Here is a 112,769-nt window from a genome sequence, read left to right on the forward strand (position 1 = left end):
AAGAAGCTGAAATGCTTTGTCGACACATAGGGATCATTCAATCAGGAGAATTGATTGAAAATACTAGTATGAAAGAACTTCTATCCAAATTACAATTTGAAACATTTATTTTAGATCTAGCACCTCATGATGCAGTTCCTAAGATAGAAGGATATACGTATTCTTTAGAAGACGATCTGACTTTATCAGTGGAAGTTGAACGAAATCAAGGAGTAAATGATATTTTTAATCAACTCAGTGATCAAGGGATGAAAGTTTTATCGATGCGGAATAAATCTAATCGTTTAGAAGAGTTATTTTTGAAAATCACCGAAGAAAAAAGATTTTTGGAGGAAACCAATGCGTGATATTTATCTTACTGCTTTAAAAAGTCTTGCTATTAAGGAAACTAACCGTTATCTACGTATTTGGGTACAAACTCTGGTGCCACCAGTTATAACGACATCGTTGTATTTTATCATTTTTGGGAAAATGATTGGTGGCCGAATTGGAGATATGGGTGGGTTCACTTATATGGAATTTATCGTACCCGGATTAATTATGATGTCAGCAATCACAAGCTCATACGCTAATGTATCTTCATCTTTTTTCTCTCAAAAGTTCCAAAAAAATATTGAAGAGCTATTAGTTGCTCCAGTACCAACACATATCATCATTTGGGGATTTGTTATTGGTGGGTTAGGACGAAGTATTCTCGTAGGATCACTTGTAACGATTATTTCCTTATTTTTTGTGCCACTTAATGTTCATTCATGGATTATTGTTATTCTCACGTTATTAATGACTGCAATATTATTTTCATTAGCTGGTTTGATAAACGGTGTTTTTGCTCAATCTTATGACGACGTATCGATCGTACCCACCTTCGTTTTACAGCCGTTAACTTATCTAGGAGGAGTATTTTATGCGATATCGATGTTGCCCCCATTCTGGCAAGGTGTTTCAAAAATAAATCCAATTGTTTATATGATCTCAGCGTTTAGATATGGATTTTTAGGAACAACCGATGTACCAATAGCTATGTCGATTACAATACTTATTTTATTTATTGTTGTTCTTTATTCTATTTGTTACTATTTAGTCGATACAGGTAGAGGGTTAAGAAGTTAATGCTTTTACAATGATATCCCATTTAAAAGCTACAAATTAACATCGAATAGTTGTTTTTTTGAAGATCAGTCACAACTGATAAAAGCAATATCAACATTTAGAGCTTTAATTGTAGCTCTTACGTAGAATTTACTCTTTTTCCTAAAAAATCTACCAGTTAAAAGAAATTGGATTATCGAAGCTCACTAAAACTTAGTTTATTTGAATTGAATTTGTGAAATACTTTTAGGGCTTTTTGTATTTGAATAGTAAAACTAATGTGATGATGAAATATAGTTTTCTCCGCCATTATTTGTTTTTCTCCGCCAAATAAGATAAAATGGCGGAGAAAAGAGGTGAATGGCGGTGAAAGAATTTGATTATCATGAGTTGAAAAAGCTCTCTCTTAGTCATGATTTGCTAAATATGCTGACCAAGATTCATGATTATAAGGGGAAACAAGAACTGTATATTGCCACAAAACCAGAGATTTTAGGCAAACTGACAGACTTGGCTTTGATTCAAAGTACAGAGGCTTCCAACAAAATTGAAGGAATTGCAACAACAGATGGCCGCTTGAAGCAAATCGTAGCGGAAAAAGTAAAACCTCGTAATCGGGATGAAGAAGAAATTGCCGGTTATCGAGATGTGTTGAAACTGATTCATGATAGTTACGAGTATATTCGCGTCGTGCCCAACGATATTTTAACGTTACACAAAAATCTATATAATTACTCGGCTAAAAGTTACAAAGGTAAGTTTAAAAGTGGCGATAATGTTATTACGGAAAAAGATTTAGATGGTAACGAGCGAGTTCGGTTTGTACCAGCGCCTGCATATTTGACACCTGATTTAATTGATGAGCTGTGCTACCAATACAATCAAGCCATTCAGAAGGCTGAGATTGATCCCTTACTGCTGATTCCTTGCTTTGTTTTAGACTTTCTCTCAATTCATCCATTTAGTGATGGAAATGGGCGGATGTCTCGTTTATTGACATTGCTGTTGCTGTACAAGTCGGGCTATTTAGTCGGCAAGTACATCAGTATTGAGATGCTGATTGAAGAATCGAAGCAAACTTACTATGAAGCGTTACAGGCGAGTTCTGTGGGATGGTTGGAAAATGAACAAGACTATACGCCGTTTGTTCGCTATCTTGTGGGAATCATTTTGCGAGCCTATGAAAACTTCTCAGAGCGTTTCGAGATTATTATCAATCAGGAGCTAACACCAGCAGAGCGGGTAGTAGAAGAACTAGAGAAGTCTTTTGAACCTCTAAGCAGAGCTGACATGGAGAACTTGTTGCCGGATATTAGCCAGCGAACGATAGAACGGGCCTTGGCTGGGCTACAAACAGAGAATAAGATTCAAAAAGTCGGGCAAGGCCGTTCGACTAAGTATCAGCTAATAAATGAATTCAAATCGTAATACGATTCACGGGCCATTAATAGAAGCACAAAATCGGTAGTTTAAAATTCAATGAGGCTAATTGAAACTTGCATAACTAAAAATATTAGCTCAATACACTATTTGAAACTCGCTAAAACCAGTGAAAACAAAGTGTGAACTTTTTTAAATTAGTTTACACTTGTCAATAAGTGCTTATTTCCTTGGTATAACAGTGTTTGTACGTAGTTTTTCGATTGTTTTTCGTGTTTTTGTACCCCCCTGTTAGATAGGGGGGGTGAAACAACACTCGCGGGCTAGCGCCCACTCGTGTTCAAGGCGAACTCTTTACGAAGGGGAATTCGCTTGAGGCGAACCCCTCCGCAAAGAGCGCCTAACATTTGGAGGATTTGTTCTTTTATCTTTGACTTTGCAACGTTAAAAAGACCACATGGGTTTACCATGCAGTTTCTTCAATGGAAAGATAAAAAAGAAGTGTAGTAGATACTGATATGCTCTGAATTTGTCGTAACCAAATTGTCTTACGTTCAAAATTGGTTACGAATCGTGGTTACGAGTGCCTAAAATCGACTGAAATCCAGTACAAATCTTGAGGCGAAAAATACTGATAAATCAGCATTTTTGATATTCATTGATTTAAAATAACACAGTTGAACTGCCAACCAGGTCTTAAAAAAGCTCGTAAAGCATCTCAATTTTCAAAACGTTAAAAACAGCTTCATATCAGTACTTTCAGGCGTTTCGCAATTTACTTTGCGAAGCGTCTTTTTTTGAGTTGACACCATTGTTGACACCATTCCGGTCTGACTCTTTTTGAGACAATTTACGATAGGCAATTTCACCAATGGGCATTTGAATGACGTTTGGTGTATTTACATAAGTTCTTGTGATATTGGTATCGCTGTGAGTCAAGGCTTCAGAAATTTGTTCCAGAGCGACACCAGCTTGTTTGGCTAAAGTTGCCCCAGTATGTCGTAACTTATGTGGGGTCGCATGGGTAAGGTGTTTATGTCGTCGCTCAATGGATTTCATACGGTAATTTAAATAATCTGTATGAAGTCTTTGATTGATATTCCCTTTATCATCAAAGAAGGTAAAGAGTAGCTGCTCTTCGGTTTGTTCGATTTCAAATTGAGCTAGTTCTTCTTTTTGTTGGACTTTCCACTGTTGAAGTAATTGCTTTAGTTCATTTGGAATATGGAAAATTGTCGTTTTATTCCCTTTGGTACTTTTTTCATTGCCGAACTTATCTAAGGCTTTACCAATCGTAATCTGGGAAGCAGTGAAATTCACATTCTTCCATTTGATGGCGTAAGTTTCTGATTTGCGATCAGATAAAAAGAAGGTAGTCAGAAATAATACATAGTCCTGTAAAGTTAGTTGTCCACTTTCATAATCGCTTTGGACGGCAGTTAGCCATTCTTGAAGTTGTTCAAAGGAGAGGTATAAATCTTCTTCTTTTTTAGCTTCTTGCAATTGGTTTTTCTTAGTAGCATTGATTCGTTTAAGCGATTTTTCTAGTTTATTCCGTTCGATGTATTCAAGCTCTTCCGCCCAATCGAAAATAGAATTAACGTAGCTACGTAGTATTTTGAAGTTTGCGTATTCGGCAGCCTTTTGTGTCATGATTTTTAGAACGAAAGCTTTATTTTGATTCAAATAGTTCAATGTGTATTTCCCAAACATTGGTAAGATGTGAAGTCGAAAAATATCTTTTGTATTCGCAATTGTCACAGGAGTAGGAGACTTCGTGTTTCGAGAAGTTAAACCAGCTGTATAAGCATCGATCCAGATATCTTCATAGAAAGCTTTGAACAGTGCTTCACCACCTAGTTCAAAAGCATTCTTTTCTTTGTTTTCCCGTAGCTCTTTAATCTTGGCATAAAAATCAATTTCTGCTGCTTTTGCCTCCTTTCTAGTTTTGAAAGTTTTGGAATAAAGTTTGTTTACGCCTATCATCTCTTGGATATCTTGTGGATAGTAAAGCCGTAAACGGTAAGTCTCATTTTCTGTTTTGCTAATTGCCATAGCATTTCCCTCCGAATTTGCGAGCCGAAATCAAATACTATATATGGAGTATAACGATGTCGGAATTATTTTGCTAGGCTTGCAAGCCATTGATCAATGGCGATACGGTCATATCTATTTGATCCGTGGATTTGAATAAGTGGTAAGCCATCTTTAATCCAGCCATCTAACGTATTATTGGAAACCTGTAGATAGTTACAAGTTTGCTTCTTATTCATATATCGGTGTTGTAGATTCTCTTGCGTTTTGATTTTTTCAATTTCTGATGTGATTAAATCAGATAGTTGAGTAGAAATGATACCCATCTGATCATCACTGAGTAAAATTTTCATTTCGGTCATATTCTCACTTCCTTTGAAATTTGCGTACGGAATAATGAATTATTTTTTTATCTTGGTATAGCGAACAATGCTTTCTTGAAAATCCATCACTTGTTCTGGAGTTCCGCTTTCGTTTATCGCACTGTAAAATATTGGACGTCTTACAAGATACTCAATGGTATAAAGTACGTCTTGATTTGTGATATCAAAAGGTTGATTCACGAGTTGTTTTGTGACGCTGGGCACTTTGAGGTTGCGCGATTTGAAGAATGCCTTCTTCTTATGCTCTTTCAAATCTAAGTCCTTATCGAAGTATTTACTAATATAGCGCCCACGATTTTCGATACTATCCACATCAATTTTGTTGATTTTGACAAATCCATGTCCCCAGATGGTAGTAAGACGATTGACGGAGATAAAAGGAAAGTCAAACAGGATAATGTGATAATGGATGGCACCTCGTTCTTGTTTTTCCCACGTGGCAAGGTATTTTAGATGTGCTTTTTTTGTGTGATAGAGTTCGTAGTTTAGTCGTTTGATAAATTTTTTAAATTCATTATTCGCATAGGCAATGTCTTGAATGTTTTCTCTGAAAGTGAGGGTTAAAAATTTCGTCTGATTGTCAAAGTTCATATCCACGAGTCGGGCAATTTCAAATCGCATATTTTGATAGTGTTTTTGTTTTCGTTTTAAGCTGTCGTATTGTCCTTGAGCAGATAATTCATCATAGTTTTTTCTCTTGTCAGTGATGGTGTTTTCTTCTTCATAAAGCCAAGCTAATTCTTTCTTTCGTTTTGGATTGGTTTTATTTTCGTCTGCTTTTTGTTTCGGAGTAATGATTGCTTCATAATCATAAATTTCAAGGTACGTGGGAGTTTCAATGATTTTCTGATTATAAGCCTTCAAAAATCATCACTCCTTGTTGTTTATTCAATTGTCAATGAGCCGTTTATTTTCTCTAGATGTTGTTCTATAAATCAAGTTAAGGGGAAGTCCTGCAAAGCAGTCCTTCCAGCCTATGTGTTTATTGGGCGGTCTTAACGGACAGAAGCGGCTCTATGGCGCTGCCTCGCCGTTTCGTCCTAACCACCCAACAAACCCATAGGAAAATTAGTTTTGCGTAGTGGGGCCTTGTTTTTTCGGAATCAAAGTTGCCGCATCTGCCGTGGCTGATAAACCATAGCTGACAAATTGACCGTTAGAGCGACCCCAAGGTGCAATCACTAAATTGGCAAATGTAACCATGGCTAAACCTTGTTGGGTAAGTTCTTCTGGAGTAATCACAGGAGTTTCAGATTTGACTTTGACACTGATTTTTTCGTATCGGAGTTTTGGTAGGATACATTCATAACTCCAACCTAAAAGTTCTCCGTCTTTTTGCCAGCGAGTAACATTGACGACTTGGTATTCTTTTTCGAGTTTTTCTTTTGGTAAGGTAAGATCGTTGATTTTAATTGGCATAATAGCCCTCCTTAGTTATATGTTGAAGGTTTTCATAGAATGTTGGTAGCTACCTTTCTTTTCTTCCTTCGTTAATAAAAACAATCTAAATTTGCTTTTTGATACTGATTTATTCATTTTTCATCAAAAACTTAGATAGCTATCTAGCTGATCTTCAACATTGATACAATTTGATAGGGCAATCTTTTGAAAAATATAAAAGAGACGTTTGAACGATTTCAGCTTTGTTATGCTGGTTCGTTCAAACGTCTTTTGTTTGAGTATTTGATAATTCTTGAAAAATTAGGGTTTTCGAAAAGCTCCATGAGTATTTTAGTATCAGGATATAGAATGATTCTCAATTTTTTTGTTAGTAGATAATTTCTGATAGTTAAGCAAAGCTAACAATTTCTTTTTCCAATTCGAGCACTAGATTGTCATGCCCAACTAAATTTAACAATAGCATGCCATTTTCAACTTGCTGCTTATCATTCGAACATATACCTAAACGAACTGTCGAAATTCCAATGAAATCTACTCTATTTAATTTTTTTGATAAGTTCAAGGCTTCTGTAAGAATTTCCTGACTTTCCAAGAAGTAATGATTCTGCATATAAATATAAGCAAGATTGATAAGTAAAGTAGTGTGCAATACATCAATATTTGTATAAAACTCATATTTTTGTAAAGCTTGTCTCAATTTGGGTACTAGCTCCAGGATCGTGGGGAATTCTAAATGATATAAGATTGCGTTTATCAATCGAATATCATCATAGGTCCAGATGTCTATTTTAGATAATCGATTCCAAACCAATGATACCAATTCCTTTGTTGTAGCGTCGATTTGATTAGGACAATCAGTTTCTAGTTTTGAGAGTGCAGACAGTACAAAATGAATTTCTCTAATTTTATTATCTTCTACTGTCTTTAGAAATTTTTCGCAACGAACTTGTAAATTCCTGACTTTCTTGATTTCAGTAGTAGAAACAATAGTGTAATACTCATTGATAATGTCGTTTCTGCTGCTATGTTGAAATTCATTACAAATATATTGAAATTCATCCCAAGAAACATTTACCTGATCAAGAAGATACTGCATTGATTCAAAACTTGTATTTTGATTGTCATTTTCAATACGTGACAATGTTGTCCTATTTATTTGATTGTGACAGACGTCCTTTTGAGACAGGCCTTTACCGGTTCGAATTGTTTTATATACTTTACCAAAATCCCATCTCATAATATTTCCTCCCTGATAATGTGTGCATCCATGCAACCAAATAATAAACTGGATAAATGCCATTGTAAAATAAATTTGTAAAAATAATTAGAGAGGAGAAAGGTAATGGGTTTATTAGAAGGTATCCAGCAATTAGTTCTTTGGCTTGTAGGTGCAAGTCTGGATAATTGATGTGGCATTTTATTAAAGGAGGAAAATTAAATGAAATTAAGTGGAAAGATGTTAATGGGATTAGTGATGTTGTCGGGAACTGTAATGGCTCCTCTATCGTCTCAAGCGGCTGAGAATGAAACACAAGAATGTGGAAAAACAATAGTTACTAGTAAAAATGTAGAAGTACCTCCAACTGAAATTCAAGATTTAATTACTAACTTTACTGAACAGAAAGAACAAAATATTGATCAAAAAATGCGAGCAGGTCGAACAGTAACTTTTAAACGTGGGTCCGCACTGATGTGGTCGAAAGATATAATTAGTTTTAATTACAGTGGAGGAAAAGTTACTAGTAGTAGTGGTCGACAAGAAGTGGGATGGATTTTTCCAAATATTGTTAGGAAAAATGGAATTACCCGTTATAGTACCTCTAGTTCGACACACAAATGGCGTGGAGAAAAAACTATTGGTGCTGGCGTAGTATCACCATGGGGAGACGTTACAATTTATAACTACGATTTTACTGACTATTATGGTGTCCATGGTAATGGCTCAAGTAGTTGGTATTGATACAGGGAGTAATGAACCTATGTTGAAATTGAGTGGTTTTTCGAAGAGCTTTGGAAACAAGGCTCTTTTTCAAAATGTTTACATGGATTTTTATCAAAATAGAATTTACTATATTTACGGAGAAAATGGAATTGGTAAAACTACATTGTTTCGATGTATTTTAGGGCAAGAAAAATTTGAAGGGGAAATTTATAAAGCAGACTCTAATCAATTCTGTATTTTTGACGATACGCCTTTTTTTTCAAATCTGACGGGGTTAGATAATATAATTTTCTTTACTAAAAATATGAAGATAAAACATCAGATTGAAAATTTAGATGTTCAATATCTAAATAATGAATTGCTATGTAAGTCAAAAGTAGCCACCTATTCCCTAGGAGAGCGGAAAATGTTAGCATTACTACTTGCAAGATTGTTAAACTCTAAGATTCTCTTGCTTGATGAAGTGCTAAATGGACTAGATCAAAGCAATCGTGTTGTCCTTTTTAAAACGATAGAATTCCTAAAAAAGCAGGGATCACTCATTATTATGAGTGGACATGAAAAATTGTATCTAGATATTTGTAATGAAAAGCTATGGGTGAAAAATAAGACTATAGAAGTGGTACCTGATAAAAAAGTTCGGAGTTTATTTGCTAACGTAAAAGAGGGTGATTTGTTTGTTGAGTGAATTACACTACCAATGGAAAGCTAGAGTTTATCTGATTTTTTTAGGAATTTCGATATTTTTAGTTGTAATGATGTATCTATCACAGAGAAACTTTTTAACTAGCAACTTGAGTAGTTTTTATCAAGCGATAGAAGATGCAAATGCAAACGGAGCAGATATTAAAGGTTTGCTAGAAGGTAGTTTTAAAATAGATCAACTGCAAAATATGGAAGTAATTAATAATCCACTAAAATACTATTTCATGTCCTATCAAGCTAGTTTAGTAGCAATGTTTCCGAAAAATGGAGTCAATCAACTATTATCATCGTCATTTTTTATCATTTTTCCGTGTATGAGTGGAGTTTATGGGGCTATTATCGCAAATGCTGAAGTAAAGTATGGAACACAAAAAGTTCATCGAACAATTATGTCGCAATGGCAAATCAATTGCTCTAAATTAATAGCCAGTGCAGTGTCTATTTTCAGTATATTATTTATTTCGATAATGGCTTTTATTATGATACAATTGTTGACTTCTTTAACCTTTCCGATGAAAGTTGATACTATTGTGAACCTGGATAATCTCAGAAAAATTTCCTATTTAAGTAATGCTTTATATCAGATTCTGTTTATTTTTGGAATTAGCTTACTTTATTTTATTGTTACTTTTTATTTAACTTTAGTGACAAAAAATATTTTGATAAGCATATTTGTGTTAAGCGCGTATAATTTATTTTTACCAATTTTAGGAAGATTCGATTTTAAGAATATCGTACTCAACATTTATCTAAAAGTTTTTAATACAAATGCATCTACTTTTAATATAGCTACTGGTAGTGTTATATCTCTTACATCGTGGATAGTAATTATTCCTTTTGTTTTGTTAGTGTTCTATATCCTTATTATGGAAGTAGTACTGCTTCGCAAAGAAAAATAAAAAATATGGAAAGATGGAATGGCATGTTGTTTTTTAAAAGAAATTTGCACATATTAATGCTAGTAATAACACTTGTTTGCTTCTTCATAGCCTATCAACTTATGTTTTCTGGAATAGCGATGATTCTCTTTGTTGGTATTCCAGCCGTACTAACAGGATGGTTATTTGCAAATAAAAATTGTGCATCTGACTAAAGAAATTTGACTAAAAAATCGGTATTGCACATGTTTCAATCATTTTTTATTCAATCTAAAAGAAAGCTGATGGAGGAGAGATGTTAGAGACAGCTTCTAATTTAATAATTATTCCAATTTTAGTATGTATGTTTGTAGCTATTGATAGAGATAAGTGGATATCATGGAATAAAAATAAACGAATTTTTTTCTTTATAAGTTGGTTAGTTATGGCCGCAATTTTAATAGGTAATAATCTTTATATCTTTGTTTTAGGATCAATTATTTTATTTTTCACTGAGTTCTACTTGTAATTAATTGTTTTGATTTTAAAAATATGTAGGGACTCTTTTTGTCTAGCTTAAATAAAAAACAGATGTTGTATTGCTTGGGCAAGAATATTGTTTGACGGCGTTGGTTATTATGAATGCCACATAATTTGTTAAACAGTAATTATGAAAAATTGGGTAAAGTTTTTTTGATTAACTCAAGGAGTGATGTTGTAGGTGACTATTTATTTAAATAGTGAACTTTAGGTATTCCAACTTGGGCAATTAGCGCGCTTCTAATCGGTATTGGATGAACTCACTTAAGAAAATGCCTTATCCAAAAAATGAGATACTAGCAAAAATAGTTGTAGGATTTTATTTTATGATGCAAAAGAATGCAGGTGCTGCAAAATATTCAACTAAATAACTAAAAGATGGTGACTTATTGATGCGTTTCTTAAGACTATTTCTAAAGGAACATCCTTTCTTTAGTTTTCTAATACTCTTGGGAATATCAAATATTATTGGGATAATAATTGCTAAGCTTCGAGATGAAAAAATAAGTAAAGCAGGTATTTATACTATAATTTTTACGAGTATCTTGGGATTTATCTTAGTATACAAATCAACTAAAAGTAATAAATAGGTGACTTGAAATATCTAGAATTCTCTTTATTGAATTTCTAGATATTTCTTTAATCCAAAAGTTACTTTGTTAGAAAATCGAGTTGAAATGCTAGATAACGAAATGAAAATTTTAGTAGAACCCTAGAGGTTTAAAGGAAATGAAGAAAAAATTTCTGAGGTAATGATTCAGTATACTGAATATAAAGATGATATTGAAGAATGAAAATTAAATATATTTGCTTAATTCGTTATTTAATTATTGAGAATAGAGAGTGATATGGGATATATGAGTAAAGAATTTAAAAATAAAGTTAAAAAAATTCTATCTGTCATGATTGTAAGTGGCATTATATTAGCAGGCTTCTCAATTTATTTAATTATAAAACGGAAGTATTTAATTGGAATATTGAGTGGGTTGTTTTCGATATGCTTTATTATTGGATGGATTTGTGTGTTAGGCGATTTAAGCCAGGATAACAAGTAGAAATAAGTAGTGAAGTATTTTTTCTAAAACATTAGCGTACTGCGGGTGTCTTTTTCAGATAGTAGCTAAATGTGAATACTAGAGATCACTTTTATTTCTGTTATCAGATTCTATATGTGATGGTGTATATTTTCAAACTTATAAAAACAGCATCTGAAGATAAACTGATAAATTGTTTAGAGAATTATCAGCTATTGACTTTTGATGGGGTCTCAAATAAAATTTTAATAGTGTGTGGCTAGATTTTGTACTTGTGTTTCGCAAGTTTTGACAAAATTGCTAGGGAGAATAGCCTTAGTAATCCGCAATTTATGATCCTTTTTCTACGCAGTGGGCCTAATGAGTAGCCACGCACGATTCTTTTTGTAGGAGGATACTATGGCTAGTTTCACTGATATTAAGACTCAAGATGATTTATTCAAATTATTGAATATTCCTAAAAAAAATATGACATATTTACTTTATAACAAGGAAGAAAAGGGTCCAGAGAATGCTTATCATACATTTAGCATACTCAAAAAAAATGGTGATAAGAGAGAAATAGATGCTCCTAATGATGAGTTGAAATTTGTGCAAAAACGTCTAGCTATTTTGTTATGGGCTAATCAAAAAAAATCATGGAGATTAAATAATACTAAACCTAATATTTCACATGGTTTTGAAGAAAGTAAAAGTATCATTACTAATGCTAAAATACATAGAAATAAAAAAATAGTGCTAAATTTAGATTTGGAAGATTTTTTTCCAAGTATTCATTTTGGCCGAGTGAAAGGCTTTTTTGAAAAGAATAAAAATTTTAAAGTTCCAAAGGAAGTTGCTCTAGTTATTGCTCGTTTAGTTTGTTATAAAGGAAGATTGCCCCAAGGAGCACCTACGTCACCAATAATTTCTAATTTAATATGTAGAATATTGGATTTTAGGCTTTTGAAGTTAGCTAAAAAATATAGATTAGACTATACAAGGTATGCGGATGATTTAACTTTTTCAACGAATAGTTCTTCGTTTGTTGATGAAGAACAGTTTTTTTTAGATAAACTTGAGAAAGAAATAATTCGTGCTGGATTCAAAATAAATGCTAAAAAAACTAGACTGCAGTTTAGTAATTCACGCCAAGAAGTTACTGGTCTAACTGTGAATAAAAAGCTGAATGTATCCAAAGAGTTTTATAAAAATACCCGAGCGATGGCCCATAAACTCTATACAACTGGAGAATTTCTGATAGATGGTGAGAGTGGCACTATAAATCAACTAGAAGGTAGATTTGCATTTATAAACCAATTAGATAAGTATAACAATGGTTTAGAGTATGAAATTTCGTTAAACAAAAATAATATAGAGTACCAAAAATTTCTTTTATCAACTATAAAAGTAGAAAATAATCATCAAATAATGTTACTAAATTTAAACTCAAGAGAAAAAGAATATCAAAAATTTTTGTACTACAAATATTTTTATGGTAATGAGATCCCCACCATAGTAACTGAAGGAAAAACAGATATAAGGTATTTAAAAGCAGCATTGAAAAAAATGTATAAGGATTATCCTATCCTAATTGAAAAGAATGGAAATGACTATAAATTTAAGGTGCATTTTTTGAAAAGAGTCAATAAAAAGGGAAATAAAGATATCTCTAGATTAAAGTATTTTTTTAATTTACCCATTGACGGTGCTGATGCTATGAAAAATTTGTATAATTTTTTTAGTGATAAGAACAATAAATTATACCCTAATTATCTTGAATATTTCAATTTTTTAAGTACAAGTAAACCTAGTAATCCAACGTTTTTCATTTTTGATAATGAACTTAATAATGATAAAAAACCATTGAGGGGATTTATTAATTACATTAACGAAAAGAAAAATATGCAATCATTAAAAGATAATGGATCATTAAGAGTTACAGAAAACTTATATGTATTAACAAATCAATTAATTGGCGAAGCCGAAGAAAACGAGATAGAGGATTTGTTTGATAAAAAAACGTTAGAACACAAAATTGGAGGAAAATCTTTTTCAAAGAAAAGCATATCTGAAAAGAATAATTTCTATGGAAAAGAGATTTTTTCGAAATATGTGCTAGATAATTTTGAAAATATAGATTTTGAAAATTTTCGCCCTATGTTAAATAATTTAAGTAGAATAATCTCCGATTATGGTAAATAAAAGTATATATAACATAGTAAATTTTGTATTCAACTGTAACCATCGTGGTTCAAATTGGTTTAACTATTGTCCACAGAAATCCTTTTTAATTGATTTTGATGTAATATGGATACTCCTAACTCCTTGATATAAAAGGAGTTTTATAGATTGAGAGTCTAAAAAATACGCTTGCTTCTTCTTTGAAAATTAATATATAGGAAAAATGTTAAGTAAAGAACGCTAGGGTATATAAATATTTTTACTGAGGTAAAAATAAAATTGGTTATTTTATTCGGCGTTTACAGTTATTCTAGTGTATTCATGATGGAAATTTTACCGAAAACACTGGTAAATATAGGAATCGAAGGGGAGTATATAATTATAGAACCTTTACAAAAAGTTTCGTTCATATTGCTTTCGCAAGAATCTGCTGAAGCAAAACAAATTATTCATCAATTAGTTAATTCAAGATTCAAACAGCAGGAGGAACTTAGCATTTCTATAATACCATTCTTATCCTCGGTCTGTGATGGCTGGTTATCATTCTTTCAATCACAAAATATAGACATGGAACTTTCTTTTATTGAAAATATTTCTTTCGATAAACTTGTAAAGTCAACACGAGTCAGTTATAAATTATATTCGGATAAAAAGCAAAATAAAATTAATAATAAGCTTCAAGATGATGGATTGAAAAGGCTATATTTATTAAAAACGGAATACAATTTTATACAAAGAAAATTTGTTGAGTTATTTGGGCAGAGAGATTTAGGCGTATTTACATTGGATGGTATTCCTTATGGAAATACAAGTCAACTTAGTATCTATTTAGAAAAAATAATAGATTTTAATTCTGCGACATCATTAACTAATTTACAAAAGAATTCAGCTCTTTTTTTGACTAAGTACTCTGAATGTATAGCATCATTGATTAATTGTGTGGTGACTCCGTCCTTTCAAAGTGGTATCGATAAAAAGAAGACCTTAATTTTAGAATTAAATAGACTTAGTCATCATGATTATTTTTTTTATGACGAACAAAGAAAAAATCTATTGGGTGGTTGTTTACCTACAAATACTCAATTATTTTTATTCAATATACTTTGTCAAAATAATTTTGTAAATAAGGTGCTACCTATTGTTTTTCAGACGTCCGGAGCATTGTATTTCAGATCAAAATTACAAACTTACCTTGTTAGTGTTAATTGCTTATCTTTAATACTAAAAAGGTATTCATACAATATTAATAAAAATCAAATTAGTAATATAAAAAATATAATTGAAGAAAAGGAGAGAATCTTCACTTTTGAAAACAAGTTGAGAAATAATATATTTCACTACGACATTCAGGATGTTCCAATATCTATATTTAATGATTCGCTTCATTATTTTGAAGAAATGCTAGAATATTGTACTATGATAGATTTTAATTCTTTGATATCAATAATAGATCAGTCGTTCTTAATGATTGATCAGATCATTAGAGATTTGATTAAATATGAACTTTGATGTAATGGAATAATTTATATTAAAAATAGTATTTAGGGTATAGTGAGATCAGGGGGATTGATTTGAGAGTGAACTTAAATATCGTAGATATATTGAATCTACCAATTAAAATATTATCAGCACTGTCCTTATCAAGTGGTTTAATGCTTCTCTTACCAATTGAATTTCTAAAAAAACTTCATCTAACATTTTTTGTTAATAAATACGGATTCATAATTGGATTAGTTTTCATTGTGTCGTCAGCTATTTTAACTGTTACTTTAATTATCCAAATATTTAACTTCTTATTGAAAAAAAAGAATATAAAACAATTTTATAAAACTGCTGAAAAACGACTAAGAAAGTTAAGTCCATATGAGATATGTATTGTATTAAGTTTATTTGAAAATGAAAATTATACGAATTTGTTACCTATCAATGATGGAGCTGTAAGAAAAATTGAAAGTGAAATGATTATAGGAAAAGCAACTAATCAATATATGGTATCCAACTTAAATACTGCTAAATTTCCGTATTTATTACAACCTTGGGTAGTTGATGAATTGAAAGAAAAGGAGGCTCTTTTAGCTTATTTTGAAAGTACTGCTGAAGAATTTTTAAAAGTTGACGAAAATAAACAATTAATTTATGACGCACTTATTAAAAAAGCGGATTATTTTTGGGAATGAGTTAGCTTATCAATACTAATTATATGCTTTAAAAGATTTTTTTTACTGGCTATCTTATTAAATGCAAAATATTCATTCGATTTCTCAATATGCTAGAAACGATAGTATTCTATTGTCGAAAGAATAAGACAATATACTGGCGAGTATTTTTTGACCATACTTTTGACCTTCTCAATCAAAATTTACTGGGGTGTATTAGATTTTTTAATTTGTCAATAATCCCATATCTAAGCTGTTTTCTGACTATCAGGTACCACCAGAAAGCAATCCAGCTCTCAATACCGTTTCAAGTAGCCTTTATCACTACTCGAAACGGTATTTGTCTACGGTCTGAAACATCTATCTAGTATAGATAGATGTTTTTTTACATAAAGAATATTATATGGTTGGTTATTTATAAATAGAAAAGAATATTCTACTTATATTATTGCTTGCCGTGTTTAAATTGAGTCGATTCTTTATTATTCTGAATTGATTTTTTGTTAATCTCGTGTAATCATATCGTCTACCAAGAATTTCTAGGGGTGTGTTCTTATAAGAAATAAGGCTAAGTAATGTTGAGCATTGGTAGGAAGAAAATTTACAAGAAAAAATCAGTCCTTTTATTATATTGAGTAAATCAAGCATTTGGGATTTATCGTTAATAAATCTATAAGTAAAGCCTAGACCAAATTGCATGTTTTTCCCATATTTATCTATTGATGTGACTCCATAAATTATGTTCATTATTTTATAGTACAGAATCCAAAATTGTTTTTTTGATCTAGAACTTTGTTTATAATTATAGAAATCCCGTTTAATTTTATTAATCAGTTTCTTGAATTTACAGTCAGAGATATTGATTAATAATTTACCTTTATCTGAAGTAAAGTGGTATCCAAGATAGTTGAAATTTAGTTCTTCATTATTTTTGAAAACTGAAAATTCGGTTTTTGTTTCGTTTAATAATAAAAAATGAGTTTTAAATACTTCTCTTAAAATGTTTAAATCGGTTTCTGAGGTTATTCTATTATTGTTATAATTGATTATTATTATGTCATCTACATATCTAAAATAGAAAATTGGATTGAAAGCTGTACGTATATCTTGATCAAAATTTTCTAAGTAGACTTCAGAAAGCGCGTTTGAAAATGGTAATCCCAAGGGGATTCCAGAAACAGAACTTGAAAAAAACATTGGTTTCAAGATATCTATCGTGGAGAGGGATAACATGTTTCCTTGCGATATTTTTTTGTATAAAGAATGCTTATTAACGGAAGGAAAGAAATTTTTAATATCCGAACGAACAATTCTAAGGTCTATTCTGGGAAGCAAATAAGACTCATGATTTCCATGAGTCAAGGTTTCAATAAGCTGTTTTATAATTTGTTCTCTACTGGATAATCTAATACCATATTTTTTTTCTATTTCTCTTTTAATATCAAGAAATATTTGTTTTTCAATTTTTGTTGGATTATAAAAAATTCGTTGCCCAGCATTAATCTTATTCAATTTCGGAATAGATTTCACTTAAAAACTCCTTTTTTTACTAGACTCCTTCTCCTCACTCCTTTACTTGAGTGAGGAGTAAATGCTCGATTAAAGCATTTGGATACAAATTAATTGAGTAACCATCAAGTGTGTATTCCGTCCTACAATTTAAGTAGCTAATCTTGTTAACTGCTTATCAAGGTGGGAATTATAGTTCTCATTGAGAACTACAAGGAGGCTAGTGTATAATATGAAACATATTATACTCGAATTTTATTATAAAATTGCCTATGTTTCAACTAAAGTATTAAAGGAGGATATCGTGAAAAAAAATTTGTTTTTGAGAACGGATGTCTTAGCTGAAGAAATCCCAATTCTTTTTTCTAATAAAGCTGTGTATATGAATTTCACTAAAAAAAGAATGCAGCAGCATCGGGACAACTGCAAATTGTTAGAATCTATAACGGTGCCTCTTTTTTTTCATATACCTAAATCTGCGAATGAAAAAAGAAAAATAGGCCTTCTGCATCCAATTGCACAAATTCAAACATTCGATTACATGCTCAAATATGAACAATTAATTTTATCTTTCTGTGAAAATTCCCCATATAGTGTTAGATCTCCTATGAAGAGAAATCGCCCTAAAATTAAAGATATTGAGCTTAGAAAAAAAGAAATAGCTAAGATTGAAGAAGAATATAGTTTTAATGAACAGTTATCCGTAACAAGTGAAGAAGATCAAATTTTATTTTACAATTTCTTTTCCTATAGAAAATATAAAAAGATTACTGATTTGTATAATTCACCTAGATTTAATAGAGATAAATATAAATATAACTTTTTTTTAAAACTAGATATACAGAGGTGTTTTCCCAGTATTTATACACATTCTTTAGCATGGGCGATATTTGGAGATAAGTCTTTAGCCAAAAAATATATAGGTATCGATAATTCTTTTCCAAATGCAAGTGATAAAATATCTCAAAAAATTAACTTTAATGAAACTCATGGCTTAGTTGTAGGTCCAGAATTTTCTCGTGTAATAGCTGAATTACTTTTTACGCGAATTGATATTGATTTAGAAATTTTTGCAAAAAAAAATGGCTTGCAAAATAAAAGGGAGTATTCATTATATCGATTTATTGACGACTATTTTATATTTGCAACAAAAAAGGAGCATATCGAGTTATTACAGTCGTTCTTGCGTAGCGAATTAGAAAAGTATAATTTGACTTTAAATATTGGAAAAACTGAATTGCAAGAGAAACCCTTTGAGATATATGACGCTTCGATAATTGGTTTGAAGAGAGCAATTAAGGAATTTGAATTTGATAAGTTATTATCTGCAGTAAAAAAACATATTGAAGTTGAGGACTATAAAGGTGAAAAGAATCAATGGAATGATCTTTTTTTTAAGATAGAAAGTTTGATTGCAATGTATCCTAATTCTAAAAGTAGAACAATTAATTACTTTCTAAAAACCATTCGAGGTGCAATATTTTACGATGGAAAGTATGAACACCGATACGTAATTTCTAATATTTTAGAAATTATAACTAATATATTTACTTTAGATATAAACTACAAAAGCACTAACTATCTAATTGCAATATTTGCCAAATTATTAGGCCAAATTAAGAATTTGAATCGTGAATGGGAGTTAAGTAGAAAAGAACTTTCTTTGGAAAAAAATATTAATGAAGATGTTGAAAGAAAAATAAATGAGCTAGACAAACAAATGAAGTCTTTAAAATATATAGAAGAAAAAATGTTCCAACACTTATTTCTTGTTTTAAAAAACAATATTGGAAAAATTGAAGATATGTACGAAATTTTTATACTTATGAAACTCCTAAACAAAAAACTGTCACCTAGTTTTTTGTGTAAAATATTATCGGAAAAAAAAGACTCATATTTTGTTTGTTGTAGTATTGCTTATTACATTTTAGAAGATGATTTGTCTGGTTTGGATACTAGGTATATAACCGTGGCGAATAAACTAAAATCAGTTACAGATGAAAAAATATATCATTATTTAGAGAAGGGAGCAAAGTTTCCAATCCTTGAAGGAGAATACTTTTATTTTTTAAATGATTTTTCTAAGTATCCCGGATTTAGAATTAGTCTGAGAAAAAAGTACGAAAAACGTTTAAAAATAGAGTACAAAAAGACTATTTTAGATGGTAGTGGAAATATAAAGGACAATGACCTTTATATTTGGGAAGACATTACTAGGTACTCATATTATGATTGGAATACGAAGACTGAAACATTTGTCAGGAAAATAGCTAAGAAAAGTTCTAATATGTCTAGGATAGATAGTTCAAGTGATTATTGAATTGCTTCACTGCATCAAGCAAATACTACTTAAAAAATTTTAACGTGGAAGTATTTGATTATATGATACTTATCCATTTTACATCAAGAAATGCTGTAAAATGCTTTTCCTTACTCTGCTCAATATTCTACGTATATGTATTTGATAGTATCGGCTCGCAAGTAATTAATTGACACCATTGCTTTTAAATAATCTGAAATTCAATTAAATTTTTTGTGTTTCAATCTCTTGGAATCATTGCTATTAAAGCATTATGAAGCTGTTTGAAAAAATGATTGGGCTAACCAGGTCTTAAAAAAGCACGTAAAGCTTCACAATTCTCTAAGCGTTAATCAATTCCTTATATTGTCAGGCTCAACTGCTACTTTCTGGTGTCAGTTGGTGTTAATCGCGATAAATCGTTTAACATTTCTAAAGCATCAACATCCTGCTGGTGCTTTAGAGCATAGAAAAATACCGTTTCAAGTAGCGATGAAGGCTACTTGAAACGGTATTTTTTTTAAGGAACCTATGTATTTACTACTTTTCAACCGATTGATGAGGAAACTTGTATTCAACAAAAAGATATTTTACTGGAACAACTATATCTTCCTTCTTCAGCAAATGAAATGACTTTATGGATGAAGAATGATTTGGAACTGTCCCATAAAGAGCGGCTAAATCGTTGGCCTACTTCTAAAATGGCCAGAATAGAAAATACAGATTACCTGATTATTTCTAGACTCAAAAGGACATACGAAAAAAAGGAAGATAAATCTTTTATACGTCGCATTCAACAGTTACTTCCTAAAATCGATCTGTCAGATTTGTCATTGGAAGTAAATCAACAGATAAATCTTACTAGATCATTTAACCACTTAAGTGACAAGGACACCAAAATGGAAGATCTGGATATCAGTTTATTAGCAGTTCTTTTATCAGAGTCCTGCAATATTAGTTTTTCCCCGGTTTTGAAAGAAAGATTTGACTCTTTAAAGTATGATCGACTTGTCTATGTCAATCTTCATTATAAAGGTTCGGTTTTTACATGCTACCGCACCATTTCGCACGGCTGTTCCAGCGAAGCACTTTGAATAGAAAAAAGAAAAACATGATAGTGGCGTTAAATCAACGTTTCTCGTGTTTTTCTTTTTGTGCTACCGCACTATTCGTTTCTGTGTTCCATGTACCCTAATATCTTGTAGCTGTTTTTTTGTCTGTATAATAAAAAGCTCCTTTAATAGATTATGGTGAACAACTTGTCCGTATTTCTAGTATAGAAGCCAAATATGTCTATTCAGAAACCTTTGCAACAGAACGCCTTAGACCATCTTAGAAACCTATTCTACTTCACAGGAAATAGACCTATTTTGGATACTATATTGTTTAGGGGAGATATGATAATACTTTTTAAATGCACGATAAAATGTTCGTTCCGAGGAAAATCCCACTTTCATGGCAATCTCTGAAATAGTTAAATTATCAGCTAGTAACAGAGTAGCATGACTGCACCGAAGTTGACTGATATATTCATTTATTGAACACCCAAAATTTTTATTGAAAATTCGAGAAAATTGACTAGGGCTATAACCAAATATTTTAGATAGTTGTTGAAGAGTGTATGGATTCATATAATTTCTCTGAAAATACGAGATAATTTGATATGTCAATTTTATATTTTTAGATTGAGTAATTTCCTCTATTGGAAGATTCTTTAACAATAGTCCTAAAAAAGCATACGCATAACCATGCATAATTATTTGTGTCTGATTAGATTGAGATTCATCATATTTTTTATATTGCTTACTCATTGCTATAAAAAGAGGCTTAATATCTTTTAATAGTTTTTCTTTTTGAATGATTATGCTTTTAAATTTTTTGTTAACAAAATACTTCTTGATAGAAGATATTTTTTCAATGGGGATAACTAAGAAATAGGCTCGTGAGAATTCAGGAGTTGAAAAATTATGAATACTGAAGCTAGGAATGCATATTAAAGTATCAGAAGAAATACTATATTTTTTACCATCGATAGCAATATCTAAAATCCCGGCGGTTACATATACAAATTCTAGCGTTTGATGATAGTGGGCAAAATAGGCATCATTTTTCTTTTCCCAACAAAGAATATTAGATTGATCTCTAGAATTTTCGTAGACTGCTTTCATAATATTAATTCCTCCAATTAGCAATAATTGACGTAAAAAGTACAATAAATGGCAACTTACACAGATTATAAGCGGATACAATCTCAATGTAAACATTTTTAATTGATACTATTACAAAATTAGAGAGCGTGGATGTATTTTGGTAAATATTAAAGATAGGAACTTATTAGTTGTATCTAATCGTTGGAGGACCTTTTAGCAATAGTTGACATAAAAAGTACAATAAATGGCAACTTGCACAGATTATAAGCGGATACAATCTCAATGTGAACATTTTTAATTGATACTATACAATATTAGAGAGAGAGTGTGGATGCATTTTGGTAAATGTTAAAGATAGGAACTTATTAGTTGGATCTAATCGTTGGGAGACATTTTCCATTGACGGGACGAGCGAAGGAAAGATAGTAATGTCAGACGGCCCGCATGGGTTAAGAAAGACAATTGACTCACAAAATGGAAAAGAATTGGAAACCTATCGAGCAATTTGTTTCCCAACTTTATCATGCGTTGCTAATTCATGGAATTCGGAACTTTTATCTAAATTCGGACAAGCCATGGCAGCTGAATTTGATTTACGAGGAAGTGATGTGATTTTAGGACCCGGTGTTAATATTAAAAGATGTCCATTAAATGGTCGGAATTTTGAATATTTTAGTGAAGATCCAATTCTGACCGCGACATTAGCTAAAAGTTTTATTCAAGGAGCACAAGGCTGTGGTGTAGGTACTGTCTTAAAACATTTTGCCTGTAATAACCAAGAATTCGATAGACACTTTTCTAATAGTATTGTAGATGAACGAACGCTTAGGGAAATTTATCTACGAGCTTTTGAAATTATTGTAAAAGAAACACAACCCTGGATGGTCATGTCTGCATACAACAAGGTTAATGGAGTATCTTGTTTTGAAAACAAGTTTCTATTAGATGAAATTTTACGAAAAGAATGGGGATATACTGGCGTCGTTATTTCAGACTGGGACTCTGTAAAAAATCGGATTAAATCATTAGAAGCTACATTAGACTTAGAAATGCCTTATCGATATGAAGGACTCAAAGAAGTCCAAAAAGTTTCATCAGAAGAAAGTCTTCAAGCATCTGTAGATAGAATAAAAAATTTAATTATCAAGAAAAATTCACAAAAGTCGTTACGAAAAAAAGCTATGTTCAATCAAGCAGATAGAATTAAATTATGTCAAGAAATGGCAGAGGAATCAATTGTTCTTTTAAAAAATGATCATATCTTACCACTGGAACAAGGGCAATCCGTCCTTGTAATTGGCGAAGCTGCAGAAAACCCATTTATCCAAGGTGGAGGTAGTGCACGTGTTAATCCTATTTTTGTAGATTCAATATATCATGAAATAAAAAAACAATGTCCAAATACAGAATTCTGCCAAGGTTATGTGGTACACAATGAAGGGTTTGGCGGTGTCGAAGCTCATAATCTAGCAGATTTAACCAAGAAATTAGAAACCGTAAACACAGGAATCATTTTTGTAGGAAATACTTATGGTACAGAATCTGAAAACTTTGACAGAGACTCGCTAAAACTAAGTAAAGTTATGGAAGAACTAATCCTTACTTGTACAAAAGTCAACAAAAATATTGTAGTTGTTCTACAATCTGGTTCAACTTTAGATATTTCAAAATGGGAGTCTGAGGTAAAAGGGATCATTCATATGGGCTATGCTGGAATAAAAGGTGGTACCGCAATAGCTAACATACTTTTGGGCAAAATTTCGCCATCAGGAAGATTAGCCGAATCTTATTATACTAATCTCAATGATGTTCCCTCGATTAATAATTTTGGCGTGGGTCCCGATGTTGAATACGCAGAAAAACTGATGGTTGGATATCGAGGATATACAACACTTGGTAGTGATGTACTATACCCATTTGGATACGGTCTAACCTATACAGAATTTGAGTATGTTGACTATTCAATAAAAAAAAGTAACAAAAATTTAGAGATTAATGTAGTTGTAAAAAATATCGGCTCTCATGATGCGAAAGAAACTATACAAGTCTATGCTCGGCCTATCGTGTCAGATGATGAATGGCAGAGACCAATCAGAGAATTAAAAGGTTTTTGCAAAAAAAATATTCTTAGTAAAAATAAGCAAACCTTTACGATTAATATCCCACTGGAATATTTTAAATACTTTTCATTGACGAATAATAGATGGCAACTTTCAGATATGTATGAAATAGAAATTGGTCCCAATGTAAGAACTATAAAATTCAAGGAACTAATCAAAGGAGTGTACACAAATGAAACATAAATTTCTAGGCTTATTAACCTTTTTTACATTACTTAGTAGTTTACTATTAACAGGATGTAATAATGAAAATAAAAATTCTGAAAATACTAATACGTTATCAGTAAGTGTGAGTGCAGAATATATGGATTATATTAAAGACATTCAAAAGGATTTCGAAAAAAAATATAATGTTAATGTAACGGTTATTGAAAAGGATATGGCTGATCAAATTGCTGCTTTACCATTAGATGGACCTGCGGGAAAAGGACCAGATGTTTTTATAGGTGGTGTTGAAAATTTAGGCCATGGGGGACATTTACTAGAATTAAATAAAATTCATACAACAGAATTTAAGGAAAATCAATGGGATATTGATACGATTGACGAAAAAATTTATGGTGTTCCATTAACAACGGAAGCTTTAGTGATGTTTTATAATAAAGATTTAGTGCAGCAAGCTCCAAAAACATTTAAAGATTTGGAAAATATTGCTAATGATAGGCGTTTCATATCTAAATATGAGGATGGAAAAACGACGGGATTCTTAGTAAATTGGAGTGATTTTTATTGTAGTGCGGGATTATTAGCTGGCTATGGCGGTTATGTCTTTGGAGATGACAACACTAATACTGATGACATAGGCATTAATAATAAAGGTTCTATTGAGGGTATTGAGTATGCAATGGATTGGTACAACAAGTGGCCATCCGGTATGTTAGATAATAAGACAGCAGGGAATTTTCTTAATCAAGCATTTATTGACAAGAATACTGCAGTTGTGATTAATGGACCTTGGGCTGTTAATGATTATAAGGATGCAGGTATTAATTTAGGAATCGCGCCAATCCCAAAATTAAATAACGGGAAAGAATATAAACCGTTTATTTCAGGTAAAAACTGGGTAGTTTCAGCTTATACTAAAGTTCCTGATTTAGCTAAAAGCTGGGTCGAGTATGCAACAAATGAAGAAAACGCATATAAATTATACAAAGTAAATGGTGAAGCCCCAGCTAACCAAAATGCCCTACAAAAAGTTATTGATGAGGGAGATTTGGTGGTTGATTCGATTGATCATGAACAAGAAGTTGGGGTTCCAATACCTACTATTAGAGAAATGACAGAAGTCTATCCAATCTGTGAATCATTAATGTACGATGCAGTCAAAGAAAATAATGCAAAAAAAGCAGCTGATGGCGTGGTTAATTCACTAAAAGATATCATAAAACAAAAGTACCAGTAGCTTACTTTTTGTGTTGGGAAAAATTTCCCAACACTTTTGCTTTATAAATAGATAAGGAGAGTGTATGATGACTAAAGTTTTAAAGCTTGCGGGAAGGATGTTAGTTCCGGGAATAGGTCAAATATATAATGGTCAAAAAATAAAAGGACTCTTTTTTTTAGGAATATTTTTGGTATTTTTAGGAGAAATATTTTTTTGGGGATCGGATTTTTTGAATAATATTATTACACTAGGAAAAGTTCCTATTAAAGATAATTCTTTATTTTATTTGGTTGAAGGTACTATTCAAATACTAATTATAGTAGTGTTTCTATTTTTTTGGATAATTTCAATGATTGATGTTCGAAATGTTAAAAAAAAGAAAGAACAGGGAGAAAAAATTAACAGAACTATCAAAGAACATTGGATTACAGTAAGTAAACAAGGCTTCCCTTATTTATTGACAATTCCAGCCTACATTTTTATGTTGATATCAATTGTATTCCCAGTTCTAGTATCTATTTTAATTTCATTTACTAACTACGATTTTGAACATACCCCTCCTGCTCAATTATTAAATTGGGTAGGTTTAGATAATTTTTCAACTATTGTTACTAATGAGTTAATTAGAAACACCTTTTTTAAAGTATTGGAGTGGACACTGATTTGGACATTTACTGCAACAACCTTACAAATAGTCATAGGTATTACTTTGGCTGTAATATTGAATAAGGAAGGTTTGAAATTCAAGAGAATATTCGGCGTGATTTTCTTATTACCCTGGGCTGTACCAGCCTTTATCACGATTATGAGCTTCTCAAATATTTTTAGTGATTCCGCAGGTGCTATCAATACTCAAGTTATTCCGCTTATTAATACTATTTTCCCGTTTTTCGATCTTACCTCTATTCCTTGGAAAACTGATCCTTTTTGGACAAAAGTAGCCATTGTACTAGTACAAGGCTGGATTGGCTTTCCTTACATTTATATCATGGTTTCAGGGATACTTCAGTCTATTCCTAAGGATTTATATGAAGCTGCTACTGTAGATGGAGCTACCTCTTTCCAGCGATTCAGAAGTATTACCTTACCATCAATATTGCTGATTGCTGCGCCAACCTTCATAACACAATATGTAGGAAACTTTAATAATTTTTCTACTATTTATTTGTTTAATAATGGTGGCCCTGGCTCAGTAGGCGTAGGTGCTGGAGAGACGGATATTTTAATTTCTTGGATTTATAAGTTAGTAACGGGGAATTCTCCACAATACTCGTTTGCCGCAGCTATAACTTTAGTTATTTCATTTTTTATTATTGCGAGTTCTTTATTGGTCTTTAAGCGCACAAAAGCATTTAAATTGGAGGATTAATTAATATGAAGAAAATTCTGAAAAAAAGTAATTTTTTTACGTATTTTATTCTAATATTTGCATCAATAATCATTATTTTTCCACTGCTTATCACAATAATTTCTGCATTTACGGTAGGAAATGTTGTTGCATTTAAGTTGGAGTTCCATAATCAATGGACATTGAGTAATTTTACTCGTCTATTTTCAGAAAGCATGTACGGACAATGGTATGTTAATACTTTAATTATTGCAGTTGGTACAATGGTATTCCAAGTAATTACGGTAACTTTATCTGGATATGTATACAGTAGATATTCCTTCATTGGTAAAAAACAAAGCTTAATTTTCTTCCTTATAGTTCAAATGATTCCAACGATGTCAGCCTTAACCGCCTTTTATGTTATGGGATTATTAGCGAATGGTCTAGATCAATATTGGTTTCTAACATTAATCTATATAGGTGGTGGAATACCTATGAATACTTGGTTAATGAAAGGATATTTTGATACCATACCAATCAGTTTAGATGAATCAGCTAAATTAGATGGAGCAGGTAGCTTTAGAATTTTTGCTCAAATAGTAGCCCCATTGGTCAAACCAATGATAGCTGTACAGGCTCTTTGGGCATTTATGACACCTTTTGGAGATTATATGCTCTCCAAATTTCTGTTAAGAAGTCCTGATAGGACGACCGTTGCTGTCGGTTTGCAAACGTTTATCAATGATACGAGAAATCAACGAGTAACTTTGTTTGCAGCTGGAGCAATACTAGTTGCTTTACCAATTGCTGCATTATTTTTTTACCTACAAAAATATTTTGTAGCAGGACTGTCTAACGGTGGTGTGAAGGGCTAAAAGTGTGGTTGTGTTGCAAAGTTTCTCTAGTATCTAATTTACGCTACAATCCTTAATTTGACACTTAATGAAGCGAAACGGGTGCCAAAACATTGTAATATCAATGTTTTGGCACCTTTATTAATGATTTTAGTCCGTTTTGGTCGCAAAGCGAGAAAGCCGCGCACTTATAGGCGTGGACGAAGTAGCTTTAGCGTTAAAAGACTCCTTTCGATATATTGATAAGTGGCTATTGACCGTTTATCGTATCATTTGATACATGAACAATATATAAATTTAAAGTATAAATATGGCAATAAGAGATTCTGGTCAAGAGGCTACTATGTCAGTACCGTGGGATTGAACCAGAAAACAATCGAAAAATATATACGCGAACAGGAAGCAGATGATCAAATTAGGGATAGTATTAGCAAAAGAGAATATGTAGATCGGTTTAAATAATTTTAGAAAATTAGGAGCGAGTGATAAGCGGACTATTAGAGGCCCTGACATCAGTATCATGGAATCCCTGATATTGATAATGAACAATCACTTTCTGATGTAGGAAAAGATATGCAGGATATTTTGATAAGACATCTTGATGTGATGAATGAAGTATATCCCAATCCACATTTGGAAAAATAAAAGAGGTACTTTATATGATCGAAGAACTCGGAAAAATTCAAAATGAATATTTATTGCTATTAAAGAATATTTTAGGAGAAATTAAAAAAGAAAGTTTGATAGATTCACTCGATTTAATCCAAATGTTCTGGATCAAAAATCGAAATATTATATTAATGGCAAGCGATCATCTGTTTAAGTATCATGATACTTTCTTTCTAACAGCGGCTACTATTTTTGATGTCAATGATTCTGATCAAAATATTTTTCTCGTGAATAGCGATTATCTGATTTTTGATGATCCTATTCCGAGTTATTTGACTTTTATTGCAACCAAAGATGTTCTAAAAGAACTTTTTAGTAATTACTTAGCAAAATTAGAGGAGGTTATTAAAGAAACAATACAAGATGAAATAGTATTGTTAGAAGAAAAAAGAGAGTTTTTCTTTGTGTTACCACTAAGATACTATAAGTCAAATATTGATACGGATTTTGATTCGATTAAAGTAACAAAAAGAGTCGTTCAAACTTTTTTTAGCGAAACAATTACAGAGGCGGTATTGGAGAAGCATCAAAATATAGAAAAAATTATTGATCATGATGCGATTTCAACAATAGTGCTTTTTGATGGTGACAATCCAAATGAATCAATTAATAATAGGGTCAATAATTATATAGAGATAAATGAAGATATACTGCCTAAAAATTTTAGTAACATTCAGACGTTATATTTTGCACTAATTGGTGATTTTCAACAAGCCTTTAATGTTTTGGAAGCATCGTTATATTTTAATGTTATTCCTTTTTTCAGATCATTTGCTCCCTATAATAATTATTATATACTTGCACAAACTTTAGAGCACAATAATGATAATCTTGATGAGAAAAGAAGAATTCAGAATTATGTAAATAAAAGTTTTCTGGGATATTTGTTATATCATGAGTACTACAAAAGGAATATAGATGTTAGTTTATCTGACTTAAAACAAAAGGCAAAAAATATTGACTTGAAAAGACGAATGCGTAGCATAGAACCTAATGAAGGAGATTTGGTGAGGGTAGAACTTTATGCTGATGAAATAAACAGAATCATTGATGAACTTATTAAGTAAATGTCTTAAGGAAGGTAATTATATTTTCGATTAATTAGCTCGCATATTTTTGTTTAACAAATTGACACCATTGCTTTCAAATAATTTGAAAGTCAATAGAATTTTTCGTGTTTTAATCTCTTTAAATCGGTGCTATCAAAGCATTGTGAAGCTGTTTGAAAAAATGGTTGGGCTAACCAGGTCTTAAGAAAGCTCGTAAAGCTTCTCAATTCTCAAAACGTTAATCAATTCCTTATTGTATCAACGTTTACAAGAATTTTTTGGTTCAAGTTGGTTCAAATTATAAATTTGACAAAGAATTTAAGAGGTTTAAAGCATCAGCATCTTGCTGGTGCTTTTTTTCTGGCATCAATTCAAGATAATAGTTCTGCGTTGTTTGAATATTGATATGACCTAAGCGTTTTGATACATAGGCAATATCAATATCTTGTGAAAATAGAAAAGAAGCATGAGTATCTCTTAGGCCGTGGAAGGTAGTTTTTGGAATATCTAGTTTTTTCAGTAATCTGGCGAGCTTAGCAGATTGTTGAAAGCCGTCAGGATCAAAAAAATATCCATTATCCTTAATCGGGACAGATTTTAGAATATCGTAGACTTCTTGATTAATGGAAATATCTCGTCTTGAATTTTTTGTTTTTAACGAGGTATCTTCAGAAGTTGGACTAAGGGAACGTCTGACATGGATACCATATTCAAAGAGGTCTTCGGGACGTATACCTAAAAGCTCTCCGCGTCTCATGCCAGTTTCTAAGGCAAGGAGTACAAGAATGTTAAACTCATTTTCTCGATGATTAATGACATAAGTACGCAGTTTCTTTAATTCGGTAATAGAAAGTGCACGGTTTCTCTTATCTAAAACTTTCCCTCGTGTTTTGACTAAATTTGCAAAATCGGTAGCAAGATAGCCACGAGCATAAGCATCACGTAATGCCGTTTTGATTTTCAATAGTACTTCATGAGTGGTTTTACGAGAATGAGTTTCTGCATACTTATCTATTTTTCGTTGTACTACAATATCGTTCAAATCCTTTAACTGTATATCGCCAAATAATTTCTTCACCACTTGAGAAGTCCTTTGATAATTTTGAAAAGTCGTTTCTTTTACATCGTTTTTCTTTATGATATGAATCCAGTTTTCAAAGAAGTCAGCAAATGTTGTTGTACGCTCTGCTAATTGTTTTCCATTTCCTTTCTCCAATTCATTTTCCAAAGCCCAACGAGTTGCTTCCTTTTTAGAGCTAAATGATTTTGTCAATTTCTTATGTTGACCATGATTGTAAAGTGAGATCTGAGCTCTATATGAGTTACCACGTTTAATTATACTAGGCATTTATAACAAATCCTTTCACTGAAAGATGGTTGATAAATGCTAGTTGAATACACCGTCATTCTACATGGCGAAAAGCATCTAATCAACCATCCTACGATATTTTAGCTAGATAGAGTGCGTCTTAATAAAATTAATGAGGGAAGTGACAGTGTATCGTTCTTGTCTTCCTATCATAAAACGCTCTAACTCATCGTTTGCGCGAACGAATTTATCAAAAGATTTTGGATCGATCCCTAAAAAATGAGAAGCTTGTTCTCTAGTAAGTAGATAGGGCAATTCATAAGTAGTTATTGTATTTTTCATAGTTTATTTCCTTTCCAAAAATGTTTTTTGGCTGACACAAGGAAATGTGCTATACTCAACTTGTCTAGGGCGGAGTACGTTTATACATTTTAATGTGTAAGCTGTGCTTTGCTTTTTTTGTGTATTTTTTCTGCCTTCATATTTTGAAGACACTGGATATAAAATTCTACTTCTTCCTGATAATAATCAGGCTCAGCAATCAAATTTTCTAATATTTTTTGCTGCCTTGAACTAAGTTCCCCACAGCTAATAATCTCGTTAATCAAATTTGAATCAAAATGATTATCTACCTCTTGAATAAATGCGAGGGTGGGAGAAACGCTGTGAATTAACCAATTCATACTTTTCTCAAAGCTTTGAGGAATTGTTTCTAAAGAAATGGTGGTTGCGCCATGATTGCCAATAAAGGCTGCCCATTTGGCATCGACTTTTGCACCTGGATCATTTGGAGCACGGTCATAAAAACAAATTGCCCCATTAAGTAACTCAAAGAATAGTTTGGTTAAATCATGGGTTTTTGAAATAATCTTTGCCAAGCTTTGCGCTTTCTCTTTTCGATACCGTAGTTCAAAGCGATTTTTTACTACTGCTTCTTCTAAAGAAATTCCTCGTCGCTTTCGTTGTTCATAATCCTTCTGATAAAAGCAAAAGCGACACTGACTCTTCTTTGAGCCTAAATACAAGGTCTCACCATTTGATTCATTGTTTATGATATCCGTACCGCCATGAGATTCACTCACTTGAAAAGTGGTCCACACATGGCCTAGTGTTACCTTACGCTTCAGTTCTGGAATGCTGAGACTTCCCACAAAATCATCTAAAGTAAAATCAATCCGTGTAAAATTTCCCTGATAAGCTAATACCTTACGGAAGAACTCTTGCCAGTTGGATTTTGCGGTCTTCAAACGCATGGCAAGATGTTTACAGCCTTGACCTGAAAACTCCATTACGGTTCCTTTTACCGTATCGTCAATGGAATACCGAATCGTGATTACTTGATTCCACACATATTGCCCAATATAGCCCTTTGGTGCATAATCCAGTTCCTCAAAGCGTTCAATGGGCATGCCAATGATTGCCTCAATCAGTTTTAAATGTTGATTCGAGAAAAAGTGAATGGTTAGATAATCAATCAGAACACGATTAACCGGAACAAGCTCTTCTTGCAAACTATCCAATACAAGATTCAATTTTTCTGCACTTAATTGTCTCGTTCCTTTTTCTACTTTCGATAATAACGATCTCGAAATCCCCACTTTTTCTGCTAAATATCGCTGGGTCCACCCCCTTTCTTCTCGAGAAACTCGAATCGATTCCCCGAGATCATGTTGATTGACTTGGTTCATAGAAAAACCTCCTTCTGCTATTAAATTGTCAAAGAACCATCAGACTTATTTTAAGTACAAATCGATTGTACGCCTGTATTTATTTTAAGTCAATACATTTTGACTTTTTTTAAGTACAAGCGTATACTGAATTTAAGAACTTATCATGAGGAGGAGTTTTCATGGAGATAGACAAGCAAGCAGTGGGCAATCGAATTCGGCAGATTCGTCAAGAGTTAAAGTTGAGTATGGAGAAATTTGGCAAACTAATTGGTGATTTACCACGAAGTACAGTCAATAACTGGGAACGTGGGATTAACCTTCCAAAAACCGAAACCCTTCACCAAATTGCAGAAATAGGCCATGTCACCAACGAATATCTTTTGTATGGTACTCAAGAAAACCAATACATTTTAGAAATGCTTCAAAAGAAGGCAGGTAAGCTTGATCCTAAGATTGAAGGGCTAATAGTAGACGAACTGAAACAAGCCGGTCTTGTTAGTGAAAAAGAAATGGATCGGATGATTGAATTTTTTATTATAAACCTTATTCCACCAACGGAACAAGACCAATTTACTTATCAATGTATCGATGAGAAAAAGCAGCTTTACCTTGGTTCAACTAAATTTGGTAAAGAAGCTCAACTCTATTTACACCATGATAATCAAAATCACATTCTGCACATTCTGCCCTTTACCTTTTCCAACTTTAGTGTGGATCGCTTACTCGTCTATTTAGCAAATCAAGAATCCTATTCCTATTTTGGGAAACATTTGCCCAAGGAACTAGGTGAAAAAGTCATTCTTCTATACTCGATCAATCAATTGACCGGCGATGTTCGAATCGCCCCATTAGTCTATTCAAAAGAAACAGCCTCCTATCAATACACAGAAGATAATCTATACCTATTAGAACAACAATACCTCTATCTTCCATTCGCAATGGAAATCGAGAAAGAACGCCTGTTAAATGCAGCGTATCCGCAATCAAAATAAGGTGACAAGATTGATAAGCATGTGACAAAGAAAACACTGCTAGGACACTCCCAAATGGGTAGTTGTCACAGTTTCCTGTTCTTTGTTAGCCCCCTGTTAGAAAGAGGGGCTTGCCCATGCAGTCCGGCTACGCCGTCCTGCAACAGCATTAAAAAGAGGAAAGACTAGCTTATACGGCGCTGCCGTCGCTAGTCTTTCCTCTTTTTATGCTACTACTTGTCTATTTAGATTTAACTTTCATCAGTCGTAAGCCGTTCAAGGTAACTAATATAGTTGCTCCCATATCAGCTAAGATAGCAATCCATAACGTTAACCAGCCTGGAACTACAAGTAATAATGCTAATAGTTTGATTCCCAATGAGAAGGTAATATTTTGCTTAATGATTCTCAATGTTTGTCGACTTAATTTAACTATAAAGGGAAGTTTCTGTAAGTCATCACCCATTAAAGCTACATCAGCTGTTTCTAAAGCTGTATCTGTTCCAGCGCCACCCATTGCGATACCGACTGTTGAGGCAGCTAATGCTGGTGCGTCATTAATACCATCACCAACCATGGCGACTTTTCCATAGGTTTCCTTAAGTGATTTAATATAATCTAATTTATCTTGAGGCATCAAATCGCCTTTTATTTCAGTTACACCTGTTTGTTTTCCGATTGACTGAGCAGTTGTAGCATTATCACCAGTCAGCATTATCGTATGCTCGATTCCTAAATCATGTAATTTTTCAATGACTGCTTTACTTGATTCTCTTAACTCATCAGCTACTGCAATGACTGCTAAAATTTGTTTATCTGTTCCTAAGAGCATTGCTGTTTTTCCTTGTTGCTGAAGTCTTTGGTAATTTTCAATAATCTTTGAGTTATCTGTTAAGATAGATTCAAAAAGCTTTGGACTCCCTACAAGATAGGTAATCCCCTCAATGTTTCCTTGTATTCCTTTTCCAGTAATTGAAGTAAACTCGTCAACAACTACTGATTTATAAGAAATCGCTCTATTATCAGCTTCTTTTAAGATTGCTGACGCGAGAGGGTGTTGAGAATATGATTCTAATGCTGTAATAATTGAGAAATATTTCTCTTCGTCTTTTGAATCAACTGTAGTGAAATCTGTTACCGTTGGTGTTCCTTTAGTCAATGTTCCTGTTTTGTCAAAGGCAATCGCCTTGAGGCCACCAATTTCTTCAAGATAAATACCGCCTTTTACCAAAACACCATTTTTAGCAGAGTTTCCAATTGCTGAAACGATAGACACAGGTGTTGAGATTACTAAAGAACAAGGACAGCCAACAACTAATAAAGAGAGCCCTTGATACAACCAAGTATTCCAATCTCCGTTAAAAAATAATGGGGGAACGATGACGATTAATGCGGCAATCACCATAATGGTGGGTGTATAATATTTCGCAAATTTATCGACAAATGCTTGAGCAGGTGCTCGTTCACCTTGTGCTTCTTCAACTAGGTGAATAATTTTGGCAATTGTCGTGTCGTTCACATGCTTTGTAACTTTGACTTCAAGTGCACCTTCTTCATTAATCGTTCCTGCAAAGATATCATCATTAATATTTTTTTCAATAGGGACAGATTCACCGGTAATCGCAGCCTGATTTACTGAGGAATGGCCTTTAATGACTTGACCATCCATAGCAATTTTTTGTCCAGGCTTAATGATCATAATATCGCCTACTTCGATTTTTGAAACATTAATCATTTGTTCAACATTATTTCTTCTAATTAATGCTTCTTTCGGAGCAATATCCATTAGGGAACGTATTGATTGTCTTGCTTTATCCATTGAAAACCGTTCTAAAGCTTCGCTAATTGCAAATAAGATAACAACGATTGAGCCCTCAGTCCACTCGCCAATAATTGCAGCACCAATGATTGCAATTGTCATAAGAGATTCCATTGAGAAATTCAATTTTAATAGGTCTGAAAATCCTTCTTTAAACAAACTAAATCCGCCGATAATAATCGCTAGTATAAATAATCCTTCTGTTAATAGCGCATCTTCACCGTTAACTACTTGAGATCCTAATGCCAAAATAATTAAAAACAGTGAAACCAATAGGTTCCAGTTTCTTTTCACAAAAGGCTCTTTTGTTTCAATGCGAGGTTCTGTATCATGTTCGGACTGAACTTTAAGATTCTCAAAAGCTCCTGCAGCTTCAATTTCCGCAATAGTCGCTTCGCCTTCGATAGAGATTTTTCCGGCACCGAAATTTACTTTTGCATCGGTAACTTTTGGTATTTGAGAAACATTTTTTTCGAATTTTGCCGCACAATTCGTACAGCTCAATCCTTCAACCCGATAGACTTGTTTTTTTTCACTCATACTAGCACCTCATCTTCTAAATACAGTTTGGAATTTAGTAGTTGGACAAATTTATCATTCTTGATAGAGTAATAAACCAATTTCCCTACTTTCCGACTCACAACAATTCCATTTTTTTTCAATGATAATAAATGGTGTGAGGTTGTTGCCACGGTTGCCTCGATAGTTGCTGCGATATCACATACACATAATTCATCCTCATAACTTAGGGCGTAGATAATTTTTAAGCGATTCTCATCAGCTAAAATTTTGAAGACACTTTTTAAGCTCGAAATATCCTCAGTTTGTAACTTTTCTTTTCCTAGTAAAACTTTATCTTCATGAACACATGAGATTTCACAAATTTCGTTTTTCATACAGCTCCTCCTTTATTCTAATGGATATTTGAATGTAGTGTATCATAGATTAATAGAATAATCAAATTTTAATTTGAATATGTGAGGAGTTATATAGATTGTATGGATGCATCTATATAAGTAGTGATTTTCAAATTAGATTGAATCGAATGCAAATAATAAACTAATTAATTTGAACTGAAAGACAGAAGCATTTGACAAAACATAGATGATTATCTATATTTTTACATAAGCGCCGGCAGTTGGCATCTTAGTTGAAGTGCCAGTCATGTTACTGTTAGTTAAAATATCTAATCGCACAAAAAAATTGGTTCATTCAAAATCCATCAGAATTGTCTGATATCGGAGGAAATAATAATGAGAAAAATTTACTTTTTATGTACAGGCAATTCTTGTCGTAGTCAAATTGCAGAAGGCTATGGGAAAGCGATTTTGCCAACAGATGAATTTGAAATTAAAAGCGCCGGCATTGAACAACATGGGTTAAATCCTAGAGCCGTTCAAGTAATGGCTGAGGAAGGGATAGATATCTCTACGCAAACATCTGATTTGATCGATATGGATTATTTTAATCAAGCAGACCTAATTATTACGCTATGTGGCGATGCCAAAGATAAATGTCCAGTAATTCCAAAAGGGATTAAGCATGTTCATTGGGATTTGGAAGATCCAGCCAAAGCAACTGGAACAGAAGAAGAAATCATTAATAAATTCAGAGAAATTAGAGATGATATAAAAAGTCGTGTAGCGAATTTGCTAGATTAAGTAGCAACTGTCATCTATCTCGGTAAAAGATAAAAAGACGTAAAATGTCCTTTTGATAAATTGGAAAATTAAAGTAAAAGCCGTGCGAAGTGAAACATAAATCTTCGATGGCTCTTACTATTTTAAGAGAAAAGGATCTGCTTTTGGCGTAAAATTGGATTTATCTATCTGACATACTGACGAGTATTTTTTGACCCTATATTTGACCTTCTCAATCACATTTAAGTAGGTGTGACCGGCTTATACAATTATTCGAGAATCTAGTAGCTTAGCTAATTCTGGCCTTGAAACCCCTATTAGACAGCTATCCAGCCATCAATACGGTCTCAAATAAATAAGAGGGGAGGAATAACTCTAAAAAAGATTGATAAACTAGTAAGAAAATTGTATTCAACTACCATTCATCTTTGGTTCAAATTGGTTCAAGTAATATCAATATTAATCCTATTTTATCCATATCAAACTGTTTTTTAGATGTTTGTAATGTTGATATAATTGGATTTCTATTGATAGAAGTACTTGTAATAAGTACGAGTCACATCTCAAAACGTTAATATTACTGGAGTCGTTGCGAATTTATTTTCTTGCGAACACAGTATGGGACGGAGACTTCTTTGGAAATCAAGTACCATTCGTCTCAACATTTCAGGCACTTTCCAATGTTTGGAAAGTGCCTTTTTTCCTTTATTACGAAAAATTCTTCATTTTTCTTACAGCCTAACTTAACATCCTCATCTCGATATAAAATAAATATTCATCAGAAGTAGCTATTTATGTCGCCAAAATTAAATTTTGGCGACTTTTTTAAGTTATCTTCTAAATAATCTTCATATTAAGCAACATTTAACCCAAAAGAGCGAGTTTTTGGGTCAGTTCGGAAATGACTTGGTCAGTGCTGCGGAGAGAAATTGGTAGAATAACAGTCTTCTTTGTATCTTGGCCGGATTGATAGACGCTGGCATCACACAGAACAATCCGTTCACAAGAGTAAAGAAATTCATTTTTTAATTCGGCTAGTGAATGGTAGATGGCGACATTTACTTTATGGGGCGCATGGACCACTTCCATCAAGCGTTGACGGTAATACATTTGTTTAAAGGAATTATCTGAGACAATGAAGATTTCTTTGGGTGTACACTTGCAATTTTTTTGTAAAAGCACGTAGATACTTTTAGTGAATTTGGAAATGAGGTTACAGTTCCACCGGATAGAAAAATTGTGTCGTATCCGCCAATTTTCGAGAATTTCTAAAATAAGAGTATACAATTCTTTTTGTTTCGGCGTTAAAATTTGGAGCGATTCTGGGAGAAAGACTTGTCCATCTGCCCAGGTTGTGCGCATTAATTGTAAGAATGCTTGTTGAAAGATTTCGTCTTCTGAATCAAGGGCGCAAATATGGGCTGCGATGTCTACGACTAATTCTTGTAAAAAAGGATTTTTTTGAACGAAGCTTTTGTAAACAATTGCGAAATCTTTTTTGAAAAGATCAATGGTGCTGTTTGTATAATTACGGGAATTAAATAATGAAAAAATAAAATAAGTGTCTGCTTCTTGCAAGTGTAAATTTTTTTGCATGGCTAAGCCCGTTTTGACTAATTGGAATAAGGGCTTTTTTTCTGCTTCTTGTCGTTCAATCTTGGGGAAAGTTAGTGGAAAGTCCACTCTACCCATAGCAATTTCAATGCCGCGGGTAATGTATTTGCGTTCATCGATGCAATAACGGCGGTCAAAAAAATTCTTTTCGACAAATTGGATGACTTCTTCAATGGCGTTTTGTACTTCGGTGTGTTGTTGTTCGTATCCTTGCCAATCTATGTAACGAGTTAAGGCTAATAACAAGTTTCGAATATCAAATTCGGGGATTAGAATTTGTTTTTCTTTTAAATAGTTATTTTCTTTAAAAAAATCTAGAATTTGTTTTTTGACGGCGTAGACTTTGCTCAACGAGATAAACTCATTATCGACCAGTTGGGTACTGGAAAATTCGCCGGCAAAATAATGGGCTAGGAAACGAAGAAAATAGGAACTGCTGTAAATTGTTTGCGTTAATTCTGTACGGGTGATGCCATGTTTAAATAGTATTTTATAGAGATGATGGTCTTTTGTTACAGAATCGATAAAATAGTCGAGTTGTTCAAGGATACATTCGATATCATGTTGAATGGTGGGAAGGGAAACATCTAGCAGATTCGCTATTTCATCAATTTTAATCTCTTGATATTCAAAGACATGTTCGCAGATATATACTTTACGAAAAATATTTTTTTCAATATACTTCTCTAACATAGACTATTCGCTCCTGTTCATTTTTCTTTCAATTAAGAAGTATACCACGGATGATAAGACAGAAAAAAGGGGTTATACCAAAAAAGGTATAGCCTCTTTTTTTCGGACTGTTTTTCAATGCCTGATGATAGAAAAGGATTAAGTGAGATGATTTTTTCAAAAAATTTTTTAAATTTTAAAATGGTCTAATCAAAGATGTCGACATGTAATTGGGCAACGACATCTTTTAATAACTGAATACCTGCGGCACTATTTCCACAATTATCGAGTGCTGGACTAAAAACACCAAAACCATAACAGTTTGGCACAGCAGCCATTAATCCGCCACCAACGCCACTTTTAGCTGGGACACCCACATGAGCGGAAAATTCGCCCGATTCGTCGTATAAGCCAGCTGTCGTCATAATAGATTTAACAATCGTTGCACTTTTTTCTGAAATAATGCGGGTGTTGTTCCAAGGAGCAATCCCTTTATTAGCTAAGACTGCACCGAGATGAGCCAAACCGTTAGCTGTAACATTGACAGAACATTGCTTAAAGTAGGTATCTAAGATTTCTTCTACGTTTCCTTTTATCATTTGATTACCTTTCATGTAGTAAGCGAGGGAACGGTTAATATCACCTGTTTTAGATTCTGAAAGATAGATTTCTTCATTTAATGTGATTGCTGGATCGTGACATATTTCCTTCATGAAAGATAAAATCCGGTCAAATTTATCATCCATGTTTTTCCCGTGAATTAAAGAGGTAGTGGCAATGGCCCCTGCATTAACAAAAGGATTCATTGGGTGTTTTTGTTGGTTGATTTCCATATTTAAAATGGAGTTAAACGCAAATCCTGTGGGCTCAGTATTAATTGTTTCAAAAACCGTTTCTAGGCCGTTATCTTCAATGGCTAAAAGTAAAACAGGGACTTTTGAAATACTTTCAATGGCAAAACGAGCAGAGGCATCGCCGGCTTGTATTAAATTATTTTGTTTAATATCGTAAATTGCCATTCCAAGTTGTTTAGGATTAACTTCAGCTAATGCCGGAATATAATTTGCGACTTGACCTGTTTGATAATAGTGAAAATTTTTTCCCACGAGTTCTTCTAATAGTTGTTGATTCATTGTAAAAACCAGCTTTCAATTTTATTTTTTTACTTTGGTAACAGTTGAAAATTTATGGCGATTGGCATAAATCGCAAAAGGAATTACTAAAACAATTAAATACGAAACGATAAGAATTGTTTCGTATATTCCGCGTTGACTAGGAGCAATACTTGCTGGCGGCACAAATGAAATCGCAAAAGCAAATAAGGAAGTCAATAATCCAAGACAGGCAATAATTGTTTTTACTACTTTTCCGCCTGGAACTTGATATGCACGTTCTAATTGGACATCAGAATGCACCATTTTTAGATAACCTATGAAAAACATGAAGTACAACATCAAATAAATGACGACCGTCAGGGACATGGCAGCCAAAAACGACATATTATTGCCGCCACCGCTTAGAGTGAATACTGCTGCCCAGATAGATGCGACAATGCCGTTTGCAATCATTAAATGAGCAGGCATACCATGGCTGTTTTCATAAGCAAAATACGTGGGCAATAATCCATCTTCTGCAGCGACATGAAGTGCTTTTGAAGGAGAGGTAACCCAAGAAGCGATTTCGCCAATTACCCCTAAGCAAACCAAAAGAGCAAGGACTTTGGCGACCCAAGCAAGGCTTGGATTAAGATGACGAAGTAAAAATTCCAGAGATTGGATGACACCAGTATTTAATGAAAGTCCGTGTTGGGGAACGGTTGTTGCTACGGTTAAACCACCAAATGTGTCTAAGATGATGGCTAAAATAACTAAGACAAACATGGCTAATGGATAATTTTTCTTAGGGTTTTCCATTTCATTGGCGTGACTGGCAGAAGTTTCTACTCCCATATAAGCTAAAATAAAGGAAACAAAAACAACTAATGTGGGAAGTTTAGAAAAATCTGGAATCAACGTTTTAAAAGATAAAGTTGTTTGTAAGGGTGCACCAGAAGCTACATAATGAATCCCTAATGCAAATAAGATTAACGCCGGGAGTAAAATTCCCGCCATAAATCCTATCCGGGCAATTAATGAGGTATATTTTGTTCCTTTTAATTGGGATAGTAAGATGGCCCAAAATATAATTAGCAAAACGGCTAATTTTAAAAAGCGATTATTTTGAATGGCTGTAATCCCAGTTGCATAAGAAAGGGCACCAGTTAAAAAATACAACATAGTTAAATAACCGACTGTGATTTCAAACCACTGAAAAAAAATAGCAGCAAAGCCGAATCGTTTTCCTAAAGTATTACTCACCCAAGTATAAATGCCGCCTTTTTCCCAGCCTTTGACTGTCGCCATCTCGGCGGCACAAAGGGCCACAGGGATAAACCATAACAGTCCGCCTAATAATAGAAAAAAGACAAGACTGAATCCGGAGGCAGCAAAGGTAGGATATTCATATAGTGAAACCACCATTGAAATTGTCATGGCTAGAAAACCGAAAAAAGTCAATTTTTTAGCAGGTAGTTTCGTTTTACTTTCTGACATGAAAGTTCCTCTTTTCTGTTTTTTAATTGAAAAATGAGAAGTCTAAACCATTTTTTTGATCGGTTGAACTAGGTGTGATGCGGGTATATTTTTTCATAATTTTTAGCATAATAGTGGTCAAAACAAAGGCATAAAAGGCCACAAACATTACGCCTAAAAGTTGGACGAAAAATAGCTGAACGCCACTGGTAGTTGTAAATAGACTAAGCCGGGTTGCAAATACCCCAACTAAAATAGTACCGGTAAAACCACCTATTCCATGCACACCCCAAACATCTAAAGCATCATCCCATTGCTTTTTCTTACGATAATTTACGGCCAGGTAGCAAATTAGCGATCCAATTAAGCCGATACAAAACGCACTACTAAATGATACGTAACCTGCACACGGTGTGATTGTTGCGAGACCGGCGATTGATCCTGTTAGTATATCGACAAATTCAATTTTTTTAGTTTGAAGTTTTGTGATACTCAACCACGTAATCATGGCAACTGCTAAGGCGATAAAGGTATTACCAAACGCTGTAGCGGCTTGATAATCGGCTCGAAATGTACCACCGGCGTTAAAACCAAACCAGCCAAACCACAAGAGGCCCGTTCCGATTGCTGCTGCCATTAAGCTACTGTGTTGGTTGCGTTCAGAAGGTAAGATACTCCGCTGTCCTAAAGTAAGTATGCAAGCAAGGGAGCCAAATCCAGCTGTGGTATGGATAACAGCGCCACCAGCAAAATCACGAAATCCTAACTGGGCTAAAAATCCGCCACCCCAAATCCAGTGGCAAACTGGAAAGTAAATGAATAGATTCCATAATATTACTAATGTCACATAGCCTTTTAAGTTAAGTCTGCCGGCAAAAGCACCAGTCATTAATGGGACAGTAATGATGAGAAACATTAACTGATAAAAGAAAAATAGACTAAAAGGAATCGTAATACCGCGTAGAGTATTCGGTAGACTGGTTAGATGATGAAAGAAAAAATAATCCGTCGGGTTGCCAATAATCCCGCCAATGTCACGTCCAAAAGCTAAACCAAATCCACCAAAAATCCACATCAACGTGGAAATACCCACAGCCAGAAATGATTGCGCCATAATAGTCAAAATATTATTTTTTCGCGCTAGTCCACCATAGAAAAAAGCAAGTCCGGGTGTCATTAAACAGACTAAGGCTGTACATAAAATCATAAAGGCGGTATTGCCGGTATTAATTGTAACTTCACTCATAATTGTTCACCTCCTTTGGCTACAGCTAACTATAGAGCAACTCTTCCTCTGTTTTTTTCAGAAAAATTACTGAAATATAACCCATAGCATAAAAAAATAAAATAGAATGAAGCGCTCTAAAAACGATATTTTTGGGAAATAGGGAGGAATTTGAAGAAAAATGACAAAAATAGATGGAGATAATTTTTTTGTTTTTTCATTCTCGCGGTGTAAGAAAGTAAAAAATAAAAAAATTCGTTGCGATGAATAAATCGCAGTGAAATAAAGAGAGAACGCATTTCACATAAATGAGTGTGAGCAGGGTAAAAGGGGTAGCGCGCTTAACTTATGCGCACTAAGATTGATTTATTTAGTAGGAAAAGCTAACGAGGAAACGTGCGCGCTTTTAAAAAGGAAACTTCTAAAATACGCTTTAATAGAAAAGCAGAAAGCGTAGCATTTATTGTTAGACGAGTTATTTAATGGCTGACAAATTTTTTTTCTTCTATAATATAGATTAGTGTATAAGTTTGTTCCGATCATGATTTCTGTTAAAAAATTTAACCTGCATAAAATAAACACCTCCTTTCAAAAATTCATTTGAAAGGAGGTGTTTGGTGTAACACGATTATTTTTTAGCACTGCACATTTGGTAATTCCTGTTATTTTTCATCGGGTGAACAGTGCAAAAATTGTTATTGATAAAAAAATTCCACTTTATTTTGAGAAATCTTTTCTTTTTAAATGTATTCCAAAGACAATCGCTAAGATGATCGAGGCACCGACGACTAAAAAGAAGCCGGTATTGGAGCCTTCGCCGGGCAATCCACCTGTATTCATCCCCCAGATGCCTGAAATAAGAGCGGGAATGGAGATAATCAAAGCGGCAGAGTCAAGATATTTCATTAAATGATTCAAATTATTATCCATCATATCTGAAAAGAGACCTCCCACAGTTTCCAATAAATCCCGATAAATCTTGATGAGTTCTTCGGCATGTTTTTGATGTAGACGAATGTCGTATAAGACTTTGGGATTATGGAGCTTTTCAATGAACTGTTCTTTTTCCCACAAACTGTCTAAGGTACTTTTTTGACCGGCAAGTGTATGGTCGAGATAAACCACAGTTCGATTGGTATCTGCCAATTTGAATAATTCTTTATTTTCAGTAGTTTTTCTAGCCGCTTGATCAAGGTCATCGATATCTTTTTTTATGGCTAACAACTCTTGAATGTAATGGTTATATAACATGAACACGCTATACGTAATTAATCCTTCAAAAGTCGCTATTTTATCACTATATTTTTGCAAGAGATGGTCTAAAAAAGAGGATTTGTTCCCAAAGTAAGTGATTAAAAGAGAGTCTGAGAGAATAAAGATGATTGGTTTTAACCGGTCTTCAATTTTCTCTTCTTTTTTTTCGGATAAATTGGTCAAAACGAGGACATAGGTATTTGTCAAAGAAGTTTCTTCTAAAGCGTCAAAGTGAGAGACTTCTTCGGCAGAACGGGCACCAACAAAAATTTCTTCTGGCAAATTGTACTTTTCAATCAAGTTTTTTTGTTCTTCTGAAGTAGGATCTTCTAAAACCAACCAGTTACTTTCAGCTGCTGGTACTTGCTGAATTCCGTCATTTGCACCGATTTGAAAATGTTTAATCACAATCTTGCCCTCTCTTCTTTTTTTAATATTTAATCGTTTCCTACTCATTAGATGTACATTAATATTTTGTTTATGTCAAATAAAAGCAAAAAAAAGAATAATTATGAATTTGTAAGCGATATGTTTTGGCTTATTTGTTAAATGCGTTACAATAAAATGAGAATGAAAGGAGAGCGATATGATGGAACCTATATTGAAAGATCCACGGAAGTTGTATCACACAGATGGGTTTGACAAACAAGATCAAGAAACTCCAGCCCTTCAAACGAACATGAAACCAAATCCAGACTGTGGGGAAGAAAGTTATGTTGGCAACCACAAATTAGAAAATCGCCGTGTTTTGATTACAGGAGGAGATTCAGGTATTGGTCGTGCGGCAGCAATTGCTTTTGCGCGCGAAGGTGCCGATGTGGCGATTCAATTTTTCCCTGGGGAAGAAAAAGATGCCAAAGAAGTTGAGGAATGCATTCAAAAAGCGGGACGCAAAGCAGTTTTACTTCCTTTTGATTTACGGGATGAGAACGCACCAAAAGAAATCATTTCCCAAACTGTAGCGAAACTTGGCGGACTTGATACTTTAGTGTTAAATGCCGCCCAACAAATTTCACAAGAATCAATTGAAGAATTACCGATTCAACAAGTAAGAGATACATTTACGATTAATATTATTGCAATGTTTGAATTGGTGCAGTTGGCGCTGCCACATTTACCGGCGGGGAGTAGCATTATTACGACAACTTCTGTGCAGGCATTTAATCCAAGTGATCATTTAATGGACTATGCAGCTACCAAAGCTGCGATTGCGAACTTTACCGTTGGATTAGCCAAACAATTGGCTAAAAAAGGTATCCGTGTGAACGGGGTTGCACCAGGTCCGATTTGGACACCACTGCAATTGGATCAAGGCCAGCCAAAAGAGGTAATTCCAGAATTTGGTCAAGAATCATTGTTAGAAAGAGCCGGACAACCGGTCGAATTAGCACCAGTTTATGTGTTCTTAGCTTCAAATGATGCCAGTTATGTCACAGCACAAATTTATGGTGTTACCGGCGGCGAAGCAATTAATTTATAGGGGGCTGCAACAATGAATGCAAAAAAAATATTGAAGACGATTGCTATTCCAGTATTGATTAGTCTTGTGCCCATGCTTATAAAACATAAAAAAGAGACAACTGCAGCAAAAAGATAAATTTGGTCAGAAAATATCTAGCCGATAAGAAATGAACTGGCTAAAAAAGGAGGTGCTTTATGAATCGGGGTATAAAAGCAATTGGCATCATTTTTTCTTTGTTACTGCTAATTGTTTTAGTGATGATGGCATTGATTTCAGCTGTGTATCTACAATTTCCTTTTGGTAGAAGGGGCGTAGGTTTTCTTCGTAATAGTTTAACCAATACAATCTTTAATCAATTCTTATTTTGGATAGCAATCGTGTTTGCGATTATTTTATTGGTTCTGATTTTAGTGCTGATTTTCTATCCTAAAACAAAGCAAACATTTGTCTTGCAAGAAGATCATGGACGCTTAGTGCTGGATAAAAAGGCAATTGAAGGTTTTGTACGGTCAAAATTAGCAGATGTGGATTTTGTTTCAACACCAAAAGTCAAAGTTCGCGCGACAAAGAATAAAATCAAAGTGTACGTTGCCGGACAATTGACGCGGACTTCGACTCTTTTGGGTAAAACAGGAACCCTAATGGAAGAAATTCGCAGTGACTTACAAGGAATTTTAGGCAGTGAAGCACAGGTCAAAGTCGAAGTGAAATACGATGGCTATGAAGAAAATAATGAGACGAAAAATCACTCAAGAGTAGAATAGGAGGGAGTACATGAAAGAATTTGTTTCGCAATACAAACTCCCCCTTATTTTTGGGGGATTGGGCTTAATTTTGGCGATTTTATTTGTTTCACTTGGATTTTTTAAAACGTTATTAATTATTTTGTTAACCGCTTTAGGCGTCTTTTTGGGTCACTATTTAGAAAAAAATGGATTGATTCCGGCGATTTTTAAGCAACAAAATAAATCGTAGTATTAAAATTTAAAAATGGATTATAGGAGGAGATTGGATGGACAATCAATTTGAAAATAAAGAAAAAATGGACATGCCAGGTGCTAATAACATGGGAAATAAGATGAATCAAGGGAATACTGATAAATCTAAATCAGATGTTCCTGGGGATTTGACTTATGATGATAAGGTAATTCAAAAAATTATTGGGACCGCAGTTGAAAAAATTGATGGTTTATTGACAGTAGATGGTGGCTTTTTCTCTAATATTGCTGAAAAGTTAGTAAATACAGACAATGTTACCACCGGTATTGACACCGAAGTTGGTAAAAAACAAGTCGCTGTTGATATGGATGTTGTAGTGGAATATGGACGTGATATTCCTGAAATTGCTGATCATATCAAACAAGTTATTCAAGAAGAAGTTAAGAAGATGACCCATCTTGAAGTCGTTGAAGTCAATATCCATGTGGCAGATGTTAAAACGAAACAACAATATCAAGAAGACAGTGAAACTGTTCAAGATAAAGTCACAGATGCGGCGCAAACAACAGGCCACTTTGCTTCTAAACAAGCTGAAAAAGCTAAAGATGCAGTAGATCGTGGTACAAACACGCTTCAAAACAAAATGGAAGAAAATCAAGAACCACATGTAGAATAAAACAGCTAATATATAGCTAATATAAAGGAGGAAACATCATGGGAATTATTTGGTCATTAATTGTTGGTGCAATCATTGGTGTCATTGCAGGTGCGATTACTGGAAGAGGTAATAGCATGGGCTGGATTGCAAATATTGTGGCAGGTTTAGTGGGTTCTGCACTTGGTCAAGCATTGTTTGGTAATTGGGGCCCTTCTCTAGCTGGAATGGCATTAGTTCCTTCGATTATCGGTGCGGTTATTTTGGTATTAATTGTTTCATTTTTCTTAGGCCGCAGTAAATAAGGAAATTGAGATGCTCGTTATTGTCGATATGCAAAATCGGATTTTAGATTCAAGCGATGAAAATTATATTTCGGGTGCGAAATCACTTCTTCCCCGGCTGGAAAAAAGGCTACTCCAAGCACGAAAGTCAGAAGAAGTCGTTTTATTTACGCGCGATATTCCAATTGAATACAAAAACCAAGCAGAAGAAATAACAAAACTACAAATTATTCGTGACTTAGCTCCTCTAGCTTCTGAATTTGTGTTTAAAAAAAATTACTTCACCTTAGCACCGGAAACATTATTGGAAATAGGTAAGGTAGTGGAAAAACAAAAGTCTCCAAAAGAAATTGAAGTGGCAGGAGCAGAGCTTGGTATCTGTGTCTTAGCGAATATTTTGGCTTTACAAAGTGTTTTTCCAGCAGCAGACTTTTATGTGAATCCACAATTAGTTACTGGTAATAAGTGGAATGAAGAAACATTAAAAATTTTACAAGAGTTTAATGTTAACGAAAAATAGCAATCAAAAAGTACCATCAAAAGCTAGCCTATGTCTAGTTTTTGGCGGTACTTTTTTGATGCATTTTTACTATAGTAAAGGGATTATATAATCTTCCCCGTGAATATTGGTATCCAACTGCACAAGCAAACTCCCGAGAGCAATAAGATAAAATTTCAAGAAATTTGGGAAACAATTTATTAAAATTCCATCTTATTACTTGAGAGTTATCCACGTTTGCTCAGCTTTTCTATTGATCTAGCTTCATGAACTAGCTATCTACGGCAATAAGCCAAAATCTTAAGAAATTTGGGAAACAATTTATCAAGATTTTTTCTTATTGCTTGATAGCTGTGCAAGTTCATTTAGCTTTTCTTAGGCAATTGAACTTATAAATTGGCAATCCGCTCTTGGGCGTCCAAGAGATAATTTTCCAATTCTGCTGGACTCAAATAAGGTACACGACCGTAAAAAACGTGGTCAATTACTTCAGTACCAGAACTATTAAACATCTAACCTGATGTCAACATTTTCATTGCCGCATCAATGGGAGTGTCGCTGCCATCTTCATTTTGCGGTTGACCAGTAGGGGTGAAAAAAAGAGCTTTTTTACGACTGAACAATTTTTTTGGTTCATCCGAAGTAAAGCTGTAAGCAAAACCATGTTGAAAAACCCGATCCACGTAGTCTTTTAAAATTGCCGGCATACCATTCCACCAACTTGGAAAGACATAAATCAGTAAGTCGCTTTTTTTTATGTAATCCATTTCAACTTGCACATCTTCAGGAAAAGTTGTAGCTTCTCGCACAAACTCACCATCTGCAATATGAATGGCATCTTCTCCTTTTAACACGGGATCAAAACCGATTTCATAAAGATCTCGGAGCGTGACATTGTACCCTTTTTTCACTAATGCTTGTTCAATTCGTTTGACAAGTGCATAAGTAAAACTTTCTTTGCGAGGATGTGCAAAAACAATCAATGCTTCCATACCAAAACTTCCTTTCGTATTCCTTTTAGTTTCAGTATAGCCTTTCTAAAAAATAGGAAAGAATTTGTACTTTGGGTGCGGATTATATCTCCACTTTATCCAGAAGATGTCAAGGCAACTTTAACTAGACAAATCTTGGATATTCCTGGAAAAAATGAAGCGGATGCTCGGTCATGATAGAGAATGCTTATGGGTTGATGATGCCGGCTTATACAAAGAAAATGGAGTCAGAAGAAAATTCTGGTTATTTTTCTTTATACAGCAGAATGCCCAGTGCCACAATTTATATTTCCTTTTTACCTAAAAATGTCTCCGGCGAAATCCAAGAAGCGGATAACTCACAAGAGCGCATTGTAGCAGTTGGTACGCAAAATACTGCGACGTCTGTTCCGGCTCAGTATGTCTATTACAAAGTTCAATAAATAAAAAAGCTAAAGTGTTCACTGGGAAATTTTACAGCTACAACTGTTTTTATCTTTCGTTAAGGCAACCCCAGATTTTTGCTTCTTCTGTTGTTCCCTAGTATAATAACGATGTTTTAAAAATTGTAGGGATTTTGTAGTAACAGGAGGAAAGGAAATGACGAACAACTTCTGGGCCGAATTACCCAAGCCCTTTTTTGTTTTAGCACCGATGGAAGATGTGACCGATGTTGCCTTTCGCCACGTCGTAAAAGTAGCTGGTGCACCCGACGTGTTTTTTACTGAGTTTACGAACTCTGATAGTTTTTGTCACCCAGATGGGATTGAGAGCGTCCGGGGACGACTCGTTTTTACTGAAGACGAACAGCCAATGGTGGCTCACATTTGGGGAGATAACCCCGCTTTTTTTAATAAAATGAGCATTGAATTAGCTAAAATGGGTTTTAAAGGAATCGATATTAATATGGGCTGTCCTGTGCCGAATGTCGCCGAGCGGGGCAAAGGCAGTGGTTTGATTTTACGACCGGAAGTTGCGGCCGAATTAATTACGGCAGCCAAAAGCGGTGGCTTGCCTGTCAGTGTGAAAACACGAATTGGTTTTACTGATTCTGGTGAATTAGAAGCGTGGATTAGCCATTTATTAAAACAAAATATCGCAAATTTGTCAGTCCACATGCGGACCCGCAAAGAAATGAGTAAAGTTGCTGCCCATTGGGATTTGATTCCAATCATCGTAAAATTACGCGACCAAATCGCACCACAAACTACGATTACCATTAACGGCGATATTTTGGATCGTCAAATGGGGTTAGATTTAGCTGAAAAATATGGCGTGGATGGCATTATGATTGGACGAGGTGTCTTCAAAAATCCATATGCTTTTGAAAAGAACCCAAAAGAACACACGCCCCAAGAATTAATGGGCTTATTGCGTTTGCAATTGGACTTACAGGAACAATATGCCAAAGAAGTTCCCCGCTCAATTGTCGGTCTACATCGCTTTTTCAAAATTTATATTAAAGGCTTTCCTGGCGCTAATGACTTGCGGATCCGTTTAATGGAAACCAAGTCCATAACAGAAGTCAGAGAAATTTTAACTGCATTTGAACAAGAACACTTTAATTAGTGCGGTGTTGTTAAGTAAATGATTACGAAAAATCACAGTAAAAAATTGTACGAAAAAAGTTTTCCCAAAAAGAAAGCTTCGCAGTATTATTTTTTGCGGTGATTTTTTTATGTAAAGAGATTATATGATTTTTCCAAAGGATAAGGTGATTCAAATTTTTTAGGCGTCCAGTCCATACCGTAACTCTTCGGGAAAAATTCAAAAATCAGTTTCTGGTAAAGAGTAACCAGAAAGCAAATTTCTGAGATTTTTCCAAAGCGCTCCCCCCTGCCTTTACCTTTAACTGTTCTATGTATCCAGCACAATGAGCTAAATTGCTGCGACAATAAGCAAAAATTTCAAGAAATTTGAAAGACAATTTATTAAAATTCCATCTTATTGCTTGAGTGTTCCCCCCGTTTGTTCATTTTTTCTTTGGTTCAGCTATTTGACGTCATAAAAATTATCACGTAAAATCTAAAGTGAACACTGTTCATGTTGCGGTGCAAAAATTTCAAAAGGAGAGAGAAAGTTTGAATAATACTGTTAGTTCAAGGGCGGAAATCATTGCTTCTTGTAAAGAAATTGTCGCGGATAAAGGAATTGAAGCTGTAAGTATTCGTGAAGTTGCCAAACGCAGTCATATTTCAGTCGGGGCGGTTTATAATTATTTTCCTACCAAAGGACAATTACTAGCGGCAACGATTGGTAGCATTTGGTCAGAAATTTTTCATTTATCAGAAGAATCTTATGCCTTCGATGATTTTGTTGAATGTTTAGAAGCGCTTTTTCAAAGTGTCGCAATTGGAAAAAAACACTATCCGCATTTTTTCACCAGTCACGCATTAGTCTTAGCTTTTGATGATAAAATGATGGGCCAAAAAATGATGGACAACTATTGGCAACATATTAAAGAAAGTCTGCGCCATACATTAGCCAAAGATCAAAGGGTTCGCCAAAATGTATTTAAAGAAGATTTAACCTTAGAGAAATATGTCGACTACATTTTTGAGCTGTTCTTATATGGGATTACGCACGAAGAAAATTCAATAGGCATCATACAATTGGTAAAAAATTCACTTTATTAATCCTGTTGAAAATTTAACACGGGATAAAGTGTCTTTTTTATAAAGTAAAATGAACAATGTTCATTTTAAAATAAAGGAGTCTTTTCAATGATAAAAAAACTTTACTTATTATTACTGGCAAGCGTTGTCTGGATGATAGCTGGCTGTAATGTTCTAAAAATTGGGATTGAAACTTATTCCGGTTATGTCACTGTTTTAAATGCACTTTTATCACTGCTTGTGTTTTTGATTTTTTGGCTGTTGATTTTTTCCAAATTAGCTGCAAAACATACAGTAAGAATTGTGAACTATAAAGAAGAAAAACAATTTTTCTTAAAATTTTTTGATGTGAAATCCTTTATTATTATGGCGGTGATGATTATTGGTGGGGTGACCATTCGCACTTTTAATTTATTACCGGATCGTTTTATCGCCTTTTTTTATACCGGATTAGGAGCGGCTTTATTTTTAGCCGGTATTTTGTTTGGTATTAATTTTTTCAAAGCAATCAAAGCAACTAAAGAGAAAGGAAAGTGAAAAAAATGAAAAAAGTAATGAATACAGCAATGCTTTATTTTATTTTAGCAATGGTAGGCGGTGTCTTTTATCGGGAGTTCACGAAATTCAATGATTTTACCGCAACGACAACATTAGGCGTAATCCACACTCATCTTTTAGCGCTGGGCGTGGCTGTCTTTTTATTGGTGGCAATACTTTTTAAAGTGACCAATTTAGCAGAAAATAAATTGTATCGTCGTTTTTATGTTTTATATAATATCGGCTTGCCCCTAATGGTTATCATGATGACCATTCGCGGCATATTTCAAGTGTTGGGAACAAATTTAAGTCAGGGCATGAATGGTATGATATCCGGTATTGCCGGCTTATCGCATATCGCCGTGGCCGTAGCGCTATTTATGCTACTTTTAGCAGTGAAAAAGGTATTGAGTGAAGAGTAACCATTTTATAGTTAATAGATAAGTAGATTATGTCCGAGCATTTGAATTGCATCAAAATAGATTGGGATGAAAGTTGAACTTCGAAGAATATAACGGAAGCTAAACTGTTATGCTGGAAAACTAAAAAAATAAAACCCTAAACCAAATTAGACAGCCAAAAAGATTTTCAACAAGTTAAATTTCTGGGATGTTCAAGTCTAATACTTTGGTCTAGAGTTTTTTTATAGCTTTTAAGAATACGAAAATATTTTAAAGTTGGGCACTTTTTGGCTTGCTAGTGTTTTGTTTCAATTTAGTTATTTTTAAAACACTGCCTTTAAACAATCTGCTGCCTCATACTTTTCACTAATTTTTCCACTTTGCCACAAGAAGTCAGCTAATAAGTTGAAGTCTTGAGCGGAATAATTGTGCTGTTTTTCAAAGGTAAAGTGGCGGATGTTTTCTGCTGCTTCTTTGGTATATTGGGCAACATTCATTGCTTGGGCGACTTTTTCATCGCTGCTTAGTGCGTTAAAATCTTGTGCGGCTGCTTCTAATGCACGGTGGAAATTTGTGACTGTTTCAGGATTTTGCTGGTAAAATTTGCGGTCAAAGCACCACATTACCATATTTTTATCGGAATTTTTAGAGTGCCACAAAATTTTAGTATCTGTTTGGCTGGTTAAAATATCAGTGATAAAAGGTTCAATCGCCACCAAGGCATCAATTTCACCGGCAGCTAGCATTTTGATACGTTCGTAAGTATTATCCACCCAGACAATTTCAGGGTTGGTTAAAATGTTTTTTAAATCATAAGCCATAAAGAAAGGAAACAAACCTTTGCGGGCAACTCCAACCCGCATACCGTTTTTAGGGGCATCTTTTTTGGCTAAGAGCTGGATTGTGCGAGTTAAATCGGTGGTAACCACCGCATCTTTACCTTGTTCTCTATAGTCAAAGTAAAAAGTTGAATCTCCCATCATCGCATCGACATCACCGGCCACAAAACTGCTTTTTTTAGCAAATTGGAATGCTTCGGCAATGGTTAAATCAACCGGGACATTAAATTTTTCAAAATAGCCTAATTTATCGGCAAAAATTACCGGTAAAACAAGGGGATTAATTTTATTTTGAACCAAACGGATTTTTTCCATTAGAAGTACTTCCTTCCGATAATTTGGATGAAAAATAAAAGGCTCATCCACGTATTAAAATGATAAATTAACAGCAATGGCCGCGGCCCATATTCACGCCCCATTTCGGGGTAAACTGCTGGGATTTTCAAATAGTCTTTATACCAACGAATGTAGCCTTGGTGGTAAAAAATGAGGCACCCGATAAGAAATTGCCACCAGGGAATGGTTTGGCTAAGAAAAAGATAAAGCCAGCAACTAAATAAGATGATAAATTCTGGGATGACAAGTAAAATGGCATTACGAAAACCGATGACATGCGGCAGTGTCACCCGCACACCGCGGTCTTTTTCATAATCGCCGACGTTATTGGTAGACATTAAAAAGACAGTCAAAATCATGGGAATCACGCTATAAATTAAGAGTTGAGTATTTCCGGTACCCATTTGTGACCGCCCTGCCAGAAAACAAGCTAGCCCCCCAACAAAAAAGCCTGAGACAATTTCGCCGACTGGATAAAGCAGATAAGGTTTTGGCCCCAAGGAATAAGTGATTGCAGCGAGTAAACCAAGCAGTCCCCAAGCTAGCAGCACCAAATCTTTGGTTAAAAAGACTAAAAGTAAACCACAACTACCACCAAGAGCAATCATCAACAGTAAAACTAAGACAGCGTCAAAAAATTTGGCATCGCCGCGAACGAGACCCTCACTGCCTTTATGGTGGGTAAAAGTGTCTTCATTTTCTTCTTTGGCTAAATATGCCCGCATTTCATTGGCTGTATTGGCGACAATATTAAAACAAAAGCCAGCGATAAAAAATAAAATGAGGCGTAACCAATGGATCTCACCGGTTAAATAGGCGCCAAAAAAACTACCGCTTAAAACGGGTAATCCTGTTGCAAAACCGGTGCGAACTTCCATAACCGTATAAGCCCGTTTGGGAAATCCTTTTAGATAAGACCAGTTCAACTTTTGACACCTCCTGCTAAACTTTCATAGATGTATTTTTGTAAGGCTAAAAAGACAATCAGCATCGGAATAATACTTAAAATGACCAAAGCACAAATAATCTGCCAGTTGGTTTGATTGGGTCCCATAAAGCGATAAAGGGCGGTAGCGACAGTGCCGTGCTCTGAGCCGGGTAAATATAAAAACGGAATATAGAAATCGTTGTAAATACTAATCATTTTTAAAATAATTACCGTCCCAGTTGCCGGTCGTAGCAATGGAAATAAAATTTTTCGATAAATTTGAAAATAACTAGCACCTTCTAGTAGGGCCGCTTTATCTAGTTCAACCGGAATTTTTTCATACATTTGCAAATAGACATAAATCATCACCACATCTGCGCCTAAGTAGATAACAATGGGCGCAATTAAGCGGTCATAAAAGCCTAAAGCGGTAATAATTTTAAAGGTCGAAATTTGGGAGACTACCATTGGCACCATTGAAATTAGAAAGTAAGCGCCAATGACCAATTTTTTAAAAGGAAAGTCAAAACGATTTAAAACATAAGCGACCATTGAACCAATTAGCACACTGCCACAAACCCCACAAAAAACTAAAATAAAAGTATTGATAAAAGCTTGGGGTAGGTTACCGGTGGTAAAAGCGGTCCGATAATTTTCAAAATGCCACGTACTAGGTGGCGTAATCCCACGGGTGGTGTTAAACTCTTCATAAGTTTTAAATGAGCCAAAAAATACCGTTAATAAAGGATAACAGCAGATTAAAAGCCATAAAATTAAAAAGCTATATTTGCCAACTTTTGCCAAGATCCGCATTTAATCAGCCTCCTTTTGAAAACGATGTTGGGCATAACTTAGCCCAATTACAAATAACGACATAATCACCGCCAAAGCAGAACCTAAGCCGACTAATTTTTGTTCAAAGGCAACTTTCATCGTTTGCACTAAAAAAGTGGCGGTGCCATTGGAACCATTGGTCATAATTAAGGGGATTTCAAAAGCGGAAACAGCCCCAATTGTCAGTAAAATAAAGTTAAGTTTTAAAACCGTTTGAATATTAGGCAAAATAATATAACGGGTTTGTTGCCACAAGTTGGCCCCTTCTAAACTGGCTGCTTTTTGATAGACGGCAGGCAGACCTTGAATGGCCGCAAAATAGAGTAAAAAACTCGTGCCTAAATGGCGCCATAATGAAATAAAAGCGAGCGTATAATTGGCGACAGTAGGATCCCCTAGCCAAAAGCGAATGTACTTACTTAAATGAAAAAAATGAAGCAGTTGGTCAAAGGAGCCATCTGGTTCAAAAAACAGTCGGAAAATTAACGAGGTCGCCACGCCGCTAATCATAATCGGAAAAACGATGACCGCTTTAAAAATATTTTTCCCATAAGTTTTTGTTCCCAGTAAAATGGCTAATGTCAAGGCAATCACGATTTGCAAAAGACCGGAGCCTAAATAAAACAGATTGGTTTTAAAGGCTTGCAAATAGACAGGATCTTGCCAAATGGTGAGATAATTTTTTAAGCCGACAAAATTCTTTTCCGTTGCTAAACCATCCCAGTCCGTAAAACTGTTGTAAATTAACGTTACAATCGGCAGCAGACCGAAAATAAGCAACAATAAAAGCGGTAAAGAGAGAAAAAGCAGAATGGTCTGCTTTTCCTCTCTTTTTAGGCTGAGCTTATTCATGAGCTTTGGCTGCAGCCTCCCATTTTTTCTCAAGGCTATTCACGTAATCTTGGTAACTTTCATTTTGATCAGGATACAAGGCAATGTTAACTGTTTTTTGTAAAACATCAGTTAAACGACCGACACCCACTTCATTTGCAATTGCAGTATATTTGGCTTCAATGGCAGGATCGGTTGCGGGCGCAGTTAAAATGACGTTGTTGTCTTTGATTGCTTTTTGTTCAGTATCATCTAATTTGGCTTTCACCGGTGTCATCCCACCCATATCTTTAGCAAAACCAGAAGCAGGATCAATAAAGAAATCTAAGAATGCTTTTGCGGCAACTTTGTTTTTTGAATGTTTGTTAATGCCAATCACAGATGGGGCTCCAAGGGCCAAACTGGTTTTACCATCTAATAAATGTGGAAACGGCATAATGTTAATCGTATTTTTGCTTAATTTTTGCAATGGCGCAACATCTTGTGAGCCACTCATTAACATCGCGATTTTACCGTCAGCTAATTGTTGTTGCGCTTGTTGGGTTTCTAAGGTAACGGGATCTTTTTCAATTAAACCGGCTTTGGCTAATTGATAAATAACATCCATGACTTCACGAATTGGTTGGCCTTCTTTAAAAGCGGATTTACTTTCAACCATTTCTTTTTTGAAGTCTTCGCCACCGTAAGAAGATAATGCGCCTGCCCAAACGGCTAGACGTTGATAGTTAGTGTAAAAAGGAATGGCACCTGTTTTTTCTTTAATTGTTTTCGCGTCAGCGATTAATTCTTCTGTGGATTGGGGTAATTTATCAATCCCCGCTTTTTTGAAGACTGCTTCGTTGTAAACCAAACCTAATGAGTTTAAAACTGTTGGTAAGCCGTAAGCTTTGCCATCGTAATCGGCTTCTGTAACATCAAGATAGTCTTTTTCCATCGCTTTTACGGTGCCCAATTCTTCAAAGTACTTGCTGTAATCTTCAGGTTTACCTGCCATTGAAAAAGGAATAAATACAACATCACCATAATCTTCTGTGTTCATGCGGTTGGCGATATATTGATCGTAGTCTGTACCAGCCGATTCCCATTTAATATCTTTAATTTCAGGATATTTTTTCTTAAAGTCTTTTTCAATTTGGTCATACAATTTATCAGCATCTGTGCGATTGGTTACAACCGTGAACTCGCCGCTAACTTGATCGCTTTCTTTTGTTGCCTCTTTATTGCTGCTGCCACAAGCAGCCAAAAATAGTGTTGCAGCTGCCACTGTCAAACCTAAATAAATTTTTTTCATGTTTCTTTCCTCCAGTAAAATATTAAAATATTTTATAGCGGTACTATAAATTTATTTATCAAAAAATAGTAATTGTTTTGGATCAAACGTAAATGTAACTGTCGCGCCTAAAGCAGGCGGGTTTTGTGCAGTTTGTACGAATAGTTTCGTTTGTTGCCAATCCAACTGCAAAATGCTATTGCCGCCATAATAACGTACTTCTGTGACAATTCCAGTTTCAAAAGATGGTAAGCTGCTTTCTTTGTGTTTTTCTTCACGAATATGGATATGCTCACTGCGGATTGCGGCTAGTTTGTCTTTCTCCTGTAAAAATTGTTGCTGTAAGTGTGGTGCCAATTTGGCAAAGGAGAACATATTAATCGTGGGCCGACCAATAAATTCGGCCACAAAGCGGTTCTTTGGTTTTTCATAAACTGCTTGGGGCGTACCGACTTGTTGAATCACGCCGTCTTTTAACACGATAATGCGATCAGCCAAAGACATGGCTTCTTCTTGGGAATGGGTGACAAATAGTGTTGTCGCGTGTAATTTTTTATGCGTGGCTAAAATTAAATCCCCCACTTGATCCCGCAATTTGGCATCTAAGTTGGATAAAGGTTCATCCATCAAAAATAACTTGGGATCGCGGACGATTGCGCGGGCTAGTGAGACCCGTTGCCGTTGACCACCGGATAAATTTTTCGGTAAAACATTTAAGACTTCTGTTAAACCAAGTTCTTTTGTGACCCAATCCAATTTTTCCTGACGTTCTTTTTTAGCAGTTTTACGAATTTTCATCCCAAACGTAATATTTTGCGCCACTGTCATATGCGGAAACAAAGCGTATTCTTGAAAAACAAGCGCCATATTCCGATCTTTCGGGGCATCTTTGGTAATATCTCGATCTGCCAGAATAATACTGCCTGTGGTTGGAGCTTCAAAGCCTGTCAAAATATTTAAAAGCGTTGACTTACCGCTGCCACTAGGACCAACGATTGCGATAAATTCGCCTTTTTCTACCGTTAAAGAAAAATCTTGTAGCGCATTTTTCTTTTTACCAGGATAGTGTTTGCTAATATCTTGTAAAGATAAATAACTCATTTGCTAACCTCCAGCGTACTTAAATTCGCCTCACCAAGCTTACACTTTTTTTGTTTTCTCGTCAAAACCATTTGTTATAAAATTCGATAAAATAGGGTAATCAAACTCACCGGTTACGTAAAAAATTCTGGCGACCAATTGGCCACTTTTTTCTGGTGGTTTTCCATGTTAAGATGAATAGACAAAAAATACTGGAAAAGAACTTGGCAGTGAGAAGAGGATAATACGTGGATGTTTTAACCCAATTATTAAAAGAAAAGTTTGGTTACGAAAGCTTTCGTCCGGGTCAATTAGAATTGATTCAAAAAGTGTTGCGTAATGAAAATGTTTTAGGCATTATGCCAACCGGTGGCGGGAAGTCGATTTGTTATCAATTGCCGGCATTATTATTAGATGGCTTAACCTTAGTGGTCTCGCCTTTGATTTCTTTAATGAAAGATCAAGTGGATGCGTTAAATGAAATGGGTATTGCAGCTACTTTTGTTAATAGTAGTTTATCTCAAGCTGAAGTAAGTATACGCTTAAAAGATGCAGCCTTTGGCAAATATAAATTAGTTTATGTTGCGCCGGAACGTTTTGAAATGTTTTCGTTTAAGCAACTTTTACAGCAAGAAAAAATTAGTTTAATTGCTGTGGATGAAGCCCATTGTATCTCGCAATGGGGGCATGATTTTCGCCCGAGTTATTTGCAATTGGCCCAAGAAATCAAAGCGTTGCCCCAACGTCCGGCTGTGATTGCCTTAACTGCGACAGCAACGCCCCAAGTCGCCAAAGATATTGAAAGCAGTTTGGAAATTCCGGCGAATAATAAAGTCCAAACCGGTTTTGCGCGGGAAAATTTGGCTTTTCAAGTAGTAAAGGACGCTAAAGACAGCTATTTATTGGAATATTTGCGGGTCAATGATCAACAAGCGGGTATTATTTATGCCAGTACCAGAAAAGAAGTTGAGCGCTTATACCACCTTTTAAAAAGTAAAAAAATTGAAGTCGGTTATTATCATGGCGGTTTAACCGAAGCGCAACGCTCAGCAGCGCAAGAAGCTTTTTTATTTGATGAAATTAAAGTAATGGTAGCAACGAATGCTTTTGGGATGGGGATTAATAAAAGTAACGTCCGCTTTGTCATCCATGCGCAAACACCAGGCAATATTGAATCCTACTATCAAGAAGCCGGCAGAGCGGGGCGCGATGGACTGCCGAGTGAAGCCATCTTGATGTACGCACCGCAAGATTTGCAAGTACAGCAGTTTTTTATTGATAATTCTGAGATGGAAATCGACTACAAGCAAAAAGAATATTTGAAGTTACGAGAAATGAGCCAGTATGCTCATACAGAAATGTGTTTGCAACGCTACATTCTGCGCTATTTTGGGGAAGACGGCCCAGATTGTGGGCGTTGTAGTAACTGCTTAGATGAAAGAGAAGTTGAAGAGATTACATTAGATGCCCAAAAAGTGTTATCTTGTGTCAAACGTATGGGTGAACGTTTTGGTAAAGCACTTATTAGTAAAGTTTTAACGGGTTCAAAAGATCAAAAAATTAGCCAATGGCATTTTGAAAAGCTATCAACTTACGGCTTAATGAAAGACTGGAGTCAAAAAGATGTTAGTCAGTTAATTGATTTTTTGACAGCAGCAGGTTATTTAACCCCCACAGAAGGACAATTTCCTTTATTGAAAATTTCCAATAGTGGCAAAAAAGTCTTACTGGGACAACAAAAAGTGATGCGTAAAGCTCAAGTCGTGAAAAAATTGGCACCGGATAATGAATTGTTTGAAAAACTGCGCCAGTTGCGCTTGGAATTGGCTTCCAAACAAAATTTACCACCGTATGTCATTTTTTCTGATAAAACGTTGTATGAACTAGCTGAGATTCAGCCACAAACCACCTTAGAAATGTTGCAAATTAAAGGGGTAGGGGAAAATAAATTGAAAAAATACGGCGCAGCATTTTTAGAACTCCTACAAAAATAGCTTTTTACTTTTATTGTTTCAATTTTTCATATTGAATAAAGCCTTATGCTCCGGCGGAAACTTTTTGAAAATAAAGTTTCTGCCGGAGCTTTTTGTTGAGATGAGAGTAGATGATTTTCCCAAGAATTGACCGCATTTGTTCCACTGTTCTTTATAACTGGCGTAACGCCGGAACTCTTTTCGGCACTAAACCAAAATTATAAGAAATTTAAGGGGAAATTTAGCAAGATTTCGTCTTATTGTTTGAGAGCCAAGCAAGTTCATTCCGCTTTTTTGTTTTCGCTTTCTTTTCTTTTAAAATGGGAGTATAAAGATTGCAGTGAAATGAATAGGGGTGTAGAATAGCTTTCCGCTAATAAAAGCGGCGCAAATGCGAATTTAGGAGTGGTGTTATGGTCAACACACGAGCAGAAGAACAATATTTGCAAAAAGTTTATCACGCATTAAAAAAAGCAGAAGGACAATTGACTGAAACTTTAGCTAAAGGACAGAGTACTGGTATTTTAGCTCTGCAGGAAATGGCAGGAGATGTCCGGCTGAATTTTGATAACTTCGCTGATAATTTAGACACGTTTGCTCAGTTGGAAATGAAAAACCGTGAAATTGATCAACTGAATTTAAAACAAGAAACAGCTGCCAACAAGCTGGCACAAGTTAAGCGCTTATTACCGCAAGCTTATTTTGGCAAAGTAGTGGTGGATTATTTTGACCAAGAGGAAAAGCAGTCTTTTTATATCGGCGTCAATGGCTTTAATGAAGAAAATGAAAATCTGGTTTACGATTGGCGTTCACCGGTGGCTGAGTTGTTTTATAATAACGTTTTGGGAGCATCTGCTTACTGGGCAAATGGCAATGAGATTCCCGTTGCCATTGATTTAAGGCGGCAATTTGTGATTTCTTATGATCAGTTGAAACATTACTTTGATACCAATGTTGCCATTGAAGATGATGTATTATTAGCAGCACTAGAAAACAGTGCCAGTAAACAGATGCAGGCAATTACTGCGACTATTCAAAAAGAACAAAATGTGATTATTCGTGATTTAACCCATGAGATTATTTTGGTCAATGGGGTAGCCGGCAGTGGTAAAACTTCGACAATTATGCAGCGCATAGCGTATTTATTGTATTCATTACGCCAAGAAATTAGTGTGGATGACGTGTTGATTTTAGCGCCCAATGACAAATTTATTCAATATCTTGCCCATGTTTTGCCTTCATTAGGGGAAAAAAATCCCCGCAATTTAACGTGGCGTAAACTTTTGGCATGGCAATTAGATCAACCGCTAGAAAGTGAAACGGATTATTTTATCCGTATTACAAAAAGTGAAGTCGATGCGCGGACGTCTGTTTTGCGCAGTCGCAAATTTGCCGAATTTGTGTATAACGCTAGTAATATCTTACAAAATAGAAATTATTTTCAAGCAATTTCATTAAAGGAAAAAGTAATTATTAAAGCTGAGACAATCGCTGAAATGTATGCTACCACCCCCAAAGAAGCTACTTTTGGTCAAAGAATTCAAAGTGTAGCGGCAAAACTTCGTAGTTATTGGCAGCGTCGTTTATTAAAACAAGCCCAAGGTAAAGCTTGGCAAGATCGGGTTTTGGCTTTATCCGAAACGCAACAGCAAAAATATTTTGGGCATTTATTACAAGATGAGTCACCTAAAGCATTGAAAAAATACGCTTTACGCTTATTGCAGCAAAAATATCACGAGATTGAAGTTGCGATTACGAACTTTACTTGGCTACAACCAGCGCAAATGTTAGCAGATTTATATTTGGCTTATACTGGTGACACGTATCACGCTGGTAAAGTGTTAACAGTTGATGAAGCGACGATTGCGTTATTAATCCAACACCGCTTTATTAGAGCGAGTCCCTTAGCCGAGATGAAATACATTTTAGTAGATGAAGTTCAAGACTACACGCCGGCGCAAATCTTTTTATTAAACCAATTATTTACGAAAGCTCGGTTTACTTTAGTGGGGGATTACAATCAAGCAATCTTTAATTCTCAGACGGATTTTGTAACCATTGCGGCTATTTTTAAAGCGGCTAAAAGAGATGTTACAGTTTATGATTTACTAAATAGCTACCGTTCCAGTGGCGCTATTACAGCGGCGTTTCAACAGCTTACGGCCCAAACTGATTTTACAATTGTACCAGTTCGCCCTAAAGGCAAAGCAGTAGCGGTAAAAAAATTGGCTAGTTTGGATGATTTGGCTTACCTTCTGGCAGATGGCAAATCAGTAACTGTGATTACCAAAACGCAAGCAGAAGCTGATTATTTAACACAATGGTGGCACAATCAGCCCGTAATTTTAGCCGATAAAAATATTCCTAAAGAAAATGTAACGATTTTGCCAATCAGTTTAGCAAAAGGGTTAGAATTTGATCGTGTGATTTTATACAACGTTACGAAAGAAAATTATACGAATCAACAAGATCGTAAAATGTTATATACTGCTATTTCTCGCGGGATGCAGGAACTTACGATTACTTATTTTTCTGAATTAACCCCGTTCCTACAGTTTTTAGCTTAAGAAAGTGTAATAAACGTGTTTTTCCTCGTGAAAGTCATCTACTCCTTTACTTAAAAAATAATCCGCTGACAACTACACTATAATGTGCTTTGTCAGCGGATTATTTATTTTTATGTTTAGAAGTGAAACGATGCCAAAGTGGTTGCTTTAATCTTCGGCAGCAAATTTTACATCGACATTTCCTTTGATAGCTTTTGTATACGGACAGATATTTTCGGTTTCTGTCATATATTTTACGGTATCTTCTTTACTTAAGCCTTCAATTTTGCCAATTAAAACAACTTCTAAATGTAGTGTTGTAAAATCTGGTAAATCCCCAAGTAAGCTGACTTCAGCCCGAATTTCTCTTTTTTTATCCCCTAAGCCGTCTCGTTCTAATGGAAATTGCATAGCACCATTAAAACAAGCGGTAAGCCCCGCGGCAAATAATTCTTCTGGATTGGTGTAGCCTTCTTTTTTTACGCCAGTTGTTAAGACATCTAAAGAACCTGTGACAGACTTACTTTCTCCTTCGCGACCACCGGTATTAATCACTGTTGAAGTTGACATTTTTTTCATCTGTTTTCCTTCCTTTCAAAAACAACGCTTCAAACTACGTACAACATAAAGACTTTTATTACCTTTAAATTAACCGTATCATGATTCAAAACAAAAACAAAATGAAGTGCTTACGCTTAATTGTTGCATATACAATAAAAATGTTTTAAGATACAAATTACCAATAACTTTTAAATGAGGAAAAATATGACTGATATTTTACGTGATTTAGGCAAAATTGCCCGTGCATTAGATTCGATTGCCAATATTGAATTTAAAGAATTTTCTTTAACCCGGGGGCAGTATCTTTATCTGGTTCGCATTTATGAAAATCCCGGCATCATCCAAGAAAAATTAGCAGAGTTGATTAAAGTCGATCGCACTACCGCTGCCCGCGCTATTGCCAAGTTAGAAAAAAATGGTCTGATTGAAAAACAGCCACAAGCAGACAATAAAAAGAATAAATCACTTTTTGTCACCAACAAAGGGGCTAAAATTGCCCCAATCATTCAAGCTGAAAACCAATATTCCAATAAGGTTGCTTTAAAAGATTTTAGTGAACCGGAAATGCAACAATTAGCAGCTTATTTAGCACGAGTGGAAAAAAATGTTGCGAAAGATTGGGATTTGGTGAAGAAAGGAGAAAGACGACTTTATGGTAGTGAAGATTGAAGGTGTAAAACAAACAGAAGTTGAAAAGCTAAAGGCAATTAGTGAAACCACTTTTGCCGAAACTTTTGCTAAAGACAATACACCAGAAGATCTGGCAGCTTTTTTAGAGCAAAATTACAACTATTCCCAATTGGAAAAAGAACTCGCCAATAAAAATTCTTTTTTCTATTTTATTTACCAACAAAATGAGTTGGCTGGCTACTTAAAATTAAATATAAATGAAGCGCAAAGTGAAGATGGGACAAAAGAAGCATTAGAAATTGAACGAATTTACATTTTAAACGCCTTTAAGGGTCAAGGCTTAGGGAAACAATTTATTACTTTTGCGGAAAAAACAGCAAGAGAAAAAAATAAAAGTGAGATTTGGTTAGGCGTGTGGGAACACAATCCATCTGCCATTGCTTTTTATAAAAAAATGGACTTTGTTAAAACGGGGCAACATATTTTTACTATTGGCTGTGATGATCAAACAGATTGGATAATGACAAAAATATTAAACGACAAGAACAGCGGAGGTCTTTTGAAATGAAAAAAATAAAAGTAGATGAAAATTTTTGGGAACTTTTTCCCAATGCAGAACTATTTGTTGTCACAGCTACTGGACTTAATAATCATGTCAATGAAGCAGAAGATGCGTATTTTGCCGATTTATTAGCCCAAGGTAAAAAAGAAGCTCAAAAATTTTTAACAGCAGAAACTTTTAGTCAAAACGATGTTATTCAGGAATGGCGTCAAGCTTTTAGCCAATTTAAAACAAAAAAAGGAGCGCGTTCTTCGATTGAAGCGTTATTAAAAAGAGCCAGCCAAGATCGCACCTTTAATCCTATTAATCCGCTTGTGGATATTTACAACAGTATTTCGTTAAAATACGCGGTTCCTTGTGGCGGTGAAGATATCCAGGCGCTCGCAGGTGACCTCCATTTAGGCAAAGCCAAAGGGGGCGAAAGTTTTAAGCCGTTAGGAGCGGATGAAGATGCGCCAGCTTTACCCGACGAAATCATTTATTATGATGAAAAAGGAGCAGTATGTCGTTGTTTTAACTGGCGTGAAGCCCAACGCACCATGTTACAAGAGCAGACAACAGATGCCATTTTAGTAATTGAAGCCATTAATGAAGTGCAGGCACAAAGAGCGCAGGCGGCAACGGCGGAACTACAACAATTAATAGAAACCTATTTTGAAGTTAAAACGAGGAGTGCAACTTTAACCAAAGCAACCCCTGAGCAGGAATTCTAATCCCTAAAGCGCCAAGAAAATCTTTCTTTTCTTACCGAAAAAGAAAGCGGACTTTCTTAGCGCTTTTTTTTGACGACACAGATAAAACGAATATCATCAGGCAATAATACGAAAAATTTTAATAAAAAGTGATAAAAATTATCGAAAAGTGTTTGACTTTTCTGACAATTCAGCATAGTATATAACACAACCAATTTTATATTTTTGACGCTGAAAAGAAGAGTAGTAGAAAAAAACTGCAAAGAGAGCCTTTGGGTGGTGTAAAAAGGTCAGTTGTTTTTTATGAAACACATCTTGGAGTTGCATTTTTGAATAAAGTAAAAAATGCCGGGTTAGCCCGTTATCGCTGCGGTCATTGTTGGATGGCTAGACAAAAAGGCTGACAGCCAGAGGAGAAATAAACAATAAACTTGTGAAATAATCAACAAGCCCACCTCTTTTGTTAGCTTGATCGCATAAGGTCTATTATTGCATAGATAAATTGAGGTGGAACCACGCGTGTTAGCGTCCTCTGACTTTGTCAGAGGGCGCTTTTTTTATAAGTAAGGGATTGTGTACTTTTCACAAGGAATAAAGCGAATCTACCAAAGCTTTTGGAATTTAGCTGTATGAACGAACTTTCTATGGTAATAAGCTGAAATGGCAAGAAATTTATCCAGCTTTCGTTTTATTGTCCCCACGCTGAAATAGTTCAAGCCACTTTTCTTTTAAATAGAGTTGTTACGTACATTTGTTAGAGGCCTAAGTTGGCGTACTGCAGTGAAGTTTCGCCATTTTGTAGTTATCGGGTAATGTCAGGGGAGGGGAAATGATGGAAATTCCAGTAAATATTTTACGTCAAGAAGAAGTAGCAGCATTGAAGTTGCGCGCTTTATACCAAGAAGCAGGCTTCAATTTATTTTGTTTAAAGAGTTTTGAAGAATATAACTTTTATTTGGAAAATAAAAATTTTTTAGCAGACGATGATGTCATTAAATTTAGTGCTGCAGATGGGCGCTTATTAGCGTTAAATCCCGATGTCACCTTATCGATTGTGAAAAATACTGCTGCTCATGAAAGTAGACGACTTTATTACAATGAAAATATTTACCGTCATAATCACCATACCAATGAATATCAGCAGTTGAATCAAGCGGGGATCGAAATTATCGGCAGTGTAGATAAGCAAGCAGAGCTTGAAGTGATTCAACTGGCTATTGCTTCTTTAGAAGTTATCGGTCAAGCCAAATTGGAATTTTCCCACAGTGGGTTAGTGGCAGCAATTTTGGCATTATTTCCGTGTAATCGCCAAGCGGAAGTTTTTAGTAGTATTAAAAATAAAGACAGTGCAGCTTTGAAAGATTTGGCGCAACAAGTACATTTAGCACCAGCTTTGACCACGAATTTATGTGAATTGCTGCAGTTAAGTGGTGAAATTAATGAATCATTGCAAACTGCTCTAACACTAACCAAAGATTTACCCCACGCCCACCAAGCGCTGGTTGAATTACAAGAATTGGCAACCGCGCTACTAAAAGAGGCAGTTACTCCCCGACTGCTCTTTGATTTATCAACGGTGAATGATACGAACTATTATAGTGGCATTATTTTTCAAGGTTTTGTCCCACAAGTCCCCCAGGCAATTTTATTTGGGGGACGCTACGACGGCTTGTTGCAATCTCTTGGTAAAACACAAGCGGCAATTGGTTTTGGGATTCATTTAAATGCGATTGCCACTGACACAGTAACAGCAAAAAATGAGCGTACCCACTTAAATATCGCTTTGCCAAAAGGACGCATGGGGGAAAAGGTTTATCACATGTTTCATGAAGCCGGTTTGTGCCAAGAAAATTTATTAGATGAAAGTCGCAAGCTGATTTTTACTGATGAAGAAAATGGATTGCGCTTTTTCTTAGTAAAGCCAAGTGATGTAGCCAGTTATGTGGAACATGGTGCCGCAGATATCGGCATTGTGGGACGAGATATTTTATTAGAAACTGAGGCGGATGTTTTAGATGTTTTACGTTTTGCTATAGGCCAATGTGATATTGCGATTGCCGGTGCCAAAAATTTTCAAAAAGATGCAAGTCGCCCGTTAAAAGTGGCCACCAAATATCCCACTATTGCGCGTAAATATTTTAGCAGTCGGAGTCAACCGGTGGAACTGATTTATTTAAACGGTTCGATTGAACTTGCCCCTTTAGTTGGTTTGGCTGATGTAATTGTCGATATTGTGGAAACAGGCACCACATTAAAGGAAAACGGCTTAGAAGTATTTGAAAAAATTACCGATTCCTCGGCGCATTTAGTGGTAAACCGCACGTCATGGCGGTTTAAACAATCTGAAATTTACGAAATTATTCAGAAAGTGGGGGCAAAAAATGATTAAAATTTTACAGCAACGTGATTTGAATTTAAACCAAATTAGGACGAGTGCATCAGGCAGTACCGCCGCATATACACAAGTAGTGCAAGAAATCATTCAAAATGTGCAAGTTAGTGGAGATGAAGCGTTAAAAGAATACACAAAAAAATTTGATGGGGCTGCTTTGACTACTTTTAAAGTAACAGCTGCTGAAATTGAAGCGGCCATAACGGCTTGTGACCCCGCTTTTTTAACTGTTTTAAAAAAGGCACAGCGCAATATTGCCGCCTTTCATGAAAAACAAAAAGATAATGGATTTATGTTAGAAAAACAAGGAGCAATAATGGGGCAACGTGTTATTCCACTAGCGAAAGTTGGCATATACGTGCCAGGAGGAACTGCTGCTTATCCCAGTACAGTATTAATGAATGTGATCCCAGCTAAAATTGCCGGTGTCAAAAAAATTGTCTTGGTGACCCCGCCACAACCAGACGGCACGGTTACGCCAGCAATCTTGGCTGCTGCCAAAATTGCCGGTGCTGATGAAATCTATAAAGTGGGAGGTGCCCAAGCTGTTGCGGCACTTGCTTATGGAACCCAAACCATTCCGGCAGTAGATAAAGTCACAGGGCCCGGCAATATTTATGTGGCAACGGCTAAACGGCTCGTTTATGGCAAAGTGGATATCGATATGATTGCCGGTCCGAGTGATATTTTAATTATCGCTGATAAAACAGCGAAGCCAGCTTACTTAGCAGCTGATTTATTAGCACAAGCAGAACACGATGTGAACGCTCAGGCCATCTTAGTGACAACAAGTCAAGAAATTGCTGAAGCCACTGCCCAGGAAGTCAGAACACAAACGGCAAATGCACCACGCCGAGAAATTATGACGGCTTCTTTAAAAAAGAATGGTTGTATTATTGTCGTTCCCAATTTAGCAGCAGCTTTTGAAATTACTGATGAAGTAGCACCAGAACATTTGGAACTGTGTATTGAAGAACCTTTTGCAGCGTTAGACGCTGTTAAAAATGCCGGAAGTGTTTTTTTAGGTCACCATACACCTGAGGTTTTAGGGGATTATTTGGCTGGACCCAATCATACATTGCCAACAGAAGGTACGGCTCGTTTTTATTCCCCTCTAAGTGTGGCGGATTTTCAAAAGCGCTCGAGTTATTTGTATTATGGCAAAGAGGCCTTAAAAGATGTGAGTGACGATGTGATTTTATTTGCCAAAACAGAAGGGTTATTTGCCCATGCCAATTCCATAAAAATGCGAAAAGGGGTGTAGAGGATGAAATATTTTACACCTAAATTAGAGGCGCTGGCGCCTTATGTCCCAGGAGAACAACCCCAGTTTGAAGTGATTAAGTTAAACACCAATGAAAGTCCTTATCCGCCAGCCCCGACTGTAGAGGCAGCCGTTGCAAATGCAGCTGCTGTGTTAGCCCGTTATCCTGATCCCGACTGTCAAAATTTGCGGCAAACATTGGCGCAACGCTTTGATGTAATGCCAACTGAAATTTTTGTCGGTAATGGCAGTGATGAAGTTCTGGCCTTTTGTTTTCAAGGCTTGATGAATGCAGGAGTAGTTTATCCGGATTTAACTTATGGCTTTTATCCTGTTTTTAGCCAGATGTATGATATTTCATCCAAAGAAATTCCTTTAGCAGCAGATTTTACACTAAATTTGGCTGACTACCAAGAAGAAACAGGGACCGTGATTTTTGCTAATCCTAACGCACCGACTAGTTTAGGCATAGCAGCAATCGAAATTGCGAATTTTGTTGCAGCTAATCCGGAGCGTTTGGTAATTGTAGATGAAGCCTACGTGGAATTTGGCGGTGAATCGATGGTGCCCTATATAAAAGAGTTTGCCAATCTTTTAGTAGTTGGGACTTTTTCTAAATCTTGGCAGTTGGCTGGGGCGCGACTCGGTTATGCAGTGGGGCAGGCAGCGTTAATTGCAGCTTTAAACAAATTAAAATTTAGTTTTAACCCCTATAGTGTCAATACTATGACTACTGCCGCAGGAATAGCGGCGTTGGCCGATGAAAATTATCATGCCAGTTGTCTAGAGCAAATTATTGGGCAACGCCAAAAAACGGCTCAAGATTTAAAGGCGTTAGGTTTTACGGTATTGGATAGTCAGACAAATTTTCTATTTGTAACGCATCCCGCAGTTGGTGGCAAAGTAATTTACGAAAAATTAAAGATGCAACAAATTTTTGTCCGCTGGTTTAACCTGCCCCGAATAAAAGATTATTTGCGCATTACGATTGGTACCCCGCAGCAGATGCAACAATGTTTGGCCGCCATTACGCAAATAATAAAAGACGAAATTTAAAAGGTGTCCAATAACCAGTAAAAAAAGTTAAAGGAGGCAACGACATGCGTACTGCAGAAATTACCCGCAATACGAGTGAAACAAAAATTAAATTGAAACTAACTATTGATGGTACCGGGCAACAAAAAATTGTTACAAAAATTGGGTTTTTAGATCATATGCTGGAACTTTTCACTCGTCATGGGCGTTTTGATATCGCATTAGAATGTGACGGGGATGTGGCGGTGGATGGGCATCATACCACGGAAGATATTGCGATTGTTTTGGGTCGTGCTTTTTCACAAGCTTTAGGAGACAGACGAGGGATTAACCGTTATGGCAGTATGATTTTACCGATGGACGAAACCTTGGTGCTGGCAGCGTTAGACATTTCTGGTCGGGGCATGGCTTGTTTAAACGTCGCTATCCCTGCAAGTCAAATTGGTGGCTTTGATACCGAGTTGGTAGAAGAATTTTTCATCGCTTTTGCCAGAGAGTTGGGTGGCACGATTCACTTACAGCAATTAGCTGGTAAAAACAGTCACCATATTGTGGAAGCGTGTTTTAAAGGATTTGGCCGTGCATTAGCCGAAGCTTGTGCCATTAATGAAGTGGCTCCAAATGAAATTCCTTCAACCAAAGGCACTATTTTATAGAGGAAATAGTACACGTTTAAGTTGGCAGGTAAAAATAAGTTGTCCTGTGTTCAAATAATTGGATAGGAAATAAAACAAAGAATAAATAGTAACCAACCTGTGTTTTGTTTTTGTTTAATGTTCACTGTCTAAACGGCCGCTAACAACATTGAAAGGGGAGAACCTCGTGATTGCAATTATTGATTATGGTGTGGGAAATTTATTTAGTTTGCAGAGTTCATTACGTTTTATAAAGGCAGATGTGGTCGTGACAAGTGATGCGGCAGAAATTCAAAAGGCCGAAAAAATTTTGCTGCCCGGTGTGGGAGCTTTTGGGGATGCCATGGCTAAATTACAAGACAGTGGTTTAGCGGCAGTGGTAAAAAAGGAAGCCCAAAAAGGCAAACCATTGTTGGGAATTTGTCTAGGGATGCAATTGCTCTTCTCGGAAAGTCACGAGTTTGGTGTGCATCCCGGATTGGATTTGATTTCTGGTAAAGTGATTGCGATGAAAGAGACGTTTACGCAACAAAAAATAGCGTTAAAGGTGCCACAAATTGGTTGGAATGAATTGGTGTTTGCCCAAGAATCGCCTCTTTTAAAGTACGTGAAGCAAGGAGATTTTGTTTATTACGTTCACAGCTATTACGCCAGTGAGTGCGACAAAAGTATTGCGGCTTTTAGTGATTATGGTGTAAAAATTCCCGGATTAGTACAAAAAGGCAATATTTTTGGAACGCAATTTCATCCTGAAAAAAGCGGGAAAGTTGGCCTGAATATTTTGCGGGCCTTTACGGAGGTGTAAAGATGATTATTTTACCAGCAATTGATTTGTACAATCGCAAAGTAGTGCGGCTTTATCAAGGGGATTATGGACAACAAGAAATTTTTGGTGATGATCCAATCGTATTTGCTCAAAATTTTGCTAAAGCAGGGGCAAAATATCTCCATTTAGTGGATTTAAATGGTGCCAAAGAAGGAACCAAAAAGCAATTTGATTTAGTAGCAGAAATTGTGGCAAAAACCGATTTATTTGTGGAATTAGGCGGGGGGATTCGCAATGAAGAAGATATTCAGGATTGTCTTTCCATTGGCGTAAAACGGGTGATTTTAGGCACGATTGCGCAACAGGAACCACAATTCGCCAAAGAAATGATCAAAAAATACCGTGAAAAAATTGCGATTGGTGTAGATGCCAGAAAAGGGAAAGTCGCTGTCAATGGCTGGCTGGAAACAACAGAAACGGATGCTTATATTTTTTGCCAAGAATTAGTCGCAGCAGGCTGTCAGACAATTATTTATACCGATATTGCAAGAGACGGTACAGGTATGGGAATGGATAGTGCCGCTTATGAAAAATTAAATGCTTTAGGCTGCAATATTATTGCTTCTGGTGGCGTGGCGACCCTTGCTGATATTACTAGTCTGGCACAGGCTGGGACATATGGCACAATTGTTGGCAAATCCTTGTACAGCGGACAGCTGGATTTATCAGAGTGTCTTACTGCTGCAGCGGAGGTGGAAAAATGATTGCCAAACGGATTATTCCTTGTCTGGATGTGCGAGCTGGTCGCGTAGTGAAAGGCGTTAATTTTGCCGGCATTAAAGATGTTGCTTCACCGGTGGCATTGGCCAAAAAATATGATCAAGCCGGTGCTGATGAACTTGTTTTTTATGACATTACTGCTTCGGCAGAAAAGCGGAGTCTATTTACGGATATTTTACAAGCAGTCGCCCAACAAGTTTTTATCCCCTTAACAGTGGGAGGCGGAATTAATACCCTGGCAGATTTTGATCGTGTTTTAAAATGTGGCGCAGATAAAGTCAGTGTCAATTCTGGTGCAATTAAAAATCCTAAATTGATTGTGGAAGCAGCCCAACGTTATGGCGCGCAATGTGTAGTTTTATCAGTAGATATAAAAAAAGTCGCCAACTCGTGGCACGTCTTTACCAAAGGAGGACGAGAAGATACAGGGATGGATGCTTTAGCTTGGATTAAAGCCGGCGAGAAACTGGGAGCCGGAGAATTGGTGATTAATTCCATGGATACTGATGGTGTGAAAACGGGGTTTGATTTGGAATTGTTGCAGGCAGTAGCGGACATTGCTCATGTACCTATTGTTGCTTCAGGCGGAGCTGGCAGTAAAGCAGATTTTTATCAGCTGTTCCAAAATCCACAGATAGATGCAGGACTGGCCGCTTCTATTTTCCATTATGATGAAATTCCTATTCCGGTGTTAAAAGAATATTTAGCAGAAAAAAACATTCCAATTCGCAAATAAGAGGTGAGGGCTAATGGAGATAAAAAATTTGAAGTTTGATGAACAGGGTTTGATTTCTTGTGTAGTGCAAGATTTTTACACCAATCAAGTGCTGACTGTGGCTTATATGAATGAAGAGAGTTTAACAAAAACGTTAGAAACACAGCAGATGACGTTTTATTCTCGCAGCCGCCAAAAGTTATGGCGTAAAGGAGAAACCAGCGGTCATACCCAGCAATTAGTCAGTTTAAAAGCAGATTGTGACCAAGACGCTTTAGTGGCAAAAGTGATAAAAGCGGGACCTGCTTGTCATCAAGGAACAGAAAGCTGTTTTAATGAAGTTTTATTTTTAGCTGAAATGAAAAAAAGCATCACCATTTCAGAACTATATGAGTTAGTCTTAAGTCGAAAAAATATCCCGCAAGAAAAAAGTTATACCAGCTATTTATTTGCGAAAGGCAATGAAAAGATTTTGAAAAAAATCGGCGAAGAAGCCACCGAAGTTGTAATTGGTGCGATGAAAAATAGCCAAGAAGAAACGACGTATGAAATTGCCGATTTAATTTACCATTTACTCGTTTTAATGGCCAATAATGATATTACACCAACAGCTGTTATGACTGAGCTTGCTTTGCGTCAAGTAGTCGATAAAAAGACCAAACAAGAGACCATGAAATAAGGAGGAAGGCAATGTTTTATTCCAATGCCCATACCCATAGTACTTGGTGCGACGGGAAAAATACGTTAGCAGAAATGACGGCAGCCGCTGAAAAATTGCGTTTTACGGATTTAGGTTTTACCTGCCACTCCAGGGCCTCTTTTGATCCCACTTGCCCAGGGATAAAAGATGAAGCGGCCTATCAAAAGGCGGTCCGCACTTTGGCTGAAAATAGCGCGGTACATCTTGCTTGTGGTTTGGAATGGGACTATTTTAGTCCAACTCCAATTAGTGGTTATGATTATTTTATTGGTTCCGTTCATTATCTGCCGCCAAAAGCTGGTGTATATCGCAGTGTGGATGATACTCCCAAAAACTTCAATGAAACATTACAGGATTGGTATCAAGGTGATTTTTTAGCTTTAGCACAAGACTATTACGATCTTGTTGTCGCCCATATTACCCACAATCAGCCTAAAATTGTCGGCCATTTTGATTTGGTGACAAAATTTGATGATACACTGCATTATCTAACGCCTCAAAATCAAAAAGCTTATGAAAAAATAGCTCTAAAAGCCTTACAGAAAGTTGTAAATGTATTGAAAACATACGAAGGATTGGTGGAAGTGAACACCGGTGGTATGAGCCGTGGTTGGAGGAAACAACCTTATCCGGCAAAATTCTTGTTGGAATTTTTAGCTAGTAAGAAAGTTCCCGTCATCTTAACAAGTGATAGTCATCAAATAGATACGCTAGATTATGCTTTTGAAAAGACCCAAAGACTTCTGCAAGCAGTTGGTTTTACTGCTAGTTACCAGTTAAAAAAGGGTAAGTTTGTTCCTGTTCGTTTTTGAAAATAATCTATAAAAGTTAGCCAACAAAAGCACGTTTTTTGTTGGCTAGCTTTTTTTGCGCCATTTTATTTTTAGAGGACCCATACACGGGTATCTGTTTTGTTTTTGATAAGTATGAAATAATAACTAAAATTTTCCTGTTTTTTCCAAATTTCTGTCAGCAAAATAAGAGGCGTTTCATTGTGAAAAAAGTGCTTAGTGCGCCTCTTCACTCTTTGGCTTGTAAAGTAAAATGAGAAAAAAATAAAAGAATCTCTCATGAAACTCTATAAACTTACTGTTATAAAAAATGCTAAAATTAGCATTGCAGGTAAAAATAAAAAAGGGAGGATTTCCCATGATTGAAGTTATCGATCTGAAAAAAGTATTCGATAATGGTTTTGAAGCGTTAAAGTCTGTTAATTTTACGATTGAAAAAGGTGATTTGGTTTGTCTTTTGGGGCCAAGTGGCTGTGGTAAATCAACTATTTTAAATTTGATTGCCGGGTTATTAAGTCCAACAGATGGCGATATCCGTTTTGCCGGAAGCTCTGTGGTGAAGACAGAACCTAAAGATCGGAATATCGGTTTTGTATTTCAAAACTATGCACTCTATCCCCATATGACTGTTTTTGAAAACGTAATGTTTCCTTTAACGGTTGGGGATAAAAAAATGCCTAAAAATGAAGCGATGAAAATTGCGGAAAAATATATGGCATTAACCAATATTGAAGAGTTAAAAGATAAAAAGCCCGGTACATTATCTGGTGGGCAACAACAACGGGTGGCTATTACGCGGGCCCTCGTACAAAATCCGGAAGTTTTATTATTAGATGAACCGTTATCTAATCTAGATGCGCGTTTACGTTTAAAGATTCGTGAAGAGATTCGCCGCTTAGTGAAAGAAGTGGGGATTACGACGATTTTTGTTACCCATGACCAAGAAGAAGCGTTGTCTATTTCTGACAAAATTATTTTATTAAACGAAGGTGTCATTCAACAAAACGATGATCCACAAAATCTTTACTTAGAACCAAATAACTTGTTTGTAGCTAAATTCATTGGTAATCCCATCATTAATATTTTACCAGTGGAAGTAAAAGCTGGCATGATGCATCACGATGCCTTTAGTGTTCCTGTCGATCGCTTTATGGTCGCCCGTTTTAAAGAAAATATGCCAGATGGCAATTACTTTATTGGTATTCGACCAGAAGATGTTTTGCCAGTTGATGGCACCGGCGCTTTTCAAACAGTTATCGCTGGCGTGGAGTTAATTGGCCGGGAACGTATTTTAAACTTTGATATTGATACCCATCACTTAAAATCGATTGTCAGCATCGAAGAAGATATTCAAGAAGGAGCGCAGCTGACATTTGATTTTGCTTACCAAAAAGCTTTTATCTTTAAAGAAGATGGGACGCGGATTTACTAATGTTTAAGAAAAATCATTACAATCCTGAAAATCAACCCAAAGCCTGGCTCTTCCTTCTGCCATCTTTGGTTGTCATTATGATTTTTAGCATCTATCCTTTATTTCGCTCGCTGTTTATGAGTTTCCAAAAAGGAACGCTGATTAACCAAGAATACGCGGGTATTGAAAACTATCAAAAAGTTTTAAGTGATCCAGTCTTTTTTAAAGCGTTAAAAAATACAGCTCTTTACGCTTTTTCGGTGGTTCCAATTGCTTTAATAATTGGACTGGCGATTGCTTGGATTATTTTTGAAAAAGTAAAGCATAAAAGTTTTTTTGAAACGTTATTTTTCATGCCTTATGTAACCAGTACGATTGCCATCGGGATTGTGTTTCGTTACTTCTTTAACGGCTCTTACGGGATTATTAATTTCTTACTAGGCAAAGTAGGTATCGCACCGATCAATTGGTTGGATAATGTAGACATGAGCATGACGACCTTAATTATTTTTGGAATTTGGACCAGCTTGGCGTTTAATATCATTATTTTATTAGCCGGCTTACGCAATATTGATCCCGAACATTACAAAATTGCCAAAATGTTTGGTGCCAAAGACGGAGAAATTTTCCGCCGGATTACGTTACCACAACTCATACCCACAATAGCCTTTTTATTGACAGTAAATATTATCGGTGCCTTTAAAGTGTACACGCAAGTTTATGCTTTGTTTGCGGGCCAACCGGGGATTGCCAAAAGTGCGACAACGGCAGTGTACTACATCTATGATAAATTCCATATTGCCGGGCGTCCCGGAATTGCCATGGCAGCGACCGTGATTTTGTTCTTAGTCATTTTGTTCTGTACCTTTATTCAACGCCAAATCATGAAGAGAGTGGGGGATTAGTGTGAAAAAAGTTGTGACAATTGTGGCCTTGGTCTTTTTAGTCGTCTTAGGCATTATCACCTTATTCCCATTTGTCTATATGATTTTAGCCGGTTTAATGACTTATAGTGAAGCGACCAGTATACCGCCAACCATTATTCCAGAAAAATTCCAATGGGCCAACTATGCAGCGGTCTTTTCTAAAGCACCGTTTTTACAGTACTTCATTAATACTGTCTTTGTTTCTCTTGTGACGACAATTGCGACTTTAATTACTTCTGTTTTAGCTTCATTTGCTTTAACGAGTTTGGAGTTTAGATTTAAAGGCTTAGTTGTCGGGATTATGGTGTCATTACTAATGGTACCTTATGAATCGATTATTTTTACCAATTACAATACGATTGCCAAAATGGGCTTATTAAACAGCTATATGGCGTTAATTATTCCCTTTTTAACAAGCATTTTTTATATTTATTATTTAAATAGCTATTTAAAAGGAATTTCCAGCACCTTTTATAAAGCAGCTAAAATCGACGGCGCTTCTGACTTGGAGTACATTTGGCGGATCTTAGTGCCGATGTCACGACCGGCGTTAGTCACTGTGGGAATTTTAACGTTTATTTCCAGTTGGAATTCATTTTTATGGCCATTACTTGTTACCAACGAGAAAAAATACCGCTTGTTAAATAACGGTTTAGCGGCTTTTACGACAGAAAGTGGGAGCGATGTGCACTTGCAAATGGCCGCAGCGACATTGACAGTAATTCCCATCTTAATTATTTATTTGATTTTTAGAAAAGAAATTATTCGAGGAGTGGCAAAAAATGGTATCAAAGGGTAAAACCACCATCACTTTTCATAGTGGGATTTTGACCATCGGCGGTACTATTATCGAAGTCAGTTATGAAGATGCGCATATTTTCTTTGATTTTGGGACCGAATATCGCCCGGAATTGGGGCTAAAAGATGATGATTTAAGTACATTATTAAAAAATCGTTTAGTACCGGAGTTAAAAGGCGTTTATGATCCGCGGTTAAATTACACTTATCATGGGGAAGATGAACAAGAATACACTCAAACGGCTGTCTTTTTATCCCATGCGCATTTGGATCATTCCAAAATGATTAATTATTTGGATCCGGAAATTCCGTTATACACATTAAAAGAAACGGCAAAAATTTTGCGTAGTTTAAATCGTAACGGTGATTTTTTAATTCCTTCTCCTTTTGAAGCAACGAATTTTACCCGTGAAATGATTGGTTTAGAAGCCCATGACGTGGTAGAAGTTGGGCAGATTAAAGTGGAACTTGTACCGGTTGATCACGATGCTTACGGCGCATGTGCTTTATTGATTCATACACCCGATGCGTTTTTGACTTACACTGGTGATTTGCGGTTACACGGATATGATCGCCAGTATACGCTGGATTTTTGTCAACAAGCTAAGCATACAGATCTTCTAATGATGGAAGGCGTTAGCATCAGCTTTGAGGAAAGAGATTCTGAAGAGGTTAAAGTATTCAGTGAAGCGGATTTAATTGCACAACTGGTAGCACAGGTCACAGAAAATCCTCAGCGACAATTAACGTTTAATGGTTATCCCGCTAATGTGAAGCGTTTTGAACAAATTATTAAACAATCGCCGAGAAAAGTCGTATTAGAAGCCAATATGGCTGCTTTAATGCAGGATATCTTTAATATCGCAGTTCCGTATTATTATCCTTTAAATACCGAACATAAAATTGCGGACTTAGATAAAAAACTAGAAATTTCTTATGAAGAATTGTTGGCTGACGACCATAAATACTTATGGCAAGCAGTCGCAAACTTTGAAAAATTACAAAGCGGCGGCATGTATTTTCATATGGACGCCCAACCTTTGGGAGATTTTGATCCCAAATATCAAGTCTTCTTGGATTTATTAGCCTTGAAGAAAGTGGAATTTGTCCGTCTTGCTTGTTCCGGACATGCCTTTCCACAAGATCTCGATGCCATTATTTCAATGATCGAGCCTAAAATTTTGGTTCCAATCCATACGTTAAAACCAGAAAAACTGGAAAACCCGTATGGTAAAAGAATACTTCCCACCCGTGGGGAAAAAATCACTGAGTTCAAAGGAGAGTAAGAAATGAAGTTCAAAAAATTGGGTACAGCAGTATTGGCAACCGCCACAGTTTTTGCATTAGCAGCTTGTGGCAATGATTCAAAAGAAAGTTCTAATGGCGACAGCGACAAAATCGTTACATCCATCGACAAAGACACCACTGTTACATTTTGGCATGCGATGAATGGGGCGCAAGAAGAAGCGTTAACGAAGATTACTGAAGATTTTATGAAAGAAAATCCTAAAATCAAAATTGAATTACAAAACCAATCACAATACCCAGACTTACAAGCAAAAATCAATTCAACCCTACCTTCTCCAAAGGATTTACCAACCATCAGCCAAGCATATCCAGGCTGGTTATGGAACGCAGCACAAGACGATATGTTAGTGGATTTAAAACCTTACATGGATGACAAAACAATTGGTTGGGGCGACCAAGAAGAAATTCGCAAACCTTTATTAGAAGGTGCCCAAATCGAAGGCAAACAATACGGTATTCCATTTAATAAATCAACTGAAGCTTTAGTTTACAACGCTGATTTATTGAAAGAATATGGTGTTGCAGTTCCTAAAACACTAGAAGAATTAAAAGAAGCTTCTAAAACAATTTATGAAAAATCAAATCATGAAGTTGTCGGTGCGGGCTTTGACTCTTTAAACAATTACTACGTTATTGGCATGGAAAATAAAGGGGAAGAATTCACTAAAGATTTAAAATTTGATTCTAAAAAATCAAAAGAAGTAATTGATTACTATTTAGATGGCGTAAAAGACGGTTACTTCCGCATTGCCGGTTCAGACAAATATTTATCTGGCCCGTTTGCAAACGGTAAAGTAGCAATGTTCATTGGTTCAATTGCCGGTGAAGGTTACGTTAAAAAAGATACAGAAGGTAAATTTGAATACGGTGTGGCACCACGTCCGGAAAAAATTAACTTACAACAAGGTACAGACATTTACATGTTCAACAGCGCTACAGCAGAACAAAAATCTGCAGCTTTCATGTACTTGAAATATTTGTCTTCACCAGACGTTCAATTATATTGGGCTGAACAAACAGGTTACATGCCAGTATTACAATCTGTTTTAGAAAGTGAAGAATACAAAAAATCACCAAATACCAAAGTACCAGCAATTTTAGAAGAAGCAACAAAAGATTTATTCTCTATTCCAGTTAAAGAAAATGCTGATCCTGCCTACAATGAAGTACGGGCAATCATGGAAAACATTTTGTCTAACCCAAATAAAGATACAGACAAATTAATTAAAGATTCTGTTCCACAATTACAAGACGCTTGGAATCAATAACTTGATGTAAGAAAATCTCCTCTTCCTAAAAGGTAGAGGAGATTTTTTTAGTCTGAAAAGACGCTCAAACGAAATGCGTCAGTCAGATTTTTTTCAGAGAAAAATAAGTGTCTAATCAAATCTATTCGCGGTTTATGGTATGATGACAAAGGAAATTGTTTTAAATTCTATCGCAATTTTAGCATGATTATCAGAATTTAAAATCAGGAAAGGAACGAGGAAATATGCAATTAACCATTTTAGCAACGAGTGATATGCACGGCTACATTCAACCAACTAATTACGCGGAAAAAGGCGCTGACTTACCTTTTGGAACTGCCAAAGTTGCAACTAAAATGCAAGAATTGACCGCACAAGCAGATGGTCCAGTCATTAAAATTGAAAATGGTGACTTTATTCAAGGCTCACCTTTAAGTTATTACGCCGCTAAGCAAAAACAAGATCCAGCTGAAATTACCAAAGTCATTAATCACATGGGCTATGATGTTGGGTTACTGGGGAATCATGAATTTAACTATGGTCTGCCTTATTTAGAAAAAGCGATTAAAAGTTATCAGCATCCGATTTTAGCAGCTAATGTTTTAGGCAAAGATGGCCAACCTTATTTTGGCGAACCTTACGTTATTTTAGAAAAAGAAGGCGTCAAGATTGCGATTCTAGGTGTGGTCACCCAATACATTCCCCATTGGGAACAACCGGCAACTGTTAAAGACTTAACTTTCAAAAGTTTAGTTGCAACCGCTAAAGAATACGTGCCCAAATTACGGGAGTTAGCGGATGTGGTTATTGTTTCTTACCACGGGGGTTTTGAAAAAGACCTCTCAACCGGAGAAGCAACGGAAATGCTGACCGGAGAAAATGAAGGTTATGAATTGTTGCAAACAGTCAGTGGTATTGATGCCTTTGTTACCGGGCATCAACATCGTGAAATTGCGGCTGTTGTCAACGGTGTTCCAGTTATTCAGCCAGGATTTCGCGGAAATTATATCGGTAAAATTATGCTTGATTTAAATCAAATTGACAATACTTGGCAAGTAAGTAATCCCAGCGCTGAAATTGTAGTGACAAAAGATGCTAAGGCGGATTTAGAAGTTGTCAGTTTAATTCAAGAATTAGACGACGAATTAGAAATGTGGTTGGATCAACCGGTGGGTAAAGTGGAAGGTGATATGCACATCACAGATCCAATGGCTGCCCGCATTCACGAACACCCATATATTGAATTCATCAACCGGGTTCAAATGTGGGCCAGCGGTGCTAAAATTTCCGGCACAGCTTTATTTAACAATGAAGGCAAAGGCTTTGGCGAAACTATAACCATGCGCGATGTCATCACTAATTATATTTACCCCAATACACTTGCCGTTTTAAAAATTACGGGCGCTGATTTAAAAGCGGCTTTGGAACAAACCGCAAATTATTTAGTGTTAAAAGACGGTCAAATTGTCTTTAATCCGCAATTTATTAATCCAAAACCGCAATATTACAATTATGATATGTATGAAGGTATTGATTATGCGATTGATTTAAGTCAACCTTATGGCAAAAAAATTACGAAGCTGCAATTTGAAGGATCAGATATTTTACCTGATCAAGAATTGGAAGTTGTCATGAATCAATATCGTGCGGTTGGTGGCGGAAATTATGCTATGTTTAGCGCGGATAAAATCATTAAAGAAATTCCGCGGGATATGACAGAAGTAATTGCGGAATACCTGCAAGCCCATCCGGTTTTAAAAGCTGAAGTAAATCACAACTTTAGCGTGAAGTAAGCACACAAACCACGAACTTTTGTTTTTCTACCTAATACAGGTGTGAAAAATGAAAGGCTCGTGGTTTTTTGTTTGAAATCCATCACGACTGAGAAATTTTGTCTGATTATTAATGAGCTGCCCATCCTCTTCAACTTTCCTTCTTGTCTAGCTTTTTGAACAAACTCTTGGCGACAATCAGCCAAAATCTTAAGAAATTTGAAAAACAATGTATTAAGATTTCATCTGATTGCTAAAGAGCTGAACGAGTTCAAAAAGCTTTTCTATTTTGTCTAGTTTCAGATGCCAACTCTTTGAGAAAAATTCAAAAACTAGCTACTGGTCCAGAACACCAGTAGACGAGTTTCTGAGATTTTTTAAAAGAGCTACCCGACCTCTGCCACTTTTCTATTACCCTCAAGTATAAACATTTGCTTACTTTTAATAAGCGATGTAGAATGAGCTTGTAAATTACAAGAGAGAAGGAAAGTCTTATGTATCATACAAGTAATGAAGAACATCCTATTGATATCGTGAATATTGCCTCTTTAGAAGGCCGCGTCAAAGAACGCATGGAAGCTGGTGCTTTTGGTTATATTCGGGGTGGTTCTGAAGATGAATGGACAATGAAAGAAAATACAGCTTCATTTATGAATAAAAAAATTATGCCCCGCATTTTACAAGGGATTGATCATGCTGACTTATCTACTAAATTATGGGATATTGAACTTCAAACACCAATTATTGAAGCTCCTTCTGCAGCACAAGGTTTAGCTCATGAAAAAGGCGAAGCAGATACTGCTAAAGGTGTCGCTGCTGCGGGTTCAATTTTTTCAATTAGTACTTATGCCAATACAACTGTTGAAGATGCAGCAGCAGCTGCACCTGATGCACCACAATTTTTTCAATTGTATATGAGTAAAGATGACGGCTTCAATGAATTTATTTTGGATAAAGCTGTTAAAGCAGGTGCCAAAGCAATTATTTTAACTGCTGATTCGACATTAGGTGGTTACCGTGAAGAAGACGTAATTAATCAATTCCAATTTCCCTTACCAATGCCCAATTTAGCTGCTTATTCTGCTCAAAGCGCCAGTGGTAATGGTGAAGGCAAAGGGATTGCTGAAATATATGCTGCTGCTAAACAAGGTTTGGTGCCAGAAGACATCAAAAAAATTAAAGACTTAACTCATTTACCTGTTTTGGTTAAAGGAATTCAATCTCCTGAAGATGCCGATCTTGCAATTAAAGCAGGTGCTGACGGCATTTGGGTTTCCAACCACGGTGGCCGACAATTAGATGGTGGTCCTGCTTCCTTTGACGTTTTACCTGCTATCGCAGAAGTTGTCGACAAACGGGTGCCGATCGTATTTGATTCCGGTGTTCGTCGTGGAGAACATGTTTTTAAAGCTTTAGCAAGTGGTGCTGACTTAGTTGCCATCGGCCGTCCTGTTATTTACGGGTTAAATTTAGGCGGTGCTGAAGGTGTGAAATCTGTCTTTGATCACTTCAATAAAGAATTATCTATCACGATGCAATTAGCTGGAACTAAAACAATTGCGGATGTGAAGAAAACAAAATTAATTGATTAATTTTGAAGATTTTAAGAGTCTGACTAATCTTGGTCAGACTCTTTTTTTACATTGAAAACCAGTTTAATATAAGGCGTAAGCTTGTATTGCGTAACATTTAATTTTTCTAGTATTTTTTTAGCAAAAATAAAATCGGATTGGTTGAAGTGCTGTAAAAAAACATGCTAAAATAAAAGGGAGTAAAATGAGAAAGGGATGAGAAAATGAAGTGGGGTTTGGGACTGCTTTTAACTTTATGGGGTTTTCAAATGGCAATTGTCACACCGGAAACCGTTAATTCATCGCAAGTAGAAGAAACTACCGCAACAAGTACTGCCACGGAGACCACAGATCAGGCAACTTCTACAAGTAGTATAAATGCAACTATTCAAGATAACGATCAGCAGCAAACAATCGAGACGGATATAAATGATTTACCGCGGGAACAACGAAAATTACCGAAGCTTAAAAGCACTGCACCGCGACAATCCTCCCTAACAGATGCGCAAAAAGCCCAAATTGCAGGATTGCCCGCGGTAAGCGAAGCGCAACTTAACCGCAACCTTTATGCTCGTAGTAGTACTTCATTAACCAAAGAACAACAAAAACTTATCACAGAAGTCAAACGACACCTCAATAAACCTTATAAATGGGGAGCTGCGGGACCCAATGAGTTTGATTGCTCGGGTTTGGTTCAGTATGCGTATTTAAAAAGCTTGAATATTTCTTTACAGCGGGTCACCTATCAACAAGAAAAACAAGGAACAGAGGTTTCCCGTAGTAGCGGCAAAGGTCAGAATTTGAATTTAAAAGCAGGAGATTTATTATTTTATGGGCCGCGGAATGCTACAACACATGTGGCAATATATATTGGAGATGGGTTAGCTGTTCATGCCCCTTATCCAGGCCAGCGAGTCTCAGCCTTTGCCATTCAATATTTTTACCCTGATTTTGCTCGCCGTGTGATAAAAGATGAACTACCAGTTATTAAAAATGGTACAAGTATCACCATAAAAAGTGGCGCACGAAGTTATACAGATGGAACTTGGATACAACAGGTTGATCGCAATAAAGCCTATACGATTACGGGGTATAAAAACATTGCTGAAAAATGGGGAAGCCGTAAAATATATGCGGTTAAAGAATCAAAAAAATGGCTTTATGAGCTAGATATTCAAACGCAAACAAGTAACTATCCCCAACTTGGTAAAGGGACAGTCTTTCGTCTGAAAAAAACTGCCGGCTCTTATCAAAGTGGTGGAAAAATTACGGGAAATGATAAAAATAGTGCTTTTGTCGTAGATAGTGTTCGCTACATTCCCAAAAAATTTGGTAGTATTCGTGCGTATCGTGCGAAGGGGACGAATCGTTGGTATTATGAATGTGATGTGATACAGCAGACAAGCAGCTTTAAAGAATTGAAAGTTGGGACAAAAGTTGTAACAACTAGCCGCGCGACACATTATCAAAGTGGTGGGAAAATTACCGCAAGCGATAAAAATAAGGTACATCAAATTGAACGCGTCCGTTTGATTCCCAAACGGGGTATTCATATGCGTATTTATAAGATGAAAGGTTCAAATCGTTGGTATTATGAAGGGGATGTCACCGTTCAATCCAGCAGTTTTAAAGCTTTGAAGGCGGGGCAAAAAATTACTGTGAAAACCTCTGCGCGTTCTTATCAAAGTGGGGGCAGGATTGCCAAAACGGATTATAAAAAAACCTTTATCATTCGAAATGTACGAGACATTCGCAAAAAATATAATAGTATTCGTGCCTATCAAGTTCGTGGTAGTAACAAGTGGTATTATGAAGCCGATATTAAAAGAAAATAAAAGAAAAAAGTATGAGGTGAAAAATTACCTCATACTTTTTTTGAGTGAAAAATTACTAATATGCGTTTTTTATGTAAAAAGGATAGACATTTTCTTAATATTTCACCACCAAATTGCTTTAAAAATATTTGTGATAAATAATACTTTTGGGAAGTTTTCATAACGAATTATTAGTCAGAATTAAAATGAATATTTTGCTTTTTTGCTTGAGATAACAAAGTCTTTTATTTGCGATTAATATCTATATGCCTCATAAAATCTATTTTATTAAATAATAATTATTATTTAACGATAATTATTATCGTATTTTTTAAATAAAATGATTTTTCCTGAAGATAATAAATAATTAAAAAACAAAAATTTATTTCAAAAAAATAAAGTGATGTTATTCACAATTTGACGAAAATGTGTTAAATTCTTAGATAACAACCATTATATAATATTTGTTTTTTATAAATTGAATAAAAATCGTTTTTATTCAAGAGTAAAAAAGTCAGGAGGAGAAAATTCCAATAAGTAAACTAATGGCAAACGCATTATATTTGACCGCAAATCAAAGTGTGATTTGCGTTATTTTCATTTTTTGCCAAATTTTAAAAAAATTAACAGCAATACTGTCTGGCGACAAATATTTATTAGCAAAAGGAGGATTTAGTAATGGAAAGAAAACAAAAAGGATTCAGTTGGTTGACACTTATTACGGTTTTACTAACACTTTTTCCGTTTGGAGAAGCACTTTTAAATGGGGCGACTGTATTAGCACAAACTAATAAGGCTACATATAGCATTTTCCAAAATGAAGCAGGGGATGCCCGTCTAAGTTATCGTGTGGATGAAAAAAATCAAGAAGTACAATGGGTCATCGATTACAACAAAACGGCCAGTGAACTCCCCCGTATCTTGGGCTTCTCATTAGAAAGTGAAAATGTAAAAGTAAAACCGACCGCTATAACCAGTAATGCTGGCATCCATTTTACTTACAAAGAAGGCTTTTTACAAACTACTGCTACAAAAGAGGCACAAGAAAATTATCAAGTGTCTTTTACAACCGAATACAAAAAGCAATTTGCAATAACACCACAAATTTTAGAATATGATTTGAATGGGAATACGATAGATTTACTAGCAAATAATTCAGCCTTAACCATATCTTTGCCAGCTTTGCAGCATGAAGCTACCACGGTCTTTTCTTCTACAAATGCCAATCAAAAGTCAAATCCTGTAAGTCAAGGACAATCCAGCAAGAGAGCCACCAATCCGCGGATCACTTCACGGACAAAAGAAAAAGGGAATGAAGCTAATCTTGTAGATTTAGATACTGCCAATCTTTTAGGAGACAATAAAACGATTTTGCTCAATGCGACCTTAAAGAATGATCAAGACCAAGAAATTAAAGATGGCGATCAAATCATTATCGGTCAAAATATTATTTTGGAATATAATTGGCGTTTGCCAGAAGGGTTACGCCAAGCAATGTTAGGCTACCCAGAAGGTGCTAGCGAAGATGCTTTTGGAGGGGATTATTTTACGTTTAAATTGCCAGAAAATTTCCACATTAACCCCACGAATGCGGATCAAACGCTAACCGGTGAATTAAAAGATGATCAAGGAACGTGCTTTGGCCGTTTTGTTATTCAAGCCGACGGGACTGTCACTTTCCATTTCTCTGATAAAGTGGAAAATCGTAATGATATCTCCGGAACTTTTTACGTTGGGGGAACAGTCAGTGATACCAAAGGGAATTCCAATGGAAATGTCGAAATAAAAGTGCCTTTTGTAGATGAAGCTAGTGATACTACGGTCCATATTCAAGAGCCTACTTACAATGCGTTGGAAAAAACGGTGGGAAAAGTTAGTTATAGTACTACCGATCCAAAAAAGGCAAGTGTCACTTGGACAATTATTGGGAATAAATATGGCACCGAAATGACATCAGGAAAAATCATTGATGCATTACCTGCGTACGTCACCTGGAATAAGATTACTGTTTATGAATACGATGTTGCTGATGTGAAAGCCGATGGTACTTTAAATGGCAACGGCAAAAATGTTACTGCTACTGTCACAATAGGGAATGATAAAAACAAAGTGGCAGTTGATTTACCCACACCTTCAAGTAAAGTTTATAAGGTGGTTATCGTAACGGATATTGATTTAACGAAAGTAACATTAAACGAGAGCATTAGCAGCAGTGGGAAGACGATAACCTATACTAGTCCAGATATTAAAAATGAAGCGCAATTAACGTCAGAAGAAGAGCTGGATTTAACTGCAACGGCATCAACTACTGTTACGGGAAATGCAACTGTCTTAAAAAGTTTTGTAGCTCAGCATGGCAATATAGTGCAGTGGGCTATCACATATACACAAAAGAGTGCCGCACTACCTGCCGTTGAAATTTATGAGTTGTTAGATGATAAGCAAGATTTTTGTACTGCTGATGGGATACTTTTGACATCTGCATCACAGATGCAAAGTTATTTGCAATCTGTAACAGATCCGCAAACAGCAGTTACGGTGAAAAAAGTCGGAGATAAATACGTTATTACCATGCCAGCAGGGACAATGGGAAAAGTTGTTATTCCTATTTATACCAAGTTAAAAACAGAAAACTTAGGCAAAACTGTAACAAATTCGGCTTCATTTACTGATAGTGGGGGAAGTAAAGGAACGCATTATTTAGCTAGTGGGGTAGTCAAAGAAGCCGATGGCAAAGCGGTTGATTTTACTAATAAGACAATTCCTTGGACGATTACGATTAATAAAAAACGCACTAACCAAAGTGACTCGATTCAATTGGATAAATGGACAGTTACGGATACACTTCAAGATGGTATGTATCTTCCGGTTTCCACAGCTGTAGCACTAAAAGAAAAAATTACTGTTATCCGTTATAACAAAAATGGCATAAAGTTGGGAGCGGTTAACGATTTCACGGTTGGAATTGAAGAATCAAGTGCACAGGGAGTCACGAAATTTACTGTGGCCTATACGTTAGAAAAAAATTCTGACGATTATTTTATTATTCAGTTTAAGGCAAATTATGAAACATTAGCAGATACCATGGTGAATAACGTAGTCTATTATTATATCAGTAATGACGTGGAAGGAAAAAGCCAAGCTGACGGCACATATAACCACAAAAATTATTACAATATTGGATTAGCTAAAAATGGTACTTACCGTTATGACAAAGATACGAAAAATCACTATGTTAATTGGGGGATAACCATTAACGAAGACGGACATTATTACGGTCAAGATGCCCAAGTAGTCGATGTTTTAAAGCCGGGGCAAACGTATGTAGAAAATAGTTTTAAAGTCTATCAAAAAGTGGGCAGTGTCTTTCAAGAAATTACTGGAAATATCCCATTAAAATTGGATAATAAGAACGGCACATTGACTATTACCGGCTTTAAAGCGGGTGAACAAACCGCTTATAAAGTTACCTTTGATGTGCTGGTAAAAGATATAGAAGATGAAGCAAACATTCCTGCAGGTACTGTAAAAAATACAGTTCAATATAGCGATAGCAACAATGCTGAAATTATCAAAGAGGCTGAATTAAGTTTAGATAATCGAAAAGCTTATGTTATCAAAGAAAAAGATGCAGCAGGAGTTATCACCAATGATCCCGATTATCCAGGTAAAAAAATCACTGGCTATAACGTAACAGTAAATCCTGCAGGCTTGGTATTGTTTGGGGTCACCATTGCCGATGAACCGAATGAATTTTTAAATATTATTCCTGCAAGTTTTAAAATGATGGATGGCGACTATGAATTGAAAGGCAACGAGGATTATTTGGGTACAATTACCCCAAGGGGCTACATTGTGACCTTAGCGGGTAAATATGAGAAACTACAAAAAACTTTGCAGATTACCTATAAAGCAGAAGTTAACCCAATTGGCAAACCCGGCAAAGAAATTCAATTGAAAAATACTGTCAAAATTACGGGCGATAATATCACGCAAAAAGAAATCAGTGATACGACAGAAGATAAATTTAAAATTTCAGATGCAGGTGGAACAGCGCAAGGAGTTACCCACAAAATTACGTTACACAAAGAAGATACCCAGAGCCAGATGCCATTGGAAAATGTTCGCTTTGATTTGTATCGTAAAGGATCTGATGCAGCCATTGATACCAAATTAACTGACAGTGAAGGCAACCTCATTTTTGAGGGCTTGACTTATGGAACCTATATTGTAAAAGAGGGAAATGCGCTGGAAGGCTACTATATTAGTTCAGAATTACAAAAAGGAATAGAAGTTATTATTAAAGAAAATGGCAGTACACAATCCCAAACGATTGCCTTATCTTACACCAATGAACAAGTAGGGAACTTGAAACTCGTTAAAACCGATGCTGCCAATCCGGATAAAAAATTGAAGGACGCCATTTTTGCTCTTTATCATGCCGATGAAGAAGGAAAAGCCACTACACAAGTAACCCAAGATGCTAATGGTAATCTGGTAGGTGATGCAGATACACATTATTTGACGACGCAAGAAGATGGCAGCATTCTAGTAGAAAATCTAATTCCAGGTGGATATATTTTTAAAGAAATTACTGCACCAACGGGTTATGCATTGCCAAAAAATCCATATACCACCGTGGCGGATGTTAAGGCAGCTGCTCAAGCAGTTACCACCATAAGTAAGACAAACGAGAGCTTAAAAGGGACATTTAAGTTGAAAAAAGCGGCAGAAAACTCTTTGACAGCCCTTGCCGGGGCAGAATTTACTTTAACCTGTGATCCAGTTAAAGCACCAATAGTGAAAACGAGTCAAACCGATGGCATTGTGGCTTTTGATTTGGAGTATGGCTATAACTACACTATTACAGAGACAAAAAATCCCAATGGCTACAAAGGTGATTTTGAATTAAAAAATGTTGCTTTAAATAAAGAAGGTAAAGTAACAGTGGCCGGAAAAGAGCTAAGCGATACTATTTATTTGGTAACAAATGAATTGGTTACCACCCAACTTGCCGGGACGAAAACTTGGGATTTAAAAGGCAATGATGCTGACTTTATCATACCAAGTGAAATCACAATTCAGTTGGAACGAAAACAAGAAAATGCAGCCGATTCTCACTATCAAATCATTAACGAAGTGAAAACAAATGCTGCTAAAAATTGGCAGTATCAGTTTGAAAATTTACCTGTTTACGATTTAGCTGCCAGTGCTGGCGTAAAATTTTCTTATCGAATAAAAGAAGTTCCCGTTGCAGGTTTTGAGAGCCAAATAAAGGACGCTCACATTACCAATACTCTTAAAACAAAAAAAATCACGGGGTTAAAAACATGGGATGCTTTGGCGACAACTTATGGAATCCTGCCAAATGAGATCACAGTGAATTTAGAAGTAAGTGCCGATAATGGGCAGACATGGCAGAAATTTATGCGTCAACAAGCTCCAGTGAATATGAAAGTAAACGCTCCGGACTGGACGTATAATTTTGCAAATTTGCCAATGTATGATTATAAAGGAGATGCGTTAACTTATCGGGTAAAAGAAGATGCTCCTACGGGTTTTCTACCCGAAACAGATAAGTATGATTTGCACAACAAATTGGAAACAACTACCGTGAAAGTAGATAAAATTTGGCTGGATCAAAATAACTATTACAGTTTACGACCAGAGAAATTAGACTTTATGTTAAAAGTTCAAGTAGGAGAAAAATGGTTAGACTTTAAAGATGTTTTCCAAGTCGATAAAGAAATTACCTTGCACGATAATGGTACAAATACGTGGACGGGCCAATTTACAGATTTACCCAAATATGACACATCAGGGGCGGTAATTCATTATGGTGTCGTTGAAAATTTAGCAGGCATTAAAGAAACTTATTTGCCGAAAGATGGCGACTGTGAATTGCAAGAAGTAGCAGCCAATGGTACTGCAGTCTTTACCAACTGTTTACAAGCAACTTCTTTGCAGGTGACAAAACAATGGCAAGACTTTGATAATCAATTTGAAAGTAGGCCTGAAACAGTGACTTTTGAGTTACAAGCTTATCCAGAAGGCACTTCAGAAGCTTTGGCCAAAGTTGTTACAACACCAACAAATTCAACCGGACGCTATCAATTACGTGCGCCAGATTACGGGACGATTACCGTCAATGAGTTACCGCAAGCTGATCAATTACAACGAAAACTGCATTACAAATTTGTGGAAGTAGATACTCCTGTAAATTATGAAGCAGTGACGACATTTAATTCAGCTGGCAGTCAGGTGATTACCAATCAATTGCTTACAACAAATGTGGCGGGTGAAAAAATTTGGCAAGATGCCAACAATTCTACTGGTGTGCGGCCTGAACAAATTGAAATCCAGCTTTTACAAAACGGTCTTGAAATGTCAGGAGATGCGTACACGAAAGTGGTGACAGCAGCCGAGGACTGGCACTACGAATTTTTAGATTTGCCAAAATTTGCCGCAGATGGTAAAGCGTATGTTTATTCTGTGAAAGAATTAGCGGTCACAAAAGATTATGAAGCAGTTGTCACAGGCATGAATATTACGAATTACTTGAAAAAGGTTCCTTATCACGTTCAGAAAATCTGGGTAGATAATAATAGTAACGTACGGCCCAAAGAAATTACCGTTACTTTAACAGCAAATGATAAAGTCGTAGAGACCACTGTTTTATCAGCGGATAACAATTGGCAGTATACTTGGGAACAAATGCCGCAAATTGATGAAGCTAATCAGGTGATTACCTATCAAGTCATCGAAACTGACGTGCCAAGTGGTTATGGCGTGACCTATGAACAAAATGGTTACAATTTTGTAGTAACCAATACCTTGTTGGCTACACCGATTATGCCCAGTAATCCAACGCTACCCGCGACAGCAACCCCGACTGCCGCAATGCCAACAAGTACAACTGGACGGGGGAAATTGCCGCAAACACTTGGAATTTTATCAGATACGACCAGTACAACAGCACGGCGCCGCTTGCCAAATACGGGGCATCAATCAAATTCACGGCTGTTGTTTAGTGGCTTTATCCTTTTGATTTTTGTAGGAGCCAGTGGTTTTATTTACCGGAGATACAAAGCTTAATTATTCCACAAGTTAAAATAAAAACAGTACTTGCTAGTAGCTCAGGTAGTAATTTTTACTATGTGCTTTCCTTAGTAGGTGCTGTTTTTATATTTTGATTGCGGTCTTTGCTTTTTAAGGAGGAGTAATCAGAGAAAAATATTTTGCCAAAGATTACTTAAAAATAACGATTCATAACGCCTGTCAGTAGCAATTACCACCAAAAACAGGTAACATAAAACTAACGAGTATTGATAATCAGCTAAGGAGGAAGGGAAATGAAAAAACTTATTTTAATGGTAGCTTTAGGCAGCGGCATACTTTTGGCCGGTTGTCAGCAAAATAGCGGAAACCAAGACGATACTACTTCTAAGACATCGAACACAACGGCTGCTACAAGTACGGCTGCCACAAGTGAAGTGAATTCAAAAGTTACCGATAAAAACGGGATTGTTGTACCAAAATCGGAATTATATGATGAAACCATAACGAAATTTCAATCTGCACACACCGAAGCTATTATTACAAGCTTTAAGTGGGAAGCACAAGGCCCCAATGGTCAAGTTGAAGTGGAAGGTGAAGATAGCAGCCAGGAATATAAAATGATTTTTGATGACAGTGGCCAGTTATTAGGCGATACAAGCGAAGTCAATGATGATAAAAATTGGCAAGATGATGAAGTCAAAACTGATGCCGTTATTTCCTTATCAGAAGCGATTGAAAAAGCCCAAGCAGATACAGAGGGTTCAGTTACATCGGCAGAATTAGAAAAAGACGATGGTGTAACCAAGTGGGAAATTAAGTTACTCCACACCAATCAAGAGATTGAATTGACCTTGGATGCACAAGGCGGCAAAGTTCTAAATAAAGATGTCGACGATTAAGCAAAAAATCAATGTTTAGCATAATGTTAGGCATTGATTTTTTTTTAAATGGTAAAACCTAATAAGAATGCGGGTTTAGACTAAATTGTCATAAATTTTGCAAATATTTGTTATAATACCTAAAAAAGGGGGGAGTCCGTTGCCAGAGATGCGAAAAAAACGGCTAATGCAGGTAGAAAATCAAGTTGTATTACCGTTAAGTCATGAATTTCTAGTAAAGAATAATTTACAAGCTGATAGTATTGTAAAAGTGGATGAAGCTTTATTAGCACAGGCTTTGACGGTGCTTTCCAAAGAAGATATTTTAGAAGACGTTTTAGCCAAAGTGATGAATCAATATACAGATGAAGAGGAAGACAATCATGAAAATTAGAAACGCTACTGCAGAAGACTATAACGAGATTTATCAGTTAGTCAAAGAGGCTTTTAAAACAGCACAGGTTTCAGATGGAAATGAACAAGATTTTGTTGTAGCCTTACGCCAAAAAGATACATTTATTCCAGCTTTGGAATTTGTCGCTGTTGAAGGAGAAAAAATTATCGGCCATGTTATGTTAAGTGAGCAAGAAGTTAAAGCCAAAGACGGCGTCCGCAACTTTTTACTTTTAGCCCCATTAAGTGTTGCCTTTGACTATCGTAACCAGGGAATTGGCGGTGCCTTAATGGAAGAGGCTTTTAAAAAAGCCGTGGCAATGGAACATCACGCAGTGTTCTTAGTAGGTAACCCAGATTATTATGCCCGCTATGGCTTCCGTCAGATTGATACTTTTGGGTTGAAAAATAAAAGTGCTATTCCCGATCAATTTATTTTGGGACAAGAATTGGTTCATGGTGTGTTAGAAGATCTTGAAGGTGAATTAGAAATTATAGAATAAGGAAGTGGTTAAAATGCCGAAAACGCGAATTGAGGCATTTACAGATGCGGTAATTGCCATTGTCATGACCATTTTAGTACTGGAATTACATGAGCCAAACGGGAGCACTTGGCGCGCTTTTGCCGGTGTAGAACATCAATTTGCTATTTATTTAATTAGTTTTATTTCACTGGCGGTTTATTGGAATAATCATCATCATTTATTTAATATTGTTCAAAAAGTCGACGGTTGGGTTTTATGGACCAATAATCTATTTATTCTAATGATGACACTCTTTCCTTTTGCGACAGCTTGGATTGGTGATTATCCTGTGGAATTGGCACCCCAGTTGTTGTATGGCTTGGTGATTTTTGGTACGGACTTGGCGTATTGCCTTTTGGGATATGCTTTGGTGCGGGTAAATGGAAAAAATTCTGAGGTGGGGAAACTCTTCGCCCATTATCCCAAGATGCGAATTACTTTAATATTGAATGTCATTGCTTTATTAGCAGGTTGGCTGATCCATCCGGTTGGTGTCTTGGTGGTCAATGCATTGATGTTAATCATGTGGTTTATTCCCGAGAAAAAAATTGAAGAGCTAAGTCATTTAAACGAAAGAAAGTGATTTTATGTTTGAAATTTTTGATGAATTAAACCTCCACGTTACCGAAATGCCAGTGGAATTAGAAGAAAATCGTCCGGTTTATCGCGGCTTTTTACGGGAATTACCTCAAATTGCTGGGGAGGGCCACTCCCGCCAAGCGTTATATCGCCAATTGGCAGAAAAATATGCGACCTATCGGGAAAGTCTGGTGGAGCAAAGTAGTGAAGAGACCCAAACCACATCGCTACTAAGTGCCGAACAGTTGCTGAAGTACTATGATGGCGAAACTTTTGACGGTTTTTCTTTTGGTGAAAAAGAATGATTTTTTTAAAGATCAGGAAAGAGATTTGAATTCCTTTGGGGGATAAAAATCAATCAGACTGCTTGACCCTTTTAGCAAAAATAGGTACAATGACTTTTGTGAATATTTTCAAATCGTACAGATAACACGTCATTGGGCGTGTCGAGAGAGAGGCGGTTTCTATTTCGGTAGAAACTGCTTCTCTTTTTTTGGGCTTAAAGTTGCTTGGAGTAAATAAAATAAAGCAATCAACGTAATATTGTAAATTTTTAGCGAGTAACGTATTTCGCCCAAATTTTTGTACCAGATGAAAACAAAGGAGGAGTTTGATGGAGAAAAAAATTCACTTATTATTAGCTGTTTTGGCAACAGGAATGATGTCTTTTGCTGGTGTTTTAATTGAAACGGCGATGAATGTTACCTTCCCTACTTTGATTAGTGAGTTTGGGATTACGACTGGTCAAGTTCAGTGGGTGACGACAATTTATCTTTTAGTCATTGCAATCATTGTGCCTTTTTCGACGTATTTATTGAAAAATTTTCAAATTCGGACGTTGTTTTTGGCTTCGAATCTTTTATTTATGACAGGACTATTGATTGACTTTTGGTCCCCTAATTTTGCGGTTTTATTAGCAGGACGTCTATTACAAGGGGTCAGTACAGGGATTGCATTACCCTTAATGTTTCACATTATTTTAACTTATACTCCCATTGATAGACGGGGAGCAATGATTGGGATTGGTAATTTAACCACTTCCATTGCACCGGCAATTGGTCCCACCTATGGGGGCGTCTTGACTTCAGCTTTGTCATGGCACTATATCTTTTTGTTTTTAGTGCCCGTTTTATTGCTATCATTAGGTTTAGGTGTGTATGCGATTCCTAGTATGGCTGTTAAAAAAGGCGGTAAGTTGGATATCCCAAGTATGGCTGGCATCGTTTTAATGTTTACGGGCTTTTTACTATTTTTAAATCAAGTAGGGACGTTAACGAGTGTGATTCCACTTATTGTGGGGTTAGCCGGTTTAGGCCTCTTTTATCATCGTTCTACCAATGTGAAAGATCCCCTAATTCGTTTAGATGTTTTAAAAAATAAAGGTTTTCTTTTATTTTTACTGGGCTTTTTAGTTTGCCAATTTTTACTGTTGGGCATTTCCTTTGTCCTACCAAATTTTGTCCAAATTGTGATGGGAAAAGATGCTTTTGTGGCGGGGCTGGTGATGCTGCCGGGAGCTGCCGTCGGGGCTATTTTGGCACCTATTTCTGGGCGTGTGTTGGATAATCAAGGTGCTAAAAAACCAATTTTATTTGGCTTGAGCCTCGTCACAATTGGTTGGCTGGCTTTAACGTTATTATTACAAGCGCCTATTTTATTAGGGTTTGTTGCGGCCCACGTCTTTTATATGATTGGGATTGGTTTTTCATATAGCAATATGATGACTACAGGAATGGGCCAAATTTCTACAGAAATGTTTGCTGATGGCAATGCTATTTTTAATACTTTGCAGCAATTCTCTGGTGCGGTGGCAACTGCTATTGTGGCGACTATTATTAATTTGGCACAAAAAAGTCAGGCAAATTATCAAGTTGGGACAGTCTTTGGTTCGCAAATGGCAATGCTCTTTTTATTTGTTTTAGCACTTCTTGTATTAATTAGTTGTGTACGCTATTTTAAGGGTAAACAAAATTAAAAAAAAACTGACGTAAGCTGCACTGATTTTTCAGTTAGCAGTTTGAGTCAGTTTTTTTGTTGATAAAGGAATCATCTGGTTATCATAAGCAATGTGGCGGATCTGCTAGGATTAAAAAAGAGCTATCTGCTTCTTTAGCTTTTCTTTTGATCTAGCCCACAAACGAACTCTTGGCGACAATAAGCTAAAATTTGAAGAAATTTGAAAAACAATTTATTAAAATTCTATCTTATTGCTAGCGAGTTGTGCGAGTTCATTTAGCTTTTCTTTGATCTAGCACAGGCAACAATTTTTCCAAAGAGCTACCCGCTGCCTTTAGCTTTTCTTATCGGGCATAATCCAATGATTGATTTTTTTAGTGACGATACTTAAGCGGTGCGTCACTTTAGGGCGGGATAAAATATAGACGGTTAACAGCGTTCCACTAACTAGGATAAGCCCGTGTAATAATGGATTTTTCACAAATTCACCAATTTGAACAATCGGAGCAATTAAATAAATGTGCAAAAGATAGATTGCCAATGTATTTTGTCCCCAAACAGTATAAAAGTGGCGTTTTTCAGTCGCCATCACCAAGAAGGCGAAAACAAAAGCAAATCCTAATGCATAAAGGCACAGATCAGCCAAAATATTTTGCCACAGTGGGATTTCAAATAGGTCATAGGCTCTATCACCCCATAAAATCTCAGGAGGCAATTGGGTATTAACCCAAAGAAAGGCTGTTATTAATCCTAAAATAATCACCAACAAGCCTAATAAACGTGAAAAAGGGAATCGGCGTAATTTTTCGATCATTTTGCGGTCGGTGTAATAGCCGGCTAAAAAGAAAGGCAAAAAACCTAATGTGCGGGCCATTGCCATATAGGTGCCAAACTCAGTTAGAAAACCCGAAAAAATACCAACGATAAAGCTAAAAATCAAAATGTGTCGGACTTTAATTAAATCGGGTAGCAACAGGCGCCAGATGAACATACAATACAGATACCAAAGCGTCCACCCCGGATTTAAAATCGTGATGGTTTCAATTTTTCCCATTAATAACAAAATGATGCTTAAAATGAAGTTTAAAATGAGATAAGGAATAAGAAAAGTTTTGACGGCGGTTTTCCGTCCTTTTTGGACCTGTTTTGAAAAATAGCCGGAAATAAAAATAAAGACAGGCATATGAAATAAGTAAATAAAAACATAGAAAAATTCTGCTGTCTGGTTCGTTAAGCGGAAATATTCCAATGCGTGGCCTAAAACGACTAAAAAGATTAAGACCCCTCTTAAATTATCAAAAAGTAATTCCCGGTGTTTGGAAATAATGGACACCTCCTAGTCCGTCAGTTATGCTAGAGATAACACTATTGTACCATTTTTAAAGGAGGGGTGAGATGCGTTATTCGGCAAAATTTGTCAAACAGGTTTTCAAAGTCATTCAAATGAAAAAACTCGTGGGGATTGCGATGGTAGCACCACCAAAACGACGTAATATTAATATTCGTCAATTAGAAAATAGCGACATTCCGCAAAAACGCAGTCAAATTAGTGGCAGAGAACTGATTACACTCTTTCCACCTCATGTGACGAAAAAACATGTGCTCTATTTGCATGGCGGGGGTTATGCCTTGGAAGCATCTCCTTTTCATAAGCAAATTCAAGAACGTTTTGTTAGTCGTTTCAATTTAAAAGTCAGCTATTTTGATTATCCTTTAGCGCCGGAATCTACAGCAGTTCAAACGCTGGCTGCCACCAAAGCTGCTTTTTATCATTTGCGTTATTTGTATCCGGATGATGAATTTTATATCTTTGGTGATTCTGCTGGTGGGGGCTTATCGATGAGTTTAGCCCAGCATTTAAGAGATGAGGATGCGTTAAGGCGACCACAAAAATTGGCTTTGGCCTCTCCTTGGTTAGATGTTTCAGTAAGCGATCCACGCTCAGAGGAATTAGAAGAAAAAGATGTTTTGTTAGAAAAAGATTTGTTAACGCAAGCTGGAGCCGCCTATGCCGGAAATTTAGCCGTAGATGATCCCTTAGTCTCACCTATTTATGGAACATTCCAAGACTTGGGGGAGCTTTTAGTGATTAGCGGTACCGATGAAATTTTATATCCAGATGTTTTGCGTTTAAAAGAAAAAGTCGCTAATATCACCGGTACTACCTTAAGCTTAATTATTGTGCCGGATATGATGCATGATTTTGTCGTATATCCTTTAAGAGAATCCTTGCCTTATATCGATGAAATGGGGGAATTTTTTGCTGCTGATTAAAAGCTGCAAAAAATGGTAATCGCTCAAAGTGAAGTTTGCAAGCCCTGCTATGTAGTAGGCATTACTAAAAAAGACCTGATCAAAGTGGGAAAACAAGAAGTAACCTTTAATAGTTAGACAAAAAATCTACTTTTAAGGGAGCTTCAAGCATCCTACTTTGGTACAGGGCTTTTTTTTTGCACAATCGGTAGCTGTATTTAAATTTTTGGTAACATTTTTTTCATCAAATCAAATTGTTCGGTTAACTGCTGGTGCGTAATACCGCCGGTAAGAGCCATAACACTCATGCCTTCAATGACAAACATGAAATTTTCGGCAATCTCAGCAATTTTGTCGTCTCTTAAAATACCTTGAGCAACTCCTAATTCCAAAATAGCCAAAATTGTTTTTTTCGTCGCAGCTAGTTGCTCTTGTTGAAATTTATGATCGGCTGCTGTTTTATGGGTAAAATAATACTCATACATTGATCGCAACAAACTATTATCCATTTGATTTAACAAGCGATCTTCATGGCTAGCCAAATAGTCATTTAACAATTCTTCAAAAGGCGGATTTTTAGTGATAGCTTGTCGAATGTCATCAAATTTGCGATTGGAACGCTGTTTAATGACTTCCATGAATATTTGGTCAACAGAATCAAAGTACAAATAAATGCCGCCGCGGCTGATACCAGTGGCCTCAATTATATCTTTCATTGTTACGTCAATTAAGCCTTTTTGGCGAAAAACATGGCGCGCACTGGTTAAAATAGCTTCACGTTTTTGCCGCTTGCGTTCGGCGTTGGATAAATTTTTCATTTTCTCACCTCAAATTAGTGACACGCGTGTCATTTTCTTGTATAATCACTTCAATGACACTAGTGTCATTATAATTGAATTAAAAGGAGAACTCAAATGAATACGAAAAGTAAAAGTTATCGGATTGCCATTCGGGCTATTTTAATTGCTATTATTATTTTACAAGCGATGGTGCCATTTTTAGGTTTTATTCCATTAGGGATTACAAGCTTAACGATTATTCATATTACTGTGATCGTGGCAGCGATTGTTTTGGGAACAAAAGATGGGATGTTTGTCGGTTTAGTTTGGGGAATTTGCACCATTATTCGGGCCTTTACTTCGCCAACTACACCAATAGATACAATGGTTTTCACCAATCCTATTGTCTCTGTCGTCCCACGGGTTCTAGTCGGTTTAGTGGCTGGCTTATTGTTTCACTGGTGGTATAAGAAAAATGAAAATCTTTATGTAGCCTCTATTTTAGCTGCGATTGGTGGCACATTAACCAATACGATTTTAGTTTTAACTTTCATGGGAACGATTTATACTGGGCCAGTCGCATCGGCTTATGGCGTTGATCCTACTGGTTTATTAAAAGTTTTAGCAACAATTGTGGCAACGAATGGTGTGAGTGAAGTGATCGGTGCTGTAATTTTAACGCCGATTTTAGTTAAAGCGATTTTTACGGCAACACATTTAAGACCTGTTTATCGTTAATTAGAGCTTAAAAGCAGTGGTGCAAAAGGAAATCTTCTATCCTTTTAAGAAGGTGCAAGTTTTCTTTTGACCGCTGCTTTTTTGTTAGCTCAAATGTAGTGCATGAAGATAAGGCCGTGATAAGCTAACTATGTAAAGGCGCTTATTTATAAAAAGGGGCCGTGACAAGTCTTTGTCACGGCCCCTAAAGCATTCCTAATTTTCTTCAATCATGATCGCTTTAATACCAAAGCCGGCTAAAATGCGGGCCGCAGTATAAGTATTTAATCCCTTCCGGAAAGTTAAATAGACTTTTTTATCTTTTGGAATTTCAGCGATACGATCCCGCAATTCATTTAATGGAATATTGGCAGTCGCTTCGACGCTTCCGCTTTTGGCTTTACCGGGTTCTCTAACGTCTAAGAAATAAGCTGTTTTAAAATCCTCAGCTGGAATCGCTGCCACGTCAATGGTTTCAGCCACTTTTGTCACTTGGTTAATGCCGACATAACCGGCAATATTCACTACATCTCGGGAAGAAGAATAAGGTGGTGAATAAGGAATTTCAAGATCTGGTAAATCAAAGACAGTCAGATTACCGGTGATAGCAACCGATAATTGGCCAATTCGTTTGTCGACACCTTTTTTACCAACTGCTTGGGCCCCTAAAATTTTACCGGTTTCTCCGTCAAAAATTAATTTCAAGTTTAAACGTTCAGCTCCGGGATAGAAATAAGCATGGTCAAACGGCGTAATAAAAATTGTTTTATAATTTGTAATACCCGCTGCTTTTAACATATGTTCCGTTAAACCGGTATAACTTGCGGTATAATCAAAAATTTTCGCCACACCACTGCCTAAATAGCCACGGTAATGTAAGTCGGCACCATTGATGATATCAGCAAGTAAATGTCCTTGGCGGTTGGCAGCACTTGAAAGCATACTTGGTGTTGGTAGGCCGGTGACAATACTTGTGGTTTCGATAATATCGCCAATTGCATAAATATCTTCCACGTTTGTTTGCAAGCGATTATCTACTTTTACTTGACCAGATTTGGATAAATCAATGCCAGCAGAAGCCGCTAGTTCGTTGTTTGGTGCGACGCCGGTTGCAAAGATAATCATATCTGTTTGCAGCGTATCCCCATTTGATAAGTGAACAGTACGTCCATGGTCGCTAATTTCAGTAACAGTTGTATTTAAAATCACATGTAAGCCATGTTCAACTAAGTGGTCATAAACCAAAGCGGCAATTTCAGTATCATAAGGGAAAGCAACTTGTGGCAATTGATCGATTAAAGTCACGTCAAGGCCGCGTTCTTTAAAGTTTTCAGCCAGTTCTAATCCCATTACGCCAGCGCCTAAAACCGTTACACTTTGTGGTTTTTCAGTATTTAAAAAGTCCATGATTTTATCTGCATGGGTCACATTGCGTAAAATAAAGCCGTTTTTAGCTTCGTTAGCACCTTTAATCGGTGGTAAAGTTGGGCGGGCACCAGATGCTAAGATGAGACGATCATAATTATCAATTTTATTGGTTCCGTCTACTAAGTTTTTTACACTGACAGTTTTATTAATCGGATCAATGCTAGTAACTTCGTGTTCAATAAAAACATCGATATTATTCTTTTCTTTTAATTGTGCGGGAGTCCGTTCAATTAAGCTATCCCGATCTTTAATAACTCCGCCTAAATAATAAGGTAGGGCACAACTGGCAAAGGAAATATTTTCTCCCCGCTCATATAAAACGATTTCATGATTTTCATTTAAACGACGTAAACGTGTGGCAAAAGAAGGGCCACCAGCTACACCGCCGACAACGATAATTTTCACAAAAAACAGCTCCTTTTTTATAACTTACTTGTATAGTACCTTTTTTAACAAAGGGTGGCAAAGAAAAACACTTACGAAAAATAAGCAAAAAGGAGCAGTGCTTAGCGGCCTTTTTGGTAGTAAAAAGCCATCATTTTTCTTTTGAAAAATGATGGCTTTCACTTAAAAGAACAGATGAATGCAGAAGCGGTATTTTTTAACTACGCTTGCGCATTTCTAGTAGTAAGTTTTATTTTGAAAATAGAAGGAAGCATCCCTGTAATGCACTTAATTTTGCACAGGTTGCGTAAGAGAAAGTTTAAACGCATAAACAGGCATCAAAACACCAGCGACAGTGCCAATTTTTTCTTCTTGGAAAGTATAACCTTGACGTTCCCAGAATTCTTGTGCACGCGGATTATTTTTCAAAATCCCCAAGCGAATTTCTGTACCGCCGTCGGATTTGATTTGCTCGACAATTTGGGCATGGACTTGCTCACCAATTTGTTGCCCCCGTACTTTTGGAGTCAATAAAAGTAAGCCAATCATCCAAGCTTTAGTAGTAGGATAGTTGCGAACAAGATCCAAGACACCGATTAAAGTATCGTGTGAATCAAAAATGCCATAAAGCGTTTTGTCTTCTAATCTCTTTTGTGGGGGGAATGAGGTTAATAAATCTTGCGCTTCTTTTGGGGGATTTGTCGCCCCTGTAGCTAATACCATATAATCACTTGCTTCTTGACAAAGCACTGCAATCGCAGGTAGATCTTTTTCAGTTAAAACTTTCAATTTGTAATCCATGATTCATTAAACTCCTTTAGTATAATAAAAAATAAATTGATCCAATTTATAAAACCAACAATAACCTCTATTGTATCATGGAAATTGAAAATTATAAATAACGAAGAAAATAAAGAGAAAACATTTTTTGAAAATAAAGTGACTTGCTTTTAAAGTATTCTTTTTTTCTAAAAGACAATTAGTTTCTAATTTTGAATACCATTTTTTTGACTGTATTCGCAATAGGCATATCTTGAACTCCAGTTTTATGTGCTTCTTGGGTCCAAAGTAAGAGAAAATTTTCTTTTCCGGGCTCGCTATTTAAAGTAATATAGCGAGCGCTTGTTCCTTCTAATAAGTAATAATCTTCTTCTTCATGATACTCACCGGCACTTAGAGGAGATGAATCTGCTAAGTAGATACGTTCATTTCCCTCTAATAAGAAGTGGAGATCAATCTCATGATTGTGGGCTTCCCAACTTCTATTTGTAAAAGTATCAGTTTTATAGCTCAAAAGCCGAACTATAACTTTATCACTTAAACGTTCTTCTTTAAATTGCCAGGGCTCTTGTTGCCAGTTGTTGATAAAGTCGCTAATGGTTTTTAACTGCGGTTGTATTGCATTCAGTTTCATAACATCGTTGCTAGTTGTGAGTAACAAAAAAATTCCTCCAATTATTATTAAATTTTTCTAATTAAAACCAGAAATATAAATCGCTTTCAATGTACCGCAAGAAAATGATTTTATCAATGGTTTTATTATATAAAATTATTTTCATAATCTTTATCTAAATAGAATTTATATAAAAATAGCTAATAAATGTTCTTTAAAGAAAAATATTTTCATCAAAAAATAATACAAGAAAAAAATTATCGTGATATATTGGATTTATCAAAAATATGGAGGCGCTATCATGGCAAATTTAATAACAGCATTATTAGTTCCGTTTGATAAGAGTGGTCAATTAATGGAAGAAAGCTTAAGAAAAATAGTGGAATATAATATTTCAGAAAATAACGTAGATGGATTATACGTTGGCGGTAGTACTGGAGAAAATTTTATGTTGGATACAGCAACGAAAAAAAATATTTTCCGAATTGTTAAAGAGGTTGCAGAAGATAGAGTCGAATTGATTGCACAAGTAGGTTCATTAAATATATATGAAGCAAAAGAATTAGCGGCGTACGTTGTGAATGAACTAGGATACTCTAAAATTTCTTCTGTGACACCTTTTTATTATAAGTTTGACTTTGAAGAAATCAAAAACTATTATTTTGAAATTGTTAAGGATGTTGAAACTGAGCTGATTGTCTATTCCATTCCAGCCCTAACAGGTGTCAACTTCAGTGAAGATCAATTTGGAGAACTATTTGCAAATCCTAAAATTACTGGAGTCAAATATACTGCAGGTGACTTTTATTTAATGGAACGTTTACGTAGCCGTTTTCCTAATAAATTGATGTATTCCGGATTTGATGAAATGCTTTTACCAGCGGCGGCTGTGGGAATTGATGGAGCAATTGGTTCGACCTTTAATGTTAATGCAAAACGAGCACGCCAAATTCTAGAAGCTGTTGAACAAAATGATTTTGTAACAGCGCGCAAACTACAAGCAGAAACTAATGATTTAATTCAAAAAATATTAGATAACGGTTTATACAATACCTTAAAACTTATGCTTACTGAAAAAGGAGTAGATATGGGATATTGCCACTTGCCGATGAAACATTACACAGACAATCAAGTGAAAGTAGCCCAAAAACTTGTTAAAGACTATATGTAAGCTGCTTTGGAGGAATAAGAAATGAAAAAAGATTTTTTGTCAGAAGTTAAAGGAAATTTAATTGTATCCTGCCAAGCTTTACCAGATGAACCACTTTTTAGCCCTTTCATTATGAGTCGGATGGCTAAAGCAGCCTTAGAATCTGGTGCTAAAGCTATTAGAGCGAATACAATTGCAGATATTCAATGTATCAAAGATGTAAATGACACAGCTGTGATTGGCATCATAAAAAAAGAATATGGCGACAACCCGGTTTTTATTACCCCAACTTTAAAAGAGGTACGGGCACTTTGCAGTATTGGCTGTGAAGTGGTAGCTATGGATGGTACGCTAAGAAAACGCCCAAATGGTGAAGAGTTAGCAGATATTGTAGCAGAAATAAAAAAAGAATATCCTGAAATTTTGTTAATGGCAGATTGCTCTACTGTAAAAGATGCACTGTACTGTCAAGATTTAGATTTTGATATCATTGCGACTACGCTTCATGGTTACACTGCTGAAACAAAAGGACAAGATATTGCAAATGATGATTTTTCTTTAGTAGATGACTTATTAAGAGTAATCACTAAGCCGATTATTGTAGAAGGAAATATTGATACCCCAGAAAAATTAGCCAAAGTTATGAAAAAAGGTGTCTTTTCTGTGGTAGTAGGGAGTGCTATTACACGACCACAATTAATTACGAAAAAATTTGTTGCTGCCCTTGAAAGCTAATGATAAAATCCGACGATTTTTCGTCGGATTTTAACTAAAGGAGGATAAAAAAATTGGAAAAAGCACAACGCTTAGATATTGGGAAAAATACACAAACGAAGAAAAAATTTCGTGGGATTGAAAATCCAATTTCTGGTTATTTGTTTATTGCACCACAAGTTCTATTAATGTTAGTTTTCATTGTCTATCCTGTGTTAAAAGGTTTTAAGATGAGTCTTTACGAAGTTTATGGTATGGATAAATATTTTGTTGGTTTCCAGAATTTCATAGATTTGTTTCAAGATCCTATCTTTGTAAAATCAATTTTTAATACAATTTTCTTTGTTGTTGCGATTGTCGTAGCTACTATTGTGTTTGCTCTATTTGTTGCAACTACAGTTTACGATAAAAATCCAAAATATGTTTCCTTTATTCGTGGTAGTTATTATTTGCCTGTAATTGTTTCCATGGTAGTTATGAGTATTATCTGGAATTTTCTCCTAAATCCTTCTAATGGATTGATTAGTTATGCTTTAAATAATATAGGCGTTGAAAATGTTAATTTATTGGGAGATAGTCGAACTGTTATGCCAGTGATTATCTTTGTTACCTTTGTCGGAAATGTGGGACAAGCCATTATTTTATATATTGCAGCCATGATTGGCCTACCAGCTGATTTATTTGAAGCAGCACAGTTGGATGGGGCAACTAGATGGCAAAGAATTCGTCATATTTTAGTTCCTTTGATGCGACCTACGACGATTTATTTAACAATTATTAATATTATTGCTGTATTGAAAATTTTCGTTGTGATTCAATTATTAACAGGTGGGGGACCCAACAATGCTTCTGTAACAATGATGTATTACTTATATCAAAATGCTTTCATCTATAACAATACAGGGGCTGCTTCTGCAATTGGAGTTTTAATGTTTATTATCGCAATGCTATTTAGTTTGCCACAATTAAAGACATTTTTAAAATCAGATAAATAAGGAGGGTATCTCGTGTTTGCTAAATTAAAACGAATGGAAAAATTTGACTTAGTCACTAATATTATCGTCTTTTTCCTAGCACTATGCTTCTTACTACCACTGTTTTGGTTGTTAACCAATACCTTTAAAACTTCGCCGGAAATTTATAAAATGCCACCAGACATTTTGCCTAAAAATTGGTTTACGGGAAATTTATCGGAATTGTTTCAGGGTCAGCCAGCTTTTCAATGGATTTGGAATAGTTTTGTAGTATCATTTCTGACCAGTTTATTCAGTGTTTTGATTTCGGCTTTAGCAGCTTATGGTTTTGCCAAATTACATTTCAAAGGTAGAACTGTTCTCTTTGTTTTAGTGATTGCTTCCATTATGGTTCCTAAAGAAACATTTATTGTACCGTTATTTGATGTTATTATTGGGCTAAATTGGATTGATACGTATCAATCAATGATTGTCCCGAACTTGGCGACTGGTTTTGGTACATTTATGCTATATTCCTTCTTTAAAGATATCCCAGAATCACTGCGAGAATCTGCCAAATTGGATGGCGCCAACGAGTGGACAATTTTTAGTAAATTAATGTTGCCAATTGTAAAACCTGGAATCGGTGCATTGTTCATTTTGAATTTTGTTACTGCTTGGAATGATTATTTGTGGCAATTGTTAATGGCACGCAGCAAAGAAATGAAAACGCTAACTATCGGGGTGGCTAGTTTGCAACAAGATATTAATCCTAATATTGGCTTGCGCGTTGCAGGTGCTGCTATAGCTGCTTTGCCAATGTTAATTATCTTCATTTTATTCCAACGATACTTTACGAAAGGGGCTACTGCAGGCGCGGTTAAAGAATAGCACCTGTGAAAGAGAGGACTATAATTATGAAAAAATTATTCTTAGGTTTATTAGCGAGTGTTACCCTTTTCACTGTGTCTGGTTGTGGCTCAGCTAATGCAAAAGCACAAAATGAAATTGATGTTTGGTTGACTCCACAATGGAAAGGTACTTTCAGTGCAGATGAAAAAGGTGCAGATTACGATAGTTTTTTAAAAACCGCTGCCAACATGTATGAAAAAGAACATCCAGATGTGAAAATTAATGTACAGGTTGTTCCTGGTGATGAACGAGATAGTAAAATGAGTGTAGCAACACAAACTAATACTTTACCAGATGTGTTTTTTGATTCCACATTTGTTTTATCCACATTTGCTCATCAAGGATTATTGGAACCTTTCAATGAAGTCATTGATAGTAAGAATGAAGGGGATATTTCAGAAGCAATTTGGAATAATGTTCAAATTGATGATAAAACATATTTTTATCCCTTTGCTCAAAATCCTGGTACGCTAGCGTACAATGCGGATATGTTTAAAGCTGCAGGATTAGAAGAATGTATTAGTGGTAAACATGATATTGCAACTTGGACGACTGATGAATTTTATAAAATTTTGACAAAACTAAAAGAAGCTAATAATAAAGTGGCACCTTTAGGATTTTTTTGCAAAAATAATCAAGGTGATACATGGAATATGATGTATTTGCGGATGTTTGGTAATCAATTCTTTGATGAAAACGGAGAGTTGAATGTTAATGAAAAATCTGGTGTAGAAGCGTTAAGTTTTTTGAAAAAATTAAACGAAGAACAATTGATGGCTTCAGGTCCTGAGTCTTTAGTAAGTAACGATGTTAATGCGATGTTTCAAAATCAACAAGTAGCTGTTAGTTTTACGAATGCAATGTTGTTTAATGGTATGTTAGGAGCTATGAAAGATGGTACAGTAGAAAATTTTGATGCAAGGCTTGCAAATGTGCCGGGGAAAAAAATGCCTGTTTCCTTTACTTATGTATTGGGATCTGGGGTATTTAATACAAATGGTGAAAAGCGCAAAGATTTGGCACAAGATTTCGTTAAATTTTATTCCGAAAATAAAGAATTAGTAGAAGCAAGTATTAATTTCCTTCCCATCCGTAATAGTGTAGCGGATGCACATAAAGCAGATTTACCTTATCTTGCTGCTTATTTAGATAATGATAAGTATGTTGTAAATTTTTCTAATAATAGTCCTGGCTATGCCGAAATACGTAATGCTTTATATCCAGAGCTACAAGCTGTAATGACAGGCGATAAAACACCAAAAGCCGCTTTAGATAACTTTGTAAACACTGGGAATAAAGTTATAGACCGTGGATTGCGCCGCTCTAAAGCTTTGGAATAATAAGCTATAAGCCGCGAGTCTGTTGACTTACGGCTTATAATACTCTTTTACGAAAGGAATTTTTTAAATGTCCAATTATTTTTGTATTGATATTGGTGGTACTAGTATTAAAAGTGGCGTGTATAATGAAATGGGAGAAGCTGTTTCTCCCAGTCAAACAACACCTTGTCAAAATACTAAGAAGCAAAATATGATTTTAAAGACAGTTCTTGACTTAATCCAACGAATATCAGTAGAATATAGCATAGTCGGTGTTGCAATCTCTAGTTCAGGTGTTATTGACCCCGAAAAAGGAGAAGTTGTTTATGCAGGCTACACTATTCCTAATTTTCAGGGAACAAATTTTAAAAAAGCCGTTAAAGATAGTTTTAATTTGCCTTGCGAGGTAGAAAATGATGTCAATTGCGTGTTACTAGCTGAAGCCTGGCAGGGAAAGCTATTAACCCAAAAAAATATTGTCTGTTTAGCTGTTGGTACCGGAGTGGGTGGTGCTGTTTATCAAAACGGGGCACTTGTGCGAGGTACGAATTTTTGTGCAGGGGAAGTGGGCTATTTACAGGTAGAGGGAAAAAATTTTCAAGACCTTGCTTCAACAAATGCTTTAACCAGGCGGGCGCAAGAATTTTTACAGCAACAAAATTTAAATGGTCATCAGATTATGGCATTAGCTGAAACTGGAAACCCTAAAGTTCTAAAGGTTTTAGATGATTGGCTGCAAGATTTGGCTAAAGGGATTACTACTATTATGTATTTACTCAATCCTGAACAGATTATTTTAGGAGGGGGTATTATGGAGCAAGTTGGTTTTATTAAGCCTCACCTAGAAGCAAAAATTGCCGAACAATTAATATCACCAATTTTTGGTAAAAGTGAATTATATTTTGCAAAACTTGGAAATAAAGCCGGTATGGTTGGGGCGTTATACCACTTTTTAACCCAGCAAAATTAATTTTTATAAGTTAAATTGACAATAAGAAAAGGGGGCGCAACATGGATATTTTACAAACAATACAGCAGAAATATAATGACTTATCTGATAAAGAAAAAGCTATTGCAAACTATGTTTTACAAAATGATAGTAGTTTGCAAAATATGAATATTACCAGTCTTTCCCAAGTAACTGGCGCCTCGACCTCAACAATTACGCGTTTTTGTCGCAAAATGGGAGCTGCTTCTTATGTCGATATGAAGATGAAAATTAACTCCATTTCTAATCAATTTGAAGTTAAACAAGATGATTATTTTGATCAAATTTATTATTATTACAACAAAATTATTGATCGAACAAATAAAAGCCTGGATAAAGAACTTATTTATGAGGCTATAAAAAAAATAAAAACTGCCAAACGAATTTATATTTATGGATTGGGTAGTTCAGGTTTTACAGCCGAAGAATTAAATTTACGCTTTTTAAAAATGGGAATGACTGCACGCTGTTTGACCAATACGCATTTAATGCTAATTGGTAGTCGTTCGTTGACAGAGGATGATTTAGTTATTGCAATTTCTTCTTCTGGAGCAACAGATGAAATTGTGGAGACTCTAGATATATGTAAAGAACAAGGTGCAGGAATTATTTCTATTACTTCGTTTGCCGATAGTTATATTTCTGAGATTAGCGATATTTCGCTCGTTGTTTTCAGTAGTAATTTTGCTGATGAAAAAAAGTTTGTGAATACGCAGTTTGCAATTATCTATTTATTAGATATTATTACGACTATTTTAATGAGTGGCGAAGAAGAATACGAAAAAAACTATGAAGAAGTAGATGAAATGATGACTAAGCGCAACAGACACGATAAGCATAATATTATGTCGAAAAGTTATAATATAAAATAAGCAGGAAATCCGAGAGGATTTCCTGCTTATTTTATAGGTAGAAAGTCAATACCTTACAAACATGTCCACAATTTTTCTAAAGCAGATGGATTATTGCGATTAGGGCGTAAGGCGGTGATTTGGTTATGGAGTTTTGCCTGGGTTACGACAAGTTCCGCCAATTCATTTTTAGCTAAAGCTCTGGCAACTAATGGCCGTGGTAATAAGCTTATGCCCATTTTATTTTTAGTGGCGGCGATTAAACTAGCCGAATCCGTACTCTCCCACGTTGGGTAGCAGCGTAAACCTTTTAGGGTTAAGAAGGCTTCAAAGGTTTCCCGTACCGCAGAACCTCTTTCTCTTAAAAGTAGCGGTTGACTTAAAAGCTCAGTCAAAGTTAACTTGGCAGTAGTGAAAAGATCAGGGGCGGCCACAAAAGCTAGTGGATAGTTGGCAATCACTTTTTGCTGATAATTGCCATTTGGCACTCTGCCTTCTAAAATGGCAAGATCCACTTTTCCGGCGGATAATTTTTTATAACAATCTTCTGCTGGTGAGATTTGAACGATAATTTTTTGGTGGGGTAATTGGCTTTTAAATTGATCTAAGACTTGCGGTAAGGTAATTTCCCCGTAAGTGATACAAGAAGCCAGTCGCAATGGTGCAGCTTGTTCTAAATTTTGCAGTTGCATTTCGACTTGTTGAAATTTTTCAACTAATGGGGTAACAGTAGCCAATAATGCAGTGCCTGCAGCTGTGAGTTCAATTTTGCGATGTAAGCGTTCAAACAACGCTGTGCCAGCTTCTGTTTCCAAATCTTTCATGGCATGCGAAATAGCCGATTGCGTCATAAAAAGTTTGGTAGCTGCTTGAGTAAAACTTTTTTCTTTGGCCACAGTATAAAAAATGAAACATTGGCGATACTGCATCACACCTTCACCTCTTTTTGACATGAATTTTATGCATGTTATTAAGCAAATAATAGCATTTCACACATGTTAAAACAAATCGTATACTTAAATGACGAGAAAATGAGAATCAAACGAAATAAAATTGTAAGGAGTGACACAATGGAAAAATTGAAGCTTTACGCATGGATTTGTCGGGTGAATTTATATATCAGTGCGTTTACTTTTGGTGGTGGTTATGTGGTCGTTCCTATGATTCGCAAATTTTATGTCGATGAAAAAGCGTATTTTTCAAAAGATGACTTAATGGAAATGGCAGCAATTGCACAATCCTCTCCGGGGGCGATTGCCATTAATCTTGGCGTTTTGGCTGGAAAAAAAGCTGGTGGCTATGTTGGTGCGCTTTTAAGCGCAATTTGTGGGATTATTCCACCAATTGTGATTTTAGCGGTCATTTCTAGTTTTTATGTCGCTTTTAGCCAAAATCTGATAGTGATGGCTGTATTAAGAGGGATGCAAGCCTGTGTAGCGGCGATGATTGTAGATTTGTTAATTGATATGGTGCAGTTAATCGTCAAAGAAAAACAATTACTGTTGACGTTGCTCATCCCTTTTAGTTTTGTAGCCAATGCTTTTTTCCAAGTGAATGTTTTGGTGATTTTAGGCATTACAGCGATTTTATGTATGTTAGTGGTTTGGCAAAAGGGGGAAATCTAAATGCTGCAGTTATTTTGGCGTTTTTTGACCATCGGTTTTTTGAGTATTGGGGGGGGCTATGCCATTATTCCCTTGATTCAAGAACAAATTGTCAATGAACTCCATTGGCTTTCCGAAAAAGTATTTACGGATATTATTACGATTTCGCAAATGACCCCTGGCCCATTAGCTGTTAATACGTCAACGTTTGTTGGGATGCAGTTGTTTGGTATTCCGGGAGCGGTTGTCGCGACAGTCGGCTGTATTTTTGGCGGCGTAAGTATTTCGCTTGGCTTAGCGGCGTTTTTTCAGCGTAAACGGGAATCAAAAATTGTCCAGGGCTTATTAGCAGGTTTGAAAGCTTCTTCAGTTGGATTAATCATGTCTGCCGGCTTAACTATTTTATTATTGACGCTTTTTAATAGTAGTGACTTCACTGACTTTCATTGGGCGCGTTTGGATTGGATAGCTTTACTCTTAATGGCTGCATCCCTTTTTGTTATGCGCAAGACCAAACTAAATCCAATTTTATTGATGATTGTAGCCGGTGTGATTGGCGGTTTTATTTATATTTAGGCATTGCTAAAAGAGGGACAATTTTAAATGTACTTTTAAAGTTGTTTCTCTTTTTTGTTATCTAAGAGATTAGATGATTTTAGAAAAGAAGATGACCGATAGATCACGTTCATTTCGCTTTTCTTGGTGTCTAGCTTCATGAACGAACTCTCTACGGCAATAAGCTGAAATTTCAAGAAATTTGAAGAGCAATTTAT

The 112,769-nt window shown here is 35.8% G+C and carries 101 protein-coding genes, 2 pseudogenes and 1 other annotated feature (1 of these 104 only partly in view); of the genes and pseudogenes, 71 read left to right on the plus strand and 32 right to left on the minus strand.

What is annotated here, in order from left to right:
• From RK01_RS11055 to RK01_RS11065, 3 genes are all read left to right on the plus strand, one after another.
• Nucleotides 1–347, plus strand: the final stretch of a protein-coding gene (locus RK01_RS11055) for an ABC transporter ATP-binding protein (protein ID WP_016173364.1). 589 nt of this gene lie to the left of the window's left edge; the window shows 347 of its 936 coding nt (coding positions 590–936); the start codon falls outside the window, past its left edge; it ends in the stop codon at nt 345–347.
• Nucleotides 340–1,110 carry an ABC transporter permease gene (locus RK01_RS11060; protein WP_016173365.1) on the plus strand — a complete coding sequence of 257 codons (771 nt, stop codon included), beginning with the start codon at nt 340–342 and terminating at the stop codon, nt 1,108–1,110. Before RK01_RS11055 ends, RK01_RS11060 begins: the two co-directional genes overlap by 8 nt.
• 339 nt (nt 1,111–1,449) lie before the next feature.
• Nucleotides 1,450–2,517 carry a Fic family protein gene (locus RK01_RS11065; protein WP_172843735.1) on the plus strand — a complete coding sequence of 356 codons (1,068 nt, stop codon included), beginning with the start codon at nt 1,450–1,452 and terminating at the stop codon, nt 2,515–2,517.
• Nucleotides 2,518–3,228: 711 nt separating this feature from the next.
• On the opposite strand, the gene RK01_RS11070 is transcribed toward RK01_RS11065, so the two are convergent.
• The 5 genes from RK01_RS11070 to RK01_RS11090 form a co-directional block, all read right to left on the minus strand.
• Nucleotides 3,229–4,524, minus strand: a complete 1,296-nt coding sequence (locus RK01_RS11070; protein WP_016173367.1) for a site-specific integrase — start codon at nt 4,522–4,524, stop codon at nt 3,229–3,231.
• Nucleotides 4,525–4,589: 65 nt separating this feature from the next.
• Complete coding sequence (locus tag RK01_RS11075) at nt 4,590–4,865, minus strand: helix-turn-helix transcriptional regulator (protein WP_016173368.1); 276 nt, start codon at nt 4,863–4,865, stop codon at nt 4,590–4,592.
• 39 nt (nt 4,866–4,904) lie between these two features.
• Nucleotides 4,905–5,750, minus strand: a complete 846-nt coding sequence (locus RK01_RS11080; RefSeq protein ID WP_016173369.1) for a rolling circle replication-associated protein — start codon at nt 5,748–5,750, stop codon at nt 4,905–4,907.
• A gap of 204 nt (nt 5,751–5,954) precedes the next feature.
• On the minus strand, nt 5,955–6,305 hold the full coding sequence (locus RK01_RS11085) for a hypothetical protein (protein WP_016173370.1): 351 nt from the start codon (nt 6,303–6,305) through the stop codon (nt 5,955–5,957).
• Between the two features lie 370 nt (nt 6,306–6,675).
• Nucleotides 6,676–7,524 carry a helix-turn-helix domain-containing protein gene (locus tag RK01_RS11090; protein WP_016173371.1) on the minus strand — a complete coding sequence of 283 codons (849 nt, stop codon included), beginning with the start codon at nt 7,522–7,524 and terminating at the stop codon, nt 6,676–6,678.
• 201 nt (nt 7,525–7,725) lie between these two features.
• On the opposite strand from RK01_RS11090, the gene RK01_RS11095 reads away from it, so the two are divergent.
• From RK01_RS11095 to RK01_RS11135, 7 genes are all read left to right on the plus strand, one after another.
• Complete coding sequence (locus RK01_RS11095) at nt 7,726–8,247, plus strand: hypothetical protein (RefSeq protein ID WP_016173372.1); 522 nt, start codon at nt 7,726–7,728, stop codon at nt 8,245–8,247.
• Complete coding sequence (locus RK01_RS11100; RefSeq protein WP_016173373.1) at nt 8,210–8,917, plus strand: ATP-binding cassette domain-containing protein; 708 nt, start codon at nt 8,210–8,212, stop codon at nt 8,915–8,917. Before RK01_RS11095 ends, RK01_RS11100 begins: the two co-directional genes overlap by 38 nt.
• Complete coding sequence (locus RK01_RS11105) at nt 8,910–9,833, plus strand: hypothetical protein (protein ID WP_244874965.1); 924 nt, start codon at nt 8,910–8,912, stop codon at nt 9,831–9,833. Before RK01_RS11100 ends, RK01_RS11105 begins: the two co-directional genes overlap by 8 nt.
• A gap of 274 nt (nt 9,834–10,107) precedes the next feature.
• Nucleotides 10,108–10,320 (plus strand): hypothetical protein, encoded by a 213-nt coding sequence (locus RK01_RS11110; RefSeq protein WP_016173375.1) that lies wholly within the window; start codon nt 10,108–10,110, stop codon nt 10,318–10,320.
• 1,444 nt (nt 10,321–11,764) lie between these two features.
• Nucleotides 11,765–13,549 (plus strand): retron Ec67 family RNA-directed DNA polymerase/endonuclease, encoded by a 1,785-nt coding sequence (locus RK01_RS11125; RefSeq protein WP_016173377.1) that lies wholly within the window; start codon nt 11,765–11,767, stop codon nt 13,547–13,549.
• 303 nt (nt 13,550–13,852) lie between these two features.
• Complete coding sequence (locus tag RK01_RS11130; RefSeq protein ID WP_244874966.1) at nt 13,853–15,037, plus strand: hypothetical protein; 1,185 nt, start codon at nt 13,853–13,855, stop codon at nt 15,035–15,037.
• A gap of 68 nt (nt 15,038–15,105) precedes the next feature.
• Complete coding sequence (locus RK01_RS11135) at nt 15,106–15,705, plus strand: super-infection exclusion protein B (protein ID WP_016173379.1); 600 nt, start codon at nt 15,106–15,108, stop codon at nt 15,703–15,705.
• Nucleotides 15,706–16,095: 390 nt separating this feature from the next.
• Here the strand turns inward: RK01_RS11135 and RK01_RS11140 are convergent, their stop codons facing one another.
• A complete protein-coding gene (locus tag RK01_RS11140) occupies nt 16,096–17,214 on the minus strand; it encodes an RNA-directed DNA polymerase (protein ID WP_016173380.1) in 1,119 nt (372 codons plus the stop codon).
• A gap of 283 nt (nt 17,215–17,497) precedes the next feature.
• Here RK01_RS11140 and RK01_RS11145 point away from each other — a divergent pair, with 283 nt between their 5' ends.
• Both RK01_RS11145 and RK01_RS13560 read left to right on the plus strand, forming a co-directional pair.
• The gene (locus RK01_RS11145; protein WP_244874967.1) at nt 17,498–19,513 is read left to right on the plus strand and encodes an RNA-directed DNA polymerase; all 2,016 of its coding nucleotides are present in this window, start codon (nt 17,498–17,500) and stop codon (nt 19,511–19,513) included.
• A gap of 533 nt (nt 19,514–20,046) precedes the next feature.
• Nucleotides 20,047–20,523, plus strand: a pseudogene (locus RK01_RS13560) (Tn3 family transposase); the annotation flags it as partial.
• Between the two features lie 309 nt (nt 20,524–20,832).
• On the opposite strand, the gene RK01_RS11150 reads toward RK01_RS13560, so the two are convergent.
• Complete coding sequence (locus RK01_RS11150; protein ID WP_016173382.1) at nt 20,833–21,660, minus strand: helix-turn-helix domain-containing protein; 828 nt, start codon at nt 21,658–21,660, stop codon at nt 20,833–20,835.
• A gap of 410 nt (nt 21,661–22,070) precedes the next feature.
• Here RK01_RS11150 and RK01_RS11155 point away from each other — a divergent pair, with 410 nt between their 5' ends.
• From RK01_RS11155 to RK01_RS11175, 6 genes and pseudogenes are all read left to right on the plus strand, one after another.
• Complete coding sequence (locus RK01_RS11155; RefSeq protein WP_016173383.1) at nt 22,071–23,945, plus strand: glycoside hydrolase family 3 protein; 1,875 nt, start codon at nt 22,071–22,073, stop codon at nt 23,943–23,945.
• Nucleotides 23,935–25,164 (plus strand): extracellular solute-binding protein, encoded by a 1,230-nt coding sequence (locus RK01_RS11160; protein WP_016173384.1) that lies wholly within the window; start codon nt 23,935–23,937, stop codon nt 25,162–25,164. The genes RK01_RS11155 and RK01_RS11160 overlap by 11 nt, the downstream gene beginning before the upstream one ends.
• Nucleotides 25,165–25,228: 64 nt before the next feature.
• Nucleotides 25,229–26,515, plus strand: a complete 1,287-nt coding sequence (locus RK01_RS11165) for a carbohydrate ABC transporter permease (protein ID WP_016173385.1) — start codon at nt 25,229–25,231, stop codon at nt 26,513–26,515.
• A 5-nt stretch (nt 26,516–26,520) separates the two neighbouring features.
• The gene (locus RK01_RS11170) at nt 26,521–27,351 is read left to right on the plus strand and encodes a sugar ABC transporter permease (protein WP_016173386.1); all 831 of its coding nucleotides are present in this window, start codon (nt 26,521–26,523) and stop codon (nt 27,349–27,351) included.
• Nucleotides 27,352–27,603: 252 nt separating this feature from the next.
• A pseudogene (locus RK01_RS13565) lies at nt 27,604–27,792 on the plus strand (transposase); the annotation flags it as partial.
• A 197-nt stretch (nt 27,793–27,989) separates the two neighbouring features.
• Entirely contained in the window at nt 27,990–29,066 is a 1,077-nt protein-coding gene (locus RK01_RS11175) for a hypothetical protein (RefSeq protein ID WP_016173387.1), read from the plus strand.
• A 280-nt stretch (nt 29,067–29,346) separates the two neighbouring features.
• Here RK01_RS11175 and RK01_RS11180 read toward each other — a convergent pair whose 3' ends face one another.
• The 3 genes from RK01_RS11180 to RK01_RS11190 form a co-directional block, all read right to left on the minus strand.
• The gene (locus RK01_RS11180) at nt 29,347–30,396 is read right to left on the minus strand and encodes a tyrosine-type recombinase/integrase (RefSeq protein WP_002406008.1); all 1,050 of its coding nucleotides are present in this window, start codon (nt 30,394–30,396) and stop codon (nt 29,347–29,349) included.
• A 105-nt stretch (nt 30,397–30,501) separates the two neighbouring features.
• A complete protein-coding gene (locus RK01_RS13945) occupies nt 30,502–30,699 on the minus strand; it encodes a hypothetical protein (protein WP_002372025.1) in 198 nt (65 codons plus the stop codon).
• Between the two features lie 89 nt (nt 30,700–30,788).
• Nucleotides 30,789–32,045: a replication initiation factor domain-containing protein gene (locus tag RK01_RS11190; protein ID WP_016173388.1), complete on the minus strand. Its 1,257-nt coding sequence runs from the start codon at nt 32,043–32,045 to the stop codon at nt 30,789–30,791.
• A gap of 161 nt (nt 32,046–32,206) precedes the next feature.
• Here RK01_RS11190 and RK01_RS11195 point away from each other — a divergent pair, with 161 nt between their 5' ends.
• A complete protein-coding gene (locus RK01_RS11195) occupies nt 32,207–33,019 on the plus strand; it encodes a helix-turn-helix domain-containing protein (protein ID WP_002406006.1) in 813 nt (270 codons plus the stop codon).
• 220 nt (nt 33,020–33,239) lie between these two features.
• On the opposite strand, the gene cadA is transcribed toward RK01_RS11195, so the two are convergent.
• Entirely contained in the window at nt 33,240–35,357 is a 2,118-nt protein-coding gene (gene cadA, locus RK01_RS11200; protein WP_002372033.1) for a cadmium-translocating P-type ATPase CadA, read from the minus strand.
• Complete coding sequence (gene cadC, locus RK01_RS11205) at nt 35,354–35,713, minus strand: Cd(II)-sensing metalloregulatory transcriptional repressor CadC (RefSeq protein ID WP_002372035.1); 360 nt, start codon at nt 35,711–35,713, stop codon at nt 35,354–35,356. The genes cadA and cadC overlap by 4 nt, the downstream gene beginning before the upstream one ends.
• A gap of 357 nt (nt 35,714–36,070) precedes the next feature.
• Between cadC and arsC the strand changes: the two genes are divergently transcribed.
• On the plus strand, nt 36,071–36,478 hold the full coding sequence (gene arsC / locus RK01_RS11210; RefSeq protein ID WP_002372037.1) for an arsenate reductase (thioredoxin): 408 nt from the start codon (nt 36,071–36,073) through the stop codon (nt 36,476–36,478).
• A gap of 843 nt (nt 36,479–37,321) precedes the next feature.
• On the opposite strand, the gene RK01_RS11215 is transcribed toward arsC, so the two are convergent.
• From RK01_RS11215 to RK01_RS11235, 5 genes are all read right to left on the minus strand, one after another.
• Nucleotides 37,322–38,764: a helix-turn-helix domain-containing protein gene (locus RK01_RS11215; RefSeq protein WP_016173389.1), complete on the minus strand. Its 1,443-nt coding sequence runs from the start codon at nt 38,762–38,764 to the stop codon at nt 37,322–37,324.
• Between the two features lie 185 nt (nt 38,765–38,949).
• Nucleotides 38,950–39,876 (minus strand): glutaminase A, encoded by a 927-nt coding sequence (glsA, locus tag RK01_RS11220; protein ID WP_016173390.1) that lies wholly within the window; start codon nt 39,874–39,876, stop codon nt 38,950–38,952.
• Nucleotides 39,877–39,897: 21 nt separating this feature from the next.
• Nucleotides 39,898–41,334 carry an amino acid permease gene (locus RK01_RS11225; protein ID WP_016173391.1) on the minus strand — a complete coding sequence of 479 codons (1,437 nt, stop codon included), beginning with the start codon at nt 41,332–41,334 and terminating at the stop codon, nt 39,898–39,900.
• A gap of 22 nt (nt 41,335–41,356) precedes the next feature.
• Nucleotides 41,357–42,559, minus strand: a complete 1,203-nt coding sequence (locus RK01_RS11230; protein WP_016173392.1) for an ammonium transporter — start codon at nt 42,557–42,559, stop codon at nt 41,357–41,359.
• Between the two features lie 696 nt (nt 42,560–43,255).
• Nucleotides 43,256–44,200, minus strand: a complete 945-nt coding sequence (locus RK01_RS11235) for a magnesium transporter CorA family protein (RefSeq protein WP_016173393.1) — start codon at nt 44,198–44,200, stop codon at nt 43,256–43,258.
• Between the two features lie 178 nt (nt 44,201–44,378).
• On the opposite strand from RK01_RS11235, the gene RK01_RS11240 reads away from it, so the two are divergent.
• The 6 genes from RK01_RS11240 (at nt 44,379) to RK01_RS11265 (ending at nt 47,652) form a co-directional block, all read left to right on the plus strand.
• Nucleotides 44,379–45,272 carry an SDR family oxidoreductase gene (locus tag RK01_RS11240; RefSeq protein WP_016173394.1) on the plus strand — a complete coding sequence of 298 codons (894 nt, stop codon included), beginning with the start codon at nt 44,379–44,381 and terminating at the stop codon, nt 45,270–45,272.
• A 176-nt stretch (nt 45,273–45,448) separates the two neighbouring features.
• Nucleotides 45,449–46,018: an alkaline shock response membrane anchor protein AmaP gene (gene amaP / locus RK01_RS11245; protein ID WP_016173396.1), complete on the plus strand. Its 570-nt coding sequence runs from the start codon at nt 45,449–45,451 to the stop codon at nt 46,016–46,018.
• 10 nt (nt 46,019–46,028) lie between these two features.
• Nucleotides 46,029–46,229, plus strand: coding sequence for a DUF2273 domain-containing protein (locus tag RK01_RS11250; RefSeq protein ID WP_016173397.1), 201 nt, complete (start codon nt 46,029–46,031; stop codon nt 46,227–46,229).
• Between the two features lie 37 nt (nt 46,230–46,266).
• Nucleotides 46,267–46,869: an Asp23/Gls24 family envelope stress response protein gene (locus RK01_RS11255; protein WP_016173398.1), complete on the plus strand. Its 603-nt coding sequence runs from the start codon at nt 46,267–46,269 to the stop codon at nt 46,867–46,869.
• 38 nt (nt 46,870–46,907) lie between these two features.
• Nucleotides 46,908–47,153, plus strand: coding sequence for a GlsB/YeaQ/YmgE family stress response membrane protein (locus RK01_RS11260; RefSeq protein ID WP_016173399.1), 246 nt, complete (start codon nt 46,908–46,910; stop codon nt 47,151–47,153).
• A 10-nt stretch (nt 47,154–47,163) separates the two neighbouring features.
• Nucleotides 47,164–47,652 (plus strand): isochorismatase family protein, encoded by a 489-nt coding sequence (locus RK01_RS11265; RefSeq protein ID WP_016173400.1) that lies wholly within the window; start codon nt 47,164–47,166, stop codon nt 47,650–47,652.
• 368 nt (nt 47,653–48,020) lie between these two features.
• Here the strand turns inward: RK01_RS11265 and RK01_RS14025 are convergent, their stop codons facing one another.
• Entirely contained in the window at nt 48,021–48,143 is a 123-nt protein-coding gene (locus RK01_RS14025) for a hypothetical protein (RefSeq protein ID WP_276324675.1), read from the minus strand.
• A complete protein-coding gene (locus tag RK01_RS11270; protein WP_016173401.1) occupies nt 48,144–48,623 on the minus strand; it encodes an NAD(P)H-dependent oxidoreductase in 480 nt (159 codons plus the stop codon).
• A gap of 173 nt (nt 48,624–48,796) precedes the next feature.
• Here RK01_RS11270 and RK01_RS11275 point away from each other — a divergent pair, with 173 nt between their 5' ends.
• From RK01_RS11275 to RK01_RS13855, 5 genes are all read left to right on the plus strand, one after another.
• A complete protein-coding gene (locus tag RK01_RS11275) occupies nt 48,797–49,045 on the plus strand; it encodes a hypothetical protein (protein WP_016173402.1) in 249 nt (82 codons plus the stop codon).
• 157 nt (nt 49,046–49,202) lie between these two features.
• Nucleotides 49,203–50,171, plus strand: a complete 969-nt coding sequence (locus tag RK01_RS11280; protein WP_016173403.1) for a tRNA dihydrouridine synthase — start codon at nt 49,203–49,205, stop codon at nt 50,169–50,171.
• A gap of 512 nt (nt 50,172–50,683) precedes the next feature.
• Nucleotides 50,684–51,238 carry a TetR/AcrR family transcriptional regulator gene (locus RK01_RS11285; protein WP_016173404.1) on the plus strand — a complete coding sequence of 185 codons (555 nt, stop codon included), beginning with the start codon at nt 50,684–50,686 and terminating at the stop codon, nt 51,236–51,238.
• 87 nt (nt 51,239–51,325) lie between these two features.
• Nucleotides 51,326–51,754, plus strand: a complete 429-nt coding sequence (locus RK01_RS13850) for a hypothetical protein (RefSeq protein WP_016173405.1) — start codon at nt 51,326–51,328, stop codon at nt 51,752–51,754.
• A gap of 5 nt (nt 51,755–51,759) precedes the next feature.
• Nucleotides 51,760–52,176 carry a DUF2871 domain-containing protein gene (locus tag RK01_RS13855; RefSeq protein WP_016173406.1) on the plus strand — a complete coding sequence of 139 codons (417 nt, stop codon included), beginning with the start codon at nt 51,760–51,762 and terminating at the stop codon, nt 52,174–52,176.
• A gap of 302 nt (nt 52,177–52,478) precedes the next feature.
• On the opposite strand, the gene RK01_RS11300 is transcribed toward RK01_RS13855, so the two are convergent.
• Genes RK01_RS11300 through RK01_RS11325 form a run of 6 tightly spaced genes read right to left on the minus strand, consistent with a single transcriptional unit; the run spans nt 52,479 to nt 58,294 of the window.
• On the minus strand, nt 52,479–53,309 hold the full coding sequence (locus tag RK01_RS11300) for an ABC transporter substrate-binding protein (RefSeq protein ID WP_016173407.1): 831 nt from the start codon (nt 53,307–53,309) through the stop codon (nt 52,479–52,481).
• Nucleotides 53,309–54,256 carry a prenyltransferase gene (locus tag RK01_RS11305; protein WP_016173408.1) on the minus strand — a complete coding sequence of 316 codons (948 nt, stop codon included), beginning with the start codon at nt 54,254–54,256 and terminating at the stop codon, nt 53,309–53,311. Before RK01_RS11305 ends, RK01_RS11300 begins: the two co-directional genes overlap by 1 nt.
• The gene (locus RK01_RS11310; RefSeq protein WP_016173409.1) at nt 54,253–55,071 is read right to left on the minus strand and encodes a carbohydrate ABC transporter permease; all 819 of its coding nucleotides are present in this window, start codon (nt 55,069–55,071) and stop codon (nt 54,253–54,255) included. The genes RK01_RS11305 and RK01_RS11310 overlap by 4 nt, the downstream gene beginning before the upstream one ends.
• Nucleotides 55,072–55,944, minus strand: coding sequence for a carbohydrate ABC transporter permease (locus RK01_RS11315; RefSeq protein WP_016173410.1), 873 nt, complete (start codon nt 55,942–55,944; stop codon nt 55,072–55,074).
• Nucleotides 55,937–57,214 carry an ABC transporter substrate-binding protein gene (locus RK01_RS11320; RefSeq protein ID WP_016173411.1) on the minus strand — a complete coding sequence of 426 codons (1,278 nt, stop codon included), beginning with the start codon at nt 57,212–57,214 and terminating at the stop codon, nt 55,937–55,939. Before RK01_RS11320 ends, RK01_RS11315 begins: the two co-directional genes overlap by 8 nt.
• Nucleotides 57,215–57,265: 51 nt before the next feature.
• A complete protein-coding gene (locus tag RK01_RS11325) occupies nt 57,266–58,294 on the minus strand; it encodes an ABC transporter ATP-binding protein (protein WP_016173412.1) in 1,029 nt (342 codons plus the stop codon).
• 227 nt (nt 58,295–58,521) lie between these two features.
• On the opposite strand from RK01_RS11325, the gene recQ reads away from it, so the two are divergent.
• Together recQ and RK01_RS11335 are read left to right on the plus strand one after the other, a co-directional pair.
• The gene (recQ, locus tag RK01_RS11330) at nt 58,522–60,267 is read left to right on the plus strand and encodes a DNA helicase RecQ (RefSeq protein WP_016173413.1); all 1,746 of its coding nucleotides are present in this window, start codon (nt 58,522–58,524) and stop codon (nt 60,265–60,267) included.
• Between the two features lie 392 nt (nt 60,268–60,659).
• Entirely contained in the window at nt 60,660–62,813 is a 2,154-nt protein-coding gene (locus RK01_RS11335) for a HelD family protein (protein WP_016173414.1), read from the plus strand.
• Between the two features lie 147 nt (nt 62,814–62,960).
• On the opposite strand, the gene RK01_RS11340 is transcribed toward RK01_RS11335, so the two are convergent.
• Nucleotides 62,961–63,371 carry an Ohr family peroxiredoxin gene (locus tag RK01_RS11340; RefSeq protein WP_016173415.1) on the minus strand — a complete coding sequence of 137 codons (411 nt, stop codon included), beginning with the start codon at nt 63,369–63,371 and terminating at the stop codon, nt 62,961–62,963.
• Between the two features lie 186 nt (nt 63,372–63,557).
• Between RK01_RS11340 and RK01_RS11345 the strand changes: the two genes are divergently transcribed.
• From RK01_RS11345 to RK01_RS11480, 27 genes are all read left to right on the plus strand, one after another.
• Complete coding sequence (locus tag RK01_RS11345; protein ID WP_016173416.1) at nt 63,558–64,022, plus strand: MarR family winged helix-turn-helix transcriptional regulator; 465 nt, start codon at nt 63,558–63,560, stop codon at nt 64,020–64,022.
• Nucleotides 64,006–64,551, plus strand: coding sequence for a GNAT family N-acetyltransferase (locus tag RK01_RS11350; protein ID WP_016173417.1), 546 nt, complete (start codon nt 64,006–64,008; stop codon nt 64,549–64,551). Before RK01_RS11345 ends, RK01_RS11350 begins: the two co-directional genes overlap by 17 nt.
• Nucleotides 64,548–65,258, plus strand: a complete 711-nt coding sequence (locus RK01_RS11355; protein ID WP_016173418.1) for a B3/B4 domain-containing protein — start codon at nt 64,548–64,550, stop codon at nt 65,256–65,258. The genes RK01_RS11350 and RK01_RS11355 overlap by 4 nt, the downstream gene beginning before the upstream one ends.
• A 201-nt stretch (nt 65,259–65,459) precedes the next feature.
• Nucleotides 65,460–65,773: a binding site (T-box leader), on the plus strand.
• Nucleotides 65,774–66,069: 296 nt separating this feature from the next.
• Nucleotides 66,070–67,626: an ATP phosphoribosyltransferase gene (gene hisG, locus RK01_RS11360; protein ID WP_016173419.1), complete on the plus strand. Its 1,557-nt coding sequence runs from the start codon at nt 66,070–66,072 to the stop codon at nt 67,624–67,626.
• Complete coding sequence (hisD, locus tag RK01_RS11365; protein WP_016173420.1) at nt 67,619–68,893, plus strand: histidinol dehydrogenase; 1,275 nt, start codon at nt 67,619–67,621, stop codon at nt 68,891–68,893. Before hisG ends, hisD begins: the two co-directional genes overlap by 8 nt.
• Before the next feature lie 3 nt (nt 68,894–68,896).
• On the plus strand, nt 68,897–69,949 hold the full coding sequence (gene hisC / locus RK01_RS11370; RefSeq protein WP_016173421.1) for a histidinol-phosphate transaminase: 1,053 nt from the start codon (nt 68,897–68,899) through the stop codon (nt 69,947–69,949).
• A gap of 44 nt (nt 69,950–69,993) precedes the next feature.
• Nucleotides 69,994–70,584: an imidazoleglycerol-phosphate dehydratase HisB gene (gene hisB / locus RK01_RS11375; protein WP_016173422.1), complete on the plus strand. Its 591-nt coding sequence runs from the start codon at nt 69,994–69,996 to the stop codon at nt 70,582–70,584.
• 166 nt (nt 70,585–70,750) lie between these two features.
• Complete coding sequence (hisH, locus tag RK01_RS11380; protein WP_016173423.1) at nt 70,751–71,368, plus strand: imidazole glycerol phosphate synthase subunit HisH; 618 nt, start codon at nt 70,751–70,753, stop codon at nt 71,366–71,368.
• 2 nt (nt 71,369–71,370) lie between these two features.
• Nucleotides 71,371–72,093 carry a 1-(5-phosphoribosyl)-5-[(5-phosphoribosylamino)methylideneamino]imidazole-4-carboxamide isomerase gene (gene hisA / locus RK01_RS11385; protein WP_016173424.1) on the plus strand — a complete coding sequence of 241 codons (723 nt, stop codon included), beginning with the start codon at nt 71,371–71,373 and terminating at the stop codon, nt 72,091–72,093.
• Nucleotides 72,090–72,845: an imidazole glycerol phosphate synthase subunit HisF gene (hisF, locus tag RK01_RS11390; RefSeq protein ID WP_016173425.1), complete on the plus strand. Its 756-nt coding sequence runs from the start codon at nt 72,090–72,092 to the stop codon at nt 72,843–72,845. The genes hisA and hisF overlap by 4 nt, the downstream gene beginning before the upstream one ends.
• 13 nt (nt 72,846–72,858) lie before the next feature.
• Nucleotides 72,859–73,503 carry a bifunctional phosphoribosyl-AMP cyclohydrolase/phosphoribosyl-ATP diphosphatase HisIE gene (gene hisIE, locus RK01_RS11395; RefSeq protein ID WP_016173426.1) on the plus strand — a complete coding sequence of 215 codons (645 nt, stop codon included), beginning with the start codon at nt 72,859–72,861 and terminating at the stop codon, nt 73,501–73,503.
• Between the two features lie 11 nt (nt 73,504–73,514).
• A complete protein-coding gene (locus tag RK01_RS11400) occupies nt 73,515–74,336 on the plus strand; it encodes a histidinol-phosphatase HisJ family protein (protein ID WP_016173427.1) in 822 nt (273 codons plus the stop codon).
• Nucleotides 74,337–74,673: 337 nt separating this feature from the next.
• A complete protein-coding gene (locus RK01_RS11405; RefSeq protein ID WP_016173428.1) occupies nt 74,674–75,747 on the plus strand; it encodes an ABC transporter ATP-binding protein in 1,074 nt (357 codons plus the stop codon).
• The gene (locus RK01_RS11410; protein ID WP_016173429.1) at nt 75,747–76,631 is read left to right on the plus strand and encodes a carbohydrate ABC transporter permease; all 885 of its coding nucleotides are present in this window, start codon (nt 75,747–75,749) and stop codon (nt 76,629–76,631) included. Before RK01_RS11405 ends, RK01_RS11410 begins: the two co-directional genes overlap by 1 nt.
• 1 nt (nt 76,632) lies before the next feature.
• Nucleotides 76,633–77,451, plus strand: a complete 819-nt coding sequence (locus RK01_RS11415) for a carbohydrate ABC transporter permease (protein ID WP_016173430.1) — start codon at nt 76,633–76,635, stop codon at nt 77,449–77,451.
• Complete coding sequence (locus tag RK01_RS11420; RefSeq protein ID WP_016173431.1) at nt 77,435–78,736, plus strand: MBL fold metallo-hydrolase; 1,302 nt, start codon at nt 77,435–77,437, stop codon at nt 78,734–78,736. The genes RK01_RS11415 and RK01_RS11420 overlap by 17 nt, the downstream gene beginning before the upstream one ends.
• Before the next feature lie 3 nt (nt 78,737–78,739).
• A complete protein-coding gene (locus RK01_RS11425; RefSeq protein ID WP_016173432.1) occupies nt 78,740–80,026 on the plus strand; it encodes an ABC transporter substrate-binding protein in 1,287 nt (428 codons plus the stop codon).
• 224 nt (nt 80,027–80,250) lie between these two features.
• Nucleotides 80,251–81,798, plus strand: a complete 1,548-nt coding sequence (locus tag RK01_RS11430) for a bifunctional metallophosphatase/5'-nucleotidase (RefSeq protein WP_016173433.1) — start codon at nt 80,251–80,253, stop codon at nt 81,796–81,798.
• A 473-nt stretch (nt 81,799–82,271) separates the two neighbouring features.
• Nucleotides 82,272–83,369 (plus strand): lactate oxidase, encoded by a 1,098-nt coding sequence (locus tag RK01_RS11435; RefSeq protein WP_016173434.1) that lies wholly within the window; start codon nt 82,272–82,274, stop codon nt 83,367–83,369.
• 203 nt (nt 83,370–83,572) lie between these two features.
• Complete coding sequence (locus RK01_RS11440; RefSeq protein ID WP_016173435.1) at nt 83,573–85,183, plus strand: C40 family peptidase; 1,611 nt, start codon at nt 83,573–83,575, stop codon at nt 85,181–85,183.
• Nucleotides 85,184–85,840: 657 nt separating this feature from the next.
• Complete coding sequence (locus tag RK01_RS11450; protein ID WP_016173436.1) at nt 85,841–92,257, plus strand: Cna B-type domain-containing protein; 6,417 nt, start codon at nt 85,841–85,843, stop codon at nt 92,255–92,257.
• Nucleotides 92,258–92,514: 257 nt separating this feature from the next.
• Nucleotides 92,515–93,120, plus strand: coding sequence for a PepSY domain-containing protein (locus tag RK01_RS11455; RefSeq protein ID WP_016173437.1), 606 nt, complete (start codon nt 92,515–92,517; stop codon nt 93,118–93,120).
• Nucleotides 93,121–93,268: 148 nt separating this feature from the next.
• Nucleotides 93,269–93,493, plus strand: a complete 225-nt coding sequence (locus RK01_RS11460) for a hypothetical protein (protein WP_229084763.1) — start codon at nt 93,269–93,271, stop codon at nt 93,491–93,493.
• Nucleotides 93,483–93,995, plus strand: coding sequence for a GNAT family N-acetyltransferase (locus tag RK01_RS11465; protein ID WP_016173439.1), 513 nt, complete (start codon nt 93,483–93,485; stop codon nt 93,993–93,995). The genes RK01_RS11460 and RK01_RS11465 overlap by 11 nt, the downstream gene beginning before the upstream one ends.
• 13 nt (nt 93,996–94,008) lie before the next feature.
• Nucleotides 94,009–94,599 (plus strand): TMEM175 family protein, encoded by a 591-nt coding sequence (locus tag RK01_RS11470; protein WP_016173440.1) that lies wholly within the window; start codon nt 94,009–94,011, stop codon nt 94,597–94,599.
• A gap of 4 nt (nt 94,600–94,603) precedes the next feature.
• Entirely contained in the window at nt 94,604–94,900 is a 297-nt protein-coding gene (locus RK01_RS11475; protein WP_016173441.1) for a hypothetical protein, read from the plus strand.
• Between the two features lie 308 nt (nt 94,901–95,208).
• The gene (locus RK01_RS11480) at nt 95,209–96,570 is read left to right on the plus strand and encodes an MFS transporter (protein ID WP_016173442.1); all 1,362 of its coding nucleotides are present in this window, start codon (nt 95,209–95,211) and stop codon (nt 96,568–96,570) included.
• A gap of 315 nt (nt 96,571–96,885) precedes the next feature.
• On the opposite strand, the gene RK01_RS11485 is transcribed toward RK01_RS11480, so the two are convergent.
• Nucleotides 96,886–97,884 carry an acyltransferase family protein gene (locus RK01_RS11485; RefSeq protein ID WP_016173443.1) on the minus strand — a complete coding sequence of 333 codons (999 nt, stop codon included), beginning with the start codon at nt 97,882–97,884 and terminating at the stop codon, nt 96,886–96,888.
• Between the two features lie 62 nt (nt 97,885–97,946).
• Here RK01_RS11485 and RK01_RS11490 point away from each other — a divergent pair, with 62 nt between their 5' ends.
• A complete protein-coding gene (locus RK01_RS11490) occupies nt 97,947–98,825 on the plus strand; it encodes an alpha/beta hydrolase fold domain-containing protein (protein WP_016173444.1) in 879 nt (292 codons plus the stop codon).
• A 197-nt stretch (nt 98,826–99,022) separates the two neighbouring features.
• Here RK01_RS11490 and RK01_RS11495 read toward each other — a convergent pair whose 3' ends face one another.
• Nucleotides 99,023–99,622, minus strand: a complete 600-nt coding sequence (locus tag RK01_RS11495) for a TetR/AcrR family transcriptional regulator (protein ID WP_016173445.1) — start codon at nt 99,620–99,622, stop codon at nt 99,023–99,025.
• Nucleotides 99,623–99,718: 96 nt separating this feature from the next.
• Here RK01_RS11495 and RK01_RS11500 point away from each other — a divergent pair, with 96 nt between their 5' ends.
• Nucleotides 99,719–100,321 (plus strand): ECF transporter S component, encoded by a 603-nt coding sequence (locus tag RK01_RS11500; RefSeq protein WP_016173446.1) that lies wholly within the window; start codon nt 99,719–99,721, stop codon nt 100,319–100,321.
• Between the two features lie 195 nt (nt 100,322–100,516).
• Here RK01_RS11500 and RK01_RS11505 read toward each other — a convergent pair whose 3' ends face one another.
• The 3 genes from RK01_RS11505 to RK01_RS11515 all read right to left on the minus strand — a co-directional run bounded on the left by RK01_RS11505 (nt 100,517) and on the right by RK01_RS11515 (nt 103,553).
• Entirely contained in the window at nt 100,517–102,133 is a 1,617-nt protein-coding gene (locus RK01_RS11505; protein WP_016173447.1) for an FAD-dependent oxidoreductase, read from the minus strand.
• Between the two features lie 267 nt (nt 102,134–102,400).
• Nucleotides 102,401–102,913, minus strand: a complete 513-nt coding sequence (locus RK01_RS11510; protein WP_016173448.1) for a GNAT family N-acetyltransferase — start codon at nt 102,911–102,913, stop codon at nt 102,401–102,403.
• A gap of 178 nt (nt 102,914–103,091) precedes the next feature.
• The gene (locus RK01_RS11515; protein WP_016173449.1) at nt 103,092–103,553 is read right to left on the minus strand and encodes a NanQ anomerase/TabA/YiaL family protein; all 462 of its coding nucleotides are present in this window, start codon (nt 103,551–103,553) and stop codon (nt 103,092–103,094) included.
• Between the two features lie 253 nt (nt 103,554–103,806).
• Here RK01_RS11515 and RK01_RS11520 point away from each other — a divergent pair, with 253 nt between their 5' ends.
• The 7 genes from RK01_RS11520 (at nt 103,807) to RK01_RS11550 (ending at nt 110,413) form a co-directional block, all read left to right on the plus strand.
• Complete coding sequence (locus tag RK01_RS11520) at nt 103,807–104,676, plus strand: N-acetylneuraminate lyase (protein WP_016173450.1); 870 nt, start codon at nt 103,807–103,809, stop codon at nt 104,674–104,676.
• A 21-nt stretch (nt 104,677–104,697) separates the two neighbouring features.
• Nucleotides 104,698–105,390, plus strand: coding sequence for an N-acetylmannosamine-6-phosphate 2-epimerase (locus tag RK01_RS11525; RefSeq protein WP_016173451.1), 693 nt, complete (start codon nt 104,698–104,700; stop codon nt 105,388–105,390).
• 77 nt (nt 105,391–105,467) lie between these two features.
• A complete protein-coding gene (locus tag RK01_RS11530; RefSeq protein WP_051113729.1) occupies nt 105,468–106,364 on the plus strand; it encodes a carbohydrate ABC transporter permease in 897 nt (298 codons plus the stop codon).
• A 33-nt stretch (nt 106,365–106,397) separates the two neighbouring features.
• A complete protein-coding gene (locus RK01_RS11535; protein ID WP_034864848.1) occupies nt 106,398–107,213 on the plus strand; it encodes a carbohydrate ABC transporter permease in 816 nt (271 codons plus the stop codon).
• A 26-nt stretch (nt 107,214–107,239) separates the two neighbouring features.
• Nucleotides 107,240–108,574 carry an ABC transporter substrate-binding protein gene (locus RK01_RS11540; RefSeq protein ID WP_016173454.1) on the plus strand — a complete coding sequence of 445 codons (1,335 nt, stop codon included), beginning with the start codon at nt 107,240–107,242 and terminating at the stop codon, nt 108,572–108,574.
• A 67-nt stretch (nt 108,575–108,641) separates the two neighbouring features.
• On the plus strand, nt 108,642–109,523 hold the full coding sequence (locus tag RK01_RS11545; protein WP_016173455.1) for an ROK family protein: 882 nt from the start codon (nt 108,642–108,644) through the stop codon (nt 109,521–109,523).
• Nucleotides 109,524–109,564: 41 nt separating this feature from the next.
• Entirely contained in the window at nt 109,565–110,413 is an 849-nt protein-coding gene (locus RK01_RS11550; RefSeq protein WP_016173456.1) for a MurR/RpiR family transcriptional regulator, read from the plus strand.
• Between the two features lie 53 nt (nt 110,414–110,466).
• Here RK01_RS11550 and RK01_RS11555 read toward each other — a convergent pair whose 3' ends face one another.
• Nucleotides 110,467–111,321 carry a LysR family transcriptional regulator gene (locus RK01_RS11555; protein WP_016173457.1) on the minus strand — a complete coding sequence of 285 codons (855 nt, stop codon included), beginning with the start codon at nt 111,319–111,321 and terminating at the stop codon, nt 110,467–110,469.
• A gap of 141 nt (nt 111,322–111,462) precedes the next feature.
• Between RK01_RS11555 and RK01_RS11560 the strand changes: the two genes are divergently transcribed.
• Both RK01_RS11560 and RK01_RS11565 read left to right on the plus strand, forming a co-directional pair.
• Nucleotides 111,463–112,017 (plus strand): chromate transporter, encoded by a 555-nt coding sequence (locus RK01_RS11560; protein WP_016173458.1) that lies wholly within the window; start codon nt 111,463–111,465, stop codon nt 112,015–112,017.
• A complete protein-coding gene (locus RK01_RS11565) occupies nt 112,018–112,572 on the plus strand; it encodes a chromate transporter (RefSeq protein ID WP_016173459.1) in 555 nt (184 codons plus the stop codon). It abuts the gene before it with no gap.
• The last annotated feature ends 197 nt before the right edge of the window (nt 112,573–112,769 follow it).

It is taken from the genome of Enterococcus dispar ATCC 51266, assembly GCF_000406945.1.
GTDB lineage: Bacteria > Bacillota > Bacilli > Lactobacillales > Enterococcaceae > Enterococcus_C > Enterococcus_C dispar.

Excerpts from the sequence above, each read along its gene's own strand:
- RK01_RS11060 (WP_016173365.1), top strand. The coding sequence starts at position 340 with ATGCGTGATATTTATCTTACTGCTTTAAAAAGTCTTGCTATTAAGGAA.
- RK01_RS11065 (WP_172843735.1), top strand. The coding sequence starts at position 1,450 with ATGGCGGTGAAAGAATTTGATTATCATGAGTTGAAAAAGCTCTCTCTT.
- RK01_RS11070 (WP_016173367.1), bottom strand. The coding sequence starts at position 4,524 with ATGGCAATTAGCAAAACAGAAAATGAGACTTACCGTTTACGGCTTTAC.
- RK01_RS11075 (WP_016173368.1), bottom strand. The coding sequence starts at position 4,865 with ATGACCGAAATGAAAATTTTACTCAGTGATGATCAGATGGGTATCATT.
- RK01_RS11085 (WP_016173370.1), bottom strand. The coding sequence starts at position 6,305 with ATGCCAATTAAAATCAACGATCTTACCTTACCAAAAGAAAAACTCGAA.
- RK01_RS11090 (WP_016173371.1), bottom strand. The coding sequence starts at position 7,524 with ATGAGATGGGATTTTGGTAAAGTATATAAAACAATTCGAACCGGTAAA.
- RK01_RS11095 (WP_016173372.1), top strand. The coding sequence starts at position 7,726 with ATGAAATTAAGTGGAAAGATGTTAATGGGATTAGTGATGTTGTCGGGA.
- RK01_RS11100 (WP_016173373.1), top strand. The coding sequence starts at position 8,210 with ATGGTGTCCATGGTAATGGCTCAAGTAGTTGGTATTGATACAGGGAGT.
- RK01_RS11110 (WP_016173375.1), top strand. The coding sequence starts at position 10,108 with ATGTTAGAGACAGCTTCTAATTTAATAATTATTCCAATTTTAGTATGT.
- RK01_RS11125 (WP_016173377.1), top strand. The coding sequence starts at position 11,765 with ATGGCTAGTTTCACTGATATTAAGACTCAAGATGATTTATTCAAATTA.
- RK01_RS11130 (WP_244874966.1), top strand. The coding sequence starts at position 13,853 with ATGGAAATTTTACCGAAAACACTGGTAAATATAGGAATCGAAGGGGAG.
- RK01_RS11150 (WP_016173382.1), bottom strand. The coding sequence starts at position 21,660 with ATGAAAGCAGTCTACGAAAATTCTAGAGATCAATCTAATATTCTTTGT.
- RK01_RS11155 (WP_016173383.1), top strand. The coding sequence starts at position 22,071 with ATGTCAGACGGCCCGCATGGGTTAAGAAAGACAATTGACTCACAAAAT.
- RK01_RS11160 (WP_016173384.1), top strand. The coding sequence starts at position 23,935 with ATGAAACATAAATTTCTAGGCTTATTAACCTTTTTTACATTACTTAGT.
- RK01_RS11165 (WP_016173385.1), top strand. The coding sequence starts at position 25,229 with ATGATGACTAAAGTTTTAAAGCTTGCGGGAAGGATGTTAGTTCCGGGA.
- RK01_RS11170 (WP_016173386.1), top strand. The coding sequence starts at position 26,521 with ATGAAGAAAATTCTGAAAAAAAGTAATTTTTTTACGTATTTTATTCTA.
- RK01_RS11175 (WP_016173387.1), top strand. The coding sequence starts at position 27,990 with ATGATCGAAGAACTCGGAAAAATTCAAAATGAATATTTATTGCTATTA.
- RK01_RS11180 (WP_002406008.1), bottom strand. The coding sequence starts at position 30,396 with ATGCCTAGTATAATTAAACGTGGTAACTCATATAGAGCTCAGATCTCA.
- RK01_RS13945 (WP_002372025.1), bottom strand. The coding sequence starts at position 30,699 with ATGAAAAATACAATAACTACTTATGAATTGCCCTATCTACTTACTAGA.
- RK01_RS11190 (WP_016173388.1), bottom strand. The coding sequence starts at position 32,045 with ATGAACCAAGTCAATCAACATGATCTCGGGGAATCGATTCGAGTTTCT.
- RK01_RS11195 (WP_002406006.1), top strand. The coding sequence starts at position 32,207 with ATGGAGATAGACAAGCAAGCAGTGGGCAATCGAATTCGGCAGATTCGT.
- cadA (WP_002372033.1), bottom strand. The coding sequence starts at position 35,357 with ATGAGTGAAAAAAAACAAGTCTATCGGGTTGAAGGATTGAGCTGTACG.
- cadC (WP_002372035.1), bottom strand. The coding sequence starts at position 35,713 with ATGAAAAACGAAATTTGTGAAATCTCATGTGTTCATGAAGATAAAGTT.
- arsC (WP_002372037.1), top strand. The coding sequence starts at position 36,071 with ATGAGAAAAATTTACTTTTTATGTACAGGCAATTCTTGTCGTAGTCAA.
- RK01_RS11215 (WP_016173389.1), bottom strand. The coding sequence starts at position 38,764 with ATGTTAGAGAAGTATATTGAAAAAAATATTTTTCGTAAAGTATATATC.
- glsA (WP_016173390.1), bottom strand. The coding sequence starts at position 39,876 with ATGAATCAACAACTATTAGAAGAACTCGTGGGAAAAAATTTTCACTAT.
- RK01_RS11225 (WP_016173391.1), bottom strand. The coding sequence starts at position 41,334 with ATGTCAGAAAGTAAAACGAAACTACCTGCTAAAAAATTGACTTTTTTC.
- RK01_RS11230 (WP_016173392.1), bottom strand. The coding sequence starts at position 42,559 with ATGAGTGAAGTTACAATTAATACCGGCAATACCGCCTTTATGATTTTA.
- RK01_RS11240 (WP_016173394.1), top strand. The coding sequence starts at position 44,379 with ATGATGGAACCTATATTGAAAGATCCACGGAAGTTGTATCACACAGAT.
- amaP (WP_016173396.1), top strand. The coding sequence starts at position 45,449 with ATGAATCGGGGTATAAAAGCAATTGGCATCATTTTTTCTTTGTTACTG.
- RK01_RS11250 (WP_016173397.1), top strand. The coding sequence starts at position 46,029 with ATGAAAGAATTTGTTTCGCAATACAAACTCCCCCTTATTTTTGGGGGA.
- RK01_RS11255 (WP_016173398.1), top strand. The coding sequence starts at position 46,267 with ATGGACAATCAATTTGAAAATAAAGAAAAAATGGACATGCCAGGTGCT.
- RK01_RS11260 (WP_016173399.1), top strand. The coding sequence starts at position 46,908 with ATGGGAATTATTTGGTCATTAATTGTTGGTGCAATCATTGGTGTCATT.
- RK01_RS11265 (WP_016173400.1), top strand. The coding sequence starts at position 47,164 with ATGCTCGTTATTGTCGATATGCAAAATCGGATTTTAGATTCAAGCGAT.
- RK01_RS14025 (WP_276324675.1), bottom strand. The coding sequence starts at position 48,143 with ATGTTTAATAGTTCTGGTACTGAAGTAATTGACCACGTTTTTTACGGT.
- RK01_RS11270 (WP_016173401.1), bottom strand. The coding sequence starts at position 48,623 with ATGGAAGCATTGATTGTTTTTGCACATCCTCGCAAAGAAAGTTTTACT.
- RK01_RS11275 (WP_016173402.1), top strand. The coding sequence starts at position 48,797 with ATGATAGAGAATGCTTATGGGTTGATGATGCCGGCTTATACAAAGAAA.
- RK01_RS11280 (WP_016173403.1), top strand. The coding sequence starts at position 49,203 with ATGACGAACAACTTCTGGGCCGAATTACCCAAGCCCTTTTTTGTTTTA.
- RK01_RS13850 (WP_016173405.1), top strand. The coding sequence starts at position 51,326 with ATGATAAAAAAACTTTACTTATTATTACTGGCAAGCGTTGTCTGGATG.
- RK01_RS13855 (WP_016173406.1), top strand. The coding sequence starts at position 51,760 with ATGAAAAAAGTAATGAATACAGCAATGCTTTATTTTATTTTAGCAATG.
- RK01_RS11300 (WP_016173407.1), bottom strand. The coding sequence starts at position 53,309 with ATGGAAAAAATCCGTTTGGTTCAAAATAAAATTAATCCCCTTGTTTTA.
- RK01_RS11310 (WP_016173409.1), bottom strand. The coding sequence starts at position 55,071 with ATGCGGATCTTGGCAAAAGTTGGCAAATATAGCTTTTTAATTTTATGG.
- RK01_RS11315 (WP_016173410.1), bottom strand. The coding sequence starts at position 55,944 with ATGAATAAGCTCAGCCTAAAAAGAGAGGAAAAGCAGACCATTCTGCTT.
- RK01_RS11320 (WP_016173411.1), bottom strand. The coding sequence starts at position 57,214 with ATGAAAAAAATTTATTTAGGTTTGACAGTGGCAGCTGCAACACTATTT.
- RK01_RS11325 (WP_016173412.1), bottom strand. The coding sequence starts at position 58,294 with ATGAGTTATTTATCTTTACAAGATATTAGCAAACACTATCCTGGTAAA.
- RK01_RS11335 (WP_016173414.1), top strand. The coding sequence starts at position 60,660 with ATGGTCAACACACGAGCAGAAGAACAATATTTGCAAAAAGTTTATCAC.
- RK01_RS11340 (WP_016173415.1), bottom strand. The coding sequence starts at position 63,371 with ATGAAAAAAATGTCAACTTCAACAGTGATTAATACCGGTGGTCGCGAA.
- RK01_RS11345 (WP_016173416.1), top strand. The coding sequence starts at position 63,558 with ATGACTGATATTTTACGTGATTTAGGCAAAATTGCCCGTGCATTAGAT.
- RK01_RS11350 (WP_016173417.1), top strand. The coding sequence starts at position 64,006 with ATGGTAGTGAAGATTGAAGGTGTAAAACAAACAGAAGTTGAAAAGCTA.
- RK01_RS11355 (WP_016173418.1), top strand. The coding sequence starts at position 64,548 with ATGAAAAAAATAAAAGTAGATGAAAATTTTTGGGAACTTTTTCCCAAT.
- hisG (WP_016173419.1), top strand. The coding sequence starts at position 66,070 with ATGGAAATTCCAGTAAATATTTTACGTCAAGAAGAAGTAGCAGCATTG.
- hisD (WP_016173420.1), top strand. The coding sequence starts at position 67,619 with ATGATTAAAATTTTACAGCAACGTGATTTGAATTTAAACCAAATTAGG.
- hisC (WP_016173421.1), top strand. The coding sequence starts at position 68,897 with ATGAAATATTTTACACCTAAATTAGAGGCGCTGGCGCCTTATGTCCCA.
- hisB (WP_016173422.1), top strand. The coding sequence starts at position 69,994 with ATGCGTACTGCAGAAATTACCCGCAATACGAGTGAAACAAAAATTAAA.
- hisA (WP_016173424.1), top strand. The coding sequence starts at position 71,371 with ATGATTATTTTACCAGCAATTGATTTGTACAATCGCAAAGTAGTGCGG.
- hisF (WP_016173425.1), top strand. The coding sequence starts at position 72,090 with ATGATTGCCAAACGGATTATTCCTTGTCTGGATGTGCGAGCTGGTCGC.
- hisIE (WP_016173426.1), top strand. The coding sequence starts at position 72,859 with ATGGAGATAAAAAATTTGAAGTTTGATGAACAGGGTTTGATTTCTTGT.
- RK01_RS11400 (WP_016173427.1), top strand. The coding sequence starts at position 73,515 with ATGTTTTATTCCAATGCCCATACCCATAGTACTTGGTGCGACGGGAAA.
- RK01_RS11405 (WP_016173428.1), top strand. The coding sequence starts at position 74,674 with ATGATTGAAGTTATCGATCTGAAAAAAGTATTCGATAATGGTTTTGAA.
- RK01_RS11410 (WP_016173429.1), top strand. The coding sequence starts at position 75,747 with ATGTTTAAGAAAAATCATTACAATCCTGAAAATCAACCCAAAGCCTGG.
- RK01_RS11420 (WP_016173431.1), top strand. The coding sequence starts at position 77,435 with ATGGTATCAAAGGGTAAAACCACCATCACTTTTCATAGTGGGATTTTG.
- RK01_RS11425 (WP_016173432.1), top strand. The coding sequence starts at position 78,740 with ATGAAGTTCAAAAAATTGGGTACAGCAGTATTGGCAACCGCCACAGTT.
- RK01_RS11430 (WP_016173433.1), top strand. The coding sequence starts at position 80,251 with ATGCAATTAACCATTTTAGCAACGAGTGATATGCACGGCTACATTCAA.
- RK01_RS11435 (WP_016173434.1), top strand. The coding sequence starts at position 82,272 with ATGTATCATACAAGTAATGAAGAACATCCTATTGATATCGTGAATATT.
- RK01_RS11440 (WP_016173435.1), top strand. The coding sequence starts at position 83,573 with ATGAAGTGGGGTTTGGGACTGCTTTTAACTTTATGGGGTTTTCAAATG.
- RK01_RS11450 (WP_016173436.1), top strand. The coding sequence starts at position 85,841 with ATGGAAAGAAAACAAAAAGGATTCAGTTGGTTGACACTTATTACGGTT.
- RK01_RS11455 (WP_016173437.1), top strand. The coding sequence starts at position 92,515 with ATGAAAAAACTTATTTTAATGGTAGCTTTAGGCAGCGGCATACTTTTG.
- RK01_RS11460 (WP_229084763.1), top strand. The coding sequence starts at position 93,269 with ATGCGAAAAAAACGGCTAATGCAGGTAGAAAATCAAGTTGTATTACCG.
- RK01_RS11465 (WP_016173439.1), top strand. The coding sequence starts at position 93,483 with ATGAAAATTAGAAACGCTACTGCAGAAGACTATAACGAGATTTATCAG.
- RK01_RS11470 (WP_016173440.1), top strand. The coding sequence starts at position 94,009 with ATGCCGAAAACGCGAATTGAGGCATTTACAGATGCGGTAATTGCCATT.
- RK01_RS11475 (WP_016173441.1), top strand. The coding sequence starts at position 94,604 with ATGTTTGAAATTTTTGATGAATTAAACCTCCACGTTACCGAAATGCCA.
- RK01_RS11480 (WP_016173442.1), top strand. The coding sequence starts at position 95,209 with ATGGAGAAAAAAATTCACTTATTATTAGCTGTTTTGGCAACAGGAATG.
- RK01_RS11490 (WP_016173444.1), top strand. The coding sequence starts at position 97,947 with ATGCGTTATTCGGCAAAATTTGTCAAACAGGTTTTCAAAGTCATTCAA.
- RK01_RS11495 (WP_016173445.1), bottom strand. The coding sequence starts at position 99,622 with ATGAAAAATTTATCCAACGCCGAACGCAAGCGGCAAAAACGTGAAGCT.
- RK01_RS11500 (WP_016173446.1), top strand. The coding sequence starts at position 99,719 with ATGAATACGAAAAGTAAAAGTTATCGGATTGCCATTCGGGCTATTTTA.
- RK01_RS11510 (WP_016173448.1), bottom strand. The coding sequence starts at position 102,913 with ATGGATTACAAATTGAAAGTTTTAACTGAAAAAGATCTACCTGCGATT.
- RK01_RS11520 (WP_016173450.1), top strand. The coding sequence starts at position 103,807 with ATGGCAAATTTAATAACAGCATTATTAGTTCCGTTTGATAAGAGTGGT.
- RK01_RS11525 (WP_016173451.1), top strand. The coding sequence starts at position 104,698 with ATGAAAAAAGATTTTTTGTCAGAAGTTAAAGGAAATTTAATTGTATCC.
- RK01_RS11535 (WP_034864848.1), top strand. The coding sequence starts at position 106,398 with ATGGAAAAATTTGACTTAGTCACTAATATTATCGTCTTTTTCCTAGCA.
- RK01_RS11540 (WP_016173454.1), top strand. The coding sequence starts at position 107,240 with ATGAAAAAATTATTCTTAGGTTTATTAGCGAGTGTTACCCTTTTCACT.
- RK01_RS11545 (WP_016173455.1), top strand. The coding sequence starts at position 108,642 with ATGTCCAATTATTTTTGTATTGATATTGGTGGTACTAGTATTAAAAGT.
- RK01_RS11550 (WP_016173456.1), top strand. The coding sequence starts at position 109,565 with ATGGATATTTTACAAACAATACAGCAGAAATATAATGACTTATCTGAT.
- RK01_RS11555 (WP_016173457.1), bottom strand. The coding sequence starts at position 111,321 with ATGCAGTATCGCCAATGTTTCATTTTTTATACTGTGGCCAAAGAAAAA.
- RK01_RS11560 (WP_016173458.1), top strand. The coding sequence starts at position 111,463 with ATGGAAAAATTGAAGCTTTACGCATGGATTTGTCGGGTGAATTTATAT.
- RK01_RS11565 (WP_016173459.1), top strand. The coding sequence starts at position 112,018 with ATGCTGCAGTTATTTTGGCGTTTTTTGACCATCGGTTTTTTGAGTATT.